Origin of the sequence: Psychrobacter sp. ANT_H3 (assembly GCF_027919975.1) — a bacterium.
Lineage (GTDB): Bacteria > Pseudomonadota > Gammaproteobacteria > Pseudomonadales > Moraxellaceae > Psychrobacter > Psychrobacter maritimus.
In genome coordinates, this window is sequence record NZ_JAQISM010000013.1 from 1 (window position 1) to 115,343 (window position 115,343).

Annotated in this window: 85 protein-coding genes, 1 other RNA gene and 1 pseudogene (1 of these 87 running past the window's edge); 34 read left to right on the forward strand and 53 right to left on the reverse strand. The window is 42.2% G+C overall.

What is annotated here, in order from left to right:
- Positions 1-1,127, forward strand: a 1,127-nt coding sequence (locus tag PG901_RS07380) for a tyrosine-type recombinase/integrase (RefSeq protein ID WP_271134056.1), incomplete at its 5' end; no start/stop codon positions are given.
- Positions 1,128-1,245: 118 nt separating this feature from the next.
- Here the strand turns inward: PG901_RS07380 and PG901_RS07385 are convergent.
- The 6 genes from PG901_RS07385 to PG901_RS07410 all read right to left on the reverse strand — a co-directional run bounded on the left by PG901_RS07385 (position 1,246) and on the right by PG901_RS07410 (position 12,598).
- Positions 1,246-2,460, reverse strand: coding sequence for an IS256 family transposase (locus PG901_RS07385; RefSeq protein WP_271134057.1), 1,215 nt, complete (start codon positions 2,458-2,460; stop codon positions 1,246-1,248).
- A 125-nt stretch (positions 2,461-2,585) separates the two neighbouring features.
- Positions 2,586-5,096, reverse strand: coding sequence for a S8 family peptidase (locus PG901_RS07390; RefSeq protein WP_271134058.1), 2,511 nt, complete (start codon positions 5,094-5,096; stop codon positions 2,586-2,588).
- Positions 5,097-5,107: 11 nt separating this feature from the next.
- A complete protein-coding gene (locus tag PG901_RS07395; RefSeq protein ID WP_252962983.1) occupies positions 5,108-6,073 on the reverse strand; it encodes an AAA family ATPase in 966 nt (321 codons plus the stop codon).
- A gap of 351 nt (positions 6,074-6,424) precedes the next feature.
- On the reverse strand, positions 6,425-9,076 hold the full coding sequence (locus PG901_RS07400) for a DEAD/DEAH box helicase (RefSeq protein ID WP_252962982.1): 2,652 nt from the start codon (positions 9,074-9,076) through the stop codon (positions 6,425-6,427).
- Between the two features lies 1 nt (position 9,077).
- The gene (locus tag PG901_RS07405; RefSeq protein WP_252962981.1) at positions 9,078-11,039 is read right to left on the reverse strand and encodes a site-specific DNA-methyltransferase; all 1,962 of its coding nucleotides are present in this window, start codon (positions 11,037-11,039) and stop codon (positions 9,078-9,080) included.
- Positions 11,040-11,533: 494 nt separating this feature from the next.
- Positions 11,534-12,598: a hypothetical protein gene (locus PG901_RS07410; RefSeq protein ID WP_252962980.1), complete on the reverse strand. Its 1,065-nt coding sequence runs from the start codon at positions 12,596-12,598 to the stop codon at positions 11,534-11,536.
- Positions 12,599-12,709: 111 nt separating this feature from the next.
- Between PG901_RS07410 and PG901_RS07415 the strand changes: the two genes are divergently transcribed.
- The 5 genes from PG901_RS07415 to PG901_RS07435 all read left to right on the forward strand — a co-directional run bounded on the left by PG901_RS07415 (position 12,710) and on the right by PG901_RS07435 (position 16,434).
- On the forward strand, positions 12,710-13,606 hold the full coding sequence (locus PG901_RS07415; RefSeq protein WP_271134059.1) for a competence protein CoiA family protein: 897 nt from the start codon (positions 12,710-12,712) through the stop codon (positions 13,604-13,606).
- Between the two features lie 50 nt (positions 13,607-13,656).
- On the forward strand, positions 13,657-14,178 hold the full coding sequence (locus PG901_RS07420) for a Holliday junction resolvase-like protein (RefSeq protein WP_256714040.1): 522 nt from the start codon (positions 13,657-13,659) through the stop codon (positions 14,176-14,178).
- A gap of 445 nt (positions 14,179-14,623) precedes the next feature.
- Complete coding sequence (locus PG901_RS07425; protein WP_271134060.1) at positions 14,624-15,061, forward strand: hypothetical protein; 438 nt, start codon at positions 14,624-14,626, stop codon at positions 15,059-15,061.
- Positions 15,062-15,230: 169 nt separating this feature from the next.
- Positions 15,231-15,650: a hypothetical protein gene (locus tag PG901_RS07430; protein ID WP_271134061.1), complete on the forward strand. Its 420-nt coding sequence runs from the start codon at positions 15,231-15,233 to the stop codon at positions 15,648-15,650.
- A gap of 184 nt (positions 15,651-15,834) precedes the next feature.
- The gene (locus PG901_RS07435; protein WP_271134062.1) at positions 15,835-16,434 is read left to right on the forward strand and encodes a hypothetical protein; all 600 of its coding nucleotides are present in this window, start codon (positions 15,835-15,837) and stop codon (positions 16,432-16,434) included.
- A 232-nt stretch (positions 16,435-16,666) separates the two neighbouring features.
- On the opposite strand, the gene PG901_RS07440 is transcribed toward PG901_RS07435, so the two are convergent.
- Positions 16,667-16,918, reverse strand: coding sequence for a helix-turn-helix transcriptional regulator (locus PG901_RS07440; protein WP_201603638.1), 252 nt, complete (start codon positions 16,916-16,918; stop codon positions 16,667-16,669).
- Between the two features lie 400 nt (positions 16,919-17,318).
- Between PG901_RS07440 and PG901_RS07445 the strand changes: the two genes are divergently transcribed.
- Positions 17,319-17,507, forward strand: coding sequence for a hypothetical protein (locus PG901_RS07445; protein WP_201603640.1), 189 nt, complete (start codon positions 17,319-17,321; stop codon positions 17,505-17,507).
- A gap of 205 nt (positions 17,508-17,712) precedes the next feature.
- Here the strand turns inward: PG901_RS07445 and PG901_RS07450 are convergent, their stop codons facing one another.
- The 6 genes from PG901_RS07450 to PG901_RS07475 form a co-directional block, all read right to left on the reverse strand.
- The gene (locus PG901_RS07450; RefSeq protein ID WP_271134063.1) at positions 17,713-18,192 is read right to left on the reverse strand and encodes a hypothetical protein; all 480 of its coding nucleotides are present in this window, start codon (positions 18,190-18,192) and stop codon (positions 17,713-17,715) included.
- 200 nt (positions 18,193-18,392) lie between these two features.
- A complete protein-coding gene (locus tag PG901_RS07455; RefSeq protein ID WP_271134064.1) occupies positions 18,393-19,304 on the reverse strand; it encodes a recombination directionality factor in 912 nt (303 codons plus the stop codon).
- 118 nt (positions 19,305-19,422) lie between these two features.
- Positions 19,423-20,526, reverse strand: a complete 1,104-nt coding sequence (locus tag PG901_RS07460; RefSeq protein ID WP_271134065.1) for a YqaJ viral recombinase family nuclease — start codon at positions 20,524-20,526, stop codon at positions 19,423-19,425.
- A 109-nt stretch (positions 20,527-20,635) separates the two neighbouring features.
- A complete protein-coding gene (locus tag PG901_RS07465; protein ID WP_271134066.1) occupies positions 20,636-21,628 on the reverse strand; it encodes a DUF932 domain-containing protein in 993 nt (330 codons plus the stop codon).
- A gap of 50 nt (positions 21,629-21,678) precedes the next feature.
- Positions 21,679-21,969: a hypothetical protein gene (locus PG901_RS07470; RefSeq protein ID WP_025651461.1), complete on the reverse strand. Its 291-nt coding sequence runs from the start codon at positions 21,967-21,969 to the stop codon at positions 21,679-21,681.
- A 318-nt stretch (positions 21,970-22,287) separates the two neighbouring features.
- Entirely contained in the window at positions 22,288-23,055 is a 768-nt protein-coding gene (locus PG901_RS07475; RefSeq protein ID WP_271134067.1) for an inovirus-type Gp2 protein, read from the reverse strand.
- A 584-nt stretch (positions 23,056-23,639) separates the two neighbouring features.
- Here PG901_RS07475 and PG901_RS07480 point away from each other — a divergent pair.
- Positions 23,640-25,103, forward strand: coding sequence for a hypothetical protein (locus PG901_RS07480; protein WP_271134068.1), 1,464 nt, complete (start codon positions 23,640-23,642; stop codon positions 25,101-25,103).
- A gap of 618 nt (positions 25,104-25,721) precedes the next feature.
- On the opposite strand, the gene PG901_RS07485 is transcribed toward PG901_RS07480, so the two are convergent.
- The 7 genes from PG901_RS07485 to prmB form a co-directional block, all read right to left on the reverse strand.
- Complete coding sequence (locus tag PG901_RS07485) at positions 25,722-25,967, reverse strand: hypothetical protein (protein ID WP_201564792.1); 246 nt, start codon at positions 25,965-25,967, stop codon at positions 25,722-25,724.
- A gap of 266 nt (positions 25,968-26,233) precedes the next feature.
- Entirely contained in the window at positions 26,234-26,485 is a 252-nt protein-coding gene (locus tag PG901_RS07490) for a hypothetical protein (protein WP_271134069.1), read from the reverse strand.
- Between the two features lie 382 nt (positions 26,486-26,867).
- Positions 26,868-27,056, reverse strand: a complete 189-nt coding sequence (locus tag PG901_RS13690) for an Arm DNA-binding domain-containing protein (RefSeq protein WP_442966865.1) — start codon at positions 27,054-27,056, stop codon at positions 26,868-26,870.
- Positions 27,057-27,316: 260 nt separating this feature from the next.
- Positions 27,317-27,675, reverse strand: a transfer-messenger RNA (tmRNA) gene (ssrA, locus tag PG901_RS07495).
- An 85-nt stretch (positions 27,676-27,760) separates the two neighbouring features.
- Positions 27,761-28,432 carry an alpha/beta hydrolase gene (locus PG901_RS07500; RefSeq protein WP_271134070.1) on the reverse strand — a complete coding sequence of 224 codons (672 nt, stop codon included), beginning with the start codon at positions 28,430-28,432 and terminating at the stop codon, positions 27,761-27,763.
- Between the two features lie 189 nt (positions 28,433-28,621).
- Positions 28,622-29,725, reverse strand: coding sequence for a chorismate synthase (aroC, locus tag PG901_RS07505; protein ID WP_271134071.1), 1,104 nt, complete (start codon positions 29,723-29,725; stop codon positions 28,622-28,624).
- A gap of 72 nt (positions 29,726-29,797) precedes the next feature.
- Positions 29,798-30,970, reverse strand: a complete 1,173-nt coding sequence (prmB, locus tag PG901_RS07510) for a 50S ribosomal protein L3 N(5)-glutamine methyltransferase (RefSeq protein ID WP_271134072.1) — start codon at positions 30,968-30,970, stop codon at positions 29,798-29,800.
- A 392-nt stretch (positions 30,971-31,362) separates the two neighbouring features.
- Here prmB and PG901_RS07515 point away from each other — a divergent pair, with 392 nt between their 5' ends.
- Positions 31,363-32,799: a L,D-transpeptidase family protein gene (locus PG901_RS07515; RefSeq protein ID WP_271134073.1), complete on the forward strand. Its 1,437-nt coding sequence runs from the start codon at positions 31,363-31,365 to the stop codon at positions 32,797-32,799.
- Positions 32,800-33,023: 224 nt separating this feature from the next.
- On the opposite strand, the gene PG901_RS07520 is transcribed toward PG901_RS07515, so the two are convergent.
- Positions 33,024-33,236: a hypothetical protein gene (locus PG901_RS07520; protein WP_271134074.1), complete on the reverse strand. Its 213-nt coding sequence runs from the start codon at positions 33,234-33,236 to the stop codon at positions 33,024-33,026.
- 354 nt (positions 33,237-33,590) lie between these two features.
- Here PG901_RS07520 and PG901_RS07525 point away from each other — a divergent pair, with 354 nt between their 5' ends.
- From PG901_RS07525 to PG901_RS07545, 5 genes and pseudogenes are all read left to right on the forward strand, one after another.
- On the forward strand, positions 33,591-35,360 hold the full coding sequence (locus tag PG901_RS07525; protein ID WP_271134075.1) for a DUF389 domain-containing protein: 1,770 nt from the start codon (positions 33,591-33,593) through the stop codon (positions 35,358-35,360).
- Between the two features lie 301 nt (positions 35,361-35,661).
- The gene (gene alaS, locus PG901_RS07530) at positions 35,662-38,334 is read left to right on the forward strand and encodes an alanine--tRNA ligase (RefSeq protein ID WP_271134076.1); all 2,673 of its coding nucleotides are present in this window, start codon (positions 35,662-35,664) and stop codon (positions 38,332-38,334) included.
- Positions 38,335-38,657: 323 nt separating this feature from the next.
- Positions 38,658-39,944 carry an aspartate kinase gene (locus PG901_RS07535; RefSeq protein ID WP_271134077.1) on the forward strand — a complete coding sequence of 429 codons (1,287 nt, stop codon included), beginning with the start codon at positions 38,658-38,660 and terminating at the stop codon, positions 39,942-39,944.
- 394 nt (positions 39,945-40,338) lie between these two features.
- Positions 40,339-40,506 (forward strand): annotated as a pseudogene (csrA, locus tag PG901_RS07540) (carbon storage regulator CsrA); the annotation flags it as partial.
- A 170-nt stretch (positions 40,507-40,676) separates the two neighbouring features.
- Positions 40,677-41,051 carry a HopJ type III effector protein gene (locus PG901_RS07545; protein WP_201564802.1) on the forward strand — a complete coding sequence of 125 codons (375 nt, stop codon included), beginning with the start codon at positions 40,677-40,679 and terminating at the stop codon, positions 41,049-41,051.
- 109 nt (positions 41,052-41,160) lie between these two features.
- Here PG901_RS07545 and PG901_RS07550 read toward each other — a convergent pair whose 3' ends face one another.
- Both PG901_RS07550 and PG901_RS07555 read right to left on the reverse strand, forming a co-directional pair.
- A complete protein-coding gene (locus PG901_RS07550) occupies positions 41,161-41,472 on the reverse strand; it encodes a YeaC family protein (RefSeq protein ID WP_271134078.1) in 312 nt (103 codons plus the stop codon).
- A 70-nt stretch (positions 41,473-41,542) separates the two neighbouring features.
- Positions 41,543-42,544 (reverse strand): NAD(+) kinase, encoded by a 1,002-nt coding sequence (locus tag PG901_RS07555; protein WP_227670440.1) that lies wholly within the window; start codon positions 42,542-42,544, stop codon positions 41,543-41,545.
- Positions 42,545-42,854: 310 nt separating this feature from the next.
- Between PG901_RS07555 and PG901_RS07560 the strand changes: the two genes are divergently transcribed.
- Positions 42,855-43,577 (forward strand): Bax inhibitor-1/YccA family protein, encoded by a 723-nt coding sequence (locus PG901_RS07560; protein ID WP_271134079.1) that lies wholly within the window; start codon positions 42,855-42,857, stop codon positions 43,575-43,577.
- Between the two features lie 110 nt (positions 43,578-43,687).
- On the opposite strand, the gene PG901_RS07565 is transcribed toward PG901_RS07560, so the two are convergent.
- Positions 43,688-46,516 carry a heavy metal translocating P-type ATPase gene (locus PG901_RS07565; RefSeq protein WP_271134080.1) on the reverse strand — a complete coding sequence of 943 codons (2,829 nt, stop codon included), beginning with the start codon at positions 46,514-46,516 and terminating at the stop codon, positions 43,688-43,690.
- Positions 46,517-47,300: 784 nt separating this feature from the next.
- Here PG901_RS07565 and mrcB point away from each other — a divergent pair.
- The 6 genes from mrcB (at position 47,301) to purH (ending at position 55,831) form a co-directional block, all read left to right on the forward strand.
- On the forward strand, positions 47,301-49,790 hold the full coding sequence (mrcB, locus tag PG901_RS07570) for a penicillin-binding protein 1B (RefSeq protein ID WP_271134081.1): 2,490 nt from the start codon (positions 47,301-47,303) through the stop codon (positions 49,788-49,790).
- Positions 49,791-49,820: 30 nt separating this feature from the next.
- Positions 49,821-50,711 (forward strand): tetratricopeptide repeat protein, encoded by an 891-nt coding sequence (locus PG901_RS07575; RefSeq protein WP_271134082.1) that lies wholly within the window; start codon positions 49,821-49,823, stop codon positions 50,709-50,711.
- A gap of 152 nt (positions 50,712-50,863) precedes the next feature.
- Positions 50,864-51,790 (forward strand): 50S ribosomal protein L11 methyltransferase, encoded by a 927-nt coding sequence (gene prmA, locus PG901_RS07580; RefSeq protein ID WP_271134083.1) that lies wholly within the window; start codon positions 50,864-50,866, stop codon positions 51,788-51,790.
- A 193-nt stretch (positions 51,791-51,983) separates the two neighbouring features.
- Entirely contained in the window at positions 51,984-53,297 is a 1,314-nt protein-coding gene (locus PG901_RS07585) for a DUF3426 domain-containing protein (RefSeq protein WP_271134084.1), read from the forward strand.
- A gap of 314 nt (positions 53,298-53,611) precedes the next feature.
- A complete protein-coding gene (fis, locus tag PG901_RS07590) occupies positions 53,612-53,971 on the forward strand; it encodes a DNA-binding transcriptional regulator Fis (protein WP_201565963.1) in 360 nt (119 codons plus the stop codon).
- A gap of 279 nt (positions 53,972-54,250) precedes the next feature.
- Positions 54,251-55,831 carry a bifunctional phosphoribosylaminoimidazolecarboxamide formyltransferase/IMP cyclohydrolase gene (purH, locus tag PG901_RS07595; protein ID WP_271134085.1) on the forward strand — a complete coding sequence of 527 codons (1,581 nt, stop codon included), beginning with the start codon at positions 54,251-54,253 and terminating at the stop codon, positions 55,829-55,831.
- A 154-nt stretch (positions 55,832-55,985) separates the two neighbouring features.
- Here the strand turns inward: purH and PG901_RS07600 are convergent, their stop codons facing one another.
- On the reverse strand, positions 55,986-57,860 hold the full coding sequence (locus PG901_RS07600; RefSeq protein WP_271134086.1) for a SurA N-terminal domain-containing protein: 1,875 nt from the start codon (positions 57,858-57,860) through the stop codon (positions 55,986-55,988).
- A 481-nt stretch (positions 57,861-58,341) separates the two neighbouring features.
- Complete coding sequence (locus PG901_RS07605; RefSeq protein ID WP_068404475.1) at positions 58,342-58,614, reverse strand: HU family DNA-binding protein; 273 nt, start codon at positions 58,612-58,614, stop codon at positions 58,342-58,344.
- A 641-nt stretch (positions 58,615-59,255) separates the two neighbouring features.
- Between PG901_RS07605 and PG901_RS07610 the strand changes: the two genes are divergently transcribed.
- From PG901_RS07610 to fdx, 8 genes are all read left to right on the forward strand, one after another.
- On the forward strand, positions 59,256-59,903 hold the full coding sequence (locus PG901_RS07610; RefSeq protein ID WP_201620186.1) for a hypothetical protein: 648 nt from the start codon (positions 59,256-59,258) through the stop codon (positions 59,901-59,903).
- Between the two features lie 626 nt (positions 59,904-60,529).
- The gene (locus tag PG901_RS07615) at positions 60,530-61,042 is read left to right on the forward strand and encodes an Rrf2 family transcriptional regulator (protein WP_201565956.1); all 513 of its coding nucleotides are present in this window, start codon (positions 60,530-60,532) and stop codon (positions 61,040-61,042) included.
- Positions 61,039-62,265, forward strand: coding sequence for an IscS subfamily cysteine desulfurase (locus tag PG901_RS07620; RefSeq protein WP_201565954.1), 1,227 nt, complete (start codon positions 61,039-61,041; stop codon positions 62,263-62,265). The genes PG901_RS07615 and PG901_RS07620 overlap by 4 nt, the downstream gene beginning before the upstream one ends.
- Before the next feature lie 230 nt (positions 62,266-62,495).
- Positions 62,496-62,906: a Fe-S cluster assembly scaffold IscU gene (gene iscU / locus PG901_RS07625; RefSeq protein ID WP_183620927.1), complete on the forward strand. Its 411-nt coding sequence runs from the start codon at positions 62,496-62,498 to the stop codon at positions 62,904-62,906.
- A 297-nt stretch (positions 62,907-63,203) separates the two neighbouring features.
- Positions 63,204-63,524: an iron-sulfur cluster assembly protein IscA gene (iscA, locus tag PG901_RS07630; RefSeq protein ID WP_149489769.1), complete on the forward strand. Its 321-nt coding sequence runs from the start codon at positions 63,204-63,206 to the stop codon at positions 63,522-63,524.
- A gap of 176 nt (positions 63,525-63,700) precedes the next feature.
- The gene (gene hscB, locus PG901_RS07635) at positions 63,701-64,294 is read left to right on the forward strand and encodes a Fe-S protein assembly co-chaperone HscB (RefSeq protein ID WP_271134087.1); all 594 of its coding nucleotides are present in this window, start codon (positions 63,701-63,703) and stop codon (positions 64,292-64,294) included.
- Between the two features lie 290 nt (positions 64,295-64,584).
- Positions 64,585-66,462 (forward strand): Fe-S protein assembly chaperone HscA, encoded by a 1,878-nt coding sequence (hscA, locus tag PG901_RS07640; RefSeq protein ID WP_271134088.1) that lies wholly within the window; start codon positions 64,585-64,587, stop codon positions 66,460-66,462.
- 102 nt (positions 66,463-66,564) lie between these two features.
- Positions 66,565-66,903 (forward strand): ISC system 2Fe-2S type ferredoxin, encoded by a 339-nt coding sequence (gene fdx, locus PG901_RS07645; protein ID WP_201565424.1) that lies wholly within the window; start codon positions 66,565-66,567, stop codon positions 66,901-66,903.
- A 204-nt stretch (positions 66,904-67,107) separates the two neighbouring features.
- Here fdx and PG901_RS07650 read toward each other — a convergent pair whose 3' ends face one another.
- From PG901_RS07650 to PG901_RS07675, 6 genes are all read right to left on the reverse strand, one after another.
- Entirely contained in the window at positions 67,108-68,532 is a 1,425-nt protein-coding gene (locus PG901_RS07650; RefSeq protein WP_201625560.1) for an adenylate/guanylate cyclase domain-containing protein, read from the reverse strand.
- A gap of 426 nt (positions 68,533-68,958) precedes the next feature.
- The gene (locus tag PG901_RS07655) at positions 68,959-71,223 is read right to left on the reverse strand and encodes a neutral/alkaline non-lysosomal ceramidase N-terminal domain-containing protein (RefSeq protein ID WP_271134089.1); all 2,265 of its coding nucleotides are present in this window, start codon (positions 71,221-71,223) and stop codon (positions 68,959-68,961) included.
- Between the two features lie 340 nt (positions 71,224-71,563).
- Entirely contained in the window at positions 71,564-71,998 is a 435-nt protein-coding gene (locus tag PG901_RS07660; protein ID WP_183620932.1) for an HIT domain-containing protein, read from the reverse strand.
- 255 nt (positions 71,999-72,253) lie between these two features.
- Complete coding sequence (gene mfd, locus PG901_RS07665; RefSeq protein WP_271134090.1) at positions 72,254-76,027, reverse strand: transcription-repair coupling factor; 3,774 nt, start codon at positions 76,025-76,027, stop codon at positions 72,254-72,256.
- 220 nt (positions 76,028-76,247) lie between these two features.
- Positions 76,248-76,763 (reverse strand): ribonuclease E activity regulator RraA, encoded by a 516-nt coding sequence (gene rraA / locus PG901_RS07670; RefSeq protein ID WP_227670523.1) that lies wholly within the window; start codon positions 76,761-76,763, stop codon positions 76,248-76,250.
- A gap of 109 nt (positions 76,764-76,872) precedes the next feature.
- On the reverse strand, positions 76,873-77,574 hold the full coding sequence (locus PG901_RS07675) for an NAD-dependent epimerase/dehydratase family protein (RefSeq protein ID WP_201565432.1): 702 nt from the start codon (positions 77,572-77,574) through the stop codon (positions 76,873-76,875).
- Positions 77,575-78,149: 575 nt separating this feature from the next.
- Here PG901_RS07675 and rpsT point away from each other — a divergent pair.
- A complete protein-coding gene (gene rpsT / locus PG901_RS07680) occupies positions 78,150-78,416 on the forward strand; it encodes a 30S ribosomal protein S20 (protein WP_010200097.1) in 267 nt (88 codons plus the stop codon).
- A gap of 164 nt (positions 78,417-78,580) precedes the next feature.
- On the opposite strand, the gene PG901_RS07685 is transcribed toward rpsT, so the two are convergent.
- The 19 genes from PG901_RS07685 to PG901_RS07775 all read right to left on the reverse strand — a co-directional run bounded on the left by PG901_RS07685 (position 78,581) and on the right by PG901_RS07775 (position 102,392).
- A complete protein-coding gene (locus tag PG901_RS07685; protein WP_271134091.1) occupies positions 78,581-79,417 on the reverse strand; it encodes a histidine phosphatase family protein in 837 nt (278 codons plus the stop codon).
- 109 nt (positions 79,418-79,526) lie between these two features.
- Positions 79,527-80,321 (reverse strand): metallophosphoesterase, encoded by a 795-nt coding sequence (locus PG901_RS07690; RefSeq protein ID WP_271134092.1) that lies wholly within the window; start codon positions 80,319-80,321, stop codon positions 79,527-79,529.
- A 216-nt stretch (positions 80,322-80,537) separates the two neighbouring features.
- Positions 80,538-81,236 (reverse strand): orotidine-5'-phosphate decarboxylase, encoded by a 699-nt coding sequence (pyrF, locus tag PG901_RS07695; RefSeq protein ID WP_201625662.1) that lies wholly within the window; start codon positions 81,234-81,236, stop codon positions 80,538-80,540.
- A gap of 76 nt (positions 81,237-81,312) precedes the next feature.
- Complete coding sequence (locus PG901_RS07700) at positions 81,313-81,723, reverse strand: lipopolysaccharide assembly protein LapA domain-containing protein (protein WP_201620194.1); 411 nt, start codon at positions 81,721-81,723, stop codon at positions 81,313-81,315.
- 264 nt (positions 81,724-81,987) lie between these two features.
- Positions 81,988-82,293, reverse strand: coding sequence for an integration host factor subunit beta (locus tag PG901_RS07705; RefSeq protein WP_183620940.1), 306 nt, complete (start codon positions 82,291-82,293; stop codon positions 81,988-81,990).
- A 254-nt stretch (positions 82,294-82,547) separates the two neighbouring features.
- The gene (gene rpsA, locus PG901_RS07710; RefSeq protein WP_271134093.1) at positions 82,548-84,239 is read right to left on the reverse strand and encodes a 30S ribosomal protein S1; all 1,692 of its coding nucleotides are present in this window, start codon (positions 84,237-84,239) and stop codon (positions 82,548-82,550) included.
- Between the two features lie 234 nt (positions 84,240-84,473).
- Positions 84,474-85,232, reverse strand: a complete 759-nt coding sequence (gene cmk, locus PG901_RS07715) for a (d)CMP kinase (protein ID WP_271134094.1) — start codon at positions 85,230-85,232, stop codon at positions 84,474-84,476.
- 187 nt (positions 85,233-85,419) lie between these two features.
- Positions 85,420-85,971, reverse strand: a complete 552-nt coding sequence (gene tadA, locus PG901_RS07720) for a tRNA adenosine(34) deaminase TadA (RefSeq protein ID WP_271134095.1) — start codon at positions 85,969-85,971, stop codon at positions 85,420-85,422.
- A gap of 103 nt (positions 85,972-86,074) precedes the next feature.
- Positions 86,075-86,812, reverse strand: a complete 738-nt coding sequence (locus PG901_RS07725; protein WP_271134096.1) for a uracil-DNA glycosylase — start codon at positions 86,810-86,812, stop codon at positions 86,075-86,077.
- Between the two features lie 158 nt (positions 86,813-86,970).
- A complete protein-coding gene (locus PG901_RS07730; protein WP_271134097.1) occupies positions 86,971-89,535 on the reverse strand; it encodes an AAA family ATPase in 2,565 nt (854 codons plus the stop codon).
- Positions 89,536-90,233: 698 nt separating this feature from the next.
- The gene (locus tag PG901_RS07735; protein WP_201620200.1) at positions 90,234-90,641 is read right to left on the reverse strand and encodes an ATP-dependent Clp protease adaptor ClpS; all 408 of its coding nucleotides are present in this window, start codon (positions 90,639-90,641) and stop codon (positions 90,234-90,236) included.
- Positions 90,642-90,801: 160 nt separating this feature from the next.
- Positions 90,802-91,728: a hypothetical protein gene (locus PG901_RS07740; RefSeq protein ID WP_271134098.1), complete on the reverse strand. Its 927-nt coding sequence runs from the start codon at positions 91,726-91,728 to the stop codon at positions 90,802-90,804.
- Between the two features lie 103 nt (positions 91,729-91,831).
- Complete coding sequence (gene argC, locus PG901_RS07745; RefSeq protein ID WP_271134099.1) at positions 91,832-92,899, reverse strand: N-acetyl-gamma-glutamyl-phosphate reductase; 1,068 nt, start codon at positions 92,897-92,899, stop codon at positions 91,832-91,834.
- 193 nt (positions 92,900-93,092) lie between these two features.
- Positions 93,093-94,229, reverse strand: coding sequence for a uroporphyrinogen decarboxylase (gene hemE / locus PG901_RS07750; protein WP_201565462.1), 1,137 nt, complete (start codon positions 94,227-94,229; stop codon positions 93,093-93,095).
- A gap of 289 nt (positions 94,230-94,518) precedes the next feature.
- Complete coding sequence (gene proB / locus PG901_RS07755) at positions 94,519-95,691, reverse strand: glutamate 5-kinase (protein WP_201625671.1); 1,173 nt, start codon at positions 95,689-95,691, stop codon at positions 94,519-94,521.
- Positions 95,692-95,831: 140 nt separating this feature from the next.
- Positions 95,832-97,046 carry an Obg family GTPase CgtA gene (gene cgtA, locus PG901_RS07760; RefSeq protein WP_271134100.1) on the reverse strand — a complete coding sequence of 405 codons (1,215 nt, stop codon included), beginning with the start codon at positions 97,044-97,046 and terminating at the stop codon, positions 95,832-95,834.
- Positions 97,047-97,395: 349 nt separating this feature from the next.
- Positions 97,396-98,841, reverse strand: a complete 1,446-nt coding sequence (locus tag PG901_RS07765) for a glyceraldehyde-3-phosphate dehydrogenase (protein ID WP_201620204.1) — start codon at positions 98,839-98,841, stop codon at positions 97,396-97,398.
- A gap of 444 nt (positions 98,842-99,285) precedes the next feature.
- Positions 99,286-100,728 (reverse strand): lipocalin family protein, encoded by a 1,443-nt coding sequence (locus PG901_RS07770; RefSeq protein WP_271134101.1) that lies wholly within the window; start codon positions 100,726-100,728, stop codon positions 99,286-99,288.
- A gap of 503 nt (positions 100,729-101,231) precedes the next feature.
- Positions 101,232-102,392, reverse strand: a complete 1,161-nt coding sequence (locus PG901_RS07775) for an NUDIX domain-containing protein (protein ID WP_271134102.1) — start codon at positions 102,390-102,392, stop codon at positions 101,232-101,234.
- Between the two features lie 256 nt (positions 102,393-102,648).
- Here PG901_RS07775 and hemP point away from each other — a divergent pair, with 256 nt between their 5' ends.
- Complete coding sequence (gene hemP / locus PG901_RS07780) at positions 102,649-102,807, forward strand: hemin uptake protein HemP (RefSeq protein ID WP_227672156.1); 159 nt, start codon at positions 102,649-102,651, stop codon at positions 102,805-102,807.
- A gap of 122 nt (positions 102,808-102,929) precedes the next feature.
- Here hemP and PG901_RS07785 read toward each other — a convergent pair whose 3' ends face one another.
- Both PG901_RS07785 and PG901_RS07790 read right to left on the reverse strand, forming a co-directional pair.
- A complete protein-coding gene (locus PG901_RS07785) occupies positions 102,930-107,939 on the reverse strand; it encodes a translocation/assembly module TamB domain-containing protein (RefSeq protein WP_271134103.1) in 5,010 nt (1,669 codons plus the stop codon).
- Positions 107,940-108,037: 98 nt separating this feature from the next.
- Entirely contained in the window at positions 108,038-111,607 is a 3,570-nt protein-coding gene (locus tag PG901_RS07790) for an autotransporter assembly complex protein TamA (RefSeq protein ID WP_271134104.1), read from the reverse strand.
- 324 nt (positions 111,608-111,931) lie between these two features.
- Here PG901_RS07790 and PG901_RS07795 point away from each other — a divergent pair, with 324 nt between their 5' ends.
- From PG901_RS07795 to PG901_RS07805, 3 genes are all read left to right on the forward strand, one after another.
- On the forward strand, positions 111,932-113,272 hold the full coding sequence (locus PG901_RS07795) for an MFS transporter (protein WP_271134105.1): 1,341 nt from the start codon (positions 111,932-111,934) through the stop codon (positions 113,270-113,272).
- Positions 113,273-113,531: 259 nt separating this feature from the next.
- Entirely contained in the window at positions 113,532-114,170 is a 639-nt protein-coding gene (coq7, locus tag PG901_RS07800; protein ID WP_271134133.1) for a 2-polyprenyl-3-methyl-6-methoxy-1,4-benzoquinone monooxygenase, read from the forward strand.
- Positions 114,171-114,446: 276 nt separating this feature from the next.
- Positions 114,447-115,343, forward strand: partial view of a tetratricopeptide repeat protein gene (locus PG901_RS07805; RefSeq protein WP_271134106.1) — the 5' portion only. The gene runs 285 nt beyond the window's last position; only the first 897 of its 1,182 coding nucleotides appear in the window; its start codon is at positions 114,447-114,449; its stop codon lies beyond the right edge, outside the window.

Genomic DNA, 115,343 nt, shown 5'->3' on the forward strand with positions numbered 1-115,343 from the left:
AATATGAAGGCCTACTAAGCAAAGGCATTGACCCAAAACACCATCGTGAAGAAATAAAGAAAAGTTTTATTAGTAAAACTAAAAATTCTTTTAATCATTTTGCTTGGGAATACTTTGACAGTTTAGATCAGACTCAGAAGAGCAATACCCTCATTCGTAAGAAAGGTCGTCTTGATCTTATATGCAAGTATATTGGTGACGAGCCAATTAGCGATATCACATCTCCTAGAATGCTTGAAGTGCTGTTAGACATTCAAGCCAACTCATTAAACAAGGATGGTAAGTCCACCGACAAGGCTGAACGCTGTGCAGGTATTGCTAGCGAAGTATTTGTCTATGCTGGTGCTCGCGGCTTCTGTAGTAGCAATCCAGCTGCCTTGATCAAAAGCCAATTGGCTAAATCGAGCTATGGTCATCGTCCTGCGATTACCAAACCCAAAGAGCTTGCTAAGCTACTGCGGGATATCGAGACTATAGAAGGTGATCTAAACACGATCAATTCCCTTAGGCTATTAGCATTACTTTTTGTGCGTAATGGTGATCTCCGCCGTATGCGCTGGGCTGACTTAGATCTAGAGGCTGGTAGGTGGCGGTTAAAGCCTTTAAAAGGCCAAGGCAAGGTAAACATGGTCAAGGACATGGTCGTGCCTCTACCTCGTCAAGCAGTAGCTGTCTTACACGCGCAGCAGCAAATCAACGGTCATACTAAATTTGTATTCTACAGTGAGACGGCAAAAAAGCATCAGATCATATCTGATGCGACGGCGAATAAGCGTTTGAAGGATTTAGGCTATAAAGGCATACATTGTGCTCATGGCTTTAGAGCGACAGCGAAGACTATCTTACAAGAGCAGTTAAAGTATCCACTTGTGCTTGTAGAGATGGCATTGGGTCATACGACGAAAGATCCTAATGGAACCGCCTATGGTCGATTTGAATACATTGATGATCGTAGTAATATGATGCAGAAGTGGGCGGACTATTTAGATGCTTTGCGTGAAGGTAGAGATACGGCAGAATTTAGAGCAGATGCCCAAAACAAATCTGATTCTACTACCCATCTGCAAGCGTTGATTGACCAGTTGGGAGAGGACAAAGTGCTTGAAATGTTGAAAAGCAAGCCTTAGTAAGATTATTAATCTCTGATATATAAACCAAATGAGCATGTAGCTTTTCAATTTAAGAATGAAATAAAGGCAAATTATAATTATAGCGAGACCATCCCAGATTCTGTGTAACTGCCATTTAGATTAAATGCTTACTAATACGGTCATCAAACATGATCATAAAGCGATTCAAAGCAGACGTCCAGTTACGGATCGGCATCGACCATTTTTTGGATGCCTGCTGGGTTGCTAAGTACACTACCTTGAAAGCTGCCTGATCAGACGGGAACACCTTACGCTTATTCACCGCTGTCCGAATCACACTGTTTAATGACTCAATAGCATTGGTGGTATAAATGGCTTTTCTAATATCTTTAGGATAACCAAAGAATACCGTTAAGCCCTCCCAGTTATTGCGCCAAGACTTGATGACATGCGGGTACTCTTTGCCCCACACCTCATCAAAGTGCTCAAGATTGGCCTCTGCTATCTCAAGCGTATCAGCGCCATAGATGGCTTTTAAATCAGCCGCTACTGCCTTCTTGTCCGTCCAAGGTACAAACTTCATCGAATAGCGCACCATATGCACGATACACAGCTGAACCTGAGCGTTAGGGTAGACCGTATTAATGGCATCAGGGAAGCCTTTTAGGCCGTCTACACAGGCAATGAGGATATCTTGCACCCCGCGGTTTTGTAGCTCAGTGAGAATACCAAGCCAGAATTTAGCGCCCTCGTTCTCTGATAGCCACATGCCAAGCAGCTCTTTTTTACCATCAAGAGCAACGCCTAAGGCCAGATAGATAGCTTTGTTGATGATCTGCTTGTCCTGACGAACTTTGACGACAATGCAGTCTAAGTAGACGATAGGATAGACGCTGCTCAGTGGCCGGTTCTGCCAAGCGGTGATGTCATCCAAGATGTTGTCAGTGACTCTGGAAACCAAGCTGCTTGAGATGTCGACGTCGTAGATGTCCTTGATGGTTTCGACAATCTCAGTAGTGGTTTGACCTTTGGCGTAAAAGCTGATGATTTTGTCATCAAGACCTGAAATCCGGGTTTGATGCTTACTGACAAGTACAGGCTCAAAGCTACTGTCGCGGTCTCTTGGGGTGGAGATCTCAAGCTCGCCTGTGTCGCTACGGACTCTCTTTTTAGTGTGCCCATTGCGCTTGTTTGGCTTATTCGCCTTTTCATGCTTGGGGTAGCCGAGATGGTCTTCCATCTCAGCCTCTAAGGCAGTATCAATAAAGGATTGCATGAGCTGCTTTTGGAAGTCTTTGATGTCATCAAAGCTGTTCATGCTACCAGCCATTTGCTCGGCCAGTTTCTTGATGTCAGATTGGTTAGTCATTGCTTATTCTCCTGTTAGTGGATTATAAGCAGTTACACAGAGTTTGGGAAACTCCCATTATAGCTTTCCTCAAGCTCAAGCATATCAATTTTTGGTACAGATGCTATGATGTTTTATTTTTTTAATCAAACCTCAATAGTTACAGGAACAGCTACACCTATTTTATTTGCGACTTCAGTGTAAATATCTACTTCATTATCATCAACTTCTAGCGTAACAATTAGTGAGTAGTTTACTGTTTTAGCGCACCTTTCTTTATCTTTGTTAAGCTTCCACCAACCTGTTACAGGTTTGACTACAATCTTAGATACTTCAGAAAGATCAGCAGCCGTTCCCTCCCAATAATCTTTATGTATAGAGCCGGATTTTTGTAAATTACGTCCTAGAAACCACCCATGAGGAAAGTCATGTTCTATGTAATCTTCTCTTCGCTCATCTTTTCTGTTAATACTATCAATAAAGTCTTGTTTATCTTGTCCAGGTTTACAAAGATGAAAAGAAAGACCATGCGATCTATATACATACTTACTTTTTATTTTTGAAACACGGGGGTTAGGCTCAATGAAATAGGACAAAGTTACTATCATTTTAACATTAGCATTAGGCGGTAATTCACTTAATACTTTTTGAGGCCATGGTAGATCATGAAGATTAAACTCATTAAGTTTACAATCTTTTTCATGTTCAAATGGTTTAATAGAAGATTCAATAATTAAAGTTAATCTATCATTTTGACTATTGGCCGCTTTTTCTAAGTCAGGAATTCCATACCCACAGACTTTAAGAATCTGTTTTTTATATTCTTGAGTAACATTATTTGTAGTATGACTTTCAGCTAGCTCTTCTAACTTATCATAAATGGGCTTCGACCATTCGGATGAATGAATTATTAAGCCTCTAATAGTCTCAGGTTGCGCAGTTGGATAAGCTGTTATTATCTTTGCAGCTATATATGAAGCTTCAGCAGTAGCCGCGCTAGAGTCAGTATGTGATCCGAATACATTACCTTGAACTTTACCAGAAGCAGTTAAAACTGATAAGTCCTCATGAAAATCAAGTTGACCATCGTCACGAATTATTCTATTGCCACCTTCGCAAAGTATCTCTGGTTTAATTGGAGCATCGCTCCATTCCCAGTCATGAGAGCTGGAAGTAGTTGGGTTAATATCTTCTATACTTGAACATACTACCGGATTAGGTATGTCACTAATATTATAAAGCTTAGTACAACTACCTACTGTGATAGCATTCCAAGCCTGTGCAGGATCTTGAATTTTAGTACTTCTCGCATTAGTCCAATAGTCTTTTTGGAAAGTAGTAGCATTACCTGTAGAAATAATAAAAACATCAGAGCTTCTATTTGAGCATTCGTAACAAAAGTTATCAATAGCAGCAGACCATGATGTAGGGTAACCATCACAAGCTTCAGCAGTCACTGCTAAACTATAAACTCTTTTAGCATAGGGTCTATCAATTGCAAGATTATTTATTGTGTCTATTGTCACTGCACCATATAGCTCTTTTTTATTAAGACTTGGTGGAGGTGGCATAATTCTAGCAGATTCTATTTGATGAGTTACCTCAATAGGTTGAGTACTTATTATGTCTTCAATCAATCTTGTGCCAAAAGCTGATATACCAGCTTGATGAGACCCATGATACACATTGAAAGAAGACATATATGTGTCAGTATAATCACTCCAATCAGATCGCCATGACGTACAATATTCTTGCTTACATACTTTATTAAGTAAACGATTGTTATAATTAACGCCTGTATCTAATATGGTTACAAATACTTCGTCCTCCTTAAGATTCAAACTTATTCTTTGATTTAGGTCTTCGGTAAACTCAATTTGAGATATTGAATCCATCTCAGTAAACACACTTGGGTTTTCGGAAGATAGACGAAATTCGACTATATCTGGATATAATGCTATTAATTCGATTAGTTGAGAGCGTGTAGCATCAACTTTAAAAACATTAACTGTTGGCAAAGACAGATATGAGCTACTAATAAGTTCATCTTCTGGATTTTCAGCTCTTGATATAAATTGTTCTTTTATCTCGTCGTCATTAAATGCAATCCAAACTTCGCATTCTACAGACATATTTTCATTAGTTGGTATTAGAGCTAGGTCATCATTCCATAAGTCCTCAAGTGTTGAGGGCCTTATCAATGATATATTATTTAACATTGAAAGATTTCTAGGGTTATTTAATTTCGTATTCTTTTCAATGAATTCTATGATTTTCTTGCGGAGTAAATCTTTTCTATCACCACTTGAATAGAAAGTAAGAATTTGTCTCCCTTCTTCAAATCTCAATGTTTTAAGCCTAAATGATTTATTATCAAATGTATTAATATCTAGATCGGCACCTACATCACTGACTACACTTAAAAAAATACCATTTGGACTAGCTAAAGGACGTGATGTTATTCTCGTATCTTTTGCTTTATAAGATCCTACTTCACTAATTTCTATTAGAGAGTCATTCAATTGAGTTAATAAATTTGTGCCATGTTGAGCTCTATCTTTAGGCAATATGACAGAGCTTCCAGGACCGCCCTTATTTGGATAATACTTGTATTTTTCCGCTGTGCCGTAAAATAAGTGAGGTTTATAGTTACTCATCGAAATACTCTTCAAAGTCTTGTTTTATTTTTTAGGGATTGTAATAAGAATTTTTCATCTACCAATTTTTTATTATTTAATATAGCCTCTTTTGCAGCATCATCACAGGCATTAGAGATTACCGCATAGCTCAATCCTTTGGCTGCACAGTAAATTGCATCCCAATCCTTTACTTTATATTCAAATAAATTGAACTTGTTCTGTATAAGACGTTGCACTTCACTTTCACCGGGCAAATCAAACTCAATAATATCATCAAATCGTCGGAAAAGAGCTTTATCAAGTGCTTCTATATGGTTAGTGGCAGCAACCACTATGCTATCAGACTGTTCCTCCTCAAAGAAAACAAGAAAAGAATTAAGTACACGTTTTATTTCACCAACATCATTCCCACTATCTCTAGCAGCGCCTATAGAATCAAACTCATCAAATAAATATACAGCTTTATTATTTGAGATGAAGTTGAAGACCGACCTTAGCTTAGCTGCCGTTTCTCCCATATACTTACTCATCAACCCATCAAGTAAAATAGCATAAAATGGCATATTTAGTTCAGTAGCTAACATAGCTGCAGACATCGTTTTGCCTGTTCCAGGTAACCCATAGAACAATAACTTTCTGCGAGGGGTCAAGCCAAACTCTCTAAGACTAGGAATATTCTTATGTTCATTTATTACTTTATCTAAATGTTTTTTGACGGCGGGCGAAAATACAATTTCATTCTTCCTAACCGAAGTAAACTTAAGCTGCAGGCTACCACTTAACTCATCTTTAACTGAAAGACTCATGCCATTCTTATCAAAACTATTTTGAATGGGTGAACCTTTATCTATTATCGACTTAAGCTCTTTTGCAAGTTTATGATGACCTGCTCTAGCTTCACTAGCAGCGATTTGTAAGGAAATAGATTGAAAACGACTAGTATCATTTTGATAGTGCGCTCTAACTAGGTTCTTAATCTGTTCAGCAGTTGCCATGGTTGACTCTCATCATATTACTAAGCAAAATAATACATCAATTGTAACAAATACCGTAAAAGAGGGACAACATAATTGGTAGTTATTATTTCGTTAATTATTAGGTAATAATAAGTAAATGGCTAATAATTATTATCTAGCCTACCATCCCCAATAGGTCTTAGACTATGTATCACAGCTGTCTAAAAGTCTTTTTTTAAGTCAATTTCACAGAAAGGTAGAGTTCTGTATGGATATCTACTATGACAATTTCTTGAGCCATACCTCCAAAATCCAAATTTTTATGCTATAAATTGCTAGTATTGATTTACTTATGATTAAATTTGGTATGGCAAATAAAATGTACTAACTCTATCCTAGCTCAGATATAATTTCCTGAGACCAGTTATCTTGCATCAGCATCTTGAAGGAAATACCACCAGAGGCTGCTTCAATGGTTATTTCACCAGCATCCACTGCTGTTTTAACATGCTTTGTAAGAAGCTCAAATAAACAACGCTTATACTCAGTATCATCATTGCCTTTAAGATGTTCACCTTTAGTTTCCAATACCGAAAAACGATATTGACCATTAATGGGCTCTTCAACGCATACCAATAGATCAGGATAAATCTTTTGCTTTTGCCAGCCTTGTAAGCTGTATTCTCGTTGATTAACTGCAATACGATGCCACCAATAGACTGATTCGTGCTTGTCTAAGTACCATGCAGTCTCTTGCTCTAAATTATTAAGGCCATTCTTATATATCTTTTCAAACAAGCTTCGCTCTAACTCTGAGCCATCCTTACGACGTAAGACCTGATCATGCTCAGCTACAGAAATTTCTAGAGTTTGTGCTAGTTCCCAATTTAACTGAGCGCTGTCTGAAGCTAATAAACGCAAAGAAATATCGCCCTTATCAAGTTTTTCTCTAAATAATTCCTCAGATAATAACGCAACTTGAGCCTTCAAATCACGCTTCATATCTTTCAATAACTCGAATCTATTATTGAATAAGGCTTCTTCATCGATGTCTTTACTACGAAGCACAGCCAATGTTTGAGTCAAAATACGCATTGCTTGCCAAGGATTAGGAATTACATCAGTAAGCTGGCGAACTAAGAACGATATATCTAGTTTTACTGTTGTATCAAACTCAACTTGTTCATGAACTGGCTCCGCTAAGTCTAACTCGCCTTGACTGTTCTTGGATTTTTTATAATCGATACGAGCAGTAGTGCGTTGTGAGCTATCCTCCACCAACTGAAAGTTTTTAACATTCAAATAAGACAAGGATTCCCAATTTAGACTACCTAAAATATCACGCTCATAATCAAATATACGATACCCTTCTTCCTTTCGGACGTCACGGTGTAATACCCTTGGTAAAAAAACTTTTGGTATGCTGCGAAATTGCTCTCTACGTCGCAAGGTTTCTTTACTCATCACTGCCTTTTGTGTACTTGGATCACTCGCTCTAACTTGATTTGCTATGTCGCTCATACCTTCATCTTCTAAACCTTGTTTTACGCCTGCCACCGCTTCCATCACATCTTGATCAAAGGTAAATACATAACACTCATCTAAACTGGATTTGTAGGTTAAACGAGCATGGGGTTGTCTTAATACTCGACCAATCATCTGTGTAATGGCTGTTTTGGCAGTCATTTTGGACAACACAGTAAGGATATAGGCAAAGGGGCAATCCCAACCTTCACGCAATGCATCTTTAGTGATAATGTATTTTACTGGACAGGTATCACTCAATAAATCATCATCACCTAGCTCATCTTTATCAGAAGTTTTAAGACGAATCTCGTTTTCATTCACTCCTAATATTTCAATTAAGTGTTTTCTAGCATCCTCAGCATGAACAAACGCAGAGTCTCGCTGATCTTTACCAGTGCGCTCTACTCTGATCAACATAATAGGTCGGATATAACGACCACTCTCATCCTGAAAATTCTGAGCATCATGCGCCAATTCTTTCAGTCTGGCATGAGCCAGTGATAACGTATGTTTCCAATCACTCTTATCTTCATTGATTACATTAATAGGCAGTTTGATCATTTGTTCGTCTTTTAGTGCTTGACCCGAAACATTGACCAATACATTAGAGTGGTGTTTGCCATTAGCGTTTGGCGTCGCTGAAAGCTCAAGAATGAACTTAGGATTAAAGCCACATAACGTATCCCTAGCCGTTTCACTATAGGCCTTATGACCTTCATCAATGATGATAACTGGTCTAACTAAACGCAGCACGTTGCCTAAACTTTGTTTTACTAAGACAGAGCCTGGAGCAATCCCATCTTGCCAACCATAGTCACTTAAGTCATTGCAATCTAAATTGCGTACTTTGGTCAACAAAGCTTCATTAGCAATAGAGTCGTCTTCTATGGGGAAAAAAGACGTGAAACGACCACTATCGCGAAACATCCGCAAACTTTCTTTGGACTTCCTTGCACTGGACTGCAACATCAATAACATCACACACAAATTTTCATCAACATCACGTCTGGTGAAAATATCGTCTTTTTCTAACATTTTTACACGACCACGAGATGCACGTTCCAGCATTTGCCGATATGGATGTTCACGGTTAGCTAGTTGTTTCCATGTTTGTTTGTAAATAGCATCTGACGGTACCACCCAAAGCACCATTCCCGTTTGTTTGGTAAACATATCCATTTGTAAGCGCTCAATAGCAGCCACACCTAACAATGTTTTACCACCGCCAGTAGGTACTTTTAAACACACATTCGGAATAGCACGATCTATACCATCAAAGCGTGAAATATATGGCGGCGTTAATTCTTGGCCATTTGAGCTTCTTAAAGAGTCAATACGGCGTTCCTGTACCAAAGCATCCCAAGTATCTTTTGCGTAATTGGTAAGCTTTGCATCTTTGCCATGCGTTTTTTGAAAATCAACAAAATCTTTTGCTAGTGTCTTGCATTCGGCAAGCTTATTCAGATAATAATTAAATTTATCCAAAACCCCATTTTGATAGTCCTTTAATTCCATATTACGCTCCCGTGATCCGATGAATAGCATATGGTAATTGACAAAAATCAATACGTTTTTCAGTTAAGTCTTTCTGACTCATGAACTTGGCCACAGCGAATACTATAGTACGTTTTTTAGTTTTATTACTCTTCACAATCGCTTCTACCTTATCGGAATTTAAGGCAGCTTCATTTGAACGTAGCCAATTGATTTCAGGACGATAAAATAAGTGAATACGGAATAAGTCCGTTTCACCTACAAAACCATCTGCTGATGTTTTGGCAACATTATCTAGAGACTCACCAGTTGCAGTATAAAACACATAACGAGCCAAAGCGTCGAACGTAGGCATACCTTCGCCAGTCAGCAGGCTTTCAATTTGTATAGGCTCTCCAAGAGAACAATAACAAAATGACCCATCTAATCCGTCTATTTGCTCTTTAGACTTTTTAATGCCAAACATCCTCAACACTCCACCTTTAACCACTCGCTGATATGAGTGATATTGACCTTTTGTTGAATCTTGTATTATATCTAACTCACTAATTGTTTTATGTGAATTCTTAAAATCAGACCAGCTAATATTTTTTACAAAAAGCTCTTCCTTGATGTTTTTTTGAGCTACATAACCTTTGATAACTAGTTGCATCCTAGTTCGCGTTATATCGATAACCTCGTTATAACCAGCCAAATCAGCTTTTGAATCAGCTTTGATTTCTTCTGGCAATTGGATTCCAATAAAGCGTCGCTTACCAAAATCAGCATTATTTAACTTTAATACTGAATGTAACGTAGTCCCACTACCAACAAATGAGTCAAGTATAGTAGATGATTCATCACAGCAAAGATCAATTAAACCGGCAACTATATCTACATCTTTTGGATAAGGAAAAACACCTTCACCAACAAGTTCTTCAACTTGCAAAGTGGCAGAACGTCCATCTTTGTAAAAAACTGTATTGAAAGCGTCACCGGCAGATTTCTTAAGATAAGTTTTTCTATTAGGAATTGTAGTATTATCTTGACCAAAATGGATTAAAGGAGGATTGGCTTCAAGTGCTCTTTTAGTTGTTGATTCATCCCATCTCCAGCCAGTAGATGGTTTTGCGCAAGGCAACCCGTTGATTGGATGTAGAATATCGTATCTTGGTCTACTTTTCCGACCATCATCTGGTCCAGCAAAATTATCTGGAAAATATAAACCTCTGTTATCAGAGTGCGTATAGTGTTTCATGTTTTTTGCAGGTTCATCATCAGGCATATTTTTAAACCATTCCTGCATTTCTTCTTTAATAACTTCGTGTTTATCTTTATACTTTTTTCTTAGCTTATTGTAATGGCTGAGTACCTCATCGATACCTTCTTTTGGAGACCTCCATTTTATACCGATAGATTTAATGGCTTCCTTATTTTTACTATATACATGAATATATTCGTGGGTATTTGAAAAGAATGTAGAATCGCCTTTTTTACCTTTTTCCCAAACCAATGTTGCAATAAAATTATCTTCTCCTAAGATCTCATCCAACATTAAACGCAATGAGTGCTGCTCAACATCATTAATGCATACAAAAATAGTACCAGTCTCAGATAGTAATTCTTTCAACAAAGTCAAACGTGGCCACATCATGCACAACCACTTGTCATGACGCTCAAGATCCTCTTTATCGACTGGGTTCGCAGATTTTTTTAGCCACTCTTGCATAAGCGGGGAACGAACATTGTCATTATAGCTCCAGCCTTCATTACCAGTATTGTAAGGTGGGTCGATAAAAATACAGTCAATTTTGCCTGCATGGGTTGGCAGCAATGCTTTGAGTGCTTCAAGATTGTCACCGTGAATAATGAGATTGTCATCAAGAGAGGGTGATTTCCCTTCTAAAGGCAATGACTTGTCAAAATCTACCTTTAACTCGCGAAATGGGACGCTAAGATGATGTGAGTAAACAAACTGCTTACCTTTAAAGTCTAACGTTGGCATTATGGTTCCTTGAATATTTAAATGATGACTTTTTATTTGTTCGATAAATAAGTCTGTTATAGCGACAGATACAAAATCGTAAGGTGTTGAACATATCGGAGAGCAGCTCTTTCTTGATCGGCGCTAAGTATCTTCATACCCTATTACTTATACTCGTTATACGGTATGAAGATTGATTGTAGCGAACACTCATTAGTATTGACCATGATACTTCTCAGCTAACTTGCTTATCTAAGATGTAATTAGTGACAATTAAAAATATGCATTATTCGAACTAGTCCACTATGTATATTTCCTGTAATAATACCACTTCTAAACCAGCTTAAGCATAAACCGTTTATAACTCACTCTTGAAACAAACATATATTTCACAGGTTTTATTCTAAGCCATTAGAAATTATAATCCACCAACTATCAATCGCTACAAGCTTATTTATCTAATCAAACAGTATTGTTAGTTAGGCTGTTATTTAGCATCAAGAAAGTTAGAAAGGTCATATATCACTAGTCATATAAGCTGTAACACCCAAAAAACACCCCTTCATGCTCATCCGATCAAAGCTATACACATGAGCATGAGGTGCTTCCCTACAGCGTCCCACTAATGGCTGCTTTTGATCAGGTTTACCATTCGCTAGCTCTATTACTCCAGAACAAATTGGGCAGGTTGCCGTAAACTCAGTAACTCTCGCTACATTTAGCTTATCTTTGTCCCAATACATCTCGATATCAGCATTAACAACATTCATATTAGCAAAGAACATAGGTGCTTTAATAACACGGTGATAAGGCAGCATATATAGCGGCATAAAAAAGTATCGCCAGTTTAAGTATGCTACGGGAATAAGAATAGCGTATAAGAACGCCTGCCAAAGCTTTAAATTTGGTATCTCATTCATCAGCATGACAACGAATACAGCATATATGGCAATCAAGATATCTAGAAAAAAGCTTAATAATAGCAGTAGCATTAACACAATGCCTTTAAAGCTCATCATCTTAAGCTCACCTTGCTTAAAAAACAGTCTCGTAAATAATGATGGCTTAACATCGGATGTGGCTTTACGCTCGTACGTGATACTACTTAAATCTTCAGGATCTTCGTCATCAGAATCCAAAACAGTAGACCCATCTGTCTGCTCATTCCCTTCATCCGCACTGTCAATAGCCTCGATATCCATCCATATCAATGTTTTATTCTTTGATCCACCTCCTGATGCTGAACTAACGATGGTTGGCTTATATCCTAGATTGATAAATGCTCTTTTACAATCTGGTTGCCATTGAATAAATTCTGATAGTGTCGATTTTAGCTTTGACGTTTGAACTGCGTTTTTAGCAGTTAGGCTATCTACTGTATTCTCATTAATACTCTTGGCTCTAGCATAAATTTGTTGCCTTGATAACTTCTCAGGTTCAAAACCATCGTCTGAGTACTTGAACTGTTTAAGTTGCTCTTGAACAATAATTTCTAGATATTTATCACGCAGCGTATTACGAGGATAGTTCAATAACTGATTATGCAACTCACTAAAGACTTCTAAGTATTTGTTTTCCATAGTAATGCACCGATTAAACCCCTATTGATACCCTAATAGAGGTCTGTTTTGATAGTCAAATCTTTTTCATAATTACCTCACTCCTAACCAACTAACAAGAGGATGGTAACTATGTCAATGTCAATCGCTGTTAATGAGCAAAAGCAAATCGTCAATGTTAAGCAAGTCGAGCGAGGGCTGGCTTGTATGTGTTTTTGCTTTGAATGTGGTGAGCCTGTAGTGGCTCGTAAAGGTGAGAAGAATGAGCATCATTTTGCGCATCTCAACAATAAGGAAAGCTGCACTATCCACCCTGAAAGTATCCTACACAAGTTTGCTAAACAAGTCATTATGCAAGAGAGGTATTTAACACTGCCATCTCTACCCGATGACGAAAATAGCGGGGATAAAACTTGGCAGTTTGATCAACTAATCGAAGAGCAAGCTGTTGGCTGTATTCGACCTGATATAGTCGCAACGATTAATGGGGAAATGATGTTTATCGAAGTTGCTGTGACTTCTTTCATAGATACCGATAAATCGGATTTTATTAAGCAGCTGGGTATTAAGACCGTTGAGATCGATTTGAGAGAAATCCTTATACAAGGTATTGAGTTGCCAAGTGAGGAAGCAAAGGATCATATTTTAGACTGTGTCAGTAATAAGCAGTGGATATTCCCAGCACCGAAATCCTTAACAATACCAGTAGCCCCTACACCATTACCTGAGCCTCTTTATAATTGCCAGAGCAGTACTGATGAGAATAGCAACGGAAGCTTTGATAAAGGCTATACGATCTATCGCTTTACCATTAACCATGCTTGGGTAGATGTCAGAGTCTTTAATTCAGGCATGGTGTCTATTAAGTGTGTGACCTACAACCATGATGTTATTGAGATATTAAAGCAATGGCGTAACGAAGGCGGTGGTCAGTACAATCAAAAGTATAAGTCATGGAATTACTTCAAACCATTTTCAGACACTGTCTTTCAGCGACTGCAAGAAATGGACATGACCCCTACTGCTTAAATATGATTCTATTTGAAAATACGGAGAATAAAGCTATGACACTCACTACTATGCTACTAATTATAATACTGCTGATGTTAGCCATGCTTGTATGGGCTATACAACGGATACAATTACAAAATAAGACTCTGCTACAGAGTGAACGAGATGTTGCGCAAATTAGGAACGATATGCTCGAAAGAGAAGCAGGCTTTCAACAGCAATTAGCGAAAGACATTAAGGAGGCTCAAAAACGTTCCAACAATATGCAGCGCAATGTACTAAAAGGTCAAATTGGTGAACAGTTCACACCCTTTATTACTGATTTTCCCTATAACCCTTCGGACTGCAGATTTATGGGTGAGCCGATTGACTACGTCATCTTCCAAAACTTGCACGAATGCGCTGATGGCAACGTGCCTATCGAGGACGTGCATCTCATTATTGCAGAAGTTAAAACAGGAAATGCGAGGCTAAACCAACGACAGAAAATCATCAAGCAAGCTATCCAAAATGGTCAGGTGAGCTTTAAAGAGCTTAGGATAAAATACTGTGAAGATACGGAAGATATGCGTGTTCAGGTAAGCGTATAAATCAGTAAAACTATACATTTTGACTCTTATATAATTTGCTAGAATTTTTAATGCAGTTGGTAATAGATAAGACTAATTACTAGAAAAGTCTTTTTACTCAATCTCTAGAGACAAGATTAAAGTATTGATTTATATGGTTTTTTTATTTGAAAATAGTCTGTAAATAGTCTTTTTATTGAAAAGACTATTTTTATGGTTCTATTAGACCTAAGTATTATACTGCTGAAAATCAATCTGATGACTTGCATATTTCTAGGTTCAAAGTATAGCTTTATCTGCTTGCTATTATACTATTTTGTAGCCCAACGTTATCCTATAATCTTAGATATTTAAGACATCTTTTATCGTTGTATATTTATCTCCCTCTGACGTTTTCTTATAGAGTAAAATTTTGTTCTTTAATATATAATGCTCTTTTGATAAAAATCAATTTGTAGGACAAACAATGAAGTTAATCTCGTATGTTGCATGTTTAGCTGTATGTTCAATAGTAACTCAAGCACAAGCTGGACCAACTATTAAAGATTTTATGAAATTAGATAAAGGGGAAGCTTATTTTAATTGCGCTTACAAAGGTAAGACAGCCAGTAAAAAGTGTTTAGTTAAACACTCCTACGTTAAATCTAATATTCACCCTGTACTTAAACAAATCTATGGATCTAATGAAAATTTACCGCTTATGACCATTAAGTGGCCAGATAATGATACGAGCCGTTATGTCAGTATGGATAGCTTCGAGCTAGGAAACTTAGAAACTAAAGAGCTTGGAGGATTTAGTCTCAGAACAACAGAGCAATGCCAAGAAGGCTGGTGTCTGGATCTATCTCGTGGGCTGATTATTGACAACGCATCTACTGGTAAAGAACATGTCCGTTTATGGTAAGACTGAATTTATGTCTCTAAGAATGTAGATTGATGAGCAGTATTTTTTAATACTCGACAATTGAAAACCTAAATACAATTATAATCAATAACGGCCAACAAGCTTATAGCCTATTTGTTAGCTATACGGATGAATAGATTATTTTAAAAAAACAAAAAAGGAAACTATTATGAGAAACAAAATTTTAAAAATTGCTATTGGAATCAGTTGCGCTGCTATGTTCTCAGTTAGCCATGCGGACGTAGCCACCATAAATAAATACTATAAAAACCCTAAGCTTGCTCCGAAAGTACAACGTTGTAAGGGAAACCAAGATTGTAATGCTTTTTATGCTTTATCTAAGCAATGGAAGTCTATCCCAAATGGTTTTCATACACCAGGTTGCCCAGACTGTAAGATTAAAGAACAAGCTAGAGATGGTGATGGTTATGGTTTAAATAAAGGCTATAGTCTAAAACGTGATTATTCGATTAATTTAAGTGAAGCAGGATGGAATGAATTTTATAAAGGTGGCTCAGCTAGCAAAGCTGACGAAAGAATTTTTGGCGAAGGTTTAGCTGTACTTATTTACTTGGATCATAAGAAATAGGTTTAAATAACGCATTAAGTAATATTATATATTTGCTTGATATATAAAAGCATCTATGAATGCGAGAGAATTAATCCTACCATTATAAATAGCTTCCGACTTTATCAGAGGCTAGTTATATATAAATATCAAAAATGAACTTAATTCTGATATCTGAAAGACATATCGGAAAAGGATTATAATAATGAAAAGTGTTTTGTTAGGGTGTACTGTTGTTCTTGCGTTTTTAGTTGGCTGTGAGTCTAACGCAGGTAATAATTCAAGTGACGAAATACTATCCGAGGAAGTAGTAGACTCGGTATCCTCTCAGGAAGTAACAGAAACAGTAAGCAAACTTCAGTATAATTCAGATGGCATCATTATTTGCGAAGAAAACACTGACGGAGTTTGCACTGATGATGTACTCCAAGATCTACGTGCTACACAATTACTTGAACAACATGATGCTGGTACTGAATCCTTATCAGAAGTAAGTGAGATTACTACTGATAGTTCGGGTGATGAGGCTTCCCGTAATAATGCTACAAGAGTTGACTACAAAGAAATAACGGGGCCACTAACACCTGCTCAAGCGGCACACATCGATTATCTAGTTGACAATGATCTTGAAACCTCGCAAGAAATGATAGACTTACTCAATGATTTTACACTCGATGGTAGTGAAGAGGATTCTTTACGTAAATTCATTAAAGAACGTTCACGTTTTAAAGATGGTTATAATGCATCGGAAGACTGTCGTAACCCAGACTTAACAGAAACGGAATATGCTAACGCTTGTACTTAATGACTGGTAGATGGACAACAGAGCCTTTCCTAAAAAGTGTGTAACTATTATTTAGATTGTAGAAGTACTTACACGAAATTTAGGAAAGGCTCGACCATGAGCCTTTCCTAAAAAGTGTGTAACTATTATTTAGATTGTAGAAGTACTTACACGAAATTTAGGAAAGGCTCGGACAACAACCCTAAACAAAAAAATAAGCCACTATTAGTGGCTTATTTTATACCACTACCTATCAGCAAAACCTATCAGCTATCTTTGTATTAATCCATTCTGCGATCTCACTCGCTACCCACACTACCCTTACCTGTGTCAGTTGTACCTTCTTAGGGAATGTTGGGTCATAACGATCAGAATTTTCATTAACCATCTCATAAATCGTAGAACGACTAAGACCAGTATAGCTACCAACATCTTTAATACTCAATAGCTGTGGTATGTGATTACATTGCTCGATTCCTGGCTGTGCTGCGTTTAAATCTTTCATGATTTGCTCCTTATAAGTGAATGAGAGCGTTTCCTCTCATACAGTTACCGAGTCCTATATTTTTTTACAGCATCCCATTGCGTCCAACGGTTTGCCTTAATTGAAGCAATAAAAAAGGAGCTGATTATTCAGCTCCTTTTTATGCCATATACTTGGCTTGATGATTTTAGCTTAATGCTGTTGCATTTTAGATCATCCCTTTTATATTAGAATCAATATCCTTCCTAGTAACTCTAGAAAGAGCATTAGACTCCTTATCTGTTAGATTCATCTATTGTCCTTATATAATAATTTAGGTAGTAACAATACTATCCTCATACGCTTTAATAATAAACTTCTTGAAACAACATCGTAAACATTGAATACTATCCTCTCATTCAATCTTTAGAGGCAAAATAGTATGCGTAACTTTAGTGACGACTTAGACGATGATGACGACAACGACGACGGGCTTACTGACTATGAAAAGCAAATTAAAAACAATATAGCTCAAGCAAAAGCTAATCAGGGTAGATTTGATGGGGATGATTCAGTGGAGGATATGCCTGACACTGCAGTTAGTAACAGTGATGGCACCAGCAGGGATTAATAATAGAGTCTTGTTCCATACTCGTTAGATTTTACAATCTATAATTTATCAAATATATGTACTATCCTCAGTAAATATTCTGGAAAAGCTATCATCATATTAAAAAACGAGTTAAGCAGTTAAAGCCAGCCGTTTTACGGCTGGTATGTTTTTAAAAACCTTTATCTGAAGCAACTTATTTTCAGTAGCACCTTACTGGCCTCCTCTAACTCTTTTCAATTTCATTCAAACTATTTAGAGCTTTTCTAAGCCTTTTGTTTGTGTAACCTTTAGCCCATTTATAAATATACTCTTCAATGAGATATAAAATAACTCGATCTTTGAAGAAACGCATGCTAATAGAACTTTGTTCATCTATATCTGATGGCGTACTCTTAGCTGAATCAGATAGAATCGTACGCAGGCTTTCAATTTGAAGATAGAGGGCATTAAATTCATAGTCTTCTAAAGCATCGACCAGTGAACCAACATATTCTACAACCATGAACTCGTAAACCTTGCCGCAAAATCCTTGTGTTTGGAACTTATAGCAAATATCGTCCCATACATTTTCAAGAGGTTTTGTTGTTACTGTAGATTCACTAGATCTCTGTAAATAACGTTGAGTTTGATTGGTAATTCTTTTAGATATTTTCTTAGACAGTTGTACTGAAATACTTAATGCCATTATCTTTTCTAAATCCATTTTAGCTACCCTTACTTTAAACAATAATAATCTGTTTTTAATATGCCGTTATGAAGAACTAGCACATTGTAAGACTTAATCTAGGTATTAAGCCACTAAAAATAAACCGATAAGAATTAAAACAAGCGATCTAAAACAAGCGATCTAAAATCGCTTGTTTTAGCCTAACTAATTTACGCCGCATATCTTCCTCAATTTCTTTAGCTTACAGCTGTCACGCTTTGCCGCAGCCCTTGCTCAATGCTAGTCACGTTATGAGTTGCTAACCCGTTCTGATAATTCCCCTGCTGACTATTGCTAACGTCATCTGTCTCCATGGGATAAAACTCTTCAGCCACGTCTAACAAACCATCATTATCAATTTCAAAGGATGAATTGACGTAACCCTGTTTCGCAGCCTGTTCTAATGCTGCTTGATCAAAGCCGTGTTCGCTAAGCTCCGCATCAATTGCCTGCGCATCTTGCACTGCTTGCTTTAGTGTTACACCATCACGTAGCGTTAAATCAACAAAGTAAATCGGCGTACGATAGCTTTGCGTGGTGCTTTTACCCCTTAAGGTGAGTTGCAACGGCAAACACGACAGCTTATTGCCTGACACCGCAGCAAAGTAGCTCAGCCGTGCGGCAAGCGTGCGAATACTATTAAAGCCTGTGGTGCGAAAGATAAACGTGCCTAACTCGTCGTCTTCACTGAGATTAACGTACAAGCGACCATATGGCTTACAGGCTCCACCTTGCGCTAATGGGCAACGATCAGGTGATGGGCAAGGCAGTGTTTCCACGCCATTGTTTGTACGGCGTTGGCACTGCTCACCGTCACCCACACATAGCGGGCGTCCAGTTTGACGATCAAACAAGGTATATTCTGCTCGCAAATTAAGCTCAGGATCATTGAACAACATACGCACAGGTATTTGTCTCAGCTTACCGTCATTATTTGCGCGTAGCTTTTCATCGAGTGGATGATTAATCCAGCCATCCTTATTTTGAACTTGACTGGTGATAGTGAACTGATCGTCTTTAGCAGGCAAACGCTTACCATCTTTTTGAATGACACGTCCAATGCTGATACGACCTAAAACGGGCGGGGTTATGGTGAGACCTTTAATCATGGTGATAGTCCTTATGTATTTAATAAAATGTGTTTAGCCATAAAAAAGCCAACCGATTAGGGTGGGTATTTATGCGCTTGTTTTGGTTTGTCTATGTGTTGATTGAATAAATAGCGGCTTAGTCGTTTAAGATGACGAAGCGGCGACTACCTTGCTTGGTTTTACTAAATTTAGCCAACAGCTCAGGATGCGCTTTGATAACGGCCTTACTGTCCAAACTGATACTATCTTTGGAGCGTTTCCAAGAAATAGCGCCTTTTTCAAACACAGCGACTTCATTATCGGCAATCAGTGTTTGCAGCTGGTGCTTTACCTGATCATGACGCTGCTCTAGCTCTTGCATGTAATCACGATAACTCAGCAGTTGCTCAAATAACTTATTGGCACCATCATCATCTCGCAAATCAACCTTGCTTGAGGGCTTAGGCGTTGGATAAAGCAGCTTTAAGGCTTTGGCAGCTGACTCGCTATGATCAGGGGTTGGTGGGGTGTCCGTTTCTACGTAGTGCCAGAACAGACGCTCATGCTCCATGATGGACGCAATCAAGCGCTTATCACGCTCAACCTTATAAATCTTAGCCTCATGTCCACAAAGTAGCACACAGATGTGCGCAGCAGTTTTACCAGTGACCGCCAGCTGATGCTGAACTTGGCACGTCACATACAAGGGCACACCATGCTTCCAGAGCTTGGCACCATGTTCCCCAGCAGTTTTACACTCAAGTACCTGCACCTCGTCACTACCAGTTATGGCATAGTCTAAATTAGCCAGCATAAAGTGCTTGTCAGGATCAGGGTGCTGCAAGATGGCGTTCACGCGGCGTACCTTATTCCCGGTATGTTCTTGGTAATATTTAGCCACCATCGGCTCTAAGGTATTGCCCCAATAGAGTGGTGAATATCCTTCAATGCTCTCATCGATGTCGGAGCTCATGCGTCCAGTTTTAATCATCCATAGCTCAAGCATGGATAGGTACGGATGGATACCACAAGCAGCCGCAGCATCACTACTGCCAATACCTTGTCTGCGAAATTGTAGCCAGTCCTCACGGCTTAAGTCTTTAGTATTAACCAAACGCCTAGCAGTCGTTGAAGTATTAGATTGGGCAGGTTTATCAGCAGTATCATTTTGCTTGGTTTTCACTAACGCTGGTTTAAGCCTAATGGTTGCACGTTTGGCTTGTCTTGGCTGAGTCGTGCTGTTTAATGCGATCATGTTCATGGCAAGTTCCTTAGATAAATGGATTATTGGTATTAAATGAAATAAGCGGCATAAAAAACCACGCTCGAAGGCGTGGTTGATTGTATTGTTAGATTTTAAATGTGGCTGGTTAGGCCAGCATCAGTAGCGATTCCTCTAAACCCTTTTGTTTAAGCTTAGCGCCAGAGCCAAACCAAGCACCGTCTAATCGATGGTCTCTCGACATTGCTCTGCGTTCGTGATCGACGTATTCAGTGATACTGCATAGCAAGCCGTAAGCGGTGTCTTTAGCGGCATCAAGATCGGCTCCGCGACCTTGACCGTTAAACATGTTCATCACCTGATTCATCGCCTTGGCATTGGGTACCGCGTCTTTCTCTTTCTTAGCGCTGTTAAAAAGAATGATGTCATTGTCCTGATCATTAAATACACGGCTAAGATAGTTGGCTGCTTCTGCTTGGGTCACACGGCGCTCAGATAACTGCTTCATCTCATAGCTATGCTCATCCCATTGTTTAACTGACACGCCTAGTTGCTGCTTGACCTTGTCGGCATCAAAGGACGTAGAGTGCGGTACTTTCACTATGCCTCCTGAACCGTCCGCTAAGCTAATAGCAAGCGTGTTATTACACACCACACGGATCGATGTGAACTGAGCGGTAGTCGCTAGCGTGCCATCACAAGCGGTTGCAAGAAGCAAGTAGCCATTACTGACATCTTTGCCCTTGAGCGTTGCTGACTGGCCTGTACGGGCGAGTGCCCATAGCTTACGGCCATTCTTTAGAACACCTGCTGTTTCTAACTCAAAGTCGGATTGCTCGGTAAGATCACGATAGAACTCTAAAATCTCACGCGGCTGTACTTCTTGATAACGCTGACTGACCACCGATAGCGGCTCAAAGTTATCGCTACGATACAACACCTTTTGCTCAGCAAAGGGCAAAATCAGGTTATGCCCTTTGTCATTGTTTGCCATGTAGCTAACGTCTGAGGATTCTATACGCCAATCCATACCCGCTTGCTTTGCCCAGACCTCTAACGGCTGCTTGGGAGCCAATTCATTACCTAAGCCATGCCAAGGGGTTTCGCCAACGTATGCCATTGATTCGATTAAATGTGCCATTATGATTTTTCCTTTTAGATTTGATTAGAATTATGGGTTATATAGATAGGTTAAATGCTGAAAGTTCTTGAGCAGGTATTGCAGGTATAACTGGGCTTTGCTGCCAAAACGAGTAAAGGGGGTTGCTGTAGCTTGTCTTTAGCCAAGCTAATCGCAGAAGCCAGTGCAGTACCTACCACCACACCGATTGCTGAATTGATTTTGTAGTACCTACAGATGCTTACACCAAGACCTGATAGGGCAGATTGTGAGCACAGTTGCTCAAAGATATTAAAGGGACTGTCAGTATCCGTATTGCTTTTTACGTTCGCTGAATGACAGTGTGGGCAGATCGGTCTCATAAAGGACTCCTTTTTAGATTGCGCATAAAAAAGGCCTGCGATTAAGCAGACCTTTAATTAGGATAGTTTGGGGTTAAACAGTCAGGAGAGCGATGCTTCCTGACTGATCTCATAGGAATACTATATATCTAAGATTACTTTAATATAGCCAATCTATTTAAAATTAGTTTTGTTAAACTAAATTTAAGAAAAACCTATAACAACATTACTTTTCTCAATGAATATCTTTCTGGCGAACACAATATTTATTTTTTTAAAATTATGGGTTATATCACTTGATGTATCACTAAAATCAAGAGTAAGCTAGAACTGTAAAAACTATGTAGTTTGTTTTTTTATGCTTTTGCCAAAGGTACGCATACCAGGTAGCTTTACTTTAAGACGTTGGTAACTATCATCTGATTTAAATGGTCTGGTTAAATATAATGCTGCGTTGACGGCATTCTCAACTTCCTGAATATTACTCCGATGAATCATGCCTATACCAAGCGTATTTTTATATTCAAACCGCTTTTTATAATTAGGAGTGTGTAAATTAAAGAAATATCCTAACCCTTCTGTAATATCTTGCCATTTCTCCCCCACTTTCATAGCCAAATACGTATCGCTATAATGCTCTGAGCCATCATAAACGAGTAATAAATGACAGTGAAAACTACCGTTTTCCTCTCCTTGTTCTAAGGACCAAGCATTTAAAAGCAAGTCTCCAAAACAAGTTTTTTTATTACCTATGAAATCCCGCAGTTTCTGCATGTGAGCATCGAAGTCGTAAATAGTAATATGGTCACTAACTTCCTGAAAATACTTTAAGTCAACACGTACAAAAAGCAGTCTAGATCTTTTAATAAATAGTTTTCTTATACTGTTTTCAAGCTTATTGGAATTACTTATTCCTTGTGAGTACCACTTATTATAGTCATAATTAATATGGCTTTTATAAGATAACAGCAACCGAATAAAACTCTCAGTCAAACTATTATTCCATGAAACGTTGAATGGGTAGGAATCACCAACAATAGCATTGGTAGTACTTATAAATGCATTGATTGGTTGTGAGTACGCTAATTCATCATCTAAAATTGTCATAAATGGATAATACAGCCTATTCAATTCACTTTTAACATTCTTAAGCGAAATGCATTGATATATTATCTTTCTAACGAGAATATCAACATCTGATATTATTTTGGAGTTATTGACTGAGTTATACATCGTGATTATCATCCTTATGAATTTGTATTCATAAGTTAATAAGACTTAGTAATTTTATAATTATAATTACTGAGAGCTACTCTCTCAGTTTAGAAAAACATATCTAGTGTGTGTGTTAATAATATATATACCCGATCTGTAACATGGTATTAAAGTAGACTATATCCTAAGCAGAGCTGAGTATTTAGCTAAATCCAATCCTAAGCTACCCTTTAGTATAAGGAAGTGGTTCGAATGGAGTTAGAGTCATAATGAAGGTAATTTGGCATAGAAATCCCCGTACAGTATCCATAACCTCAAGGTATAGCGATCATATCCTCTGACAATATTCTGACCAAAAATACAGTATATGATGACCATTTTTTGCGATATAATAGAGCTTGTTTATTGATTTTGACTACGCTGAACTAGGTAGATTTCGATCCTTATATACTCTAATCATGGATGTAATTTTTATTATGGAAGAACCTAAATTAAATAAAATTATCTCTAATAAAGAATACATAACAAGCAAAGTAAATCAACTAACGGCTCATGAATCATACTGGTGTTTATATTACTTAAATCAAATAAATCCAGTAGAAAAAGTTTTTCTAGTAAAGGATGATAGGAATTGCAAGAAAAAACTAATTACTGTTTTAGAGATAAGAAATTTCTCACCTATTAGAGTCGATAATTTGCTAGCTGAGATGTCTGCTATTATAATTCCACAGAGTCATATTAGCTGGCTTCATGGAAAAGATAGAGCAACATTATGGTTTATAATGGCATTAAGATCGTCTGATTATAGAATAAAATATATAACTACTCGTGAAGAGATAATGACAGCCAATCACGATATCATCTATTCAAAAAATATTTACTATCTCTCTAGAAAAATAATAAACCCTAAAGATTACCAATTAGAGTATACAGTTCATAAAAAAATAGCTGTGCTGAATACACTTAGAGATATGTTTATTCTAAGTAAGATTAGAGATAATGAACTTGAATGGTTAGATAGAAAAGATAGGAAACAAATTGATTGGGCGTATGAATATATGCTGAATAAGAGAAGTAAAGACAACACTTTAAATACTTATCTTGGTGCAAGTGATTATATTTATTTTGATATTGATGAAACCGCTAGTCGATACAATCATATCTTAGCTTCGTTTGATTACATGGCTTTTATTTTCCTTAACTCTACTACTATCTCTAGCCCCGTACCCTTAAATCACTATACCTTTCAAACAAGAACTAAATTTATAAGAACCATGAAAAATACATGGCAAAAACAGAAATCAAGATTAAAGACTCTAAAGGATATCGATTCTAATACTAAGCTCAATAAACCCACTACAAAAACTTCAAAAATAGCATATATCAATAAACATACATTAAAAGAACAATCATTTAAAGCTATCTCTACAGTTTATAATAAAAAAAATAACAATTGGCTTAGATACTATAAGAAACCTCATTCTAGTCTTTTTGAAACTGAGCAAACTTTACAAGTACAAAATAATACTCCTGAGCATCTACTAGTCGATTGTGAGGGCAATGATATAATAAATGTAAACGTTCAGGTTAAGGCGTTAGACTTACCACCAGATATTGAAGACTCTGTCTGCACTGACAATGCCGAGCCAATCGTAAATGCTCAACAGAACCAATCTGATGATAAAACTGTGAGTTTGGATAACGTTGACGATACTGCTACTGAAAACTCAATTGGTGAGGAAATTAATCGTCATGAAGTTATGATTGCAACTACAAATATCTCCACAATGAAAGGTAATGATCCACTAACGAAACTACAGGCTACTGAAAGTAATCTAGCTTCAGATGAGAATCTTCACAACATTGATGATAAAATAGCTGATGGCGATCCTTTTTCGATAAACGCCAAGCTGATAAAGCAAAAGGTTGGAAGAGCATAAAAAAACCAATTAGTAACTCAGTAGTGATTGAAGCCATCAATTCTCTGTTACGAAATTACCATAAAACTGAAAAACGAATCTTAAGTATACTGACAAGTGTACTAAAATACATATTTAAATATTTATCTATATATATCAAATGCTTAACCACGAATTACCGTTCCGGCTCCGGGTACCATTACATTAAAAGGCTTCCAAGCAATTGGAAGCCTTTTTCTTATGGTGTCGTTTTTTTTTATGAGATTAATAATTCTCTCGTTTATTGCTACCAAAAATATTCTGAGAAAATAACCGTTTTATAATATTTGTCCGCCTAGACTGGTTAATCGTAGTTTTAATTTAGTTGTAAGATCATACTTCACACTTGGTCATAAATTGAAACCGAAAAAAATCCGACCCCATAAAAAAATCCGACCCCATAAAGTGATCGGATTTTTAGTATTGATGGAGATGGCAGAAACTAACTATCAATCACAAATTATTGATATTAAAAGTTTTAAAACATCAATGATATCAACCATCATTCTTTATTATTACTATTTTAAAATACCTAATTAGACTTTTCATTTGTAAGGTGATACATGACCTATGCTTTCGTAATACGTATAGTTCTGAGAATCAAAAGCCTGCCTCGGCCTGTGTTATCGCTACTATCTTAATTGGTACTGCACACGACCAAGCCATGCCAGCTGTACAATAAAACATACCATCGCTAAAAGACACTATACGGGCTGTAAAATCATTATTGGCTAAATAGGCCATAGCATCCTGATCGCAACCATCATCTACCGCACACCACACCTCTTGATGACCCTCTTCCAACATTACACGAGTTAGTTCACTTCCTGTAATTGCTGCATCCATACCTATAGCTCCTAATCATATTTTACGATTATTAAGCCAAACAAGTGGGTATATAAAATCTATACCTTGACCATCTCTGAGACTTTCGCATTTATGATTTTGTATTTTTAAATCAAAACGGTACAGTAGACGTGCCTAATACTATTTTTTAATACATAGTATATATCTTTATTCACAATAATGAATATAATTTATAGTCTAATCATCAATTAACTATACTATAAACTAATGTTTATTAAAATAATATTAATTAAATTAGAATTTTTCTATAACCCCACTTCTTCTTGAGTAATTTCAACCTTTTTAATTGGTATCGCGTATTTCCATCTACCACCTTCTTTACAGAGAAAGTGACCATCCTCAAATGCCACAATATGCATTATAAAGTCACTGCTGACATTGATAATAGTCTCCATAGCATGCTCAGCACTTTTATGACTCACAGCGCACCACACTTGCTCATCACCGCGCTTTAGCATAGCTCTAGTTAAATCACTCCCTGATAGTCTATTATTCATGTCTCAACCTTTATTTCTAACAGTTAATTTCAGCTTCCAATGTTATACTTTAATAATATGTTTTTATGTCTACTAATGTTCACGTATTGTATATAGCATATTGCGTTCGGTAAACTGACGTAAAGAGAACTCATAATTCTAGTTAAGAGAACAATTTCGTATTTTGATGATTATAAATCTCATGTATAGCACTATTAACCAACCCGTCATCGAGGTGTTTTTTTATTGGCTTATTAATTAAATTATTTGCAAGCTTTGAGGTCGTAGGATGATTAACGTCCTAGCAATTTTTCTGGTTGAAGCGTAAAAAAATACATACTGATCTAAAAAGCATAAGTCTTTTATTTATTTTAATGTTGCCATAGAAAATATTAGAAACTTTTTAGTTGGCGTGGTGCTCTTTCTTATGATCTTTCAGATGCGCGCCATTAGCTATCAAGCGTTTGATCTCAATATTGCGCTGGTGTGCATTTTGTAGGCTCACTAGTGGATAAGTGCCAATAGTGAAGGCTGACGGTTTGTCTTGCCACCTGTAGGCGCTAATCCATGACTTAACGCCTGTATAACGCACCCATAGTTGCAGTCCGTTACCATCGCTGTGCTTGTCAGGTCGCTTTGTATCAATCGAGGTGCTACTGGGCTGTAGGTAGCTTATTGATAACGGTATGAGTTAAGGGCATTGGACTATCCTTTGTTGGTATTGAGCGTATGTATAAACCCTAATACCAACATTCTATATGGTTCGCCATACCTCTATATAAACCTCAATACCTGAAAAATGCCCAAAATAAAGGGCTAACCGTCTATGACGGTTAGCCCTTTATCGTTGTTTGGTGGAGATGGCGGGAGTTGAACCCGCGTCCGCCAGCATTACGCTCATGAATCTACATGTTTAGTTTCTGTCTTTAGTTTTAATCCGCACCGATCCGACAGTCAGGATGGATTGGACGATTCTCTACTTTTGAACCCAAGCGATTGAGACAATCACTTGTGGCGAGCCTACATGCGGACGCTTCAACTTAGTTGACCAACTGTAGGTGATCAGCAACCAAGTAAGCAGGGTTTAAGCTGCTAGAGCGTAAGTTTCGTCGTTTGCGACTATAACAATATATGTTTGATTAACGAGAGGACATACACTCTCGACATGCATCATTGAGTTTCATCACCAGCGTCGAAGCCAGAACATCCCCAATAAGACTGACTATTATATAGGACTTACCCATAGACTTTCAACCTATAAGCAGTCCGTATTACATTAAGTTACAGCTTAAGGTGCTAAGCCAAAACTTTATTCATCCATTTACCGATATTTTGGATTTGCGGCATGCAAACTTGATGCGCCATCGGATAGTTATGATAAACGACACTGTAGCCTTTCGCTGATAACAACTCCTGTGCCTGCTCACCTAAAACCACAGGAACAACAGGGTCGTGCGTACCATGCTCTATTAATATCGGCATGTCTTTATTGGCGGCGCTGTATTTGATATTGTCATTGGTCGCAAAATAGGTAGATAGTGCCATCAAACCTGCTAAGCGCTGCGGATAGCCGAGCGCCACATGATACGCGACTGCCCCGCCCTGCGAAAATCCAGCAATGACAATATGTTCAGGTTTAACACCGCGCTCGATTTCACGAGCAATCAAGTCATGGATTTGCTGTGAGGATTCTTCGATCTGCGCGATATCGACTTTGCGCTCAAGGCTCATCTCTAAGATATCATACCATGCGGGCATGACCATGCCGGCATTGACCGTCACTGGTCGATTAGGCGCATGCGGAAAGATAAAACGTACCGCCATGTCATCCGCAAGACCTAACTGTGGCACGACTGGCTCAAAGTCATGACCGCTAGCGCCCAAGCCATGCAGCCAAATCACGGCTCTGTCTATCTTTTTTTGTGAGGGATTATGTTCGACAATAACGGCATCTAAATAGTTACTCATGTTTTAAGTTCCTTTAACTGATAAATAAAACCAGATTTATTTGTTTGATTAAGCAAGACGTACAATATTTAAATTAGAATATATAACCTGAATCATTACAGTTTTAAGCATGCATAAAAAAACCCTCTAACGTATCTAATAGAACAGCAGTAGATGCGGCAAAGGGCAAATAAGTGTATGGCAGAAAATCTAAGTAATCGATTGGACTGGTTGCTTAATATCCGCATTTTGACCACGATGACGCAGATAATGATCAAGCAATACAATCGCTAACATCGCTTCAGCAATGGGCGTTGCTCGCACACCTACGCAAGGGTCATGACGACCTTTAGTCAGCATCTCAATCGCTTCACCCTCTGTATTGATACTCTTGCCAGCCGTCGTAATACTAGAGGTTGGCTTCAATGCAATACTGACGCGGATATCTTGTCCTGACGAGATACCGCCCAAGATACCGCCTGCATGATTAGCCGTAAAACCATCGGGGGTCATCTCATCACGAGCGCTATGCCCAAACTGTCCAGCCACCGCCATACCATCACCAACTTCAACGCCTTTAACGGCATTAATACTCATCATCGCATGGGCAATATCAGCGTCTAGGCGGTCAAATACCGGTTCACCCAATCCTACGGGCACGCCACTGGCGACAATCTCCAAACGTGCTCCGCAGCTCGTTCCTTCACGGCGCAAGCTGTCTATCAAGACTTCAAAGCGGCTGACTGCTTCTTGATCAGCACAAAAGAATGGGTTGCTATTGACAAAATCCCAGTCGATTTGACTTGGGTCTAGCACTTGACTGTATTCCGAGCCAATTTGGGTAACATGCCCGCGCACTTGTACACCTAAGCGCTCATGCAAGTATTTCTTAGCGATAGCACCTGCCGCCACACGCATGGCCGTTTCACGCGCAGATGAACGCCCGCCGCCGCGATAATCGCGAAAGCCGTATTTCATACTATAGGTATAATCGGCATGACCGGGGCGAAAAGTGTCTTTTATTTCACTATAATCTTTTGATTTTTGATTGGTGTTACGAATCAAAAGCCCAATCGATGTGCCCGTCGTTTTACCTTCAAAGACGCCAGAGATAATTTCAACTTCATCAGATTCACGGCGCTGGGTCGAGTATTTAGATGTCCCAGGTTTACGGCGATCCAAATCTACCTGCAAATCTGCTTCACATAATTCTAAACCTGGTGGCACGCCATCGACGATAGCCATCAGGCCTGCACCATGCGACTCACCGCACGTCGTTACCGTAAAAACCTGTCCAATACTATTGCCAGCCATATTTATCCTTAAACAAATGAAGTCGATTTTTAATTGCCGATTTTTAATTCTAGTGTCAATGTCAATCTTGATTTATTGATTGCTATCCAATAATTGTACATAAGCGGCAAATAACTGGCGATGGGTCATGAGCTCATCATAAGTAATGGCAAAGATACCATGACCGCCGTGAGCAAATCTTAACCAATCAAACTGAATCTCAGGATAAGCCTGTTTTAATGCCCACTCACTATCGCCCACTTCACAGACAAGCAACCCTTCAGGGCTTAAATAATCTGGCGCTTCAAAAAGTATGCGATGTACCAAATCCAGCCCGTCTTGACCGGCTGCGAGCGCATGTTCTGGCTCATATAAAAACTCAGGGGGTAAATCTGCCATGATAGCGGCATCGACATACGGAGGATTGGTGACAATCAGCTCGTATTGATGTTCAGCAGGAATCTTAGCAAATAAGTCAGATTCAATCACATTGACTTGATGACCTAGGTCATGATGATCGACGTTGACCATCGCGACTTCCAGCGCCCCTTTATCGATATCGACGGCATCGACCAGTGCATCGACAAAACGTGTGGCAAGTGCAATAGCAATACAGCCAGAACCGGTGCATAAATCTAAAATACGCTCGGGCTGTGATAGCTGTTTAATCTCTAAGCCATGATCATAAAAAGCCGGCGCTTGATTATTGATACTAACGCCTATCGGTTTTGCAAGCTCGCTCACTTCAAAGTACGGATGGAACTGCTGACGAATCAGCTCAGCGATAGGCGAGCGTGGAATTAGAACGCGCTCATCAACATAAAAAGGCAAGTCACAGAAATACGATAAATTAATCAAATAGCTTAATGGCTTACGCTCAGCGATGCGCTCTTCTAATAAACTCAGTACCTGCTGCTTCTCTGATGTGGTCAGGCGGCAATCCAAAATCTGATCATTGGCAGCCCAATCTAAAGATAAAGAATGCAACACAATAGCAGAGGCTTCAGCGAACTCATCTGTCGTTCCTTGAGCGACCACCACATCATAATTGCGTAGCTGGGTGACGGCAAAACGAATAAAATCACGGATACTGACCAGCTGCTCACGCGCCTCTTCAAGCTCTGTATGCAGGTTGGCAAACTCATCGTGCTGACCGAGCAGACCGGTCTCTAAATCATACTCCGGCTCATTATCCAAGCCTTGCGACTCATCATCAAAGTACTGATTTTGAAACTCTTCTGCGCTCATGGTTTGGTCTTCTGACATATCGCACCTTACTGATTTACATGCTTACTAACTACATGCGGATGGGTTAAATCGCTTTTAATTAGCAGCTGATTTATTAAATAAAAACTCGTCACCCATTATAGACGCAAACGTCATGATGCGCCAATAACTGTGTATTGTACTGACTGGGTTTTTTACGGCAAAGCAAAACTGCCTATCTACTTGCTTACCGACTAATATAGTTAAATTTAGCAAGTTTAGGTATTTGGGAAAATGAGATTGAGCATTAGGATAATATTTGACTATAAAGTAGAAAATTAGCCATTGTAGCAATAATTAACGGCAACCCTATATCCAGCATGACTAAATTATTTCCCAACTGTAGTGAATACGTCAACAGTTGACGTTTAGCAAGCCCTAAACGAAAAAAGATGTGTCAAAAGTTTGCGAAGCATCCAAATTATGCGCATAATAGCGCCATTAGTTATAACCATAAGTATGCCAATATGATGAAAATGAAGCCTCTTATTACCGCCATCTCAATTGCTATCGTTAGTGCCAGTATCAGCGCTGTTGCTGCACCTGCCGACACGACGCGCACCTTACCAGTACGCAAAGCTGACTCAATGCCTAGCATCGCTAAGAAAGTGAGCTTGGATGTGCAAGAAAGCCGTAGCAGCTCAATTGATGCTCGTACTACTGTGCAGCCAACTGTCAATCAAGCGAATAAAGCCAAGCCAGCTGACCGTATGACTCAGCTGATTGACTCAAAGCAAGAAGCTGAAGCCAATTCAGCAGCGGTTAGCGCTGATAATATGACCGTGGAAGAACTGTCTCTTAAAGATGTGCAGTCTGATAGCACTGACGATATCAGCGAAGGTCAAGCCGTTGCTGCCCCTTCTACATCGACCGCTGATAGCGCAAATGACCCTGCGATTAAGAGCATCGAAGATATCGACGGTAAAAAGCATACCACACTGAATTTATCTAATTATGCCAAACAAGTAAACGGTGCCACATGGACACCGAATATGAAAGTCAACTCGGCAATGACCATCAAGATGCAGGCGCTATTGGATTGGAACCACGCCTCTCCTGGTGCTATTGATGGCGGCTGGGGTATGAATAGTAAAAAAGCACTTATTAACTTTCAAACCATGAAAGGCTTGCCAGCAACGGGTAAAATGGACCAAAAAACATGGGATGCTTTAAATAAAAATATCCCAGCCAATAAGCCGGTGCTCGTGACTTATACCATCACCGAAGACGATGTGAATACTAACTTTGCTAATATGCCTGCAGGCTCAGAAGCCAAGTCAAAAATGAAAGGCTTATATTATCAAGACATTAAAGAGATGTTTGGTGAGCGCTTCCATATGGATGTGCGCTATTTAGATAAGCTGAATAAAAACAAGCAATATAAAGCGGGCGAAACTATTACTGTTTTGAATACCCGTGCCCCGCTTAAGCAGCGTATCAACCGTGTGGTTGCCAATAAAGCCGATAAGACCTTATATGCTTATAACGATGATAAGCTGGTTGCCACTTACCCAACCACCATTGGTAGTGACGCCACGCCATCACCGCAAGGTTCGTTTAAAATCATTAACAAGGTAAAAATGCCTTGGTATAAAGCAACCGTTGGTAAGGGCGCCGATAAAAAAATCCATATGCTACCACCAGGCCCAAACAGCCCTGTCGGTGTTGTATGGATGGGCTTATCGAAACCCTCATATGGTATTCATGGTTCACCAAAGCCTGAAGGCATCAGCCGTCAAGCCTCGGCAGGCTGTGTACGTCTGACTAACTGGGATGTGCTAGAGGTTTATGCTAATATCGAAAATGGCGCAACCGTTGAGCTCAAATAGTTAGCAGTTAATGCAAATGAATAAAAAAGACCTTGATATGTATCAAGGTCTTTTTTTGTTTAAAGCAATACAAACTCTTTTAATACAAACTACATGCCAATAAAAAACAGCCTCTTTATTAAGGGCTGTTTTTTACTTTATACACGATCAAATACACAGTCAAAAACTAAGCATCATTTATTTTTATTATTGATAGCTTTTTGAAATCGATTGCTTTTGAAAAATTACGCTTTATAGCCATCTTCTTTACCAGTGATACTACTGACTTTTTTGGTAAAGATAAGTGCGGCAGGAATAGACGCCAGGAAACCTGCTGCTACCGCTATTTGAATATGCGGAATCTCGTTAAAACCCGTGACCAATGCGCCAATCATAAATACGCCGATGGTAACGGTTGCGGCTATCGAATAGATGACAGAGAATAGTGGCCAGTTCATGATATATTCCTCATTTATTGTGTGGGTATAACACCTTTATACACTAAATCCATACAAAAAGTAAGTGTTTTCTTATAGACCCGCAGCCCATTCATAGCAAGTGATTCATATTAAAAGCCATATTATAATTGTTGATTTGCGCCAAGTGTTTTTAATAAGGAGAAAAGCAGTATATTGGTTGTTTTTATCTGCTCAACTTCTCTGTACCTCTCATCCTTGAGTCGCAAAAAGTTCATACGCTATGATGCATTTATCATTACAATAGTGGATTTCCTGTACTCTTACATGCACTTTGCCACTTGCATTTGCTAGTTTGCACTCTTCCATCCTTACTCATTAGCTAAGTTTGCTTCTATGACCTCATCTAATACTGACACTACTAACAGTTCACTGCCTGTCGATAAATCCCAAAACGATTTTGAATCTAAAATCGTCAATATCATTAATGATGACATTGATGGCATTGATGGCATTGCTGAACCAGCAGCACAGGATGCGGCTGTTGAAAATGTTGATGCCGACAATAACAGCGATAAAGAAGTTGCCAAAGAGTCGGCAGCGGCGCAAGCACCAGAAGCAAAGATAAAGATGGAAACCGTGGCGCCTGATGTGGTGGTTGCCTCATTAGAAACCCCTGACACAGACTCTCAAGCCGTGAATGATCATACAGAGTCGGATTTTCTAAGCACCGAGGAAGATTTTTTTCAGGACGATGCCGATGCAGAAGTAAGCGTAGAAGCTGATGAAACGGATTTTAGTCAACAGCATTCAAACGATGCACAGGCTCATAAGCTGCCAGATGCAGAAAACACGGAAGAAAAAGAAGCGCTCAATCAGGAACAAGCAGCTGTTCCTACGGCTAAGCCTCAAGCAATGAACGATGAGAAAAACATCAACAAAAATGAGCCGCCAATTAATAAAAAGCAAAACAGTACTCAAACCGCTGCTAATGTTTTAGAAGAAGATGAGGTTAGCGATGATAACCATAAGAGCGCTGAAGAAGACAATGAAGAAGGCGAAGAGGTAAAAGAAAAAAAGGAAGCCAAACTTGAATCTTATAAGCAGTTTGTCGCCGAGCAATTTAGTAATAAAAAAGTAGACTATCCAGAAGTGCGCGTTAGGATTGAGGCCAATGCGCTGCCGAGCAAAATGTATTTCATCATGAATATCCTCTCGGCTATTATCGCAAGCTATGGACTGGTGACCAACTCAGCGGCGGTGGTCATTGGGGCCATGCTAGTTGCCATGATGTTAGGACCTATCACAGGGGTGGCATTAGCGATTATTGACCATCGTATGCCGCTACTACGTAAGTCACTTATTACCGTGTTTCTAGGCATCTCTTTGGTGGTATTGGTGGGCTTTATCGTCGGCTGGTTACACAAAGACCAACCGCTAACGGCAGAGATACTATCGCGCACGCAGCCGACGTCGATGGATTTGATGATTGCCCTTGCTGGTGGTACGGCTGGTGCTTATGCCATGGTTTCTCCGCACCTGTCGGTGGCAGTGGTTGGCGTCGCGGTGGCGACAGCGTTGGTGCCGCCCCTTGCTGCCAGTGGCATTCTATTTGCCAATGGCGAGCTTCAGCTTGGGTTTGGCGCACTCTTGCTGGCTATGACTAATATCCTTGCCATTCAATTTACCAATGCGCTGGTATTATGGGTTTTGGGCTTTCGCCGTTTGGTTAAAGACGATTATAAGTCCAACACCTATTTGACTTTTTTGCAGCGCAATGCGGTGACATTATTGTTATTGGGCGGATTAGGAACCTATTTGACCATTAATCTACAAACCAACGCCAAACAGCAAGTGTTTGAAAGCAGCGTCAAAGAGACGATTAATAGCTACTTTAGTGATAAAGGCAATGTGCTGACCAATACGCAGTTTGATAAAAGCGACACCAATCAAGTCGTGCGCGCGGTGATTCGCGGCGAAACAACGCCCAGCTCCTACGATGTCCGTCAAATCGAAGCGATTATCAGCCAAGATATGGCCGATAATTTCCCTGACTATCTACCTATTCGCTTGCAGCTACGCTATATGCCTGTACAGGTGATTGAGTCGCATCCACTCATTCAAGATAAACTCGATAAAACCGATGTGACTATACTAACCAACTGATTTATTTAACCGGCAATTCATTTAACCGGCTATTTATTTAACTGACTAATTGACCCTAGTCGGTTAATGCAATAACGATAATGCGACAACCTTTCTATAAATCCTAAAATATTTATTTGAAATAAAGCGATTTAATGAAGACAAATATTCAATGCAAGCGCCTGCTTAATAACGAAACTTAAGCCATATTTACCCGGTGTTTGCTTATGAATCTTCAACACCCTTGGCACGTTTGTGCTAAAATCGCTTGCAAAATTATTTTACTTATTTTACTCAATACATCCGTCAGTAAGGAGCCGCTGTGAGCCAGCCATTTCGCTCAGCCGATATTCGTCAAGCTTTTATCGATTTTTTCATAAGCAAGCAGCACACCCCCGTCGCCTCGTCGAGCTTGATTCCATACAACGACCCGACATTACTATTCACCAATGCCGGCATGAATCAGTTCAAAGAAACCTTTTTGGGCATGGAGCCGCGTGACTATACGCGTGCCGTGAGCTCACAAAAATGCGTACGTGCCGGCGGTAAACACAACGATTTGGATAATGTTGGTTATACGGCGCGCCATCATACGTTTTTTGAGATGCTGGGTAATTTCTCTTTTGGCGATTACTTTAAGCAAGCTGGTATTGCGTATATTTGGGAGTTTTTAACCTCAGATGAATGGTTGGCAATCGATAAAGACCGTTTGTATGTGACCATTTATGCAACCGATGATGAAGCCTTTGATATTTGGCATAAAGACATTGGCATCCCAAGTGAGCGCATTATCCGTATTGGTGATAATAAAGGCGCGCCTTACGCCTCTGATAACTTTTGGACGATGGGTGATACCGGTCCATGCGGTCCTTGTACCGAAGTATTTTATGACCATGGCGCTGATATCGAAGGTGGTTTGCCGGGTACGCCTGAAGAAGATGGCGACCGTTATATTGAGATTTGGAACTGTGTCTTTATGCAGTTTAACCGTCAAAAAGACGGTACTATGCTGCCGCTACCAGCCCCAAGCGTCGATACCGGCATGGGGCTTGAACGTATCAGTGCCATTATGCAAGGCGTCCATGGCAACTACGAGATAGATTTATTTGTCCATCTAATGGATGCGGCGGCTGAGATTTTAGGTATTGAAAACGAGCAACAATCTTCATTAAAAGTCATCGCCGACCATATCCGTGCCGTGGCATTTTTGATTGCTGATGGTGTCACCCCAAGTAACGAAGGTCGCGGTTATGTACTGCGCCGCGTTATTCGCCGTGCGGTGCGTCACGGTAATAAGCTTGGTGCCGATAGCGACTTCTTTTATAAAATGGTCGCGCCGCTTGTCGCTGAGATGGGCAGCGCCTATCCTGAGCTAAAAGATAAGCAAAGCGTCATCGAAAACGCCATTCAAAAAGAAGAAGCCCAATTTGCTAAAACCCTAGCACAAGGTTTACGTCTGCTTGCCAGCGAGCTTGAAGGTCTAAAAGACGGTGATACGCTCTCTGGCGAGGCGGCATTCAAACTTTATGATACTTACGGCTTTCCCGTTGACTTGACCGCTGATATCACCCGTGAGCGCGGTATTGTGATTGATGAAGCGGAGTTTGATGAGCACATGCAAGCACAGCGTGAACGGGCGCGTGATGCCGGCAAATTTGATGTCGATTACAGCAGCGTTATCCAAGTAGAAAACCCAACGACCTTTATCGGTTATGAGCAGCTTGAAGAAGATGGTGTGATTATTCATGCCCTTTATCAAGATGGCAATCCAACCGAGAGCTTAGCTGAGGGTATGGAAGGCGTTATTGTTCTTGACCGTACACCGTTTTATGCTGAAGGCGGTGGTCAGGTTGGTGAGCTTGGCGAAATCCGCAGCGCAACCGGTGTTTTTGAAGTGCAAGATACCAAAAAATCTGGGCAAGCTATTATTCATTATGGCGTGGTTACCATGGGCGAGATTAACGCCCAGCAAACAGCTGATGCACAAGTATTATCGAGCATTCGTGCCGCTAGTGCCAAAAACCACTCGGCCACGCATCTATTGCATGCCGCGCTAAGACAAGTATTGGGTAATGAAGTCACACAAAAAGGCTCATTGGTTTCAAGCGAGGTATTACGTTTTGACTTCTCCTATGACAAGCCCGTTAGCGATGCTGAAATCAGCCGTATCGAACGCCTTGTCAATGAGCAAATCCAAGCCAATACCCCTGCCCGTATCGAGCATATGTCTATCGATGAAGCGATGAAGCAAGGTGCGATGGCGTTATTTGGTGAAAAATACGGTAATGACGTGCGTGTCCTAACCATGGGTACCGACAGCATTGTTGATGGTCAGCGTCAGCCGTTCTCTATTGAGCTGTGCGGCGGCTTACATGTGCAGCGTACCGGTGATATTGGTCTGTTAAAAATTACCAGCGAATCAGGTATTGCTGCTGGCATCCGCCGTATTGAAGCGGTCACCGGCATGAATGCGATTAAAAACATTCAGCAAAGTGAGCAACAACTCAGCGAGCTTGCCAGTCAGCTAAAAGTGAAACGTCCAGAGGTTGCACAGCGTGTGCGTACCATGGCGGATAAGCAGCGCAATTTGGAAAAACAGCTCGAACGTTTAGAGCAAAAAATCGCCAGCGCCCAAGCCGCTAATTTGCTTGATGACGTGCAAACCATTGCTGGTACACCCGTGCTTATCAGTACTTTAAGCGGCGTTGATGGTAAATCCATCCGTACGCTGATGGACGATATCAAATCAAAACTTCCTGATAGCGTGATTGTATTGATTGGTGATAAAGATGAGCAATTGGCATTAGCCGCTAGTGTGGCAAAATCTGTTACCGCTAAAGTAAAAGCCGGTGATATCATTCGTCATTTGGCAGGTGAGCTGGGTGGTAAAGGTGGCGGTAAGCCTGACTATGCCCAAGGCGGCGCACCAAAAGCTGCCAACACCAGCGCGGTTATCAATGCGCTACCTGCGTGGATTGCAGAGCAGCTTGGTTAAGTATTAAGCTTAGGCTAATAGATGATTGGTTATAACGGTTATAACCAATCGCCATACATCTAATGCTTGCTAGCACTTAAAGTTATGCCGCTAATATGGTATAAAGTACCACGCTTAGATGCAGGTCAGCATATCTAGTCACTAGCTATAAATAGTAAAACAGCAGAGCGTAAAACAGCAGAAAGTAAAATACAGGGCGCAGTTTTTATAATCCGGCTTTATCGTTATTAAAATGAATCTAGCACTGTCGTTGCAAACAGCGCCATGATGGATTGATGTCGATAAGTAACAGATGGCCATTGGTGAATAATAGGTAGATTTTTATGGCGTTAATAGTACAAAAATACGGCGGCACCTCGATGGGCAGTATCGACCGCATCAAAAATGTCGCCAAACGAGTCAAACGCTGGCATGACAACGGTCATCAAGTGATTGTGGTGGTGTCTGCCATGAGCGGCGAAACCAACCGTTTGATCGATTTAGCACGCCAAATCAGCAGCCAACCTGACCCACGCGAATACGACCAAATGGTCTCAACGGGCGAGCAAGTTTCTATCTCTTTACTTGCGATGGCGATTAAAGAGCTTGGTATTGGCGCACGTTCATTCACCGGTCGTCAAGTCGCCATTAAAACCGATAGCGCCCATAATAAAGCGCGTATCGAAAGCATCGATGATAAAAACATCCGTGAGCAACTAGATGCGGGCAACGTCGTTATCGTCGCAGGCTTCCAAGGTATCGATGAAGAAGGCAACGCGACGACATTAGGTCGCGGCGGCTCTGATACGACAGGTGTTGCAATTGCCGCAGCATTGGGCGCTGATGAATGCCAAATCTATACTGATGTCGATGGCGTTTATACCACCGACCCACGCGTCACCTCAAAAGCCAAAAAACTTGAAAAGATTACCTTTGAAGAAATGCTTGAGATGGCAAGCCTTGGCTCCAAGATTTTACAGATTCGCTCAGTAGAGTTCGCTGGCAAATACGGCGTGCCACTGCGCGTATTATCTAGCTTTGATGAAAACAACGATGGTAGCTTCGACCAAGACTTTCAAGACAATGTCGGCACCCTAATTACGATAGACGAAGGAGACAACATGGAACAGGCAATCATCTCAGGTATCGCTTTTAATCGCGACGAAGCAAAAATAGTCGTGCGCGGTGTGCCTGATCACCCTGGTATCGCCTCTGCCATCCTAAGCCCTATCGGTCGCGCCAACATCGAAATCGATATGATTGTCCAAAACCTATCGACCAACGGCACCACTGACTTCACCTTTACCGTCAACCGTACTGACATGGATAAAACCATGAAAGTGCTAGAAGATGAAGTGAAAGATGAGATTGGTGCCAAAGAGATATTGGCCAATAACGAAGTGGTTAAAGTGTCATTGGTTGGTGTTGGTATGCGCTCGCATGCTGGTGTTGCAAGCCTGATGTTCCAAACCTTGGCTGAAAACAATATCAATATCCAAATGATATCGACCAGTGAAATCAAAGTGTCTGTACTTATCCAAGAGCAGCATTTAGAAAAAGCGGTCAAATCATTGCACACGGCCTTTGGGCTTGACCGTGAAGACGGTGACAGCAAAATTGCTGGGTTATAATATTTAATGGCTAGCGTTTATACATTGTAAGCATCAGCACTTTAATAAAAACCAAAGCGGGTTGCATACTTGTTAAGCAAATAACGATTGATTATTTTTAGCAAGTTTTAATTAAATAGAGTCTTATTAGGCTCTATTTTCTTTTATTACTATTGCTAAGGTAAGTATATACCTAATAGTTTTGTGAAAACCCGTGACAGTATCTGTTATGCCCCCTATAATGGGGCTTTCATTTGGGCTAAATGAATCTACCTATCATTACCGCTATTGGCACCACCTTAAGCATTGTTTTTATGATGAATACCTTGCTTATTTAGTGCTGCGGTGATGTCCTGTAATTGAGACGCAATCTGATGAGTAATAATCTGTTGATGCGACATAAGGAGTGTGACGCATGTTAATTTTGACACGCCGCGTGGGCGAAACGCTAATGATTGGCGACGAGGTCAGTGTGACTGTCCTAGGTGTCAAGGGCAATCAAGTACGAATCGGTGTGAATGCACCTAAAGATATTGCCGTACACCGTGAAGAGATTTATCAGCGTATCCAGCATGAGCGTACGGTACAGTCGCAAATGCAACATCTTGAACAAGGCAGCTTTGCGCCTTCATTCGATGATGAAGACTATTTCAATCGCTAAATGGTTCGCTTACTATCTAACTATCAATAATTATTGGGCATAAATTAAGCACCCTATTTTTGCTTTCTAATCTGCTCTGAGGTCATGTATTTATGAGTATCCGCCAATCAGATGTATCGGCTCTACTTAATGGTTTGAATAAAAAAGCCATTGGATTCAATGATGTCATCAGCTTTATTGATGATTTTTATCGCTATGCACCAGCGCCTTTTGTGAATGGCTTGATCCATAACGCTGCAGGCGAAAACGAAGGCAGCGCCAAGATTTTTGGCTTTGCTAAGCACCATGGCTTAAATCAATTAGACACCCTAAAGCTGTTCGGTGAGCATTATGCCAAGGTTCAAGCGACCCCAAAGGGTACGGACCATGCCAATATCCGCAATTTCTTACATTGGGGTTGGCAGGGGTTCTTAATGGAAAAAAATCCATTAACGCCGCGTCCAAGTGTTGATACCAGCGCGCTATAGTGATGTAGCTATGTAGTGATGCCATATTGATACATAAAAAAGCCACGCTATCATCATAGCGTGGCTTTTTTATATGCATTATTTTTTATCCAAAAACTTCGATGTTAATCTATTTATTGCGAAATTTGACCGGCTGCACCGCACCTTTAGGATTGGGCATATTGGGATAATGATGCTCGTGTTCGACATCACATTCAGCGCCCACAATAGAGCCATCGTCTTTTACAGGTTTATGGATATAACCGGTACGCTCGGCTGGCGGCAGATGCTCATGCTCCCAAACCATCACCGCTTGCATACAAGTTTCGCACTGCTCAGGCGTGAGCTTACGACCATCTGGCCATTTACCTATCTCAATCGCCAAACGGAATTGATCGATCACTTCGGGGGTGACACTTGCTAATATCGTTTGTTTGTCCATCTTACCTACTCTCCACTACTATATTTTATATAAAAAGCCTTATCAGACAGACTTTTTATCATCGATGCGCTTATTCTTCTATAATATCATCATCAACATCCATACTGAATTCTTCGGCATGGACGTTCCAGTGCAACTTGGTGCGGCAGGCCTCATAAAAATCAAACCCAGGTGGATGTAACAAGGTCAGCTTATCAGGATGCTTGCGAATGTACAGGCGTTGCTCTTGGTCGAGCGGTATGCTGGGCTTGCCATCGGCGCTCACCTGCGGCTGGGTGCGATTGTCCTCATGGATACGAATACAAATCTCACTCGTCCCACTCACCACAATCGGGCGACTAGACAAGGTGTGCGGGTGCATCGGCACCAAACAAATCGCATCCATACTCGGGTGAATGATAGGACCACCACCAGAAAGTGCATAAGCCGTCGAACCCGTTGGCGTTGCGACAATAAGCCCATCACTATGCTGGCGGTAAACATCATGACCGTCAATTTTCATCTGAAAATCAATCATGTGCACCGATTTACCCGCATGTAATACCACATCGTTAAGCGCCATATCTTCATGAATAATCTTGCGACCTTCACGAATCTCCATGGTGAGCAAAAACCTATGGTCTAACTGATAATCACCCATCAATACTTGGCGTAATTTAAAGGCGGCTTCATCAGGCTTTACATCGGCTAAAAAACCAAGGCGACCACGGTTGACCCCCAATACAGGGACACGGTAGCGTGCCAGTGCTTCAGCGGCATGCAATATCGAGCCATCACCACCGACCACGATGACCAAGTCACAAATCTCGCCAATTAAACTGCGCTTGACGATTTTGACGCGCTCAATCTCAGTCAGGTTTAACGTCGGTAAATTGGCCGTTTGTACATCCATAATCAATGTTAAATTCATATCATTGATGGTTTGGGCAATCTGCACCAAACTTTGGGTCACGCTACGTTTTCCCGCGCGGCCCATCAGACCGATACGCCTGAAAGCAGGATTTTTGATAGCGTGGAACAGCTCTGATTCATGTAAGTGCGGCAATCGGGCGGACTGCGCTGAGTTTTCCATAAAACGACTCGGCATAACGGTAAAGTACAGGGCAATGATAGCGAGAAAACAGCGCTTAGACTAGCATGTTTATCAATTATCGTTGTTAACTGTCGTAATTGACCCCATATATCTTCTATCATACGCCACTTTTAGGCGTGTTTGTTTAGCTACTCACTATCGCACCCTATTTCTATATACATGGGCGAATCACCGGCGTAATAGTCGTTGAGAGCCTTGTATGCTGTCACGCAAACACAGTTGACAATAATAGCGGTTTTGCTAAAGTAGCTGGCATCTCAGTTATTTATATTTTATTAAGGACATTTTTATGGCCAATCCTATTGTCAGTCGTGCAGAGCTTGCCGTTGGCGGCGCGCCGATGACGGTTAAGGGCGTGATTCAAAAAACCAGTCTATTGCTTGGCTTATCGGCGATTACTGGTATTGGATTTTTCTTTTATGCGTTAATGGCAGGCCTATCACAAGGTTTTATCACCATGGCGGCTTTTGGTAGTATGTTTGCCGCCTTTGGTCTTGCTATTTTCATCACCTTTAAACCACAAAAAGCCAAATCCTTTGCCGTACCTTATGCTTTATTAGAAGGTATCTTTTTAGGTGGCATCTCGCTATTCTTTATGCGCATGTACCCAAGCGTGCCAGTTACTGCGATGTGTGCGACCTTTGTCACCGCAGCTGTGATGCTAGGGCTATATCGTTCAGGTTTGGTTAAAGTGACTGAAAAGTTCCGCTCAATCGTCACCTCAGCATTGATTGCCATCATGCTTGTTTATGTGGCGCAGTGGGTATTGTCTTTAGCGTTCGGTTCGAGCTTACCCTTCTTATTTGAAGGTGGCGCTATCGCTATCGGCTTTAGCTTATTCGTGATTGTTATCGCCTCTTTTACCCTGTTATTAGACTTTGATAATATTGATCGCGGTGTAGCGATGGGCGTCTCAGAAGACTACGAGTGGTTATTTAGTATTGGTATCCTTGCAACGTTAGTATGGATGTATATCGAATTTATGCGTCTGCTAAGCTACCTACAAGACTAATCTAAACCCTGTTTAGTAGTTATTTAAATAAAAAAATCGTCTTTTATAAAGGCGGTTTTTTTGTGGGTAATTTTCAGGAATTTATTTAAATGGGTTTAAGCTGGTTTAAATTAAGCACGCTTTAGGCGCAGCGCATTTAATACCACAAGTAACGAGCTTAGCGACATACCAATCGCCGCAAGCCAAGGTGGTACATAGCCTAAAGCCGCCGGTATCAAAACACTACTATTATAAATGAGCGCCCAACGCAAGTTTTGCTTAATAATACGCTTGGTCTTATCAGCGATACGTTTCGCCGCAGTAATAGCTTCAATCTGACCATTTAGGATAATACTGTCACTCGATACTTGCGCTAAATCTGCCGCGCCCGCAATTGAGGTTGAGACATCGGCTGCGGCCAATACTGGCGCATCATTAATACCATCGCCGACCATTAATACAACCGCGCCTTTTGCTTGCAGCGCTTGAATATGATTGACTTTATCGGTGGGTGATAGACCGTTATAAGCGGCTTTCATGCCTAAGTCCTCAGCCATTATTAGCGCTTGCGGGCTTGGGTCACCGGTTAGCATGACCGGTTCAATACCAAGCTCTTTCAGCGTATCAAGCATCGATTTAGCACTATCACGCACCTTATCGTTAAAGTAAAAACAGGCCAGCGCTTGCCATGCATTTGACTGACTATCCTGACAAGACAATACCACAGCCGAGCTGGCACGATGAGTAACCAAATCAATGACTAAGTCATGATTATCACTATTCGCTTTATTCAAGGCAAAATCCACATGCCCAATACGATATAGCACCCCATCAATCATCGCTTCTACGCCGCCTGCCGGATAATATTGCAAGGCTTGCGTAGCTGGGAGGTGCAATTGATAAGCGGCAGTGAGCAGAGCGTGAGCAATCGGATGGCGACTACCGACTTCGAGCGCGGCGGCAATCGCTAATAGCTTGTCCTTTTCGTCACTAGCATCGTTTATGTCTATTTTATCTGTCGTCGCGACATTAGCGGCTATTAGCTCGATATTTAATAGATTGGGCTTACCATAAGTCAGCGTACCGGTCTTATCAAACGCCACATGGGTAATCTCAGCAAGGGTTTGCAAAGTATGCCCACGTGTGGTTAAAAAGCCATAACTCGCCAATCGATTGGTCGCTACCGTCAGCGCAATCGGTGTCGCTAAGGACAGCGCACAAGGACAGGTCGCCACCAAGACTGCAACCGTCGCCCAAATCGCTTGGCTTGGGTCAACGATATACCAGCCGATAAATACCAAAGCTGACAATACTAAAATCCGTGCCACAAACCAACGTGCCAGCTTATCTGCTTGTTGAGCAAGTTTTGGTTTCTCGCTCATGGCACGGTTCATCAGCCTGTCTATCAAACCTATCTGGCTGTCTTCTGGCAATGCCGTCACTAGCATCTCAAACGGCTGACTGTCATTTTGGGCGCCGCCAACGATATAATCGCCTTGGGTTTTGATGATTAAATCACCCTCACCTGTCAGCAAGCTTTGTGAAACGGTAGCGGTTGGGCTGAGCAAGATACCATCGCTGATAATCTCTGAACCAGCCTCCACCATGATGATGTCACCCACTTGCAAGCTATGAGCGGTCACCATCTGCTTGTCTTTTTGCTTGTTATTTAGCGTATGCTGCGTTTTTGAGAGACTGGCGGGCGTATTATTGGATTGCTGCCAGTCTTGGGCGATACGCAAGGTCAACTGCTGGATATTGGTATCCATGCTTTGCATAAAGTTGGGCATCAATTTTGCTACAGCGCTTGTGTCATTAACCGCTAAATCATTATTTGGGTTAGCAGCTTGTTCAGTGTCATTATCAGCAAGGGTTTCATTAAGCGCATTTTGCTCTAGAAGCTGCAAGATACGCGCAGCGGCGTCTTTATCTTCGGCAATTTTTTGCACTAAGACAGGCTCGACCACCACCAAATCATTGGCCATGGTGGCTGCTTTTAAACGTGCATTATGCTCAATATAACGCCCAGCCAATAAGAAGAAAATGAACATACTGACCGAATCATAGTACGTCTCCCCTTGCCCCGTGACGGTAGCGTAAAGACTGGCAAAGAACGTCACCACTAAGGCGATACTAACCGGCACATCCATATTGACTTGACGGGCACGAATCGCTGACCATGCTGAAGTAAAAAACGGCACACCCGCATAAAAGAATACCGGCGTACTCACAAATAACGACACCCAACGTAGAAAGTCACGTTGGAAAATAAGCATGTCGCTATATTCACCAAAGTAAATCGCGACCGCATACATCATCGCTTGCATCGAGCCGAGCGCCGCGATACCAAGCCGCAATAGCATCTGACTGTTATGACGTGCCAGCATAGCCTCATGGGTATCTTGCCGATAAGGCTTGGCTTCATAGCCAATCTCATTGATAACGCCCAAAATACGACTAATCGGCAGCTTATCTTCGTTCCAAATCACCCGCATACGCTGATTGGTTAAATTTACCTGACATTGACTGATGCCATCTAACTCATCTAGGCGCGACTCAATCAGCCACGTACAAGCAGCACAGCGCAGATTATTGACTGATAGCTCGGCTACCGACATACCGTCTTGGGCGTAGACAAATTGTGATTTTATCTCGTCGTGATCATAAGCTTCGAGGCGAGTCAGCTGGGTGGGCAAACTGGCCGTACGGTTAATCTCTGAGCGGTCAAGATAATATTGCTCAAGTCCCGCCTCAACGATACTTTGCGCAGCCAACTGACAGCCCATACAGCACATCTCACGCGACTGACCCAATATCTCAGCATGAAACGGCGGCTGTGGCACAGGATCACCGCAATGAAAACAGTGACCAGCAAGCGGCAGCACCAAACCCTCAGTAATCGAGTGGTCTTGATAATGACGGTTGCTGCTTGATGGCATTGATGAGGGAACACTGGACATAATCGCGCTTATTTCCTTTCGACAGGTTTACTTACAGCCGACTGGCCTTTAGTAAACTTATCATGATTAACTAGAGTCAATCCCTATGTAAAAGAGCTGCTTAGCAAGGCTGTTTTTTAACACAGTGTTTTGATACAGCTACTTTACATAGATATTGGCGTGACTGGCATAAACAAAATCTCAAACAAAAACGATAACGGCTCATTAATAGCATTGGCAGCATAGATAGCATTAATAAAAAGCATCATAAAACAAATGGCGGGAAAAGTATGATGCCACTGCTTTCAATGATATAAGTGACGTAAATGGTAAATTGCTGGTTTGGCTAGTGCTTTTAATACAGCTTATATAGTTTATCCAATTCAAAAACGATGCAGTAAAACTGGGATAAGTTTTTCGAAGCCTCTGTCGGCATCAGCACAGCAAGCGAGAAAAAGTTATCCCAGCAGAATCCGCCTACCAACCTATTGCTTTTGTTTGTTATTGCTTTCAGGTAATAGCAACTATATGGCATCAATACGCTCTATTAAAAGAGTCTAAAGCTTGCGTAAAAACCTATTAATATACCATTAAGTATTAAGATAACCATTATACTATAAGCAGGTGCGCTAAGCAGCATAACCCTTAGTCGCATATAGTCGCGCCATCTCCATGTATCCAAAACCCGTATAACGAATCTCTAGCGAACGCCCGATGAATGCGCGCGTTGACGATGATAGATTGAAAAAATTGTCAATTTGCGTCATTATGAGGCAGTTTTTTATCCCAGAATGGTGTGTCATCAGTGCAAAAATCTAATTCTAAGCAACCACAGTCCTCTAAGCCTGCTATCAATACGCTACCTTCACAGCAGCGCGGCATGGTGTTTAGTAGTATTTTATTAATTGTCATTATCGCCGGTATGGTGCTGTTGGCGCTGTATTTGGTCAAACTTGATCGCACCATTACCCACAAGTTTGAGGGTAAACGCTGGGATATTCCTGCCAAGGTTTATTCGCAGCCGCTAGAGCTATATCAAGGCGCGAACGTCGATACAGACACGATGAAAAAGTGGCTTGAGCTGCTTAATTATCAAAGCAACAAGTCTTATGATCGTACGGGTACTTATCATAAATCCGGCAATACTTACTTTATCCATACGCGCGGCTTTACTTATAGCGCCAATGATGTCGATAAAGAGCAAGTTATCAAAATGACCATTGCTGGCAACAAGATTGAATCGGTACAAAGTACCCAGCCGGCCAAAACTGGCATTATTCGTCTTGAACCGGTTAATATTGGCGGGATTTATCCAGACAGCAACGAAGATCGTATGGTGGTGTCGCTAGACCAAGTGCCGCAGCCACTGATTGACGCCCTAATCGCTACAGAAGATCGGGGATTTTATGAGCATAAAGGCGTATCGATACGTGGTATCGCCCGCGCCGTATTAAACAACTTTACCGGTGGTTCTAGGCAAGGTGGCTCAACCATCACCCAGCAGCTGATTAAAAACTTTTATCTCAATTCCGACCGTACCATGAAACGCAAAGCCAATGAAGCTTTGATGGCGGTACTACTTGAGCTGCATTATAGTAAAGATGAGATTCTGCAAACCTATTTGAATGAGATTTACTTGGGTCAAAATGGCAATCGCTCTATCAATGGTTTTGGCCTTGCCTCGCAATTTTACTTTGATAAACCACTTAAAGAGCTGCGTTTAGACCAACAAGCACTGCTGGTCGGTATGGCAAAAGGACCGAGTGTTTATAATCCGCGTCGCCATCCAAACGATTCAAAAGCGCGTCGAAATACAGTACTAAGCAATATGTTGGCGGTCGGCTCGCTCAGTCAAGAAGACTATGATAAAGCCATCGAGCAACCACTTGGTGTCGTTGATAAACCCGTTGAAGGCAAAAGCCAGTTCCCTGATTTTCTAGATATTGTTAAGCGCGAATTAAATAAAGTTTATTACTCGGATGACCTGAAAAACGAAGGTCTGATCATCATCAGTACCTTAGATCCTATTGCTCAGTTAGCAGCGGATAAAGCCGTCGAGAGAAAACTTGGTGAGCTGCGCCGCCGAGGTAGTAAGACCAAGGATTTACAAGGCGCTTTAGTCAGTGCCAACCCTGAAACGGGCGAGCTGGTGGCAGTGGTCGGTAGTGGCAGTGAATTTACGGGCTTTAACCGTGCTGTCGACGCCAAACGCCAAGTTGGTTCATTATTAAAGCCGATTATCTATATGACGGCGCTTGAAAGCGGGCGCTATAATTTGGCAAGCTCGGTTGATGATTCGCCGATTACGGTCAATCTTAGTGACGGTACTGAGTGGAATCCTAGGAACTATGACAATCGTGACCATGGTTACGTGCCATTTACCACCGCGTTGTCGCAATCTTATAATCACAGCGCGGTACGTTTAGGCATGGAATTTGGCGTTCCTACCTTTGTTAAGCAGTTGCAGCGTATGGGTATTAAAGAGAAAATCCCGCCTTATCCTTCGGCTTTATTAGGCTCGGTCAATCTTAGCCCAATGGACATGCTTGGGGTTTACCAAGTGTTTGCCACTGGTGGTTTCCGTACGCCTATCCACAGTATTCGTAGCGTGATTGATGATCGTGGGCGTATCTTGCAGCGTACGGGGTTAAATACTCAGCGCAGTATCCCGCCTGAAACCAACTTTTTGATTAATTATGCGTTACAGGACGTGGTTAAAAACGGCACGGCTAGACGCATACAATCGCTTGGCAGCAATTTAAATCTTGCTGGTAAAACGGGTACTACTAACGATTACCGTGATGCTTGGTTTGCCGGCTACAGTGGTAACTATGTTAGTGTGGTTTGGGTCGGTCGTGATGATAATAAACCGATTGGTCTGAGCGGTGGTAGTGGCGCTTTACCAGTTTGGGTCGATTATATGAATCGTCTAAAACTGACACCTGTAGCCCTGCCAGAACCCGAAGGGATTGAATGGTTGTGGCTTGAGAACAACTCAGGCAAGCTGTCTAATGAACGCTGTGCCGATGCGCGCTACTTGCCCGTTATGTCAGCGCATCTACCAGAAGAAGCCAGCAGTTGTGCGCTAAGCTTATATCAGCAAGATCGTGCCCGTGAGCAGATACAGTTGCAAAATCAGCAAGGCTCTATCAATCAGCAGCGTCGCCGTGAAGGCTTAGATATTCCTAATGGCGCAGCAGTTGATGCGGATAACGAAGAGAACAATGCTGAGCAAGAGGGGGATTCAAGCAATCGTACCGATACTTGGTATGATCGTGCCGTTGAATGGTTCTAGAGTTTTTAAAACTTAAAAAAGGGTTTTAACATGGCATTATTTATACAGCAAACTGTCGCCGCTAAGCAGGCTATCACGGCCCAAGCTACTAAGCAGACAAAGCTTATTAATAGTATCGTTACGGTCAGCGCCCTTATCGGCATGCTGAGTTTAAGTGCCTGCCAGACAGCGCCGACGGTGATGACAACCTCTGCTGTACAAACTTCACAACCAATAAATAAGCAAACTACAGCGAAGCAACCGTCAACAGCGACTCAAGCACCTATTGTTAAAAGCAGTACCCATGCAACCAGTCCTTATGAAAGCAATGACTATGAAGATGAGGCTTATGAATACCCTATCGAGCCTTATACGCCGCCTGAGCAGCCCACGGCAACCAACCCATTAACCGAAGCAACACCGGTTTATACGCCGGCCTACACACCGTCTACGCAAAGTCCGATAGTCACTCAGCCTGATAGTCATGATGGCTCTGATGCCATAATCCTCACGCCTTCTCGCGAAGATTACATGATATCTGAGCCATCTATACCCTCACATAATGAGCTATTGGAGCGGGCGCGGCAGAACTCACAGCAGCGCAGTCAGCAAAGCACGACCAATAACAGTAACCTGCCAGCCTTTCGTAATCTTATGCAAGTGGGTACAGGACAATTAAAAGCGGGCAATCTAAATGGCGCTGAAAGCAGCTTTACGCGCGCGCAGCGACTTGCGCCCAAGTCATCAGCCGTCTATTTTTATTTGGGACAAGTAGCCCTTAAGAAAAACCAACCACGTAAAGCTGAAGCAATGGCCCGCCGTGGTCTGACGGTCTCTCAAGACAGCAGTCGCCGCCGTGCACTGTGGCAAATTATTTTGCAATCAGGACAAGCTCAAGGCAACGCCCGCGTGATAAAAGAAGCCAAACAAGCACTGCGCTAATCACACACGCCCTCGTATTTACCATGACGACTGACTATATAAGCGCTAAAATAGGTTTATATAGTTAGTCGTTAATTTTTTATCCCGTTTAATGATTATTTTCTTACACCCCTTTCATTATCCATTTTTAATTTAACATTAAGGTTACCCTTATGGCATGGCAACAACTGCACTTACAATGTGAAAAAAATAACGTCGATCTTGCTGAGGCACTGTTATTAGAGGCAGGCGCTCTATCAATTGCTTTAGATGACGCCGGCGATCAGCCTTTATTTGAACCACTTCCTGGTGAATCGCCATTATGGGATGAGGTCATACTCACAGGATTATTCGATGCCACTACTGATGCAGGCAGCCGCCAAGCGATTGAGCAATTAAGTCATGAAATCGGCGCACAAGTACAAGCTAGCCGAACGTGGGTCAGTGCTGTCGATGATAAGGATTGGGAACGTGAATGGATGTCCAATTATCAGCCTATCGAATGTGCCAATAACTTATGGATTGTGCCTAATTGGCTGACACCGCCAAACCCTGAAGCCACCAATATTATTATGGATCCAGGTTTGGCTTTTGGTACCGGCTACCATGCCACTACCCGTTTATGCCTTGATTGGCTGACAGAGCAAGATCTGACCGATAAAGTCGTCATCGACTATGGCTGTGGTTCGGGTATTTTAGGGATTGCTGCGCTTTTGTTGGGCGCTCGCCAAGTTTATGCCGTTGATATTGACCCACAAGCCGTGCTGGCGACCAATCAAAATGCTGAGCGTAATCAGGTTGATAATCGCCTGCAAGCATTTTTGCCAGAAGACTTCAATAACTACTGGCAGCAAAACAATATTAAACCCGTAGAAGTCATGGTTGCCAACATTTTAGCCAAGCCGCTTATTGGCTTAGCGCCTTATTTTGCCACCTTAATGGCACCAAAAAGTCGCATCGTATTAGCAGGTTTGATTGAATCCCAAACCGAGCAAGTTACCGAAGCATATCAGCCCTACTTTGCCCTTGATCCTAAGCACGCTTTTACCGCGCAAGAAGATCAACATTGGCAGCGTTTATCTGGTACATTTACAGGCTAGCAACATTTAATTACATCTGTTACGATAGAGGAGCAGTTAAATGTTGTGTATTTAACGCTGCTCTATAGTTGCCTGTGGGTTATGATGGTTAGCATATCTAAATTGACATTAGAATGATTGGCAGCGATTGGTGAGTGGCTATACGGTATTAACATGCGGTATTAATACTTATACCTTTTTGGATTCTGACCCTATGACTACGCCAATAAAAACCCAGTGCCCTCATTGTCATGCTATTTTTAATATTAAAAAAACTCAGTTAGACCAAAAAACAGCAAATGTCTGCTGTGAACATTGTCAGCACAGTTTTTTGGTCAATAACAACCTTATCGTCACCGCTGACACAGAACGCCCGCTTGAAAATATAGCAAGTGAAGATAAAACTGCCGCAGCCGCTACTTCCAATATTTCTATTCATAAGCAAAATCCTTCTGTCTTATCAAAGACAAAATCAAAGCCAAACATCACATCAGAGCCAGCAGAAGCAGATATTCTTATTCATGATGATATGATTGAGGATGAGGTGATTCATGATGGCTTAATTTATGACGACATGGACACTGATGGTTTTGAAGATAAAGATGAACATGTAGAATATGACTCATTAGACAGCATGGATGCATGGTTGACTCAAGCCGCAGATAGCAACAATAGCAACTCTGCCGCTATTATGGGTAATCAACATGCAAGAAGTACGCCTACCTCATTGAATAAAAGCACGCACTCCTCTATTAATCCAATAGCAAATCCTGCTTTAGCAAGTGCTGCCTTAAAAGAGCAGCCATCAGCCGCACACGTTGCTCTGAGCTCAGCCGCAGCCAATGATATTCATGCCAATATCGACAACAATGCCGATGAATCATGGCTTGAAAAACTACTCAAAGAACAAAATAAAAGTGAAGATGCGCCAAAAGACCAGACTGATTTATCAGAGCTGCTTGCCAGTATGGGTGTCTCCCTCAAAGACGAAGACCATAGCAAGGCGGCACGTCTTAAACAACAGCAGACACAAGCAAAGTTTTCACCAACGCCTGCTAGGCGGTCGATTGCCTCGTTGTTATGGACACTTGGCTGTCTGGTATTAGCGCTGCTACTATTTGCCCAGTATGTCATTTTTAATTTAGATAACTTGGTTAAAAACCCTGCCCATGCAGAGCGCTTGCAAAAAGTATGTGCTATCGCGGTTTGTAGCCTACCCAGCGCTAATTTAGCGGCTTTGAGCACAAGTGATGTTAGCCATCAACCCAGCCGTATTAAAACAGCCAGCTCATTTAGCGATATCAGCATCACTTTAAACAATCAAAGCCCGCAAGCACAATTACTTCCTCATGTAAAAGTCAGTGTCTACGGTAACAAGGCGCTTATCGGAGAGTTTATCGCGGCGCCAGAGGATTATTTATTGAGTACGCAGAGCCAATTAGGCGCGCAAAGTCGCAAACAGCTCTTGTTCACCGTACCAGTTGCCAATACTCAAATCAGTAAAGTGAGTGTTACTCCTGTTTATTAACAATCTCACTTATTAAAAATAACCATTAATAGCCAAATGACTTATGCAAGAATAACCACATAATTTATGCAAAATTATCTTTTATAAAAAGACAGCTCTTATTACAGAAAGTTCTTAGTAAGGGCATCGTTTATCAAAAATACGATGCTATCCAATAACATTAAAGCCAATCGCTCTAAAACAGTCTATTAAATAGAAATAAATAGCTTCAATGCTATGGTAATGCCCAATCTATTGCTGTGATAGGCGATGACTTTGTTATAATAGCGCTCAAACGCCTTATGGTTTTTCTTTACGCTCAAGGACATTATCTTATGGCACCACATGCACAGTATAATGCCAATCATTTTGACAAAAATGCTGAGAATCCTGCTGATTACTATAAAGAGGACTACCATCGCTCAATTCACGAGGTAGAGTCTTCTTTAGACAATAGCATTCATGTTCATGAACCCCTGCGGGTGCATGTAGAACGTGTGGTGCGGCAGTATTTTGCGATGTTAGATGATGAGATGCCAACAGACTTATATGAGCTTATTTTAAAAGAGATAGAGCAACCGCTGTTGTCTGTTGTCCTTGAAAAGAGCCGAGGCAATCAAACCAAGTGCGCGCAAATTTTGGGGCTCAATCGCGGTACGCTACGCAAAAAGCTAAAAATCTATGGTTTAATGTAGAATGGCTTAGCCTTGCTGCCTCTAATTTTGCTTAGATGACCCATACTTTTGCTTAATAGTGCTAAAACCATGGGCGCGCTGCCTTTATTTTCCAGTGCTTTTTAACGGCCACTTTTAATTATCATTTTTCAAAGCCGTTTTTCAAAGCCACTTTTCACAGTCATTATTTATGGCAAAGCTAGAGTTTATGATCTTATCAATCACGATACACTCTGTACTACTTGCCATTATTACCTTGCCAGGCGTTTACGTCAGGCTTTTTTTTATGGAACTTTTTTTATGAGTACAACCCCACTTGCCCTACTCTCGGTCTCCGATAAATCTAACATCGTTGAATTCGCTCAAGGTCTGCTAAAAGCAGGTTTTGGCTTACTATCGACCGGCGGCACTTACCGCTTACTGACCGAGCACAACGTCGCTGTGACTGAAGTATCAGACTATACCGGCTTCCCTGAAATGATGGACGGCCGTGTTAAAACCTTGCATCCTAAGATTCATGGCGGCATTTTAGGGCGCCGTGGTACCGATGACGCGGTGATGAGCGAGCACGCCATTGAACGTATTGATTTGGTCGTCGTCAACCTTTATCCGTTCGCAGAAACCATTGCGCGTCCTGACGTGACCATGAATGATGCGATCGAAAATATCGATATTGGCGGTCCTACCATGGTGCGTTCAGCAGCAAAAAACCACGCCCATGTTGGTATTGTGACCGATCCTGCTGATTATACGCGCGTACTCGAAGCCTTGGGTGAAGGTACAACACTGACCCATGCCCTACGTTACGATTTAGCGGTTAAAGCCTTTGAGCATACGGCACAATACGACGGTATGATTGCAAACTTCTTGGGTAGCCGAGTTAATGAAACTCAAACGCCAGAGAATTTCTCACGTACCTTTAACGTTCAACTTGAAAAAGTACAAGACCTACGCTACGGTGAAAACCCGCATCAAAACGCTGCTTTTTATGTTGAAAATCATGCGCTAAAAAGCAAGCAAGCGTCTATTGCAACCGCGCAGCAATTGCAAGGTAAAGAGCTGTCTTATAACAATATCGCTGATACCGATGCCGCGCTTGAATGTGTTAAAGCCTTTAGTGCACCCGCTTGTGTTATCGTAAAACACGCCAATCCTTGCGGTGTGGCCGTAGATAGCGATCAAGTAGCGGCTTATCGCACCGCCTTTAGTACCGATCCTGAGTCATCTTTTGGTGGTATTATTGCCTTTAACCGCCCATTGACGGTTGCTGCTGCCAAAGCCATTATTGACAATCAATTTGTCGAAGTCATCATTGCCCCAAGTATTGAAGATGGCGTTCTTGAAGCAACTGCGAGCAAGAAAAACGTGCGCGTCTTGGTTTGTGGTGAATTACCAACGCCTGAGCAGCGCGAAAGTCAGCTTGATTATAAACGCGTCAATGGTGGTTTATTGGTGCAAGAGCAAGATTTGGGCTTAATTACTGCCAATGATTTAAAAATTGTCACGGACGTCCAGCCAACGGAAGCGCAGATTGCTGATTTGTTATTCAGCTGGAATGTCGCTAAATATGTTAAATCTAACGCCATTGTTTATGCCAAAGGTCAACGCACTATCGGTGTTGGCGCAGGTCAAATGAGCCGTGTAAATTCAGCGCGTATCGCCGCTATCAAAGCTGAGCACGCCGGTCTTGCTACCGAAGGCGCGGTAATGGCATCAGATGCCTTCTTCCCGTTCCGTGATGGTATCGATAACGCTGCTGAAGTCGGCATTGCTGCGATCATCCAACCGGGTGGCTCTATGCGTGATGACGAAACGATTGCCGCCGCAAATGAGCATGGTATCGCCATGGTATTCACTGGTATGCGTCATTTCCGCCATTAATCTGCTGTCAAGATAATGCTGTTAAGACAAAATCATTAAGAATAAATAAGAATCGTATTACATAAAAAAGCCACTATTAATAGTGGCTTTTTTACATTTAAGATTTGATAAAGCTTATTCAGACAAAGGGTTTAACAAATGCCCTATAGGTCGCTTAACGCCCTTGCGCATTGGCCATATTGGTTTTATTAATTTCAACTTTGTACACCATACGTAGATAATCTAGATAATCTTGCAGCTGATCTTGACCTAAATTATCACGAATAATGGCGGCAGTTTGGGCTCTTTGGGCATCAGATAACGGCGATTGCTGCTCTGTTTTGATGCGATCACCGACCAATAACGTCGCACCCATCTCAGTCTCGCTCGCTACTGCCACCACACCATTGGCGGCGGCTTGCTGACTAAAGGCTAAGCCGCGCTCTTTTTCGGTCAATTGCGTGGTCTGACGGTTGATTTCGCCCAACGCTTGCAGCTTAACTGGTTGTTTGACAATATCAGCAGGCGTCTTAATCCCAGCGGCTAGTTTCTTCGCCTCTTTTAGTGCTAGTGCCGTCGCTTTTTGTTGACGCAATATCTGCGTAATTCTTGGCGTCGCTGCTGTCAAAGATAAGGTCTTCGTTGGACGATAGTTACTTGGTTGTACCCATACCGTGCCATTACCGACCTCAATACCTGCCGTCACTGCTTGGTCTTGAATGGTAAACTCATCAAACGCTTGCTTAATCACTGCAGGCTGCGCCAAAGCAGATTGATTGTTTTCTTTACGATAATCTTTGATACGTTTTAATGCGACGTTTTCTTGCTGAGCAATGTCTTCAATACTAAAGCCATCTGCTGCCAAATCGTTAATCGCCGTCACTTTATCCGCATACATTTCCTGACGTTTGTACTCTTTGGCTTTAGCCGTTAACTCTGCACGCATGCTGTCTAGACTTGGTATTTTGCTACCATTATCTTCAGTCACAGTAAATATCTGATAGCCAAAGCTGGTCTTTACAGGCGCGCTGACATCACCAACACTCAAGCCTTCAAGCGCTTTTTCAACCGCTGGGGCGTCATTACCAAATACCGAGGCATTAAAGCGTCCGATATCGCCACCCGTTTCTCCTGATGGATCATCAGATTCTGTCTTAGCCAGCTTAGCAAATGACTCACCTTTAGCAAGACGGGCTTTAATCTTATCAGCGCGCGCTTTGGCATCTTTACCGGTTAGCAAGATTTGGCTAATTTTACGCTCATCAACGACAGCCAGTCCTTGCTTATAAGCTTCATACTGCTGCTGCACATCTTCTTTACTAACCTCATTAACCTCAATGGCCTGCGGGCTCAATTGCAGGTAAGCCAAATCAACCATGGCAGCGCTTTTTAACTTGTCTTTATTGGCATCATAGTAGGCTTGGATATCACCCTTGCTCAACTTTACTTGTTCAGCATAGTCCTGCCAATTAAAACGATGCAGCCAAATATTGCGCGACTCTAGCTGCAGGTCAATCAATTGACTGACCGCTTGCATTGGATATACCGCTGTGCCTACGATACTGGCGTTGAGCTGGTCTAAGCTTAACTGATTGCGGAACTCTGCAAACAGCTGGTCTTTGGTCATATTGCGCTGACGTAAAAAGTTTGAAAACTGATCGTTAGAAAAGTTACCTTCCGCATCTTTAAAGATTTCTTCTTGGCGCAATAAGCGATTGATGGTGTCATCAGAAACCGTCATACCAAGCTTACCCGCCTGCTGCTCTAGTAAAGTGCGATCAATCAATCCTTTTAAGACTTGCTCGTGGAGCACATCTTCATTTAATAAACTGGCATCATCAACTTGGTCTAAAAGCTCGGTACGGCGGTTATTTACCGCAGTCTGATACTCGGACAGTCCCACGCTTGCGTCACCTACCTGAGCGATTTGGTTGGGATCGACCCCGCCTCCAAAGTAGCTTTCGACACCCAATAGAGCGAGCGGCGATAGGCATAAAATCAATAAAATGCGACCTGGCCAGCTTTTTAAAAAATCGCGCAATTTATCCATAGTTATCTCTGCTTTATTAACCTATATTGATGAAAGACCATTGTAATACTATTAATAATATCAACGCTGTATAAGCAGGCAATGGTAAGAAGAAGAACGTGTGCAGTCTATCGTTGCAAAACAAGGCTTATTGACAAAGCTTATAGCAAAATTTTTAAAACCTCTTGTTTAAACAACACATCTATCGCGCGCCCTATGATACGTGATTTTTAATGCAGACTCAAAATATTCACGCTACTATTCACACTAATTGACACAAACTATAGCACTAAAAAAAGCACCTAATCTCTAGGTGCTTTTTTGCTACATCACTCATGACTTAAATTGTACTTTAATTGTGCCTTAAGCCATGAGTTGCCATTCTCAATTTACTGCCAACAAACGCTGTTGTTATTCGTGTATCACGTCGTCAACGAGCATCTGTGTATCATAAAATAGCTTAAATGAAATGGCGTAAATAAAACGGCTTGTTTTAAACGGCTTAGTTTAAACGCTCTTTCAAGTTTTTACCCGCTTTGAAGCTTGGTACTTTGCTTGCTGGAATGCTAAGCTCTTCACCAGTCTTAGGGTTACGGCCAGTACGAGCCTTACGGTCTTTTACGCTAAAAGTACCAAAACCAACCAATGAGATGCTATCGCCAGCTTCTAGAGCTTCGCCAACACTTTCCATTACTGCATTCAAAGCTTCGCCAGCTTGAGTTTTATTTAGACCACTTTTCTCGGCGATGCTATCAATTAATTCTGACTTATTCATAAAATTTCCTTCAAGTTTTAGGGGGTAAAAAAACGCTCACGCCAAGTATTGTATCGCTCTCAGAGTACTTAAGCAATAAAAACCACCTGACTGGCGTATAAACAGGTTTCGCTTTGTTAACGTCTTTATAGCAAGGCAGCATAAGGAGCGCAAGCGATTTTACATATTTTTGTGCACTCTACTACGTATTTGACACCCAATGTTACTCAAAACTGCTGCAACTTTTTTGCAAAATCGCTATTTTAGCTTGTGTATTTGGCTTAGGTCTTGTGTCATTTGACGTAGGAAATCAGCTTAGCCAGTTAAACACTATAGCTTGTGCACAAACAATTTAGCTTGCGCATAAACAATGTCATCAAACGCTTATTAAAGCGCTTAATAACCTGACTGCGCTGCTAAAAACCAATTTTTATCGATAAAAATAACTGCCAAGCCATACTAATACATTGTCAGTCATAAATACCAGTGTCTTTATTGACTGGCAAATTGTAAGGTAATAAATTAACAACTGACAGAAACGGGCGTTACTTTTTATTATAAAGGCGTTACTATAAGCGCAATTCTATTGTACATTTTGGGTCGACTTTGATCCTTGCTTGTCCTTTTGTCTTTCATTTACACCATAAAAACGGATTATTTACATGAAGCGTTCTACGTTGTCTCACTCTCTGCTTAATATCATATTGGTGTTTATCGAGTCGGCGCTGACCCTGCTGTTACGCTTAGACCCAGAGCTCCGTAAAGCCGCTTATCCGCTTGCCAAGCAAGAGACTGTCGTCGCGCTAAGATTGTACTTACCGCATGTGGAAGTTTTTGCCACTTTTAGTACCAAAGGCGTGTTATTGGACGACCGCTTGCCTATCGGACGTACTGAGCCTGACGTTGTTATCAATGCCTATAGTATTCAAGTGATTAATGCCATCACCACCCACGACAGCGAAACCACCGAAAAGCTACAAATGCGTGGGGAGTCGGTGCAAGTACAGTTGGTGAAGCAGTTTATTATGCAGCTGGGTCTTGGTAGTTTGATTCAAGGCGTGATTAAAAAGATTAAGGGCGGCAAAAGCAAGCCCAAGCCTACCGAAGCTGAAAAGGCCGATAAAAAAGAGAGCTATAAGCTGCGTATTAAAGAACAGCAAACTCAAATCACCACTTTGACCATCAAAAACCGTGAGCTTGAGACCACGGTAAAAGAATTACAAAGTAAACAGCAGACCTTTATTATTACGAGCATAGTCGCTGCTGTTATCGCCATTGCCGCTATCATCGCTCTATTTATAATGACTTAACTTTTAATAATCTAATTCGATAATGAATGAGCTTTACAACAATGCACGGCCGCTGATCGCTTATAAATACTGATATTTCATACAAATCGTTTTTTTAAGAATATAATAGCTTCACATCGACGTAGCGTTTAATAATACTTAGCATTATTAAACGCTTTTTGTCATATATAGGTCTGCTCTGATATCTTTCTCTGATATATAGCGGCCACGCTATTGCGCACTTTTCCTCCTCGCTACTCCTCTTTCATATTTGCCTTTAATATCTGCGTCATTGTTTTTATCAATCATGGTCATAAGTTGCACTCACCATTCAACCACACTTTAATCTTGACTAAATTACTCGGGATTGATTATAATGACTCTATCGTTGCACACATCGGGTAAACCATCTGCTGTTTAATAGCGACAAGACACCACTTAGTCGATAGATGATTTCCCTTAATAGAAGTGTCAATACTATTAAGTATTAAATGCTATTAGCTATTCATAGTTAGCTGCCAATAAACCACTTATGCTTTATAAGTAATTGATGGCATAAATGATTGCTAGCAGCACACTTCTAACAATACGACATGACTAAGATCGTTGTTAAATAAATTTATCCTTAAAAGGTTTGGAGATAATATATGCGTTTGACTACTCGAGGCAGATACGCCGTGACCGCTTTACTTGACTTGGCATTGCAAACCAGCCAACAAGAGAGCGCCGTCTCTTTATCAGACATTGCTAAGCGGCAATCGATATCTATCTCTTATCTTGAACAGTTATTTTCCAAACTGCGTAAGCGTGGTTTAGTCACCAGTATTCGCGGTGCAGCAGGCGGCTATCATCTGGCCAAACCACTTGATGAGATTGATGTGATGAGCATCATTTCTGCCGTCGATGAATCTGTGGATGCAATGCAGTGCGGCGGACGCGGCGACTGTCAAAGTGGTACAATGTGCCTAACGCATGATTTGTGGTGCGCTCTATCTAATCATGTTGAACAGTACTTGAAAAATATAACATTAGCGCAATTATTAGACATGGAACACGTGCAGTCAGTCTCAGACCGTCAGCACCTCTCTTTTCCAAAAGAAACTTCTATGAAAGACATCAATACTATTACCCTATCGACCAGCGAGGCAAACCCAGCATGAGCCAACATAACAACCTTATATACTTAGATTATGCCGCCACTACGCCAGTTGCTAAGTCAGTCGCTGCCAAGATGAGCGAATATCTGACAGTAGACGGCATCTTTGGTAACCCAGCATCACGTTCACATGGCTATGGCTGGCAAGCGGAAGAAGCGGTAGAAACGGCTCGCGGGCAAGTGGCTGAAGCAATTAATGCTGACCCACGCGAAATCGTCTTTACCTCGGGTGCGACAGAATCAGACAACTTAGCCATCAAAGGCGCAGCACACTTTTATCAGTCTCGTGGTAAGCATATTATTACCAGTAAAATTGAGCATAAAGCTGTTTTAGATACCTGCCGTGAGCTTGAGCAAGAAGGCTTTGAGATTACCTATCTTGAGCCGCAGCCAAGCACCGGTTTGATTTTACCAGAGCAAGTGAAAGCCGCTTTACGTGACGATACGATTTTAGTATCACTGATGATAGTAAATAACGAGCTTGGTACGATTACCGATGTTGCAGCGATTGGTGAAATCACTCGCGAAGCGGGCGTTATCTTCCACGTCGATGGTGCTCAGTCAGTTGGTAAAGTATTGGTCGATCTTGAAAAGATGAAAATTGACTTAATGAGCTTCTCAGGTCATAAAGCTTACGGTCCTAAAGGTATCGGTGCATTATTCGTCAGTCGTAAACCACGTGTTCGCCTAAAAGCGGAACAACATGGCGGTGGTCATGAGCGCGGTATGCGTTCAGGTACGTTGCCAACGCACCAAATCGTTGGTATCGGTGCCGCATTTGCTTTAGCCAATGAGCGCTATGCAGAAGACCATGCTCACGCGGCAAAGCTACGCCAAAAACTGTGGGACGGTCTACAAGATATCGAAGAGATTTATCTAAACGGTGATTTAGAAAACAGTGTGCCAAATATTGTTAATATCAGCTTTAACTTTGTTGAAGGCGAGTCGCTTATGATGTCGCTAAAAGACTTGGCGGTATCATCAGGTTCAGCCTGTACCTCAGCCACGCTTGAGCCATCATATGTATTGCGTGCTATTGGTCGCCCAGATGAGTTGGCGCATAGCTCAATCCGCTTTAGCTTTGGTCGTTATACCACTGAAGAAGACATTGATACAGTTATCAAGCAAATGCATGAAGCGGTTGATAAGCTACGTGCCCTATCACCACTTTGGGATATGTATCAAGAAGGCGTTGATTTAGACTCGGTAGAATGGTCTGAGCATTAATATTTACCAGTAAAACTTTTAATAGTTAAAACGTCTAATGGTTATCAAATATAACCATTAGCTGAACCATTAATTAGACAATCATACATTTAGTTTTTATAAATACAGTTTTATGAACGACATGTTTGACCCCAATTATCGATGAGTAGACAAGCATTTAGCGTTAGTAAGTGACTAATTCAGTTTCATCGTCTAAATGCTTACTCATCATCTAACTAGGAGAAAATCCCATGGCCTATAGTGACCAAGTTATTGATCATTACGAAAACCCACGCAACGTCGGCAATCTTGACAAAAATGCCAAAAACGTTGGTACAGGTATGGTCGGTGCGCCAGCATGTGGCGATGTGATGCGTCTACAAATCCAAGTCGATGATAACGGTATCATCGAAGATGCACGCTTTAAAACCTATGGCTGCGGTTCAGCAATTGCGTCAAGCTCACTCGTCACCGAGTGGCTAAAAGGCAAAAGCTTGGATCAAGCTGGCGAAATCAAAAATATGGATATTGCTGAAGAATTGGCATTGCCACCAGTTAAAGTGCATTGCTCTGTACTTGCAGAAGACGCCATTAAAGCCGCGATTAGCGACTATAAAGGCAAACATAGCGCTGCTGCGGTAACTGAAGAAGCAACCAGCTAATTTAGAGCGTATGCGCTTATTAATGTAATGAGCGTTAGTAGCCATATTTTAGTAGCAGTGCTTTAGAAGCAATACTTTAATAGCAGTATTTTAGTAAAAGCCATGAGCAGTAACGTTAGAAGCTACTAACGCTAATAAGGTGACAATAACGCTCATGTAATTGTCACCTTTTATTTATTTTTTAACGCTTTATTGGCAATGTATTACTCGCAACGCTTTATTCGTACTAAGCTCTACACAAAATAAGCATTTTGCGTGAATTATTATTATCGATTTTGAGAGTCAATGGGAGTTGGCATGATTGAAATGACAGAACGCGCCGCTCAGCATGTTCGAGATTTTTTGGACAATCGCGGTAAAGGTGAAGGCATTCGAGTGGGTATCCGCACAGCGGGTTGCTCAGGCTTGGCTTATGTCTTAGAGTTTGTTGATACACCTGATGAAAATGACACCCGTTATGAAAGCCTTGGCGTTAATATTTTTATTGACCCTAAAAGTTTGGTCTATTTAGATGGCTTATTGATGGATTACGAAAAAGAAGGTCTTAACGAAGGCTTCAAATTCACCAATCCCAATCAAAAAGGTGAATGTGGCTGCGGTGAATCGTTTACGGTTTAAAGACTTAAACGAGAGTGCGCTAAACGATTGACACTCAAGCGATTAGCGCTTAAATACTGAGTTATTAGAAATCACTATTTAAAACAGTTATTAAAACAGCCCTCGAAACGACTATTGAAACGACCATTAAAACAGTAAAGTCCTCACAATAATAAATAGAAATGAAGGCAGACGATATGACAGACATCACCTCAGAAGCACAGTTTGATAACTTCTTTGCCCTATTTGAACAACCTGTACAATTTGCGGTCAATCAAGAGCATCTTGATCAGCAGCTGCGTCTGCTACAAAAACGCTTTCATCCGGATAACTTATCGGTAGCAAATGATAAAAATGCGGCAGATAGCGCGCAAGCTAAGCAACAATCAGAGCAGGCATCAGCGCTTATTAACCAAGCTTATCAAACGCTCAGTGTGCCCGATAGTCGTGCCAGCTATTTGTTAGATATCGCAGGTCAAGCCCAAAATTTGGAGCATTCTATTGCCGATTTAGACTTCTTAGAAGATGCCATGCAAATGCGTATTGACTTAGATGAGGCGATTGAAGCTAAAGAGCTAACCGCATTGCAACAGCTACACCCGCAGATTACTGAGCGTTTAGCCAAACAGTCAAAGCGTTTTAACACCGCTTACCAAAACCAAGACTGGCAAACGGCGATTGACGCCACGCAAAAGTTAAAATTCTTAGTCAAGTTAGATGCCGATGTGACCACAGGACTTGATGAAGTCGCGTCTGCTGAGCATTTAGACGATGATGACTTATACGTTTAACCTCATGCTAAGTAGCACTGTTTAACTTTACGAGTGACAAGTTTATATGAGGGTATGGTTAAAATGACAGCTGCTATCCCGTATAATTGCAGATATTAACTGCCTTTTAACTAACATTTTACCATGGCTTTCTAAGTCCGTATGTTTTTAAACGCCTACGTTTAACCATTTTTGATTATTAATAACAATTAGATTATTAATAGCAGTTAATAGTACAGCGGTTAAATGATAGTCGCCCATATATTGCCTTTGTTCCATTTCACTTATTCATTTTATCCTTGAGTTTTCTTATGTCTTTATTGCAAATTGCCGAACCCAATCAAAGTGCCCAACCTCACCAGCATCGTTTTGGTCTAGGAATCGACCTTGGTACCACGCGCTCACTGGTCGCTGTGGTACGCTCAGGCAAGGCGCAAGTTTTGCAAGCAGCGACAACGACAGATACTTTGTTACCGTCTGTGGTCTACTATCCAAGCTCAGGTAATCCAGTGGTTGGCTATGATGCCCTTGCTCACTTAGCAGATGATCCAAAAAATACGATTATCTCGGCTAAGCGCTTTATGGGTCGTAGCCAAGCAGATATTAAATTCTCCCATCCTTATGAGTTAAGTGGCAGCAAAGATGCGATGCCAGCGTTTGTTACGGCGCAAGGGGAAGTATCTCCTGTTGAAGTTTCAGCGCGTATTTTAGCAGCGCTAGAACAACGTGCCGCAAGTGCCTTGCCCGATGAGAGCATACAAGGTGCGGTGATTACTGTGCCAGCCTATTTCGATGAAGCACAGCGTCAAGCCACTAAAGATGCAGCGCAAGCGGCAGGTATCAATGTATTACGCCTATTAAATGAGCCTACCGCTGCGGCAGTCGCCTATGGTCTCGACCAACCTACCGATGACGATACTGAAAACTACTACTTAATCTATGATTTGGGTGGTGGTACTTTTGATGTGTCTATTTTAAAGCTAAGCGATGGCGTATTTGAAGTATTGGCCACGGGCGGCAATAGTGCGCTTGGCGGTGATGATATTGACCGCTTACTGACCAATTGGCTGATTAAGCAATTAAATATCGACCCCAAAGACGTAAGCTTGCATGACAAATCAATACTGGCGCAACAAGCTAAGCGCTATAAGCAAGCATTGACGGATGCTGAACAAGTCGATATCGACATTGTCGTCAATGAGCAATCTTATCAAGGCGTCTTAAGTCGCAAAGATTTGATAACGATTGCAGAGCCTGTCAGTCGCCGTACGTTGAGCGTCTGCGAGCAAGTACTGCGTGATGCCAAGTTATCTGCCGCTGATTTAGATGAAGTGATTTTAGTCGGTGGTTCTACGCGTATGCCAGCAATTCAGCAAGTGGTTGCAGACTTTTTTGCTAAAGAGCCGCTTTGCCGCTTGAATCCAGATGAAGTCGTCGCTTTAGGTGCAGCACAGACTGCACACCAATTGGTCAATGGCGATAGTGATAATGGCTTGTTATTACTTGACGTGACACCTCTATCGCTTGGTCTAGAGACCATGGGCGGGTTGGTTGAAGTACTGATTCCGCGTAACACCCCTATTCCAGTCAAAAAACGCCAAGTGTTTACCACTTATCAAGATGGTCAAACCGGCATGGTCATCCATGTGGTACAAGGCGAGCGTGAGACGGTCGATAACTGCCGCTCACTTGGACGCTTTGAGCTATACGGCATTCCACCGATGAAAGCAGGCTTTGCACGTATTGAGGTGACCTTTAGTATTGATGCCAATGGACAGCTAACCGTCAGTGCGCAAGAAACCACCACTAAGACTGAAAGTAAAATCGAAATTGTGCCATCTTATGGTCTATCTGATGAGCAAAAAGAGCAGCTATTGATTGCAGGCTTTAAGTACGCTGAAGAAGATAAAAATGCGCGCTCTTTAATTGAGACCAAAGTAGAAGCTGAACGTGAATTATTGGCACTACAATCGGCGCTTAACGAGTTTGCAGCATTAGTGTCAGCTGAAGAGCAGCAGTCATTGGCGCAAACCATGCAAGACCTGCAAAGCGCGCTTAACACTAATGATTTAGCCATTATCGAAGCCAAACAAGCCAAGTTAAAGCCACACAGTGATGCCTTTGCTGCCCGCATTATGAATCAAAGTGTTAAAGCCAGTATGGCAGGCACCAGTGCCCAAGATTGGTAGCAGATACCATTAATAATATATACGCCTAAGAAAATTACCTAGCAGTTGAACTAGGCGGACCCTTTTTATTTTTTTAATTGATTAGCAGCGGACAAATAACTTATGCCAAAAATTACTATATTACCCCATCATGAAATTTGCCCTGAAGGTACTGAAGTCGAACTAGAGGCAGGCAGCAACTTATGTAAAGCGCTGCTAGAAAAAGGCATCAAGATTGAGCATGCTTGCGAGATGTCAAAAGCTTGTACGACTTGTCATGTGGTGGTACGTAAAGGTTTTAATAGTTTAGATGAGATGGACGATATCGAAGCCGACTTACTAGACCGCGCTTGGGGTTTGGAACCTGATTCGCGCTTATCGTGTCAGGTCATGCTTGATGATGAAGATTTAACCATCGAGATTCCTAAGTACACGCTAAACCATGCCAAAGAAAACCATTAAATACTTGTAGTGTTTTATGACTTAGCTTGATTATCCAAGCTCATTTAGTTGAAAACACGCTGACAGTAGACTAAAAAAGCCAGTTATTTATCATAACTGGCTTTTTTTATTTTTACTTCTAGTAATCCTGCGTGCAAATTTAACTGTCATGCTATAAACATTCATTTTCTACAAATCACTCAAATCGGTTTCATTCTGCGCTTATTAATGACGATTGTTTTCTTGCTTACTTGCCTCTAACATCTCAAGCGCTATCGTCTGCTCTTCTTTTTCAATACGCGCCAGCGCCAGATTTAAGCGATTTCTGATATCCTGATAATCATTGTCTTGCATGTCCCTAAAGTTCAGATGCAAATTAAAACCCGGTAAGGTGTGGTCAACCCACTTTGATAACTGGCCTTTATTCTCATCAGGATCAAGTACTTGCCAAGCGTTTATTTTTTTATCAAAACCTTTGAGCTGAAAAGCACCAGCATATTCACAGTCGTAATCATGCGAGATATAATCATAGGTACTGTCACTGATAAATATCTGTCCTTTGCCAGCGACCGCCTCAAGCCTTGACGCTAGGTTGGCTTCTTTACCAATGAGGGTATAGCTTAGGCGGCTATTACTACCAAAGTTACCAACATGACAGTAGCCCGTGGTAATACCGATACGAATATACAAACCCTCAAAGCCCAACAAACGCCATTTTTGCCGCAAGGTGCGCATCTCACGGCGCATATCTATGGCCATTGCCACGCAGTCTAGTGCATCTTGACGCGGTCCGCGGCTGTTTGGTTCGCCAAAAAAACACACCATACCATCGCCAATAAACTTATCCAATACCGCACCATGCTTATTGGCAATTAACGTCATACAGTGCATATAGGTATTTAAGATATCAGCCAAATTGTCTGCGCTCAAACTCTCAGACAGTTCGGTAAAGCCAACAATATCTGAAAACATAATCGTCAGCTTGGCACGTTTATTATCGACGTTAACGGGACTGTCAGATTTTACAATTGGCTCCCAGACTTGCAGCGGCACAAAGCGTGTTAACTTATTAATCACAGAAACCATGGTATTGAGACGCCCAACCGCTTGCTGCGCTCGCGCTTCATAGTTTATATAGTCATGATAAACGTGGCGAAAATGGCACAATAGCACCAGCATACTGGCCAATAAGATAACGGGGGTAATCAAGCCTTCGTGGCAATCTATCTGAGCGCTACTTAAGGTGACACTCACATAATAAAAAACAATGACCGTGACTATGGAAACCGCTATGAGTTTTAGATGGTTTTCCGGACTGCTAAGAATAACTCGCAAGCCGATGAGCGCCGATAAGCTGAGCGAGATAATGGGGCAAAACTGTATCGAGCCGATGACCGCCGATAATAAGATAATGACAATGTTCGAGGTCCAAAAACTGGTTTGGCGACGATAGTTATAAATTAAAAGCATTAAGCTCGGCAGGCACACAATAACTACCAGCGCCATTGAAGTCGGACTAAAATTAAAATGTACAGCGAGCAATATAACCGTCAGTATTAAAACGTAGATTTCTGGATAGTCAAAGCGATAGGCATTGCTATTACCATCCTGTAGCGGAATCTTTGCGCTTGAGGTTTCTAAAAATGCCATGGTCACTATTCGCCTAAAGAAAAACCATCAGAAATCTTAATGAACATTAAAATAACGCTCATATTATCATTGAGGTCTTAGGTAGCCCTTATTAGGCAGCCCCTATTTCGTGATAAAAGATTGATCACTAACGCTCATCTTTATAAACCACTGATAATATAAGTAGATAGTAAATCTATACATTATACTGCTTTATTGCCATAGCACCTAGGTCACTGGTAGGAAAAAGCATACCACTTATCGCTCATTTGCCTAAAAAGCTCTTTAAATCCAAAGCTTAGTAGCTCTGATTTAAATGAACATTCTTAAAAGACACAAGAATGCATAGCAAGAAATAAAGACCAAAAAGCCAGATAATAGCTATCTGGCTTTTCTATATATAAAGATTAAGTGGAAAGTGAATTGATAAAAATATAATAAAATTTATTACTGAACGATAAAGCTATTAGAAACGCCTGAGTACGGCTTTATTTTACGTGTCCAGCCACTTTTCCAATCGCCTTGATGGGTCAATCGATACGTACCCGCTGGGGTGTCAGTGCTGATTCGCCAATCGATAATAGCTTTACTATAAGCCGCCCCTTCACGCTTCCAAGTATAGGTGGTATCAAAGTCGCTATCACTCAGATAATCGACCCACTGGCCATTCTCAAAACGCTGTACCTTTAAAAAACTGTCTTCGGTCCGTAGATTGTTTTTAGGATGAGCACCGCGGAATACCGCTGTGGCAACCTGACCTTTTTGATAACTGGCTTTAGGCTGACTGAGGGTTTGTCCCCAAGCTTGTTTTAAAGGCTTATCATCGAATACCACACCCGGACGCTCATTAAACGACTTAGCTGAGCGATCAGGCGGTGTGGCACTGTCATAAATCTCTGTGCCATCCCGTAGCGCTTCAGCCAGTTGGGTATATTCTTGTATATAAGCAGCAGTTTGATAAGGACCATACTCAGTAGATGCCCCTTCGTAATGCTGGGTGGCAAACTCTTCACGCGTGCTCAAATAGCCGCTATAGTTATTGGCCAAGCCATTAATGATAACGGTATCTACGCCTGAATCTCTTAGCTGCGCCAGCACGGCAGCGCGCATCCGTCGTCCAACCATCGTCGTCGGCTCACCAGGAATAGCAACGATGGCGATATTGCCGATACGCATGAGCTGAACGGGTTGCTGAGTATTAATCCAGCCCCAGCTGCCAGTCGGTAATAACACCTGTTTTTCAGCCTGACAGTCATCTTGGCTGACGGTTGAAACAATCCCAAAGGCGCCGCGCGTCAAACTTCCTAGGAAAGACTGGTCCACTTTATTGATATCATCATTAATGCGGAAGTTTTCTCGCGTCATGCCCTCATACATCCCCGGTATGTTCGATGGGCCATTTTCGCCGCCAGCAGCAAACGAGTAACCGCGGGCTGGCATACATAAGACTTTATTACCTGCGCCATTGGTAAATTTACCATCGACTTGATAGCCTTTTAAATCAACCCATCGCGCGCGTACATCCACGGGACCAGCAACCGGCACACCTTGATTCCAAAGCTCAACCGCCTTATCAAGCTGCAGTTGTCCATCACGCCTGACATTTTCCCACTCATTATCACTGCCTTGATAGCCAGGTTTTGAGTTGGCATTACCACCTGCGGCTAATACATCACCTTCATCAGCATTGGCAAAAGCTGCAACAAATGGCTTATCTGCATTTCCACCGAAAATCTTTTCAGCACCGCGCTGGGCAAAGCCTTTATTATCAGCGCTGAGATGCATAAACTGATTACTAAAGCTGGTCGGATGCAGTGCAAACCAATTAATCAGACCTACTGGCGTGCCATCGGCAGCATTTAGGCGCAGCTGAGTCATGGTCTCATTGACATTACTGTCAAAGTCTTTTGCATCAACATTATTGTTATAAGCAAATTCTGAGCGATTAAGTGTCGCACCTTTTAGCTCGCCTTGCGCCAAAGATAGCGTCCCGGGAGCCAAGGTATCGTGAGCACGCTTAATCGAGGTAACAATCCCATTGACAATAGCATTGAAGTTTTGGCTGCTATATCCTGATAGGGTATCGTCGGTACTGGCAATTTGATACAGCTGTTGATGGGAGTAGCCGGCATTGCCGACGTGGGTGTGAGTAGCAGTAAGCATGACATTATCATCATTATATAATTCGCCATAATCCGCTTTTAAGCGCTTGATGGCCTCAAGCTTTACCGCGGTAAACATCGCGCCCATATCTGCTGATACATAGACGATACGTTTACCTTGATTTTGACTATTCGTATCCTCTCCGATAATAAAAGCATGAGAATATAAGCGGTCGTTGATACCTTGCACAACCTGCCCAGAAGCATAACCAAACATGCCGGTTTCGGCAGCCGCACCGGTGATATCTGCCTTACCGCTACCAACGAGATACTGACTTGTCGGCATTGCTCTCATAGACATCGCAGAAGCGCTACGATTTAACGTAACAGAGCTGTCTGATGAGGAGGTTATATTTTCGGTAATGGTTTGCTCTGAATCAGACGGGACTGAATCGGACTGCACGGATGCCGACTGTATTGAGTCAGCCTGTACTGAAGCTGACTCCGTTGAATCTGTCTCACAGGCAGTTAAACCGAGAGCGACGGTACAAATAGAGATGAGTAACATAGAAGGTCGTAATAATGGAGGTGCAATAGAGGAAGTAGCCATCTGTTATCCTTAACATAGAGTGAAATCTTAGACGGAAAGCTTCCAATCTAAGATTAAGTACCTCGAAGCGTTTTAAATGCGTTAAATCAAGCATACTGATTAATACGCAAAAAACGGCTGCGAGTAGATAAGTTGGCTATATCCATTTAACCAACCCACTCTCTAATATAATGAATAACAGACAAATGTAAAACACTTTATGGTTAAAACCACTTAAACCATCATTAAATCTGGCTTTACAGTTTGTTTAAATAAATGTATTTAGATAAAAATCGTTTGGAACAGAACATTTAAATGTAAAATTATAAATAGTTCATTTTAAATCTTACTACTCAAGGTTTTACTGCATTTGCCAATCAAACGGCATTTGATGGTGACCACGTAATGCCATCATCAATGTCTGCTGCATCTGCGCCAATACTTCTTTGGTATAAGGGATGGCTGGCACGCCCCATACTGGATTTGGCCACTGCATGTCGTTTTGATAGCGAACGATATGATGGAAATGTAACTGCGGTACTTGATTGCCGAGTGCTGCCACATTCATTTTATCGGCTTGGAAGGTCTTGGCCAGTTGGCTTGATAACCAGCTCGATTCACGCAAAAACTGCGCTTGATCAGCCTCAGATAGCTCATATAACTCTTTGATACCTGATACCCGCGGCACCAATATTAACCAAGGAAACTGACAATCATTAATTAAACGACAGGTCGATAATGGGAAATCACCCACTAAAAAACTATCAGCAGCAAGTTTATGATGAAGTTGGAACATAATGACGGTTCTCTTGTTATGACGCTTAAATAAAAGGAATGGAAATTTAGAAAAGCAGAATTTAATTTACTAAAAAATAATACGCTTAAAAAACATTGTGCTATAAAAAATAGTAGGCTAAATATAGGGTGTCGCTATTTTATCAGTTATCCAACCGATAAAATAGCGCCATGACTGATTGTCTTAGGATGCAACATTCACCTTATTTAAATTATTTAGCGAATCTGTTCAGTTTAAAGATATAAATCAATGAAGCTAAGCTGACTCTGCCACCATATGCTCACTGAAATAGCGTAATAGCTCTTGAATTGCGCTGACGCGCTGCTGCGGGGTTGCCAGTTTATCGGCATCCTGATAACGAATGCCAGAGGCACCATTCATACGATAGCGCTGCCCATTGCTCTGAATCAATTTAATAATCGCTAAGGCATCGACCGGCGTATCAGGTGCAAACTCTAACGTCATGCTATTACTATTGGCATCAATCTTATTAATTTTTAGCGGCTCAGCTTGTATACGCAGTCCGTGAATGGCGAATAACTGCTTGGTTTGCTCAGGTAATATGCCAAAACGGTCAATCATTTCGGTACGAATATCAGTCAGAGCCTCTTTATCATCGGCATTACTGATGCGTTTATAGAACAACAAACGCTGATGCACATCGTGTAAATAATCCTCTGGTATCAACGCCGAACTATGCAAGTTAATCTCGCTGGTCAGCGACAATGGCGTACTCAAATCAGGCTCTTTACCAGCTTTAATTGCTTTTGTCGCTCGCTCTAGCATATCCATATATAAGCTAAAGCCAATCGCTTGCATATTACCACTTTGCTGCTTACCAAGTATCTCGCCAGCACCGCGAATCTCTAAATCCTCACTTGCCAGCATAAAGCCTGCGCCCAGTGTATTAGCGCGCTCAATCGCATGTAAGCGGCGCTTAGCATCGCCTTTAAGGCCTTTGATAGAAGGCACTAGCAGATAACAATAAGCCTGGTGATGACTACGGCCAACACGACCTCGCAGTTGATGCAATTGCGCCAAGCCAAACTTATCGGCGCGCTCAATGATAATGGTATTGGCATTAGGTACATCGATACCGGTTTCGATAATGGTCGAACAGACTAGCACGTTGAACTTTTTATGATAAAACTGCTGCATCACTTGTTCAAGTTGGCGCTCTTGCATTTGCCCATGAGCGACCCCTACTCGCGCCTCAGGAACCAATTCACGTATGGTTTCTGCCATACGCTCAATGCTCGCCACATCATTATGCAATAAATAAACTTGCCCGCCACGCAATAGTTCACGCAAGATAGCTTCTTTCATCAAAGCTTCTGTTTTTTGCATGACAAAGGTTTTAATTGCCAAACGGCGCGCCGGTGGCGTGGCAATAATCGACATATCACGCATACCTGAGAGCGCCATATTAAGCGTTCTAGGGATTGGCGTCGCTGTCATCGACATACTATCCACATCGGTCTGAATCGCCTTAATACGCTCTTTATGACGCACGCCAAAGCGATGCTCTTCATCGACAATCATCAAACCTAAATTAGAAAATCTCACATCAGGCTGTAATAGTTTATGCGTACCGATAACGATATCAACCTTGCCCGCTGCGAGGTCTGTGAGAACCGTCTCTTGATGCTTTTTGCCGCCGAAGCGCGATAGCGTTTCGATACGCACTGGCCAATCAGCAAAACGGTCGCGGAAATTGTCTTCATGCTGACCGGCTAGCAAGGTTGTCGGCACCAATACTGCCACTTGATAGCCAGCACTAACCGCGATAAACGCCGCGCGCATGGCCACTTCTGTTTTACCAAAGCCGACATCACCGCAAATGAGACGATCCATCGGCTGATTTTGTTTCATGTCTTCCATCACCGCATGGATAGCATTGGCCTGATCGGGCGTTTCTTCAAAAGCAAATTGACTGGCAAACAGCTCATACTGTGATGAATCTATTTTAAAATGAATACCGACTTTGGCTTCACGCCGTGCTTGCATATTAAGTAGCTCAGCCGCCACGTCATGGATTTGCTCGAGGGCTTTTTGCTTGGCTTTATCCCATTTACCGCTGCCAATTTTATGCAATGGCGCAAGCGCAGGATCACCGCCGCTATAACGGTTAATCATCTGTAAATTGGCAACCGGTACATAAATACTGGCATCATCGGCATATTTCAAATGAATAAATTCTTGTTCACCATCGCCGACATCTAGCGTAATCAGCCCGTGATAACGTCCGATACCATGCTCGATATGCACCACTGGACTGCCTTCGGTTATCTCGGTGACGCTTTTAACCAAAAACTCTTCTGACACACCGCTTTGACGACGGCGGCGCGTTTGCAGTACTTGCCGACCAAATAACTGTGTCTCACTAATCAACACCAAACGTTCAGGAACATAAACCCCGCGTTCAATGGGTGCAACCGTGAGTCCAACCTGTGGCAGCTTTTTAGCATTAAGACCAGTAGTTTTATCGGCGGCTAAAAACGCCTCAAAGCTGTCATAAGCTTTGATATCAATTTTACCTTTAAACAGCTCGATGAGAATCTCACGGCGACCCGCTGTTTCAGCGACAATCAATACGGGTGTTTCTGTTTGCGCTTGCAGCGCTAAAAATTCTAGCAGTTCAGTCAGTGGCTCAGCTTTTTGATGATTGACTGATAATTGCGGCGGCTCTTTCGCACTTAACGTCACCAAGCCTTGCTGCTTACTCGGCACAAGCGGCAGTTGTGGCTGAGAATCTGACTGCTCTTCAACTTCCAGCAATGACTTGTCTGCTAACAATGACGCATCTTCTAATAACGAAGCATCGCTATCAATCGCAGCGACATCGGTCATGGTAGCCAATTCATTACGCGCACTGAGTATCACGCGTGGATAATGATTGAGGTGCTCGTTTAGAGTATTTGATAATAAATACAATAATTCAGGCGCGACGATGGGTTTATCAATATCATGACGACGTTCTTCATAACGGCGCTGAATCTGTGACCAATAATCTGCTTGTTTTTCGTTAATCAGCTCATCTGTGATAAATAGTGCATCACTTGGTAGGTAAGCAAATAAGCTACTCTCAGCTTCCCAATCTTTTAAGTCAAAAAATAGTGGCTGATAATATTCTAATCCGCTACTGGCGATACCCGCCATAACATCTTTATGCAGCTCAAACTTACGGCTACTGGTATTAGGGAACATAGCAGCAAAGTTGGTGCGAAACGTCTCCCGCCCTTCATCAAGCGGAAACTCTTTTGCTGGTAATATCTGGAATTGCTTAATGGGCTTTGAGATATCTGGCAGTTTATGCAGTAGCGACAATGACTCTTTACCCATGCTGCTATCGTTGCCACTCATCATCGTTTTGAGGTCATCGACGGTCAGTGTACGCTGGGTTTGCGGGTTAAAAAAGCGGATGGTTTCAATTTCATCGTCAAACAAATCTAGACGTAGCGGAAACGGCTGACCCATGGCAAAGATATCAATGATACTACCGCGTACGGCAAATTCGCCCGGCTCAAAGACGTTCTCAACCGCACGGTAACCGGCCTTTGCCAATAAGCCACGTTGGGTATTGATATCAAATCTATCACCGACACTCAAATCAAAATGCTGCCCTATCAGCCAGCTTGGCGGTGCGACCCGATGCATCAACGCCTGTACCGAGATGAGCAGCACGCCTGACGTTGGCATATCGGTTAATAGATTGATACGTTCGCTGACGATATCTTGATGCGGTGACAGCTCATCATAGGTCAATGTCTCCCAATCAGGGAATACATAAGCATCGACGCCGCAAAATGCCAATTCTGTTTCTATCTGATTGAGCTGGTTTTGGTCACGCGTTACCACAACCTTTAGACGGTCGGCAACATTCCATAGCGATGTTTGCACCAGACTTGCCAGCCACAAACTACTGACTGCCCCATGCACAGGTGCCAGCCAACGGCGCTGGGCATTCTGGATAGGAAACAACTGCTGGTTAATCGGTTCAAAGGCGTCAGTCAAAGCAGTGATAGGCATAAAGAATAGGGTCAACGTTAAGAGTCAGAAAGCTATTATACGAATATTTCAGCAATTACCAAAATTTATGCCGTAACGGTTTGTCACTTAGCATTCTTATGAAAAAACCAATAGCCAAATAGTTGATAAAACTTATATTCGTATATAAAGACAGGATGAGTAAATGTAAAAACCTCAACGGTTAAGCTGAGGTTTTTGAGTTGTATTCATTAAGCTGTTTTTAGATTAATGGTTTGTCGCTAGCAATAATGCCGTTATTATCTGCATAAACAAACATACCAGAATTTAGTGTTAAATCACCAAAACTGATTTCAAGATCGGTTTGACCTTCGTCACGGCGGTTTGATTTACGCGGGATACAGCCGAGCGCCATAACACCGATGTCCATTGCTGCCATATCATCAACATCACGCACGCAGCCATAAACCACAACCCCCGCCCAGCCATTATCAATCGCTGATTGCGCAATCATATCGCCGAGCAACGCGCAACGCATCGAACCACCGCCGTCAACGACCAATACTTTACCATTACCGTCTTTATCTTTGCCATCGCTGTTTAATAACGATTTTACGCGGCTATTGTCTTCAAAGCATTTCACCGTCACGATTTCACCGCAAAATCTGTCTTTGCCACCAAAGCTATAAAAAGACTTGCCTTCGATATTAGGCAAACATACCTGTGATTCAGGATTGGCATCCAATAAATCACAAGTCACAAAGTTCTCTTTATTCATGGTCGATTCTGACATGTCTGACGCTCCTTGTTGTGTATGATTAAATTATTTATGTTAAATCATTTATGACTGAGTTTTAATTTTAAGTGTTTTTAATTGAATGCTTAGGCTATTTTTTAACCTTAGTCATTGCTAGCATCTGCTTATTTTCGATGATATCTGTGGTTTGAATCGCAGGCTCATTACGGTATTTATTACGCTGATAGACATCATGTGCACTCATTGCCATCGCACTGGCAACGCGCTTTGCAGAAATAGGATGCAGTGATAATGACTCTGAGACCAAAGGTGAGATGAGTTTAAAGGCTTTTTGACCAATACTTTCAAGCGGGCGACCTTTATGTTTGCCCAGCAATAAAGAAGGACGCAGAATCACCAGCTGCTTAAAACCTAGCGCCATAATAGACTGCTCAGTTTCCGCTTTGACCCGATTGTATAAAAAGCGACTGTCGATGTCCGCATTCATTGAGGACAATAAAAAGAAGTTTTCAACACCTTTTTCTTGGCAGAGTTTGGCAAAATTGACATTATAATCATGGTCGATTTTTCGAAAAGCTTCATCACTACCCGCTTGCTTTTTGGTGGTACCAAGGCAGCTAAAAGCATCTGTCTTATTATCAGCGCCAACGCTGGCAAATATTTCAGCCAAGTTATCAAAATCATTGACCTGATAAAAGCGCATGCTGGCATTGATATAGCGAGGCGGACGCCGTGCAATCACAATTAACGTGTCATAAAGCTCACTAAGCTGCTTAACAAGATGCTGCCCGACCAATCCTGTTGCGCCAATCACAATTGCTTTTCGCTGCATAACCTATCCATTTATATAATGTTGGAATATGTATAATAAGAAGAAAGATGAGGGGTAAACGCTTATCATCAACGCTTTTCACTAACGTCTTTGCCCCTTGTATCATAGGTATCATACCTAAATTCAGAGATAACTGACGCTATTCTACACAATTTATTGTAAGAGATTTTATCAGCCATCAAATTGATTGCACCAATCAGCCGTTTTAAGCCGCCACTTTTGCTAGATATTTTGCTCGTTTGCTTAATAAAACGCTTATTAACCACCCTAAAAACCAGCTATCCGTATGCTAGCATAACTTCTTTACGCATTAATCATCAAATATATTGTTCTAAGCGCAATAATTTGCTAAGATAACCGGCTTTACACGTCAACGCTGTTTAATTATTCCAAACAGTTCTGGCGCTTGCGATGATCTATTACTAATTTAGGTGCCTTTAATAACAGATAGGTATTCTAATATCAGACATCGACATCATGTTTGGCGAGAGGCTGCTCGTCACCGATGATTGTTAAACCCATTATTATTGCAATCAACATTCATATTTTTATCTGTCTTTATCAAGGAGATACGCGTGGCTAATACTGCACAAGCTCGTAAACGCGCCCGTCAAAACACCAAACGTCGTCAGAACTCTGCGTCACAACGCTCTATGGTTCGTACTTATCTAAAACGTGTTGACGCGGCTATCGCTGCTAAAGATTATGACGCGGCTACCGAAGCTTACAAAAAAGCGGTACCGGTTCTTGATCGTATGGCTGACAAAGGTATTATTCATAAGAATAAAGCTGCTCGTCGTAAGAGCCGCCTAAACAAAACCATCAAAGGCTTACAAGCTTAAGATTGGTTGCGTTTAGACCGCATTGCACTTTTATAGTTTGATGACTAAAACCTTGTTACCAGTTCTAATACTGGGGCAAGGTTTTTTTATGCCTGTTTATTTATCATTTATAACTGCTTAAAAGTGTTTAACAGTTTTAGAAAATGATGTTTAGCAAAAAACACTTAGGTCCATTTTACTTCTGGTGGCAATAGCAGTTTATTCGGATGAAAGCCGGCCGCACGGTAACTGTCAAGCAAAGTATGAATCGGGCGCACATAAACTTCACCGCGCCAGACGAAATAAGCACTGGCCTGCTCAAATGGCTTATCATCAAACCACAAGAACACTCCTTCCATCATCTTTGGCCAGTCATTCCAATCAATCTCAGTCACATCAAACATCACCGCCAAAAACGCTGACAGCAAGGTATCATGACTGACGGCAAGCATTAAATGCCCATGCTCAGGCTGATTTTGGTAAAACAGTGATAAAAGATCAAGCCCACCTTGATAGGCGTTTTTGGTACCTTCAAGATTGCCTTGTAAAAAGCGATTGATAAAATTGAGCACGCCAATTTCTTTAAATATGGGAGTGGCAATCTCAGGTTCAGTCACCAGACTACCGGGCTCAACCAATAATGATTGATGCGAGATATCACGTTGTAGCCCCGCGCCTGCTTGCATCAGCTGCGCGGTATCGATACAACGCCCAATCGGGCTTGAGAGACTATCGACATCAAGCGAATACGGCAGATGTCCTGCCAACCAGCGCCCCCAAGACTTCGCTAAAACGCGACCTTTTTGGGTCAGCGGCAACTGATAACTGGCAAAACCATTACCGTCAGAGCGCTCACGTAAAGAATGTCTGGTAAATAAAATCAGCCGTTTATCCGTAGGCAGTAAGCCGACCGAAGACATCATACTGTCAGGTAAGTGCGAAGGCGCTGGTGCACTTGGCGTGTGACTCGCACGCTGCGCAGCGGATAGTTTTGATAGGGTGTTATTAGGCAGTTTACTCATGATAGCAAGCGTAGCAGATTTTTTGACATCAATGAACAAAATATAAGTTCAGTTGCAATATAGCGTATCTTTATAAATATCAGTAGAAGCGTTTAGTGAAAACGATTTATTAGATATCAATCACCTTGTCCCAAGCAAATGCCAATGCAGTACTACTTACCTCATTCGGATAGGCACGCGGATTGACGATGACTCGCGTTTTATTGATTTGATAATCAAAGGCTTCATGGGTATGGCCATGCACCCAAAGCGTGGGCGCCCAATCCTCATACATCCAGCTCGATAAATCACTGACGAAAGCGGCATTACTTGGCAGCTCAGCATATTTCTCAGACACGGATAACGGGCTGATACTATGATGGCTCATCACCACAGTTTTTTTACCCAGTGCTTTAGCAGTTATTAATGCTTGCTGTAACCATCGGCGTTGCTCAGCATGGATTTGCATTGATACTTCAGGTGAAAACAGCTCGCCACCGGCATAAATTTGCTTATAGTCACGCATAAAACGCCTAGCCGCTGCCATGGTATCTTCGTTGGCTTGGTATTGATAATCTGTCCATAGCGTACAGCCTAGAATTCGCACCTCGCCAATATCGATATGCTGACACTGTAACACGCGCACGCCTTGTTTTAATTCACTATTATAATCATCCCAAGTCGCAAGCTTCTTATCAAAATGCAGCACATCTTCGTTGAAGTACTCATGATTGCCGGAGATGGTAATTAATGGCACTTGTAAGCGCGCTGCTTGCTCTTGCAGCCACGGCATACCACTATCACTATTTGCCGTATCTCCAGCTACTAGCACGATGTCTGCGTCCGTTTTAGGGATATGCCCCATCGGATGCGACTGACGAGCATAGCTGTCAATATGTAAGTCACTTAAAATCTGTAATTTCATAGGTTTTACTATTGTCCCATCATGCCATTTGCAAAAACTTGAAGATAAAAAACTGTCTATATCTAGGCTTACTATCAACATAAATTTAACCAGTGTAGCACTTTTTTCATGACTGGCAAAAAGTAAAAAAGACAGCGTGTTAGGCTGTCTTTTCTATAGTAATGCTGCTAAAAAACCTCTAAACAGATTATAAAATTTTAGAGATTTTATAATCCGCTAGATACTTTGAAGTATCGTTTGTAATTTAGCCGCAGGATTTGTTGCTTGGGTAATGGAGCGCCCAATTACTAAATAGTCAGAGCCATCATTTAACGCTTGTTTCGGCGTGCAAATGCGTTTTTGATCATCGGCATTGTCGTCTAACAGGCGGATACCCGGGGTAATTAGCTTGAAATCTTGACCACATAGCTGCTTAAGCGTTTTGGCTTCTTGTGCTGAACATACCACCCCATCAAGACCTGCTTGCTTAGTCAATTGTGCTAAGCGGCTTACTTGTACATCTAAGCCGTCCGTGATGCCCGTTTGCATCAATGCTTGATTGTCCATAGAGGTCAGTACGGTAACAGCTATTAGCAGGGTTTCAAAATTACCGTCTAACAAGCGTTGTTTGGCTAATGACATCGCCTCTAAGCCCGCGCTTGCATGAACGTTGACCATCCATACGCCAAGCTCAGCTGCCGCCAATACCGCTTGTGCCGTGGTATTAGGGATATCATGGAATTTCAAGTCCAAAAACACCTCAAAATCGCGCTGATGTAGCGCCTTAACTATCTCAGGACCGCAGCGGGTAAACAGCTCTTTACCTACCTTTAAGCGACATAACGCCGGATCTAATTGGTCAGCCAGTGCTAACGAGGCATCTCTCGTCATGTTATCTAAAGCGACGACGACGGGAGAGGTATTTGCGTTATTCATAGTTATGCCACTTTCTATCGGGTTTATCAAATGATTGTATATAGAGCTATTAGAAATAGAATGGTCATCTGACCGACTAATAGTCGCGCTTTTGCTTGGTTAACATTGCACCATCATCTACATCGCTGACGCTACCATCTTGTACATTGGTCGCTGTCGCACCATAGACCGCTTCTTCTACCGACGGCGCATTCGCTTGACGGTCAATAACAATATTGGCTTGTGTCACCTGCTCTTGCAGATTGGCATTTAATTTTTGTAGACGTGAGATTTCCCACTTATTTTGTAGCACACGGAACATGAGTAAAGCTAGTAACATACCAATGATGATGCCGAGTATCAGGCACAGAATCAACAATAAGCCCAGGTTCATCGTCGGTGCTTGAGAAAATAATAAGTTCACCCCAACTTCAGTATTATTGGCTAATACTAAACCTAGCGAATAAGCAAAGCTCAAAAACAGTAATACCAGCAGTAAAATGCGCATCAGACGTATCCTTGTATGTTGAATAGTATGAACAGTTTAGCAAATAACGCAGCCATAGCGACTGCTAGTAAAGGTTTTCAATATCTAGCCTCTTATATAAAAAGACTGGTTTTATATCTCTTAGCTTATTCGTTTTGGTTTAATGATAAAAAGCGTTAATAATAAGATTCTTTAATCAGAAGCAGCTTTAATAGTAAGATGTCTTAGTAATCAACAACTCTAATAAGCCAGAAAACTAAACGTCTTACTATTATGCTTATGTTCCTAACCGTGGGCTACTTTATCATTGACGGCTTCACGTAGTGCTTTGCCAGGTTTAAAATGTGGAATGGCTTTGGCAGGTACTGGTACACTTTCGCCTGTTTTAGGGTTGCGTCCCATACGTGCACGGCGATGATGGAGACAAAAACTACCAAAGCCACGCACCTCTACTCGGCCGTCGTTGGCTAAAGTATCGGTCATCAAATTCAATATTTCGCGTACTGCATCATCGACAACGGTATCTGTCATGTTGTCACAATTCGCACTCAGATTACTAATAAATTCGGACTTGTTAATTGCTTGCTGCATTATCACACTGGCCTTATTGATTAATGGATAAGATAGTTGTGAGGTAAACTATCATTTTATGAATATTTAGGTTTACGTTCACATCTCGTTACTCAATGTTGCAAATGATAGCGGATATTGGCGCAAATGGAAATAAGAGTTTCCCCTTTTACAGGAAATCGTTAAGCATTTGCTTTATACCCAAATTTAATCACAAAAAAAAGCGACCGGAGTCGCTTTCTTTTTATATACTAATTATATCAACAATATACAGCTTACTGCATTTGTTCTTTGATCAAGTCACCAATAGTTTTTGGCTGTGCATCAGAACCGGCAGTAGTACTAGTCGTGCTAGTGCTGCTTAGCTCTTTAATCGCTTGACGCTCTTCAGCTTCGTCTTTCGCTTTGATTGACAAGCTGATGTTGCGAGTTTTACGATCAACACTGATGATTTTCGCTTCAATGTCATCACCAACTGTTAGATGCTTAGTCGCATCTTCAACGCGGTCACGTTGAATTTCAGAGGCACGTAGATATGCTTCAACTTCGTCAGCAAGCTCAATAGTAGCACCTTTAGCGTCTACTTCTTTTACTTTACCATTAACGATAGCACCGCGGTCATTGTTGACTAGGTATTCGTTGAATGGATCAGAGCTTAACTGCTTCACGCCTAGGCTGATACGGTTGGCTTCTGAATCTACAGACAATACCATTGCTTCAACGGTGTCGCCTTTGTTGTAGTTACGGATAGCTTCTTCGCCAGTTTCGTTCCAAGAGATATCAGATAGATGTACAAGACCATCGATACCACCATCTAGACCGATAAAGATACCGAAGTCAGTGATAGATTTGATCGTACCAGTGATTTTATCACCGCGCTCATGTTTCTTATCAAACTCATCCCATGGATTGGCTAGAGTTTGTTTGATACCTAAGCTGATACGACGACGTTCTTCATCGATATCAAGAATCATCACTTCAACTTCGTCACCCACTTGAACAACTTTCGATGGATGGATGTTTTTGTTGGTGTGATCCATTTCTGACACGTGTACTAGACCTTCAATACCTTCAGAAATTTCAGCAAAACAACCATAATCAGTTAGGTTAGTCACGCGTGCTTTAACCACACTACCGACTGGGTATGTGCCGCCAACGTTATCCCAAGGATCAGTACCAAGTTGTTTTAGACCTAGGCTTACGCGATTGCGCTCACGGTCAAACTTAAGTACTTTAACTTTTAGGTCTTGACCAACTTCAACAACCTCAGATGGGTGCTTGATACGGCGCCATGCCATATCAGTGATGTGCAATAGACCATCAATACCACCAAGGTCAACGAACGCACCATAATCAGTTAGGTTCTTAACGATACCTTCGATCTCGATACCTTCTTCAAGCTTGTTCAATAGCTCTTCACGCTCAGCTGAGTTTTCAGCTTCCATAACAGCGCGGCGACTTACCACAACGTTGTTACGTTTTTGATCAAGTTTGATAACTTTAAATTCTAGCTCTTTGCCTTCTAGATGCGTAGTATCACGAATCGGACGGACGTCTACCAATGAACCTGGTAGGAACGCGCGAACTGAACCGATATCAACGGTAAAGCCGCCTTTTACTTTGCTAGAAATAATACCTTTAACGATCTCATCATTGTCAGAGATTTTCTCAAGGAAATTCCAAGTCTCAACGCGTTTGGCTTTTTCACGTGACAGTAAGGTTTGACCCATACCGTTATCAACCGCTTCAACCACAACATCGACACTATCGCCAACTTCAACTTCAAGTTCGCCTTCTTCGCTTAAAAACTCTTCACGAGCGACGATACCTTCAGATTTAAGACCAGTATCTACTGTGATCCAATCGCTATCGATGGCCACAACAGTACCTGTGATAACCGAGCCACGCTCGATATCAAGACCTGTTTCTTCGATGCTCGCTTCAAATAGTTCAGCAAATGATTCCATTATGTCTACCTTTGTATAGCCGTATCCTGTCCAGCACAGTACGGATCAAATTTATGACTGTATAAAACGAAATACTGGTTTTATATCTTATATAGTCATATAAAAAAACCTTTGTTGCTAATAAGCGATTTTTAAGCGAACTCACTAGCAACAACTGTCTTACTTATACTTATATAATTTTATACTAAAATGAAAGCCATAGGAAACTTTTTAGTACTTAATATGTTGTTTTTATTAACGATTAAAGCAAATACCTTGATCTTGACAATGTTTTTTTACAAGCTCATAAACCGCATCAGCGTCTAGGTTAGAGCTATCTAAAACCAGCGCATCTTCTGCAGGCTTCGACGGTGCCGTTGCACGGTTTTCATCACGATCATCACGCGCTTTAATCGTCGCAAGAATTGCTTCAAAATCGGCAGCTTGTCCCGCTTGTAAAAGCTGTGCCACGCGGCGTTCTGCGCGAGCTTTGGCACTTGCCGTCAGATAGACCTTAACATCGGCATCTGGGAAAACCACGGTGCCCATATCACGACCATCGGCAACCAATCCTGATTGGGTCGCCATATCTTGCTGCAATTTAAGCAAGGCTTGACGTACCTTTGGATAAACTGCGACTCGTGAAGCATAACCACCGACGGTTTCATTGCGTACTTGCTCGCCAATCTTAGCGCCATTAACAATGATATCCACGCGTCCTGAATCACTATTAGGCTCAAAAACTATTTGCAAGCTTTGGGTTAACTCTAACAGCGCCGCCTCATCGATACTTTGCTCGCCATCTACATTGAGCAAACCGGCTTCAAATGCCTTTAGACCAACAATGCGATATAACGCCCCTGAATCTAGCAGCTGATACCCTAACGTTTGTGCTAAGCGCCACGTAACCGTGCCTTTACCTGCCCCACTTGGACCATCAATACAGATAACCGGATAGCGCAATGACGAAATGTCGCTATTATTATCATTAGTATTGGGTGTAAAAGCAGTCATAACAGTCACTTAATCGCCGGTACAGCTTACAAAATGGCAAATGGCGTAAATTTCCACTGGTTTATCAAACGCTTGCACGCCAATAAACTTGTTCGTAAGCAAATAGGGCGACAGTATAGCAAACAAACCTTACTATCACTAGCAGTGAGCATAATATCTTGTTAATGGTTTATGCTGACTGTTATTTTTAGCGCTTATCCTTTTTTAACGCTTGGCGGCGCTCACGAAAAAAAGCCTTTAACATCTGACTGCTATGCTCACTACACAAGCCTTTATGTACTTGAATACTATGGTTATAAAATGGCTGGGCAGCCAAGTCCATTTGACTGCCAACCATGCCAGCCCTCGGCTCACTTGCCGCATAGACAAGTCTATCGACGCGAGCATGAATCAGTGCTCCAATACACATAGTACAAGGCTCTAAAGTCACATATAACGTCGTCTGTAATGGCAGGCGATAGTTGTTTAAACGCATGCAAGCATCTCTTAAAGCGACAATTTCAGCATGAGCCGTCGCATCATGGCGTCCAATCGGCTCGTTAAATCCTTGCCCAATTACTTGCTGATTGTGCACCAGTATCGCCCCTACTGGCACTTCTTCACGCGCGGCACCTTGTTTGGCAAGCTTAAGGGCTTTTTGCATCCACTTAAAATCTTCAATCAACCAAAAGGTACTTGCCGATATCAGGCTGCTCGCTAATTGATAAGGCTGCAAGCTTATCGTTTGTCTATGTTTCATTTATCAGTACAACTATTATTTTGAATATTAATAGAACTATTATTTTAAAAACCACTTTTGACGATTATTTTTAATAGCTTTTTTTAACAGCTACTGTTAATAACTACTGTGGCAGCTGCCAGTCAATTGGCGTTCGACCATACTGTAGTAGATAATCATTGGTTTTAGAAAATGGCTTAGAGCCAAAAAATCCACCACGGTTGGCAGCCAGCGGTGAAGGATGTACAGCCGTCAAAATCAGATGTTTATCAGTATTAATATATTTGCCTTTCTTCTGGGCTTTACTGCCCCACAATATAAATACCGTATGCTCTGTTTGTTCATTAACGACATCAATGACCGCATCGGTAAACTGCTCCCAACCTTTATTTTGGTGGCTGTTTGGCACCCCTTCTCTCACGGTTAATGAGCTATTTAATAACAATACGCCTTGCCGTGCCCAGTAGGTCAGGTCACCATGTTTTGACGGCGTGATACCTATGTCACTTGCCATCTCTTTCAATAAATTATTCAGTGAAGGTGGCTTTGGAATGGCTTTGGGCACTGAAAATGATAAACCCATTGCTTGTCCTGGTCCGTGATAAGGATCTTGACCTAAAATCACGACTTTAACCTGTGATAAAGGGGTTAAATTTAACGCATTAAACATCAAAGGGGCTGGTGGATAGATACTATCGTCTGATTGATAGGCTTCTTTTAAAAATGCGCGCAAGTTATCCATATTGTCAGACGTTAATTCTTCTGCTAAGGCGTTTTTCCAGTCTTCTGGTAAGCGTACATTGTCTAAAATCGCTTGTTTTTGTGCCTCTGTCTTTGTTGCTTCTACATCAAGTAATGTCATAATCAATCCTTTTTTATTTGTTATCAGGATACGCTAACACTGATATTAGCAAAATATTGGCTTTGCTACGTGATAATTAGCAATAAAAAAAACGGCTACCGCAGTAACCGTTTTTATAACGCAGTAACCATTCTTATGATACTAACAGCAAAAACTACCTAGCTGGCTAATGATTCAGAGTCTGGATGCGGCTCATGTGTCTCAACAACCGTTAAAATAATACGGCTGTCAGAGGAGCCTTTATCTGATCCTTTCTCAAGCTTAACCGCATTGCCGTCTTGATCTTTAGCGTCCTCAGGCTCCAAGGTCAGATGGACGACCCCGCCATTTACCAAGTCGCCAAACAAAATCATGCTTGCCAATGGTTTCTTAATCTCGTCTTGAATCAGACGCTGCATTGGGCGCGCACCCATGAGGCGATCATAACCTTTATCCGCTAAGTAATCACGTACCTCATCATCAATCTCTAGCGTTACTTGTTTATCATCAAGCTGGACTTGTAGCTCAACCAAGAACTTATCGACTACAGAGACGACGACAGAGGTATCCAGTGGATTAAATTGAATGATGGCATCAAGACGATTACGGAACTCAGGCGTAAACACACGTTTGAGCGCCTCGGTATTATCGCGGCTATGGTCTTGCTGTGTGAAGCCCATAGAGGAACGACTGATACTATCGGCACCGACGTTGGTGGTCATAATCACAATCACTTGCTTAAAGATAGCGACGCGACCGTTGTTATCAGTCAAGGTACCATGATCCATCACTTGCAATAACAAGTTAAAGACATCAGGGTGCGCTTTTTCGATTTCATCAAGCAACAACACGCAATGCGGATGCTGATTGATTTTTTCGGTAAGCAAACCGCCTTGGTCATAGCCAACATAACCTGGAGGCGCACCTATCAGACGTGAAGCGGTATGCGCTTCCATATACTCTGACATATCAAAGCGTACCAACTCGACACCCAATAAGTTTGCTAGCTGACGCGAGACCTCTGTTTTACCAACCCCGGTAGGACCAGCAAACATAAATGAACCAATTGGCTTATCGGGTGCTTTAAGACCGGCACGCGATAATTTAATCGCATCGGCTAAGGTTTCAATCGCCTCATCTTGCCCAAACACCAAGTGCTTCAAGTCACGGTCTAAATGCTGAAGAATACTCTTATCATCACTGGATACGGATTTGGGTGGAATACGCGCAAGCTTGGCAACGATAGCTTCAATATCGGCGACATCAATTTTTATCGGTGCACGTTTGCCCTTAGATTTTTTAGACCCATCAGCTTTTGCTCTATCATTGGCTTTGGCAGCATTTGCTTCGTCTTGCATCTCATTGACCGTGCCTGTCTCATCAATACTGTCATCATCAACGCCCTCAAAACCTTCTTCATCGGCATCGATTTGCGCATCAAAATCTTGCTCTAAATCAGCGATAAAGCTTTCTTCGGCGTCAATATCGTCCAAATCAGCGACGATACCCAAACGCTTATAGGCACCAGCTTCATCGATGACATCGATGGCTTTATCCGGTAAAAAACGCTCATGGATATGCTTGGCTGATAATTGAACGGCCGTTACCAAGGCCTCGTCGGTATATTCGACATTATGGAACTCTTCATAGCGCGGTTTCAGCCCACGTAAGATATCGATACTGTCATCGACACTTGGCTCTTTCACATCAATCTTTTGGAAACGACGTGACAGTGCATGGTCTTTTTCAAATACCTGACGATATTCAGTAAAGGTCGTCGAACCAATACAGCGCAGCTCACCATTGGCAAGTGCCGGTTTGATTAAGTTTGACACATCCATATTACTACTCATTGACGAGCCTGCGCCAATAATCATATGAATCTCATCAATAAACAAAATCGCATTGGGCTTTTTCTTTAGCGCATCAAGCAGCGACTTCATGCGTTTTTCAAAATCACCGCGATACTTAGTACCGGCTATTAACGAGCCAATATCTAGACTATAAATCACGCAGCCGTTGAGTGGCTTCGGTGCTTTATCATTGATAATCAACCACGCCAAGCCTTCTGCAATCGAGGTTTTACCCACGCCCGGCTCACCCACCAATAACGGGTTATTTTTACGGCGACGACATAATACTTGGGCTGCGCGCTCAATTTCAGGGCCACGGCCAATTAATGGATCAGTTTTACCTTCAGCGGCACGCTGGTTTAAGTTGGTTGCAAATTCGACCAAGGGATCTTTACTGGTCTTTTCTGAGGCACTACGGCGCTCACCTGTCATCGAAGCACGTGGCTCAGATGGCTCGTCTTTATCTTGACCGTGTGATAAATACTGGGTCAGCTCAAGGCGACTGATGCCCTGCTTTTTGAGCAAATAAACGGCGTAAGTATCATGCTCTGAAAACATCGATACCAAAATATCAGACCCTTCAACCAGACGACCGCCACCAATAGACTGCACATGGAAAATAGCCCGTTGCAGGATACGATCAAAGCTTTGGGTCGGTTGTGGTGATTGCTCAGTCTCAGCATCGACCGTTGGCGTATGCTTATTGATATAAGCTTCAAGCTCGCTACGCAAGGTTGAGACATTGGCATTGCAAGCAGTCAACGTATTGGCAGCATTGGTATTTTCTAATAATGCCAGTAGTAGATGTTCAACAGTGAGATACTCATGCGATTTTTGGCGCGCAAGTGTCATTGCTAAACGCAAAGAAACTTCAAGATGACGACTTAACATAAGGACTTCCTACGGTTGTACCTATCTTATTATTGATAGCTTTATGAATGAGTTAGTAACTAAATCAGGGCGATAGATGGATTGTTCAAGGGCTATGTTAGGTTTATTAAGAGACTTTACTCAATGTTATTCAATACCGACTTCCATGACGTAGACATTATTTTCAGCTTACCTTTATATCAACATGATACTTAAAGATAGTCAATCTATTAACGCCGATTAAAATGTATCGAAGTGTCCACCAAGCTTGTTAGAAGCATTGATACAGCCAAAAAACCATAATCAATAAAGTAATGTGAGCGTATATTTTCGAGATTGGCTGTTGAATATAACAGAGATAAAAATACTAAAACGATTTAAAAAAACGAGGGATAAACTGAGATTAAGTGTACAAGAGTATACTTTAATATATAGGGCTATATCAGAGGAAAATCAAGTCTAAAATGAAAGGGTTAGACATATTAAAGAGACAATAACTGGCGAGATACTAAATTTGCAGGCATTAGACTTAAAGTGAGTCGATATATTAGAGCAAACCATTAAATAACTCATCAGGCTTGCTCTATTGCTCTAGGTTAGAAAGTATTTTGAAGGGTAAAAGCTAATGGTATAAATAAGATAGTAGCAATTAACATAAAAACAGAGGTCATATAAATAGGGAAAATGTAGAAAACTTATCACAGAAGCGTGCTAAAAAACTATTCGCCTTGATGCGGCTCGATTTGAGTCAATAAAGGATAGCCTTCACGGTGCGCAAGGCTATTAACTTTTTTAGCTTTGGTTTCAGCAATGTCTTTTGGGTAAATACCCGCAATACCTTTGCTACTATTATGAATGGTCAGCATAATCTCAACCGCTGAATCCATACTATGACGAAATTCTGACTGCAGCACATAAACGACAAACTCCATCGGCGTGTAGTTATCGTTATACATCACCACCGCATACATCGGTGGTTTTGCCACTTCTGGCTCTGCCACTAATACGTCAGCTTGCGGTGTGGTTTCACCTTTAGGATCGCCATCTTGCGCAAAATGCGTCGGTATATTGGGGAAATGCCAATCCGCAACGGTGGGCGTTGATTGTAATAGGGTTTGTTTTATCATAATTAGAATACAAATTAATAGGTGTGTTTATAACAACATAAAGGGGGATTAAAAAAGATTGACAGACATGCTGATATGTCATTAGGCGTCCGCCATGGGAGACAGCAACATAAAAATAGTAAAAGATGCAAACAATAACTCTCAATCAAACCTTAAAAGATTAAGGTTCAATCGGGCTTTCATCAACCTCTGGTAAGTCTAATAACGACAGCGGCATATTATCAACCTGGTCGCCAAGCTTCCAATCGTATAATTGCTCTACTTCCTGTCCACCTGCGCGCAAGCTCAGCTTAACCTGCAACGGCTTAAAGCCTGACGGCATCATAAAGCGTCCACGAATTCGCGTGATTCCTTCAATGGTATAACTTGCTGGCTCTAATGGCACTTCTACAAAGTCATCGTCATTGAGCAAGGTTAACGTTGGTTTTAAGCGCTTGGCTTTACCATCGCTGGCAAGCATACCAATATCGAAGCCATATTCAAAAGCATTCTCAGGTAAAGGTTCAATTTTCGCGCCAAGTATCTGTAATGGCATCCCGCCTTGTTCGCTAATGATTTCGGCATATATCTCATTAAGCTGCGCCACTTGTTTGTTTTCAACCGTCAGTTCTTGCTGATTTTCGCGTAGCTCTTTTAGGTTTGCCAAACTTATTTCTAGCTCTTGCTTAGCGGTAGCCGCTTCATTGGTCGCGATTTTACTGCTAAGACGTAAATCTTTTAGCTCTTGCGTCGCCTCTTTACTGGTAATAACTGCTTGCTTCGCTTCGGTTTGCATCGAATAATAGCCGCGCTGATAGCCAAGTTTGTGACCAAATAAGAGTCCAACCACTGCTGTTACCAATATCGCCACCACAAATAATGCCAATACTAAGGTGGAAGCACCTTGCTGTGACTGACTGATGCCATGGCTATTGATACCATCTCTACTGATACCATGGCGACTGATAGCCGCAGTATTGCTACCATAACAATTGCGATAATCAGGGTAAGAGAGATGCAGACTACCCTCCAAATCATAAGAAATAGAGTCTTGGCACGCTAAACGTGCGGGCTGTGGGCAAAGGCGTAGTACACTCTTCAAACGCATTTAGACAGTATCTCTTAACAGTAAGGGCAGGTTATTATAGCGGAATTTATAATCAATACCTAGCGCCATAAACATGAAGGATTTGATAATAGATAAACATCTGTTAAGGAACGATAGGGGCAAAATTTAAGCCCATTGATTCATCGAAACCAAACATCACATTCATATTTTGCACCGCTTGCCCAGCCGCACCTTTCACCAAGTTGTCTTGCACAACAATCACCGTCAGCTCAGCACGCGCATTGTCTTGATGGATACCAATACGCAGGCGATTACTGGCACGCACACTGCGCGTATCAGGATAAATACCCTTTGGCATCACATCCACAAAGGGTTCTGCAGCGTAGCTTGTCTCAAATACTTGCTGCCAATCAATAGCAGCGCCTGCATCCGTCAGCTCAAGATGAATAGAGCTGAGCATCCCGCGTATCATCGGCACAAGATGCGGTAGAAAACGGATACTATGGCTAAATTGACTCTCTAATAACTGAGCAACACCCTGCTCAATCTCCGGTAAATGCCGATGACCTTCAACGCTATAGGCTTTGAAATTGTCTGTGGTTTCAGCATAGTTAAGGGCAAGCTTTGCTTGACGACCCGCGCCCGAAACGCCAGATTTCGCATCGATAACGATACGTGATTCAACCAGTCTTTGGGCTTGCTTATTTTGCGCATCGATAATGGGTTTTAAGCCCAAGATAGCTGTGGTTGGATAACAGCCAGGGTTACCGACCACCAAAGCATCGGAAAGTTTTTCACGGTTGACTTCAGGTAAGCCATAAACGGCTGTCTTTAATAATTCAGGACAGGCATGGGCTTGCTGATACCAGTGCTCAAAATCTGCTAATGACTGCAAGCGAAAATCGGCGGCCAAATCAATGACCTTGACGCCCGCTGCCGTTAATGCCTCTGCTTGCTTCATTGCCACGCCATGTGGGGTCGCAAAGAATACCACATCGCATTTTTGCAAGGTCGCTAGCGTCTCATCACCTAAATCGCTAAAAACGATATCGGAGATGCCGCGTAAGCTTGGGAATATCTCATCAGCTCGGGTGCCAGCTTCGCTACGTGAGGTTAGCAAATCAATAGACACTTCAGGATGGGCAGATAATAAGCGAATCAGCTCAATACCTGTATAGCCTGTGCCGCCGACAATCGCTGCTGAAATCATAAGATATCCCTTTTTCTTTTATGCAGTTTCTTACTCAATTAATGGTAGATAGCTATAATGTCTACACCTAAGTATAAACATCATAGCGTGTAAATTTAATAGCGTCTAAATTTAATAACGTCTAAATTTATCGCTTTTAATAAGTTCTCGCTTCTTAATGTTAGCTAATTTTAAAAACTAGCCACATTAAATATTAAATCTTATAGTCATGTACCGCATCGATAAAGACTTTGGCATTATCAGGGTCGACCCACTGGGTAATACCGTGACCTAAGTTTGCCACATAGCCTGTTTTTTCACCATTGGCATAAGCGCTATCTAGCATGGCATTTACTTCAGCACGGATAGTCGCAGGCGAACCATATAAAGTCGCAGGATCTAAATTACCCTGAATGGCTTTGCTACTTTGTAGCTTTTTATGGTGCTTGGTCAACTGGCGCTGACTTTCGGTCAAGACTTGACGGGCGCGATCAATAGGCATCGTCCAATCTAAACCTAGAGCATCGGCTTCACTATCGGCTTGCACATCAAGCCATAACCCGCCGCCTTTGGTAAACAATACCACTGGTATTTCAGGATGACGCACCTTTAGTTCAGCGACAATACGCTTATTATAAGCATGTGAGAAATCAACAAATTGACGATGGCCAAGCGCCCCGCCCCAGCTGTCAAATATCTGTAATATTTGCGCCCCAGCGACCACTTGCGCATCTAGATAATCGATTACTGACGTTGCTAACTTGTCTAATAATTGATGTAAAAACTCAGGATTGCTATATAAAAAACCTTTGGTATAACGATAATCTTTTGAGCTACCGCCTTCAATCATATAAGTCGCTAGTGTCCAAGGACTGCCAGAAAAACCAAACAACGGCACTTGTCCGTTTAAGGCTTTACGAATACTTGTCACCGCACGCATAACATAATCAAGCGAGTCATTGACATCGAGCACTGGCAATCTATCCAAATCTGCTTGCGTACGAATAGGGTGTTTAAACTTTGGGCCTTCACCGGTTTCAAAGTATAAGCCCAATCCCATCGCATCAGGAATGGTTAAAATATCACTAAATAAAATCGCGGCATCCAAGTCATAACGACGTAATGGCTGCAAAGTAACTTCGGTAGCGCGCGCGGTATCTTTACATAGACTCATAAAGTCACCAGCTTCAGCGCGGGTGGCTTTATATTCTGGTAAATAACGACCGGCTTGGCGCATCATCCACACAGGCGTGGTATCTATTGGCTCAAAGCGCAAGGCGCGTAACAATCTATCGTTCTTTAAAGGCGCAAAATTCTGCTCTAGCGCGTTATTATTGTCTGAAGCACTCATGTACAAATCTCCAAAACAGCCCCATCGTTATTCAAATGAACAGTTAAGCAATTGAATAACAGGGCTGGATAAAATAAGTTAAAGAAAAGAATATTAAAACGCTCAGATAGCGACCCTCTATTACAAAATACTAAACATGCTAAATGATTGGTTAACAGGCATCAGATTAGCCTTCATTAAACAATATCTGGGATTTTTAGAGCGTCATTTGCTGTTAGCCTTTAATCAATAATATCGTGCTTATATCTATCGTACTTACATGTAAAATAGGGTAAATAACTTAAACGGTCTACATAGTCAGCGCTAAGTTATCACGGTGCACCATGACCACGCGCTCTTCATTGTTCCCAAGGATTCTATCAAACTGCTCCGTACGCTCACGAGCCACACGGCAAGCATCACGCGATGAGAAGTTCACTTGACCGACAGCGATACGCTCGCCCGTATCTTGATGGACAATCTCAACCACATCACCTTCATCGAAATCGCCGCGGACTTCTACCACACCGACCGGTAGCAAACTTTTATGATGTTCAACGACCGCTTTTGCAGCACCAGCGTCAACAAGTAAAGAACCTGACATACGCAAATGCGCCGCTAGCCACTGTTTACGTGCAATGATTTTATCTTCGTCATTGGTGGTCAATAACGTACCGACGGCTTCACCTGATACCACGCGAGTGATGACATCGTCGATAGCGCCACTCACGATGACCGTCGGACAACCGCCCATCGCAGCTAAGCGACCGGCACGGATTTTGGTCAGCATACCGCCGCGACCAAGTTTGCCGCCATCACCGGCGATATCAAATAAATAATCCGCCATCGCCCGCTCTTGGCGGATCATTTTGGCATTAGGGTTATTACGAGGATTATCGGTAAAAACACCTTCTTGATCGGTTAAGATAATATATAAATCGGCATTGACCATTGCCGCTGCCATCGCGCCTAAGGTGTCATTATCGCCGAATTTAATCTCGTCAATGGTAATGGTATCGTTTTCATTAATCACTGGCAGCACGCGCCATTCTAATAATTGCGTCAACGCCCCCGTGGTATTCAAATAGCGACTACGATTAGACAAATCATCATGAGTCAGTAACAGCTGCGAGCTTTGAATACCGTGCTGAATCAGAGCTGACCACCAAGTTTCAATCAAGCCCATCTGACCGATAGACGCACAAGCTTGTAGCGCCGCCAGTTTCCTTGGACGCTCATCAAGATTCATGCGTACCACGCCTTCAGCAACCGCACCTGAAGATACAAGTAATACTTCGACGCCTTGCTTATGCAGCTTGGCAATCTGCTTTGCCCACTCGTAAATGGCAGTTCGATCAAGCCCTCGCCCATTATTGGTTAATAACGATGAGCCAATCTTGACAATAACGCGCTGAATATCAAAGTTGCGAGCTTGCTTAACAAACCTTGCTTCTTCGGTCGTGTTCTCTATGTCAACTGCCATATAAACTCCTGTTGCTAGTGTAAAGTGATTACGGGGATTAAATTAAAAACTGTGCGCACACCTATTTAAAGAACGTAAACTTAAAGCACCTAACGTTAAAACTTGTGAACTTAATGCTCATAAAGTTAAATAAAATACACTTAAGGCACGTAAACCACTTCAACGCCATCATCTAGGTCGTCGTCATCTAGGTCATCGTCGTTTAAGTCAATGCCTTCACGCGCCGCTCTGCGAGCTGCACGATATGCTTCACGCTGTGCTTCGGTATTCAGACGCACTTCTGCTTCTAAGCGCTCAAAACGCTCTTTTTGTGCTTCAGCAAAAATAGGGTCTTCGATTTCACGCTCACGCTCACGCTCAATCTCATTCATTAAATGGTATTTAACGGCATCGACGCCTTCGCCAGTCAATGTCGCGGTACGGAATACAATACCTGTCCAACCAAGCTCAGCCACAATATGAGTACAAAGCTCATTTAGGTCTTCTTCGGCAACCTGATCGATTTTATTCAAGATTAAAATCTGTGGCAAATTGGCCAATTCAGGTGAAAAACGCTCAAGCTCATTTAAAATGATACGGGCGTTTTCTACTGGGTCACTGCCATCGATTGGTTTTACATCAACCAAGTGTAACAGACGACGCGTACGAGCGACATGCTTTAAAAAGCGAATGCCAAGTCCTGCGCCTTCTGAAGCGCCTTCGATTAAACCTGGAATGTCGGCCATGACAAATGAGCGATGACGACCGATATCGACCACGCCTAAATTTGGCACTAATGTGGTAAATGGATAATCGGCCACTTTTGGTCTAGCAGCAGAGACTTGGCGGATAAAGGTCGATTTACCAGCATTAGGCAAACCAATTAAACCCACGTCAGCCACAACTTTTAGCTCAAACTTAAGCACTTTTAACTCGCCTTCAAAACCAGACGTGGCTTTGCGCGGTGCTTGGTTGGTCGAGCTTTTGAAATGGGTATTACCCAAACCACCATCGCCACCTTTGGCAATCAGTAAAGTTTGACCAAGCTCAATCAAATCACCTAGTACTTCGTCAGTTTCAGTATCGACCACAGTCGTACCAATTGGGACTGGCAAATAGATGTCATCAGAACCTTTACCGGCACAGTTCTTACTATGACCGTTTTCACCGCGCATGGCGTCATAACGACGGGTATAACGATAGTCAACTAAGGTGTTGGTGTTGTCTTCTGCAATGACATAGACATCTCCGCCCTTACCACCATCGCCACCATCAGGGCCACCGCGTGGGACATACTTTTCTCGGCGAAAACTGGCGATTCCGTTACCACCGTCACCTGCTTTTACCGTTACGACGGCTTCATCAATAAATCGCATCTTACGTTCCTTTATTTACCATCCAGTTTAAAAACTGGTTACAGTCAACGACTGTATTTTAGGTTGTAGCTATATGTTTGGGTAATTGTAAAAACTTAATAATTATAAAAATTAATAACTATAAAATATCTCGAGTTTATAAAAACTGCTTTAAAAAGTGTGCCAGTTAGAATGTAATGTCACTCTAACTTAGCATTTATTATGACAACAACACCCGATAACCATTCGGACTATCGGGTGTTTGAATACTACCTTTAACCATTTACACCGATTTATCTAGGATAAAACTTACTTTCGTATAGCTGTTTCATCTAAACAAAAGCAGCTAAAATAGTAGCCGTGCAATGTTTTACGCTGGGATTTGCGTATAGCTGATGCCAGCCATTTGCGTTGCCAAACGTAATACCTGAGTGCTATAGCCTACTTCGTTATCATACCAAATATAAACGATAGCATGGTTATCGGTCAAAATCGTTGCTTGGGCATCGACGATACCGACATGCGTATCACCGACAAAATCAGTCGATACCGCTTCGGTAGAATCCGTATAAGCAATTTGCGTCTGCCACTGGCTGCTATTAGAAACTTTACGCATAAACTCATTTAACGCATCAGCACTAGCTGGCGCAGTTTTAAGGTTTAAGTTCAAAATGGCTAAGCTGACGTTTGGCGTTGGTACACGAATAGCATTACCGGTTAATTTACCGCTCAGCTCTGGTAGTGCTTTACCAACTGCTTTTGCCGCGCCAGTACTGGTAATAACCATATTCAATACCGCACTGCGGCCACGGCGATCAGCTTTATGATAGTTATCAATTAAGTTTTGATCGTTAGTGAACGAGTGAATGGTTTCAACGTGACCGTTTTCGATACCGTATTCATCATTTAAAACTTTTAACGTTGGGGTAATGGCATTGGTCGTACAGCTGGCTGCACTAACGATAGTGTCATCGCCAACGGTATCGTTATTTACGCCATAGACGACGTTTTTAATATCGCCGCCTGCAGGAGCCGTTAACAATACTTTTTTCACGCCAGTAGACTGCAGATGCTTGCCAAGACCGGCTTCATCTTTCCAGATACCCGTGTTATCAATGACCAATGCATCCTTGATACCATAAGCAGTATAATCAATCTCGCTTGGGTCTTTGGCATAGATAACTTGCACAAAGCGGCCATTGATAATCAAACCGTTGTTTTCATTATCAACAACCACACCACCAGCGAAGCTACCATGGATTGAATCACGCTCTAGCAATGAGGCACGCTTGGCCAAATCACCCGCTGCTGCAGGACGTACGACAATCGCTTTTAGCTGCATACCCTTGGCGCTTGATGCTTGTGACAATAATAGACGCGTTAAGATACGACCAATACGGCCAAAACCATATAACACGACATCCGTTGCGCCATTGCTAGCACCTTTATCAGTACCAATAGACTGTAAAGCCGCTTGTAAATCACTGTCATTAGCAATCAGCTGACCGACATCGATACGCGCCGCTTGGATATCTTTGCTCTCTGCAAGCGCTTTCACCATCGCTAACGTGTCTGCGATATCGATAGATTTGGCATCTTGCTCACGTAGCGCCACTTTTTGATGCAATGCCAATATTTGACCTACAGAAGTCGTATCTAGCGTGTCGCCAAACAAAGTCACTTGTACATCTTGCTCATTATAAAGCTTATTCAAAAGCCCCATCAGCTCAATGGCTTGTTGCTCTTGTTGGTTATAATTGCTCAAGTGGTCTTGATGTAATTGGCGTAAGGTATCAGCGTTGCTCACGAGAAACATCCTTATGGTCAGTAATTAGGTAATCAGTAAAGTATAAAGAAATATAAATAGATAGGTCATCACTAAGTTAGGTAATGATTCTAAAACGATAACGCTCGACTATTGCGGCAGTGGTTATCGTCACCGTTTTTATCAGCGCAGTCTTTAGATAAGGGAGATTTTAGCTTAAAACGCCCTATTTTGCTAGTGATAACCGAATTTGTCCAACTTATCGCATTTTTCATTGCACTATTCATTGGGCTATTCATTGTTCTATAAGTTACTGAATAAAAAATAAAAACAGCTTATGCTACCGTCCCATTTTTAATCGACTAAAATCAATGTAAAAACCTGATTAATATAAAATACTTAAATGGCTTTCAGTAACGAGCTACCAATAACTAGCTGTCAATAACAGACTATTAATAATTGATAATTAGTCATAAATAATAGGCAATGGCTTGTTTATGGAACCAACTTCACCGTTTGATTGGTCTGCGTGGTAAGTTTAAACTCTTTTAAATCATAGCCCTGTTGCTGAGCAATCTGGCGGTATTTGGCATAAGTTTCTTGGCTCACATTTGGTGAACGCGCTAGCAACCATAGATAATCTTTATCCGGCGTGCCAACCAATGCTGTTTTGTAGTCTGCATCATGTGCGAGTATCCAATAATCGGCACGACCAACGGGCAACCAGCGAATCCAAGAGGGTAAGAAAGTCACCTTTAACTTGCTGCCCGTAGTATCTGCTGGTTTGGCTAAGCCTTCAGCAGTAATGCCTGAACCGTCTTGCGCTTTGCATTGGTTAATCACCTTGATGCCTGAACCGTCGGTTTTTTCGACATAAGTCGCCGTCACGTCACTGGCACAATTGCGCTGAAAATACATCGGTAAACGACCTATTTCATACCAAGTGCCGGCGTATTTTTTCAGATCAACGCTATCAACTGTGGTTGGTACACTTGCAGACTTATGAATGATAGCACTCGGCTTGATGGCTAATGTCTCGGTGCTGGTTTTATCCGTCGTTGCATTAGCCGTCACATTAGCTTTAGCCGCGGTATTGACGGGTGGCGTCGCCGCATACGCTGAAAACGCCGCCAGCGGTATGATAATTGCTAAAGCAATACCTGTGTGTTTAATCAGTCCATTCATAAATATGCGCTCCGGTATCTCTGTTATCGCTGCGTCGGCAGTTTCAGAAGAAAGATGGTTGTTAGTTTTAGAGTGATTGGCTTTAGAGTGATTGGTTTTAAACTCATTTTTTTTAGTTAAGCTATTTATAGCATCAGCCTGCCCTGTTGCCATATCACCTTTAATAGACTGCAGCATTAATGACTTAGTATTTGCATCGGTATCGGTATCTACATTTTCATCAATATGTATGGCAGTTGTTTTTTTCACCTTTTGATAGCTATGGGCTTTTTTATATCCGTAAGCAGGTTGTGAGCTTTTATTATTGTTATTGCTACTCACCTCATTTGTACTAGGATAGCTTTTCATATCGCTAGCTTTAAGGCTGCTGCTACTGGCTTTACGATTGCTCTTATTAATCATTGCAGACTCTGTTGCCTCGGCAAGGCTTTTTTCAACGCGTTTGTAGCCAAAATAACTGTCATGTGCTGACGTATCTGTCGCCAAATGCTTGGAATATTCTTCGTTACCACTGTCAAAGTGGTCATAATGATAGCTAGCGTCATTACTGGCATAACCTGTTTGTAAAGCACTATCCGCTTTAAGATGACGTTTAACTAGATAATCTTTATTTACATAACCTTTCTTAAGGTAGCTTTTTCCAAGACAGTTTTTTCCAAGATAGTGCTGACTTGACTGGCCAGTCTGCTGCGATTGAGAACCAGCTGCCTGAGAATCAGACCATGCTGACTTAGGTAACTTATTGGTTTTCATAGGAGTACCATTTATTAATAGTAATAGTTAAAAATTCTTTATGATCAAATTCTCTGTTTAGCAGATAAGTGCAAAATAATTTTCAATACTCACTATCAATATAAAAGAAGAATAACTGAAAATTAAATGCGGTTATAGCCAGTATGCGTCATAACCTTAGAAGCGCTGGGTAAAGGATAATGATAGATAAGCCATTTTTAGATAATGCTTGCTAAAAACTGACTCAGCGCCGTTTGATAATTTGATGGTTTATAGTAATAGCAATGGCTCAATGAGAACAGTGTCGCAATGTAGGAAAACGCAACGGTTTGTAAGTAATTCTATGTTTGCCACATAGAGTAAACACATAGTTACTGACTGTTAAAAGAGTTTTAAAATCAGCGTTTTGTCATGAGTTAACGCCTGCTCTCAAGCAACCTAATTTCTTGTATCAGCGCCTTAATTAACGAGCGCTTCCCCATTAATTAATGCTTATAAAAATAGCGCAAAAAGCACACGAAATACTATTGAAAAAACCGTCGAATGCCAGCGACAGCAATGCCGCCGTATTGTTGCGCTTGCACATGCAGCACTGGTGACAAACCGCCCAAAGCAATCACTGGCATATCTGCTAACGCGGCCAATTCTGCCCATGCTTGCCAGCCTAGCGGCGCAGTTTCAGGATGGCTTTGAGTGACTAAAACAGGTGACAGAAACATACCGATGACAGGCGGTAATTGCTGCTCTAAACGCGCATATGCCAACTGATTTGCCGCGTCAATACTCTCGGCATCGTGACAACTTACTATTAACGGATAGCTTGAAGAGTGGCTTAAAGCATTGTTGCAGTCAGATACATCCTTGCTCCGATGACTGTCTGACCATTGCATAAGCTGCGTCTGTGTTAAATGACTCGCTACGATTTGGCGGTTTATAGCTATCTCATTCGCCTCATTGCTATTTAATACATCGCTTAATTTATCAGTTAATTTATCAATTAACGCATCAGGCACAATCGCATGGATATCAGGACGTAAGCGTAACAATTGCTGCACACTATTTTCTGTATCTGTGGCTTTTGGTCGGACATAAACCCAAGCATCTTGCACTAGATGCGCCACATGATACTGCAACCATGCTGCGTCAGGATGATCTGCATCGTTAAAGTGTGCCAATGGATAGGTAATCGCTATCTGTGCCGGTAAGCGCAACCATGCAAGAATGGTCTTATTGGCGGCTGGCAAATGGTAATCTCCCGCCAGTAACTTCGATTTATCCACCCATGTTAGCGCTTGCCCTTCCAAACCCTGCTTACGATATTTATGCGCTTCGTACTGCTGTGCGCTCAGCGCTACTTTATAGACCTGTAAGCATACTTGCTTATCACCATAGTCATGATGCAACCGTCCAAGCTTTACTGCGATATTACTCGCAATATCGATGCCCGTCTCTTCAGCGACTTCACGAATCAGCGCTTGCTTAGCAGTTTCATGACTATCTATCTTGCCGCCGACGAACTCATAACGATTGCCTTGATGCTGTGAGCCATCTCTAAACCCTAGCAAATACTGATTTTCATAATAAATGACCGCTACCGCGACATTGACGACAGTTATTGCCTTGGTTTCGCTTACTTTATTTTCATCTAATGGATGCTTTATTGGGTTCGTCGTTTGATTTGCCATCTAAATGCCCTTTATCAATGCGTTTATCGGTGCGTATTATCAATACATCGATACTTTGTTATTTTGGTTTATAGCCTTGGTAGACTTTATAGCCTTTGTGAATAAGGCGTTATATAAGTTTACATAATAGCCGTCATTTATTTTATCAAATAGCTTGCAAAAACCGCCAATGTAAATGATAATTATTATCGTTAATAACTTACTTTATATCACTTTTCGTACTGAACTATTTTATCAAAAGGAATTTACTATGAGCATGGTCATCTCTCGTTATTTAAACTGCCGTGAAAACCGCTTGCCTACGCTGCAGTCACAGCACCTATTTGCGCTGACTAAAGAGGTGCGTATCGAGCATGAAGGCGAAGAATACCGCCTACGCTTAACCCGTAACAACCGCTTAATTTTAACCAAATAAACAGACTGCCCATCTCATAAAAAAACGCCTTTTGATAAAGGCGTTTTTTATTGGATAAAATGAAATCACTTGCTAACTATCGACTGTCTAACCAACCAACTTACCGCTAGACGATTAAACCATTAGAATTGCCAGCTATAAACCACATCAACCGCATTTTCCGCTGCTGAAGTTGCTTCGACATAAATCCGCCGCGTCAACTGATAACGGATAGACAGGCTGTTTTGGGCATTAAAGACACCGACACCATAGCGAATATATAAATCAGGCGTCACATAACCGGTGACGTTGACGTTGGTATCCTCGCTACTGCCTGACGCATCAACGGTCAGGCTTTGTAAACCAAACACTTGACCTATCTGGTTGGTCAAAGTGCGCGTGCCACTAAGTCCAAAGCTTAAGCCTGCTGCTGCAAGGTTATTGGTCACCTGTGATTTAAAACCCTGTTCACTGATTTGCGTGGCGCTCTTATTATTAATACGACCGGTTATCAAGGCATTCATCGCTTGCTGCTGGGTGAGACCGGCGTTATTAAAGACAATGATATTTGGGTTTTCCGTGTTGCCTTTGACGCGTACGCCGACTGTTTTACCGCTAATGTTTTTAGCCGCTTCAATGCTAAGATTGGGTTTCATCACATCGCCATTAAAGCGCACTTGACCATAATTGAGCTCTAAATTTTGCCCAAAGGCATCAATATTGGTACGACGCGATACTTGCACCACGCCTTTGGCGCGCATAACACCCGTGCCATTTTGTGTGATATGAATCGCACCGGCTAAAGGAATCACCGCACCAAAACCACGGAAATTAATATCATCACCCAAGTCGATACCGATATCAGCATTGATTGACCAAGGTTTTGAGATGGCTAAAACCTCATCAATATTACCAATCAAACGCCGATCAAGCACGACGGCATCTTCGGTTTGGGTAATAATATCTTCACTGGCTTCTGGTGGACGAATGGTCGCTGATGGCACACTCACGGCGCCAGTGATGTTGACGTAGCGATCACCCGGACGCACGATGATGTCAATATCAGGATTAACCTCGGCCAATAACAATGGCGGCTGTGTTAATACCAAACGCTCGCCAACAATACTGAGCTTAGCCTGTAGTTTTTGTTGCCAATTAACCGTACCCGTTAACGTACCTGTGCCTGTACCACTGTTAAAGGTACCATCGATAGTCGCTTGCGTGCCGCGAATTTTGGCATCGACATTGACCTTTCTTAAATTCACGGGTAAATCAAGCATCGCAATGCGACCATTAACCAATTTCACATCACCATAGAACTGCGGCTTATCGAGCGTGCCGCCTAAGCCGCCCGCCATAGTAATATTGCCTTCGAGCACCCGCATACCAGGGAAAAATGGCTTAAATACCGCCAAATTAAGCTCGTTAAGTACTAATGCACCCGAGATGGGTTTCGGTGTTTTATAGGGGTCAATGATGACTTCGGCATAGCCACGCGCGCCATGACCGGTATTGATATCCGTACGTATTTTTAGACCATCTGGTACTGATACGGCAATCAGCGATACCCGCTTATATGGCAAGGTAACCGGCTGACTATCGCCATCTTGAATGAGACCGATTTTGCCATTATCAGAATACAGAGTGGTATTAATCGTTGGCGGACGACCACGTTGCCAACCGACGATGGCTTTACCATTAATCTTGCCATGCCAATCAATGTCTTTTGGTAAAAATACCGCAAACAAAGACGTATCCAAATTTTGTACGGCCAAATTAACCTGACCACTGGCAGGTGAGGCAATTAAGTTTTCACGTAAACACAGCTTGCCCGTTTGATCAGCCGCCTGCCAACAGTGGGCGGCGAGCTGTACTTTTAAATCCGTTGATTGATTGCCTTGTTTTTTGGGTAAATTCACAATGAGCTGGGCAGGTTGCAATTGATTTAACGTCGCGTATTTTGATTTAACGCGGCCTTTACCAATCACCCCTGACCAGCTGAGCTTATCGCGATTAAAGCCACCTTTGAGCTTGGCAGAGATATCAAGCTCATCATTGGCCACATCAAGATTGACCACATGCGCCTGTTCAGTCCCATTAAAGGTTGCATTAATCTTCTTAAAGCTTTGCCCTGCAACATCCAAACCTTCAGCACTGATAATAAGCTGACTTGGGCTATTGAATAAATTGACCAGCTTGCCGCGGATACGACCTTGACGCAAAATAAATCCCGGTAGCGCAAGACGCTCACCAACCAAGTCAATATAAATCGTTGGCAGCGCCTGTCCTGCTGGCTGCGATAAGGTCGCCCCGCCCGTCACTTTACCAGCAAGCTTATCTGAGAGCTGGTCGAGACTGGTGATATTAATCTTAGCTTGTAGCTGCTTCGCGTTACCATTGGCGGTAAGATAATTATCGCCCCAACGCAGCACCAAATTATTGGCATTTAAGCTGTCGATTAAGGCATTGACTTGCTTATACTGTGCCTGTGCATCTTGCGCCTGCAAGCGTTTGAAATAACTGGCCAAGTCTTTTGGTAGACGCATCTTTGCCGCTAGGCTACCTTTGGCACTTAGCGGCTGGCCTTTTAACATACCACTTAGGTTAACTTGTTTGATATTAATGATTTGCTGGTTATCGCCCCAGCGCCCATCGGTATCGATGCTGCCTGTGATGGTACTTGGGATGTCTTTAAAGAAATAACCCAAGTTAAAGCGATTCATCACCGCCTTGATATCCCAAGCGATACCTTTACGCACATCAACCGTACCATTAGCATCGATACTGCCTGCCGCGCCGACATGGCGGAAACGCTTGATACGAATAAGTTGAGCGTCACCACTGGCATCAATGGTGAGTTTGCCGGCTGGTAATTGCTCAGCGTCTAATACACCATCAAAATTTACCGCAAAGTTTTTAAGCTTACCCTTCGCATTAGCATTATTTTTTGGCGCGGTTTGCCACACGCCGCTGGTTTTTAAGTCACCAGTGATAATGGCCGCGTTATTGGGTAAGAAATAGCCGAGGTTAAATTTGTCAAAGCGACCATCGACCGTCCAGCCGATGTTTTGGCGTAAGTCGATAACACCGTTCGCCTTTACTGCACCAGCTTCACCATTGTAGTTGAGTTTACGGATACGAATCAGGTTTGGCGTCCCAGCGGCATCAATCGATAAGCTGCCTTTTGGTACATCAGCGGTATCAATGTGCCCATCGAAACGGGCGTCAAAGACGGATAGCTCACCGCCGATAATATCGACGCTGGCATCACCGCTACCCGTGATACCGATAGCGCGGCTATCTTGGCTGGCATCGAGGTTTGCTTGCAGATCGGTATTATTAAAACTGACAATATGACGCTGACCCTTGACGCGGTTTTTACTGATATTGAGCATTCGCCCGCGTGCATTGATACGTCCTGTCAGACGCTCAAGTGGTAAATCACTACGATATTTCTTGGGTAATAAACCCGTGGTACGCGCATCAATCTGCCAAGTTAGCGGACGTTTTTTGCTCGCCAGTTGAATCTGTCCTGTGCCAGATAAATCACCTACTATGCCTTTATAATTAAGACGGTTGATATCGATGACATCGCCCGCTTTACGCACACGTAAATCGTAGTTGCCTTTAGGGGCGGCATTTAGCTCATTAATCACCGCCTTACCGTCAACTGATAAATTCGCGCCGCGCATGATGACATTTGCTTGTCCGCTTGGGCTATTAATATTGCCGATATTAGGCACATTACGACGCACAAGGTTCTGCCATTTGGCATCGATATACCAAGGCGTTATTTGCTTAGATTTAGAGGTTCTGCCACGAGCTAAGGGTTTACCTTGCACGATATTGGCATTAACGTGTTCACCATCACGCTGGCGCAAATCTGCATCCATCTCTAGATTGCCAGCTTTGTTTTTATGCTGATAATGTACCGACAAACGACCATTGAGCTTTTGCGGCGCATACGCTTTAAAATCAGCGTAATCCTTAGGAATAGCCCGTCGAATATCAAAATTACTGCCGGTTGCGCGCACTTTTGCATCAAAGCTACCCTTCCAGTCTAAGATACCTTGTAGCACCAGATTGCCCGCTGGCACCTGAGCATCTAAGCGATCAACGCGCAGTTGGCTATCAGCAATGATGCCGCGACCTTGATAGTGTCCTGACGGGATATCTTTGGCAGTCAGCTCAGTATTGATGCGCAGACGTATCTCTGAGATGACACCCGATGCCGTCGCCATGCCACTTTTGAGATGGATATTTTGGCTGTCGGCATAAGGGATAAGAATATCATCCCATTCAAGCTTTGCCTGAAATGGCGAGTCACTATCTAAACCCTGTACCACAAAATCGCCGCTGACATCGCTGTCATTATAGCGGCTACGGACTTTACCGACGGTGCGTTTAAGCGTACCAGTTGCGGTAATGTTCAATGGGTCAATATAAGCCTTTCCTAGCGCGCTTACCTCAGCTATAGCGCTCAAATCTAAAGGATAGTCACCTTGTAAATCTGCATGACCTTGTAAGGCACTGACTTTGACAATATCAGCGTATTGCAATTTACCGCGACCGACGTTTACCACGCTACCGACCCAGGTCAAATCACGCGCCTCAATATCATGTACGATGATATGCTCTTTGGTCACTTGCTTATAAATGATGGTTTGTACTTTTGCTTGATCAAAACGCAAATTGACTGGCAAGCTGAGGGTTAGATAATCGAACGGCTCACCCGTTGGCGGTTTGTTATTGATAATCTCAATGGTTTGAATATCAGCGTCACGCAGATGCACTTCTTTGGCAAATACCGCGCGCCAGCCTATTTTAACGTAGGCTTTATCGACTAATATCTCAAGGTCTTCGTTTGCCTCGATATCGATATCCGTAAGCCAAAGACCATCACGCAGATTGCCACGACCATATTTAAATTTGATACCCGTCTCAGCACTGATTTTCTCTAAAATAAACTTGGTACCTGATTCAGTACCCGCCGCATACAAAAAAATGGCGAACATAATCGCCAGTACGATAAGAATAAGCACCGTCAATTTGAGTAAAAAAGACAGCGGATACCAACGTCTTACGGCGCGGGCATCGTGTTGTGCTGGATCTTCATCTGATGGCTTGTTTGGCGGGGTATTTTTGGTCAACATGACACTCAGCTACGTTAAAGAATGATTACCAGCATGCGCTAGGATAAAAAATAGAACTGTGCTTAATACTGTAGTTAGGACTGTTTGCTGCTTACTGTTTATAAAGGCGAGCCGATGAATAGATGCAGTCGCACCGGAATACTCTCCTCCGTCACACCAGCCGCCACATCGACACGTACCACGCCAACTGGTGATGCCCAGCGGATACCGACACCGACGCCAACTTTGGTATCAGTCTCAAAATCTTTATCATAAGCATTACCGACATCGGTGAAAAACGCCCCACGGAAACCCGGTTTAAACTCATAGTTATATTCGGCGCTACCAACGGCGAGTATTTGTCCGCCTGTCAGATAGCCTTTATCAATCGGTGATAAGCTCTCGTAATCATAACCACGAATACTTTGGTCGCCACCAGCAAAGAAGCGCAGTTTATAAGGCACTTCATAAAAATCATCGGCCCAAATATAACCAGTATTTAAGCTGCCTAGAATTTGGTGTTTATCATCAGTCCCAAAGCTATAAAGACCGCTCACGCCCGCGCGTAGTATCGCCAAATCGGTATCACTTAATGCACTTTCTGAACCTGCTTCAAGCGAATAATACTGACGGAACCCGCGCGTAGGATTGGCAGCGTTATCGACATCAGTCTTACTCATACCATAACCGAACAACAAGGCTTGCTGGGTAGGTTTAGACGAGGTAAAGCGTACCGGAAGATTGTCCAACTCCGCCTCATCAATGCCCGTCGCTAGCTCATCTAAACGGTAGCGCACAGAGTAGCTACGATCCCAGCCGTTTTCACGGCGGATATTTCGCGCTAGTCCCGCCTTCAAGGTTCTGGTAGACAAATCAAAGTTGCCTTCGCCTTGGTCGATGACCTCTTCTTCATAGGTCAAACGCGCATCCAACTTATCATTTAACGGATGCTTCCATGGTCGGCTGGCATAAAGGGCGACATTTTTTGTGATTCGGGAGACTTCGGCCTCTGCCCCTGCTTGATAACCCTTACGATTGAGCAAATTATAATCTATCTTGGCGGTTGCCCGTACGCCCGTATCGGTACCATAACCAATACCGACTTGGGCATCGCGTGGTTTATTGGCAGAAACAAAGACATACAGCGGTACTTTTTTATTTTCTAACACCTCTTGCGGGGTTTTACGTCCGGCAAGTGTCGGTGGGACAAAGTTTTCATCAGCAAGGATACTTTTTTCATCAGGGAAAATCTTTTGCGCAATATTACTAATAGAGTCACTGATTTTACCCAAAATACTATTGGTTGCTTGGTCTTTTTCGTCCAATACCCGATCGCTTGGCAGTCGGCTTAAACGTTCAGCTTTTTGTTTAATGGCTTGCAGTTTATCCAGTGTTTCTTCATCGGCTTTAAACTCAATAGCAGCGATGTCATCTGGATTGACGGTCTCGCCACTATTGGCGTAGCGCTCACCCTCATTTTGGCTATTGTTATTGCCATATTGCTCAGTATCACTGACATAAGAGACATTATCAATAGCGTCAGTATTATTATCAGCAATATTGGCATTAGGGGAATTATCAAACGCCAAGGTACTGCTTTCAGTACGTTCATCGGGTGGCAAAATCGACTCGACGTTGACGGTATTAAAGTAACGGGTTGCCGATAAATCATTACTAAACTTAGTCACTGCGGGACGATAAAAAGGGTCGCCCGCTTTAAAGCCAAGCAGCTGATGCAATAAGGACAATTCCACCGGCAGTTTTTCCGGGTCACGCGTCAACGTACCCGACTCTTGATCATAAGTAAAAAACACCACTTCATCAAATTCATAGCGCTCGCCGGTATTGTAAACCAGCGACACATCGGCCGTATTGTCCGGCAAGATAATATCGACCGATTTATTTAGCCAATATTGATCAAAGTAACCATAGGTATTACTGAGCGACTCAAGTGCTGCTTTACTGTCTTTATAAACGCGGTGATTAAAGATATCGCCTTCTTTTGGTGGCAAGTCTTTCTCAAGCTCGGCAAACTCTGCTTGCTCGCTACCTTCGCCGCGGATATCGACAATACGGCTATCAACGCGTACTGGCTCGCCCAACTTCTCAATGATAACGTCAATAGTATCGCTATTGGTTTGGCGTAAACGTAACGTTACTTCATAGTAACCAACTGCTTTTGCCGCATCTAATGCCGTTTGGCGTAAACGCGGTAGCGCAGCGGTAAAATCAACCACAGACTGAACGGTAGTGTCATCGAGCGCAGCTTTGATATTCTTAAAGGGTTGAATATCATCATCCGCTTTGGTCAGTTTTGGCGTAGTATTTGGGGTACTGTTTGCAGTATTGTCTTCAGTATTACTATTTAAATTGTCCGCCGTGGCTTGTTGCAAATAAATCGTTGTTTCGACATGCGGTAATGCTATCGCGCCCTCATTAAAGAAGCGATTATAAAGACGCTTAACGATATTGCCTTTTTTATTGCGTGCCTTCGGTGTGGGTTTTGCCGCTTGCTCGATACTTTCTTTTACTGCATCAATATCATTTTCATAATTAGGCAAATAATCATCAGGATTAATGCTACCTGACTGCGCGTTTTCTATATTAATGGCATCATTACTATCTTCTAAAGCATCATTCACTAAAATAGCGTTATCCACTTCTGCATCGATAGTGCCGCTACTGACGGAATCACTGACGTTAATAGGACGTGACATCACATCATTAGTCTCTGCCTGTTTAGCAGCCGTCTCACTTTTACCTGCCGTCTCATTTCTACCTAAGGTGTCAAGATTGCTTGGTGCTGGCAAGCTGGTCGCATCCAAGTCCACGTCCAGACCAATCGGTGGCGTCGTATCATTTAACGTCGCCACTGGCGCATCGAATCCATCCAATCTATAAAAGTCGCTATCATTATGACGTATGCCATCGATGTTATTCACGCCAGCGCTACTATTAAGACTGTCAATATCTTGGGAATTCTGCCTATCCATTGCCGCCAATTCACGGTCAATCTCTGCAGGCGTCATCATCTGATAGCCTTGCTGCTGCACGCTATTGACTTGCTGTTCTAAATTTTCATTGCTATCAAATGCTTGGTTGTTGCCTAGATTATCCAAGCCAGTACCAATGTTGTTAGCAATGTTATTAACACTATCGATATCATTATTTGATAACTGCGAATTATCAGCGTTATTTGCTTGCGTAGTGGCGTTTTTGTTAGGGTTTTTCTTAGCGTTAGTTTCTGATTTTTTTGCATTAGGCTTTTTGATACCTAGGTTTTGCTCGCTATAATCATCCAATACCGATTGATCGATAATACCTTGTTCGACGGCCTTTTTTAGGCGCAAGGCATCTAAAGCGATATCAAGCTGGCTATCTTCATACGCATCATTTTCGATATTTTTAATAACTTGACTACTGCTTGGATTATTGGCAGTGCTAGTGTTTAAATCGGTAGCGGCAAAGGCGGCAGGTGCCATACCAACACTCACCCCAAAACCAACCAAGCTTGTGGTCAACGCACTAAAAATTGCCGTCCGCGTAAAGTAAACGCGCGGATTACCGTTACGATGAATGTGATTAACGCAACTAAGATGAGCAAGCTTAACGGAGTGCGGCGGCATGTCTGACGTATCACGCGGCATAACCGATAAGTGGCGCGCTAGAGTTGAAGGCTGATGTTTCATATTTAGTTCCTATCACCTCACGCGGCAAAAGGTTACGGTCGATTACAATCGCCCCGTTTTACCGGTGAATAAACGTAGAGCAGTTAACTGAGATTATGGGTTTGGTCGGCTAAAATTTACAAATCATAACTTAGTTAATTATCAAATCATAGCATCGGGCGCATGTATTTTTACCAAACCCTTGCTATTATACGGCTTAACATTGATAAAACCTATGCTATATTTCGATAAGTTTTTGATACTGTTGATAATTGTTTATATATCAATCACTGCATTTTACCCTGTTCTCACTATACTAGCTGCGACCCATCTGTAGGAATTTTCATGGCCAATCAGTTTCAATTATTTAAGCGCCGCCGTTTTAGCGCCATGTTTTTCACCCAGTTTTTGGGCGCGTTCAATGACAATATCTTTAAGCAGGCGCTGATATTGGTGCTGACCTATACCGCTGCCAGTCAGCTGGGCATGGAAGTCAGTATCTTAAATAACTTAGCGGCGATGTTGTTTATTTTGCCGTATTTTTTATTTTCAGCCTTAGCAGGTCAAATCGCCGATAAGTTTGAAAAATCAAAACTGACGCGATTGATTAAATTGCTTGAGATATCCATCATGATCATTGCCGCAGTAGGCTTTGTCTTTGAATGGTATGCGCTATTATTTGTGGCGCTGTTTTTGATGGGGACACAATCGACGTTTTTTGGTCCGATTAAGTATGCCTATTTGCCGCAAGCGATGAAAGAAGATGAGCTGGTCGGTGCCAATGGTTTGTTCCAAATGGGCACCTCGCTTGCTATCTTGCTCGGTATGATTATCGCCGGGGTATTGACCCAGATAACACAGCCGCTATTTTGGATTAGTGTCACTGTGCTATTTGTAGCGGCAATAGGTTATTTTGCCGCCCGTTTTATTCCAACCATGCCAGCGATGCAGCCTGACCTGAAGATTAATTGGAACATCTTTACCACCAGCATGGCGACGGTGCGCTATTTATACTCCTTGCCTTTTTTATTCTTTGTCATACTTGGTAATAGCTGGTTTTGGTTTTATGGGGCGACGTTTTTGACCCAAACCCCTGAGTTCAGCAAAGTCATTTTGCATGGCGATGAGTCCGTGGTTATTTTTCTATTGACGCTATTTTCGGTTGGCGTATCGATTGGTTCGCTGCTGTGTAAATCCTTGACCAAAAACCAAGTCAGTCTGCGCTTATTACCCTTTGGTATCGCTGGTCTTAGTATATTTGCGATTGATTTATATTTTTCTTTGTCAGGATTAAATATTGATGTTAATACCGAAGCACTACTTGGTATTGGTGATTTATGGGGTATGAGCGGTAGCTGGCGTGTGTTTGCCGACTTATTCTTTTTGGGCTTTAGTGGCGGCTTATATATCGTGCCTTTATATGCCTCTATGCAAGCTTATGCGCCAAAAAGCCATCGTGCACGCATCGTCGGTGCCAATAATATCTTTAATGCCATCTTTATGGTCAGCTCGGCGATTTTTTCGATTGTGGTGTTAAATGCGTTAGGTCTGACCCTACCGCAATTGTTCTTAGTCACCGGTATATTAAATCTTGTCTTTGGGGTGTTTTTATACCTGAAACTTAATAAACATATTAAGCAAGCGGTCATCCAAACCCATGATGACGAACGTAATCGACAAGATTAAAGATGTTGGCAACATGAGCTAATAGCCCTGCGAATAGATAGGATAAATGAATCGTTAAGCCATTAATTTTGCTGCCGACATTCTATATTGTTTGTTATAGTTGTTTGCTATAGTAAGGCTTATCAGTAAATCAGGCAGCTTACAAACAGTGCTTGCTATGCACATAAAAGTGCTGTCGTAAGAAAAATGTAGATAGCTAAAACCTGTTAATCGTAAATATATTTATAATAAACACAGCCATCAGGAGTGAACCATGGCCCTGCGTCCCTTATCAAAAATTGATCAGCTGTTACTTGGGGTAGACAAGGCATTGCGAGCGGTCGTACCGCATTCAAATCCTAGCACCCGCCCCCTGCCCGTGAGTAGTGATGAGATTCCTGAGCTCAGTATTACTGAGGCGCGTCATGTCGCAGGCTTGATGCGTATCAACCATACTGGCGAAGTATGCGCTCAAGGGCTATATCACGGGCAAGCGTTTGCGGCAAAAGACGATAACGTCAAGCAAGCGATGCAACAGTCGGCTGAAGAAGAAGTCGATCATCTGGTATGGTGCGAGACCCGTTTGGATGAGCTTGGCAGCCACCCTAGTATTTTTACGCCCTTATGGTATGGCATGTCTTTCGGGCTTGGCGCGGTAGCAGGTGCTATCTCCAATGAGTTTAGTTTGGGCTTTGTCGCAGAAACTGAAGCGCAAGTCAGCGAGCATTTGCAAGACCATATTGGGCAATTACCACCACAAGATAAACGCTCAAGAGAAATACTGGCGCAAATGGACATTGAGGAATTGCATCATCGCGAGCTGGCACTGGCCAATGGCGGCGCGGCATTGTCGCCACCGGTACGTCATACTATGCGCTGGATGGCCAATCGCATGAAAGCCACCGCTTATCATCTATAACCGTTTATCCTCTATAATAAGCACTAGCATATAGCCACTATTATATTAGGATAAGTCTTTGCTATAACAGCTAGCGATAACGGGTTATTATTCATTTTTAACAATCCTACTACTGTCAGAACTCAGATTAATTTGCTAGGGTATGAAAAATTTGTACGATTTTACGGAATGCTAAGACATAACCACTAATCAATGGATGGATTGATAACTAACGATTCAGCAAACAAAATGATTATTAAACAAATTTATTATTAAATAAATAAGGTAACTATTTTTATGAAAGCGATTAACCACCCTACCACCTCTCACAAAGCGCCGAAGTTTGCGACTTTAACTGCATTAGCCGCTGCCTGTGCCATGATGCTATCTGCCCCTGTCCATGCAGCAGAAGCTGATACCGCAGCAGCGGCCTCTACTAGTACCGCAGTACCTAGCGCAATCGATTCTACTAAACGTGTGATTCGCTTAGCCAAGCCGAATACTGCTGTCAGTACAGCTCAAACTGACGCGCAAATGAATACTGAGATTCCACAAAACAACGTTCAGCAAAATAGCATTCAACCAAATAACGTGGCGCAACCAACGTTTACTCAAGGCAACAATGCCCAACAAAGCAATGTTCAACAGGCTAACGCCCAACCAAACCGTGCGCCTTTAAATACAACTAACATGGCTCAGCCACCAGCCGTACCAGCACCAAACGCCCCTGAACTGACAGGCACCACACGTGTTTATGAGCGTGGACCAATGACTGCAACGGGTATCGATTTACGTAGCGGACAGCTGCCAAATATCCCAGCACCGCAAGTCAATATCTCAGATATTAGCTTTGTGCCGACCGTGCTAATACCGCAGCAGCAAGGACTTGGTACTGATAAGTTGGACGTCAGCTTACTCGATGACTTTATTAAAGAGGTGTCACCAAATGCGCGCCATTATCCGCCAAACTTCCCTAACCGCACCCAGCGTCATAACGCCCGTGAAAAAATCAAAGTCATGACCGAATGGATTGAGCCTTATGCCAAAGCGCCAAATGCTTCCTATGACGTCTTGATTCGTGCAGCCAAGCTCAATGGCATGGGACGCAACTTAGACTTAGGCTCAGAGTACACAGTGCGCGGTGGGCAATATGTCGACCGTGCGATTAAACTGAAACCTAATAGTGGTGAAGCC

Excerpts from the sequence above, each read along its gene's own strand:
- purH (WP_271134085.1), top strand. The coding sequence starts at position 54,251 with ATGAGTACAACCCCACTTGCCCTACTCTCGGTCTCCGATAAATCTAAC.
- PG901_RS07460 (WP_271134065.1), bottom strand. The coding sequence starts at position 20,526 with ATGAACATGATCGCATTAAACAGCACGACTCAGCCAAGACAAGCCAAA.
- PG901_RS07450 (WP_271134063.1), bottom strand. The coding sequence starts at position 18,192 with ATGGATTTAGAAAAGATAATGGCATTAAGTATTTCAGTACAACTGTCT.
- PG901_RS07385 (WP_271134057.1), bottom strand. The coding sequence starts at position 2,460 with ATGACTAACCAATCTGACATCAAGAAACTGGCCGAGCAAATGGCTGGT.
- PG901_RS07775 (WP_271134102.1), bottom strand. The coding sequence starts at position 102,392 with ATGGCAAATCAAACGACGAACCCAATAAAGCATCCATTAGATGAAAAT.
- PG901_RS07725 (WP_271134096.1), bottom strand. The coding sequence starts at position 86,812 with ATGACATTACTTGATGTAGAAGCAACAAAGACAGAGGCACAAAAACAA.
- PG901_RS07515 (WP_271134073.1), top strand. The coding sequence starts at position 31,363 with ATGTGTCAAAAGTTTGCGAAGCATCCAAATTATGCGCATAATAGCGCC.
- PG901_RS07475 (WP_271134067.1), bottom strand. The coding sequence starts at position 23,055 with ATGACAATTTTAGATGATGAATTAGCGTACTCACAACCAATCAATGCA.
- proB (WP_201625671.1), bottom strand. The coding sequence starts at position 95,691 with ATGGCAGTTGACATAGAGAACACGACCGAAGAAGCAAGGTTTGTTAAG.
- rpsA (WP_271134093.1), bottom strand. The coding sequence starts at position 84,239 with ATGGAATCATTTGCTGAACTATTTGAAGCGAGCATCGAAGAAACAGGT.
- PG901_RS07520 (WP_271134074.1), bottom strand. The coding sequence starts at position 33,236 with ATGAACTGGCCACTATTCTCTGTCATCTATTCGATAGCCGCAACCGTT.
- PG901_RS07500 (WP_271134070.1), bottom strand. The coding sequence starts at position 28,432 with ATGAGTAACTATTTAGATGCCGTTATTGTCGAACATAATCCCTCACAA.
- PG901_RS07405 (WP_252962981.1), bottom strand. The coding sequence starts at position 11,039 with ATGCCAACGTTAGACTTTAAAGGTAAGCAGTTTGTTTACTCACATCAT.
- PG901_RS07445 (WP_201603640.1), top strand. The coding sequence starts at position 17,319 with ATGCGTAACTTTAGTGACGACTTAGACGATGATGACGACAACGACGAC.
- PG901_RS07735 (WP_201620200.1), bottom strand. The coding sequence starts at position 90,641 with ATGATAAAACAAACCCTATTACAATCAACGCCCACCGTTGCGGATTGG.
- iscU (WP_183620927.1), top strand. The coding sequence starts at position 62,496 with ATGGCCTATAGTGACCAAGTTATTGATCATTACGAAAACCCACGCAAC.
- PG901_RS07770 (WP_271134101.1), bottom strand. The coding sequence starts at position 100,728 with ATGAAAACCAATAAGTTACCTAAGTCAGCATGGTCTGATTCTCAGGCA.
- PG901_RS07535 (WP_271134077.1), top strand. The coding sequence starts at position 38,658 with ATGGCGTTAATAGTACAAAAATACGGCGGCACCTCGATGGGCAGTATC.
- PG901_RS07690 (WP_271134092.1), bottom strand. The coding sequence starts at position 80,321 with ATGAAATTACAGATTTTAAGTGACTTACATATTGACAGCTATGCTCGT.
- iscA (WP_149489769.1), top strand. The coding sequence starts at position 63,204 with ATGATTGAAATGACAGAACGCGCCGCTCAGCATGTTCGAGATTTTTTG.
- PG901_RS07455 (WP_271134064.1), bottom strand. The coding sequence starts at position 19,304 with ATGATTAAAGGTCTCACCATAACCCCGCCCGTTTTAGGTCGTATCAGC.
- PG901_RS07615 (WP_201565956.1), top strand. The coding sequence starts at position 60,530 with ATGCGTTTGACTACTCGAGGCAGATACGCCGTGACCGCTTTACTTGAC.
- argC (WP_271134099.1), bottom strand. The coding sequence starts at position 92,899 with ATGATTTCAGCAGCGATTGTCGGCGGCACAGGCTATACAGGTATTGAG.
- PG901_RS07465 (WP_271134066.1), bottom strand. The coding sequence starts at position 21,628 with ATGGCACATTTAATCGAATCAATGGCATACGTTGGCGAAACCCCTTGG.
- PG901_RS07795 (WP_271134105.1), top strand. The coding sequence starts at position 111,932 with ATGGCCAATCAGTTTCAATTATTTAAGCGCCGCCGTTTTAGCGCCATG.
- prmA (WP_271134083.1), top strand. The coding sequence starts at position 50,864 with ATGGCATGGCAACAACTGCACTTACAATGTGAAAAAAATAACGTCGAT.
- PG901_RS07390 (WP_271134058.1), bottom strand. The coding sequence starts at position 5,096 with ATGAGTAACTATAAACCTCACTTATTTTACGGCACAGCGGAAAAATAC.
- PG901_RS07705 (WP_183620940.1), bottom strand. The coding sequence starts at position 82,293 with ATGCAGCAAGCAATTAACAAGTCCGAATTTATTAGTAATCTGAGTGCG.
- PG901_RS07490 (WP_271134069.1), bottom strand. The coding sequence starts at position 26,485 with ATGAATAATAGACTATCAGGGAGTGATTTAACTAGAGCTATGCTAAAG.
- PG901_RS07585 (WP_271134084.1), top strand. The coding sequence starts at position 51,984 with ATGACTACGCCAATAAAAACCCAGTGCCCTCATTGTCATGCTATTTTT.
- PG901_RS07555 (WP_227670440.1), bottom strand. The coding sequence starts at position 42,544 with ATGGAAAACTCAGCGCAGTCCGCCCGATTGCCGCACTTACATGAATCA.
- PG901_RS07395 (WP_252962983.1), bottom strand. The coding sequence starts at position 6,073 with ATGGCAACTGCTGAACAGATTAAGAACCTAGTTAGAGCGCACTATCAA.
- PG901_RS07765 (WP_201620204.1), bottom strand. The coding sequence starts at position 98,841 with ATGTTTCTCGTGAGCAACGCTGATACCTTACGCCAATTACATCAAGAC.
- hemE (WP_201565462.1), bottom strand. The coding sequence starts at position 94,229 with ATGAGTGCTTCAGACAATAATAACGCGCTAGAGCAGAATTTTGCGCCT.
- PG901_RS07655 (WP_271134089.1), bottom strand. The coding sequence starts at position 71,223 with ATGGCTACTTCCTCTATTGCACCTCCATTATTACGACCTTCTATGTTA.
- PG901_RS07790 (WP_271134104.1), bottom strand. The coding sequence starts at position 111,607 with ATGAAACATCAGCCTTCAACTCTAGCGCGCCACTTATCGGTTATGCCG.
- cgtA (WP_271134100.1), bottom strand. The coding sequence starts at position 97,046 with ATGCGATTTATTGATGAAGCCGTCGTAACGGTAAAAGCAGGTGACGGT.
- hscA (WP_271134088.1), top strand. The coding sequence starts at position 64,585 with ATGTCTTTATTGCAAATTGCCGAACCCAATCAAAGTGCCCAACCTCAC.
- PG901_RS07470 (WP_025651461.1), bottom strand. The coding sequence starts at position 21,969 with ATGAGACCGATCTGCCCACACTGTCATTCAGCGAACGTAAAAAGCAAT.
- mfd (WP_271134090.1), bottom strand. The coding sequence starts at position 76,027 with ATGCCTATCACTGCTTTGACTGACGCCTTTGAACCGATTAACCAGCAG.
- PG901_RS07545 (WP_201564802.1), top strand. The coding sequence starts at position 40,677 with ATGAGTATCCGCCAATCAGATGTATCGGCTCTACTTAATGGTTTGAAT.
- PG901_RS07485 (WP_201564792.1), bottom strand. The coding sequence starts at position 25,967 with ATGGATGCAGCAATTACAGGAAGTGAACTAACTCGTGTAATGTTGGAA.
- PG901_RS07400 (WP_252962982.1), bottom strand. The coding sequence starts at position 9,076 with ATGGAATTAAAGGACTATCAAAATGGGGTTTTGGATAAATTTAATTAT.
- aroC (WP_271134071.1), bottom strand. The coding sequence starts at position 29,725 with ATGGCTGGCAATAGTATTGGACAGGTTTTTACGGTAACGACGTGCGGT.
- PG901_RS07740 (WP_271134098.1), bottom strand. The coding sequence starts at position 91,728 with ATGCGTTTGAAGAGTGTACTACGCCTTTGCCCACAGCCCGCACGTTTA.
- hscB (WP_271134087.1), top strand. The coding sequence starts at position 63,701 with ATGACAGACATCACCTCAGAAGCACAGTTTGATAACTTCTTTGCCCTA.
- PG901_RS07435 (WP_271134062.1), top strand. The coding sequence starts at position 15,835 with ATGAAAAGTGTTTTGTTAGGGTGTACTGTTGTTCTTGCGTTTTTAGTT.
- PG901_RS07480 (WP_271134068.1), top strand. The coding sequence starts at position 23,640 with ATGGAAGAACCTAAATTAAATAAAATTATCTCTAATAAAGAATACATA.
- PG901_RS07430 (WP_271134061.1), top strand. The coding sequence starts at position 15,231 with ATGAGAAACAAAATTTTAAAAATTGCTATTGGAATCAGTTGCGCTGCT.
- PG901_RS07600 (WP_271134086.1), bottom strand. The coding sequence starts at position 57,860 with ATGGATAAATTGCGCGATTTTTTAAAAAGCTGGCCAGGTCGCATTTTA.
- PG901_RS07565 (WP_271134080.1), bottom strand. The coding sequence starts at position 46,516 with ATGTCCAGTGTTCCCTCATCAATGCCATCAAGCAGCAACCGTCATTAT.
- PG901_RS07440 (WP_201603638.1), bottom strand. The coding sequence starts at position 16,918 with ATGAAAGATTTAAACGCAGCACAGCCAGGAATCGAGCAATGTAATCAC.
- PG901_RS07730 (WP_271134097.1), bottom strand. The coding sequence starts at position 89,535 with ATGTTAAGTCGTCATCTTGAAGTTTCTTTGCGTTTAGCAATGACACTT.
- PG901_RS07415 (WP_271134059.1), top strand. The coding sequence starts at position 12,710 with ATGTCAATGTCAATCGCTGTTAATGAGCAAAAGCAAATCGTCAATGTT.
- fdx (WP_201565424.1), top strand. The coding sequence starts at position 66,565 with ATGCCAAAAATTACTATATTACCCCATCATGAAATTTGCCCTGAAGGT.
- rraA (WP_227670523.1), bottom strand. The coding sequence starts at position 76,763 with ATGAATAAAGAGAACTTTGTGACTTGTGATTTATTGGATGCCAATCCT.
- PG901_RS07575 (WP_271134082.1), top strand. The coding sequence starts at position 49,821 with ATGGCATTATTTATACAGCAAACTGTCGCCGCTAAGCAGGCTATCACG.
- PG901_RS07660 (WP_183620932.1), bottom strand. The coding sequence starts at position 71,998 with ATGTTCCAACTTCATCATAAACTTGCTGCTGATAGTTTTTTAGTGGGT.
- pyrF (WP_201625662.1), bottom strand. The coding sequence starts at position 81,236 with ATGAATAACGCAAATACCTCTCCCGTCGTCGTCGCTTTAGATAACATG.
- PG901_RS07785 (WP_271134103.1), bottom strand. The coding sequence starts at position 107,939 with ATGTTGACCAAAAATACCCCGCCAAACAAGCCATCAGATGAAGATCCA.
- cmk (WP_271134094.1), bottom strand. The coding sequence starts at position 85,232 with ATGACTGCTTTTACACCCAATACTAATGATAATAATAGCGACATTTCG.
- PG901_RS07650 (WP_201625560.1), bottom strand. The coding sequence starts at position 68,532 with ATGGCATTTTTAGAAACCTCAAGCGCAAAGATTCCGCTACAGGATGGT.
- hemP (WP_227672156.1), top strand. The coding sequence starts at position 102,649 with ATGGTCATCTCTCGTTATTTAAACTGCCGTGAAAACCGCTTGCCTACG.
- PG901_RS07605 (WP_068404475.1), bottom strand. The coding sequence starts at position 58,614 with ATGAATAAGTCAGAATTAATTGATAGCATCGCCGAGAAAAGTGGTCTA.
- PG901_RS07700 (WP_201620194.1), bottom strand. The coding sequence starts at position 81,723 with ATGCGCATTTTACTGCTGGTATTACTGTTTTTGAGCTTTGCTTATTCG.
- prmB (WP_271134072.1), bottom strand. The coding sequence starts at position 30,970 with ATGTCAGAAGACCAAACCATGAGCGCAGAAGAGTTTCAAAATCAGTAC.
- PG901_RS07610 (WP_201620186.1), top strand. The coding sequence starts at position 59,256 with ATGAAGCGTTCTACGTTGTCTCACTCTCTGCTTAATATCATATTGGTG.
- tadA (WP_271134095.1), bottom strand. The coding sequence starts at position 85,971 with ATGAAACATAGACAAACGATAAGCTTGCAGCCTTATCAATTAGCGAGC.
- PG901_RS07420 (WP_256714040.1), top strand. The coding sequence starts at position 13,657 with ATGCTACTAATTATAATACTGCTGATGTTAGCCATGCTTGTATGGGCT.
- PG901_RS07525 (WP_271134075.1), top strand. The coding sequence starts at position 33,591 with ATGACCTCATCTAATACTGACACTACTAACAGTTCACTGCCTGTCGAT.
- PG901_RS07685 (WP_271134091.1), bottom strand. The coding sequence starts at position 79,417 with ATGAGTAAACTGCCTAATAACACCCTATCAAAACTATCCGCTGCGCAG.
- PG901_RS07410 (WP_252962980.1), bottom strand. The coding sequence starts at position 12,598 with ATGGAAAACAAATACTTAGAAGTCTTTAGTGAGTTGCATAATCAGTTA.
- PG901_RS07560 (WP_271134079.1), top strand. The coding sequence starts at position 42,855 with ATGGCCAATCCTATTGTCAGTCGTGCAGAGCTTGCCGTTGGCGGCGCG.
- PG901_RS07620 (WP_201565954.1), top strand. The coding sequence starts at position 61,039 with ATGAGCCAACATAACAACCTTATATACTTAGATTATGCCGCCACTACG.
- PG901_RS07675 (WP_201565432.1), bottom strand. The coding sequence starts at position 77,574 with ATGCAGCGAAAAGCAATTGTGATTGGCGCAACAGGATTGGTCGGGCAG.
- fis (WP_201565963.1), top strand. The coding sequence starts at position 53,612 with ATGGCACCACATGCACAGTATAATGCCAATCATTTTGACAAAAATGCT.
- PG901_RS07425 (WP_271134060.1), top strand. The coding sequence starts at position 14,624 with ATGAAGTTAATCTCGTATGTTGCATGTTTAGCTGTATGTTCAATAGTA.
- PG901_RS07550 (WP_271134078.1), bottom strand. The coding sequence starts at position 41,472 with ATGGACAAACAAACGATATTAGCAAGTGTCACCCCCGAAGTGATCGAT.